The sequence below is a fragment of the Stenotrophomonas maltophilia group sp. LNF247 genome (assembly GCF_054083135.1).
The window spans coordinates 170444-281119 of the sequence record NZ_JBSRQL010000004.1; the positions used below are offsets into that span (position 1 = coordinate 170444).

Below are 110676 nucleotides of genomic sequence, written 5' to 3' on the forward strand. Positions count from 1 at the left end.
CCTTCACCAGCTTGTCTTCCACTTCGCGCACATTCTTTCCCGGGGCCAGGCCGGTACGGTTGGCGACGCGGAAGATGTGCGTGTCCACCGCCATTACCGGCTCGCCGAAGGCGGTGTTGAGCACCACGTTGGCGGTCTTGCGGCCCACGCCCGGCAGTGCTTCCAGCGCATCGCGATCGCGCGGCACTTCACCGCCATGCTTTTCCAGCAGGATCGCGCAGGTGGCAATCACGTTCTTCGCCTTGGCATTGAACAGCCCGATGGTGGAGATGTACTGCTTCAGCCCGTCCTCACCGAGCGCAAGGATCTTTGCCGGGGTGTTGGCGACCGGGAACAATCGGCGCGTGGCCTTGTTGACGCCGACGTCGGTGGCCTGCGCCGACAGCGCCACCGCCACCAGCAGCTCGAACGGCGAGCTGTACTCCAGTTCGGTCTTCGGGTGCGGGTTGAGTTCGCGCAGGCGGGTGAACATCTCCACCACGTCGGCGCGCGGCATCGTGCCGCCACGCCGCGCCGGGGCGCGTGCGGTTTTCTTCGTGGTCGCCATTACTGCTCCTTGCCGCTGGCGCGGGCCTTGGCCCGGGCGAGGATGGCGGCTGCCGCGGCGGGCAGGGCGGGCTTCACGTCCGGCGCCGGGGCGGGCGTGCGCCGCGCGTCGCGTTCGGCTTCGCGGCGGGCCAGTCGCACCGCACGGGCGCGGTAGCGTTCGCGTGCCGCCCAGGCGGCCTGAAGCTGCTGCTGGGCCTGCTGCAACCGCTGCGGGAGTTCCGGGTGGCCGGGCAGCAACTGCGCGTCGTCAGCGCGGGCGACATAGTCCATCAGCCCGGCTTGCAGGGCGCCATCAAGATCGTCTGCCTGGACCCGGGCGAACAACTGCGCGGGATTGGGTCGGGAAGCCATGGCGTCAGCGGTTCTGGAACGCCGGCGGGCGGCGCTGCAGGAAGGCGCTGGTGCCTTCGCGCATGTCCTCGGTGGCGAACAGCAGGCCGAACTGCGCGCTTTCGTACTCCAGCCCGGCGTCCAGGCTGCATTCGCCGCCCACGTGCACCGCATCGAGCAGGCCACGCAGGGCCAGCGGGGCCGAGCGTGCCAGCTGGCGGGCAATGTCCTGCACGCGATTGTCCAGCGCGTCGGCGGGCACCACTTCGTTGACGATGCCCAGTTCCAGCGCACGCGCGGCGGTGATCGGCGCCCCCAGCAGGCACAGCTCCAGGGTGGTGGCGCGGCCGCACAGGCGCAGCAGGCGCTGGCTGCCGCCGAAGCCGGGGATCAGGCCGAGGTTGATTTCCGGTTGGCCGACCTTGGCGGTATCTGCGGCGATGCGCAGATGGCAGGCCATCGCCAGTTCCAGCCCACCGCCCAGTGCGAAACCATTCACGCGTGCGATGACCGGCTTCGGCATCCGTTCAATCTGGCGCATCAGGGCCTGGCCCAACAGTGAGAAATCACGTCCCTGAACCGCGCTGAGTGTGTTCATCTCGGCGATGTCGGCGCCAGCCACGAAGGCCTTCGGACCGGCCCCGGTCAGTACCACGACGCGCACCTCCGGATCGGCGGCGGCGTCGCTGAAAGCGCCGGCAAGGGCCTGCAGGGTCGCGGCGTTGAGGGCGTTGAGCTTGTCCGGGCGCTGGACGGTCACGGTGCGGATGGCGCCGTCGTCGGAGACAGCGATCAGAGCATCGGCCACGGGGAAAACTCCTGAAACGTTAAAAAAAAGTGATATTGAACTCTGCAAACGCAGGCGGGTCATAGCCTGCATCGTGAGTAGCGGTTACACGTTACGCCCGTTATCCTAACCCGTCGCCTCAGGGCGGCGCAGAACGTCCCTGAGTTACCACCCCTGGAGAACTGTTTGATGAAGTTGCGTTCTATCGCGGTCGCCGTCGCGGCCCTGGCCCTGACGGGCAATGCCTTCGCCCAGGACGTCTCGTCCGAAAAGGGCAAGCTGAGCTACTACTTCGGTTACGACTACGGCAACAACCTGGCGGAGCTGACCGGTCGTGGTGAGCAGCTGGACATCAACTCGGTGGTGAAGGGCCTGCAGGATGCCTACGCCAAGAAGCAGCCGGCGATCACCGCCGAGCAGCTGAAGCCGGCCGTTGAAGCGTTCCAGAAGCGCGAGCAGGGCCGTGCCCAGGCTGCCAAGGCCGAGTACGAGAAGGCTGCTGCCGAAAACAAGACCAAGAGCGATCAGTTCATCGCGGCGAACAAGGCCAAGGCCGGCGTGCAGTCGCTGCCGAGCGGCGTCCAGTACCGCGTGATCGAAGCCGGCAAGGGTGCCAAGCCGACCCAGGCCAGCACCGTGCAGCTGGAAGTGGCCGGTCCGTTCCCGTACGGCCAGCGCCCGACCGAAGCCCGCCCGGCCCAGCAGATCCCGTCGATCAAGGTCAGCGAAGTCGAAATGAAGGCCATGCGCGAGACCCTGTTGCAGATGCCGGCAGGCTCGAAGTGGGAAGTCACCCTGCCGCCGGACCAGGCCTACGGTGCCGATCCGCGCACCCCGTTCCCGCCGAACGTGGCTGTGCAGTTCGAGATCAAGCTGGTCAGCGTCAAGTAAATCGAAGCAGTAAACCAAACGCGCCGGTGACCCCACCGGCGCGTTCTTGTTTGCGCAGTGCCGACGGTAGAGACGACTGTCAGTCGACCGCTCTTGGGTCACATCGGGGAAACGCCCGCGCTGCGCGCGCGAGTCGACTCACAGTCGACTCTACCGTCCGGCCGGGCCACCCGCGCAAATTCAGCCCGATCGCGCTACTGTTGGCGGGTGCAAACAATGGAAGAAACGGCGCGTGTTGTCGCAAGTCCCTGCATCGGAGTGTGCACGCTGGATCCGGACCGGCAATGCACCGGCTGCGGGCGGCATCTCGAAGAAATCGCGCGGTGGTCGTCAATGAACAACGAGGAACGCAGCCGCATCCTGCACCGCGTGCAACCGTTGCGTGCACAATTGCAGCAATCGCTACGCGGATCGCTGGCCGACCACGAGCGCTTGGTGCGCGCGTTGCATCCTTTGGCCGAACCGCCGGCCGGCGACGGCTGGAACCGCAGCGAGCTGATCGACCTGCTGCCACCGGGGCCGCCTGTGGAGGCGGCGGTGCTTGCCGGCATCGTGCCGCGCGCCAATGGCGCACAGGTGATCCTCACCCGTCGCACCGAAACACTGCGCACCCATGGTGGCCAGGTCGGATTCCCCGGTGGTCGCACCGAACCCGATGACCGCGACGCGCTGGCGGCCGCGCTGCGCGAGAGCCAAGAAGAAATCGCATTGGCGCCCGGCCAGGTGCAGGCGCTGGGGTATCTCGATCCCTTCGTCACCATCACCGGCTACCGGGTCACGCCGGTGGTGGCGGTGGTCGATCCGGAGTTCGTGCCGGTGCCGCAGCCCAGCGAAGTGGCCGAAGTGTTCGAGGTGCCGCTGGACTACCTGATGGCCCCTGACAGCCTGCGCCAGGTCGAAATCAACCATCGCGGCCGCATCCGCCACGTTCTTGAGTATGGCTGGCCCGGTCAGCGCATCTGGGGGGCGACCGCGGCCATCCTCTACAACCTGCGTCGCCGCCTGGAGCAAGTGCAATGAACCCGATCAAGCAGCCGTGGACCACCCTGGTCGATGTCGACACCCTGGCCGCTGCACTGGGCGAAGGCGTACGCGTGGTCGACGCGCGTGCCACCGCCAGTACCGCCGTGCGCGTGGTCGATGCGCGTGCTTCGCTGGCCGACCCGCAGGCTGCGGGCGGCCAGTACCTGGCAGGACACATACCGACTGCGGTGCATGCCGATCTCAACCGTGATCTGTCCGATCTCAGCCGCGTCGGCCATGGTCGCCATCCATTGCCCGACAGCGATGCTTTTGCCGCGAAACTGGGGCAGTGGGGCATCGGCCTCGACACCCAGGTGGTGGTCTACGATGGCAGCGACGGCAGCATGGCCGCCTCGCGCCTGTGGTGGCTGCTGCGCCTGATCGGGCACACCAAGGTGGCTGTGCTCGACGGCGGCATCGCCGCGTGGCAGGCCGCAGGGCATCCTTTGGCGACGGGGCAGGGTGAAGTGACAGCGCTGCCTGCCTACCCGGGCCGCTTCGACACCACCCAGGTCGCCAGCGCCGATGAAATCACCGCGCGCCTGAAACATGCACCGGGCTGGTTGGTCGACGCACGCGCAGGTGAACGCTTCCGAGGCGAAGTGGAGCCGCTGGACCCGGTCGCTGGCCACGTACCCGGCGCGGTCAACCGCCCGTTTGCGTTGAACGTCGCCGACGGCCGCCTGCGCGATGCACAGGAACTGCGCGCCGAATTGCAGGGCGTGATCGGCAACCGCGATCCGCAGCAGGTGGTGCTGATGTGCGGCTCCGGCGTGACCGCCTGCCACCTGCTGCTGGCGATGGAAAGCGCAGGACTGAGCGGCGCGCGCATCTATGCCGACTCCTGGAGCGGCTGGGTGAGCGACAGCAGCCGCCCGGTGGCGACCGGCGCCTGAGCGATCCGAGCAGAAAGCAGTCGAGCGCGGAGCCTCTCCAGAGCCGAGCGGCCGGCTCCACGCGCATGGCGATGCGTTCAAATCATCGGCGCCCGCAGGTCATGGAGCGCGGCTCGACTCTACAAGGGCACCCTCCGATCGATCCGACTCCGTGCCGACCAACGGTCGGCACCCACCAACAGCGGCAGAAATCTGTCGAAGGCGGGGTGGGTCCGGTTGCGGGTGTCCGCGGCATGGATGCCGCGGCCAAGCCCCCAGGGGTGAGGGCGCTTTGCTTGCGAAGCACTGCTTCGCGAGCGCCCGAACGCACAGCCGCCAGCGGCTGGGCCGGCCTGGGGATTTACGGCGTCCCCCGCAACCGGGCCCACCCTGCCATCCCACGGATAGCCTGCTGTTGCCGGCCAGCGGCCCGCACTACCGCAGGTGCAGGGCGCAGCCCTGCCGCTTACCCAACCGGCTGCAGCGGCACCTTCGCCAGCACCCGCGCCCAAGGGAACAACGGGCCCGGGTCGCGTTTGCGTGCCACCCTCAGCGTCGGATCATCGCTGGCCGGCACCTGCTCCAGGTCCAGCTGGTCATGCCCGGCAATCCGCTGCAGCGACGGATAGCGCACCACCAGCGCCTGCAGCAGCCGCTCCAGCGCTTTCAGTTGCGCCTCGGTGTAGGCCTCGTCCATCGCCTGGTGACGGCTGTCGAACCAGTGCGGGTAGCGCCCGGTATTGACCAGCTCGATGCCCAGCGTATGCGCGTTCATGCCGCGCACGTGGTGGGCCACGCGTTCGGGCGCAACGTACTGCACCACGCTGCCATCGCGGTCGATGTAGAAGTGCCCGCTGTTGCCGGCACCGCTGTCATACAGCACGCGCTCGCCGTACTCGCGGGCCGTCGCCAGATCGGGCAGCTCGGTGCAGTGGATCACCACCATCTCCAGCGTGGCCGGATCGCGCAGCGGCAGTCGGTCGTGGTAGGGCAGGGGCTGCAGCTGCAGGCCGGGCAGGAGCGGGTTGGGCATCCGGCGATGCTAGCATTGCGGCATGAACCTGCCTTCTCTTTCCTGGTTGGCCCGCGCCCACGGAGCACGCGCATGAGTCGCGGCCACTGCATCCTCTCCCATGGCTTCGAAAGCGGCCCGGAGGCGACCAAGGTCACCGCGCTGGCCGAGGTGGCCCAACGCCTGGGCTGGACCCACGAGCGCCCCGACTACACCGATCTGGACGCGATGAGCGAGGTCAGCCGGGTGGGCGACGTGCCGACCCGCCTGCGCCGTCTGGTTGAACGCGCCGCCATCGCTGCCCGACAGGGGCCGGTGGTACTGGCCGGCTCCAGCCTGGGCGCCTACATTTCCGCCATCGCCTCGCTGCAGGTGCCGGTAGCCGGCCTGTTCCTGATGGTGCCGCCGACCACCATGGGCCCGATGCCGGCGCTGGACGCCGCTGTGGTGCCGACCACGGTGGTGCAGGCCTGGCATGACGACGTGGTACCGGCTGCCGGCGTGATTGCCTGGGCGCAGGCGCGTTCGGCGCAGTTGCTGCTGGTTGACGATGGCCACCGCCTGGAGCGCCACGTGGAGGCCTCTGCGCAGGCCTTCGAGCGCCTGCTGCGGCAACTGTGAAGCCGGGGCGCACGGCGCGCCCGCCCGCATTGACTACAATGGCAGCCCCGCCGCCCCCGGCGCGGGCCTGCCGGCCGTGCCTACGGCCCTCCTTTCCGACCGGCCCGGCCCCTGTGCCGCGCCCGACCACCTGCGAACCGACCCCGTGAAATTCTTCGTCTCCTGCGCCAAGGGCCTGGAATACCTGCTCGCCGATGAACTGTCGGCCCTGGGCCTTGCCAAGGCCACCGCCACCATTGCCGGCGTCAACGCCGAGGGCGAACTGGCGCAGGCGCTGCGGATCGTGATGTGGTCGCGCCTGGCCAGCCGCGTGCTGTGGCCGATCGACGAATTCGACTGCCCGGACGAGCAGGCCCTGTATGACGGCGTGCGTGCGCTGCCGTGGCACGAGCACATCACGCCGGAGATGACCCTGGCGGTGGACGCACACGTGTCCGGTGACAAGATCACCCATGCGCGCTTTGCCGCGCAGCGGATCAAGGACGCCATCGTCGACCGGATGCGTGATGAAGGCCTGGAGCGCCCCTCGGTCAACACCGACCTGCCCGATGTGCGCGTCAACCTGTCGCTGCGCAAGGGCCGTGCTTCGCTGTCGATCGACCTCGGCGGTGGCCCGCTGCATCGCCGTGGCTGGCGCGGTGCCGCCCACGAGGCGCCGCTGAAGGAAAACCTGGCCGCCGCGCTGCTGCTGCGCGCGCAGTGGCCGCGCCTGCACACCGCCGGAGGCGGTCTGCTGGACCCGATGTGTGGCAGCGGCACGCTGCTGATCGAAGGTGCACTGATGGCCGCCGACGTCGCCCCTGGCCTGATGCGGCATGGCAGCCTGCCGCCGAGCCGTTGGCTGGGCTTCGACAAGGCGGCCTGGAAGTCCATCCAGAGCGAAGCACGCGAGCGCGAAGCGGCCGGCCTGGCCGCGCTGAAGCCGGTCATCCATGGCAGCGATATCGACCCGGCCGCGATCCAGGCCGCCCGCGAGAATGCAGAGGTTGCCGGCGTCGCCCACGCGATCCGCTTCACCCGCGCCGATGTCGCCGACCTGGCCGCGCCCGAACAGGAGATCGGTGCGGTGGTCTGTAACCCGCCGTACGACGAACGCCTGGCTGCCGATCCGGCGTTGTACCGTGCACTGGGCAATGCCCTGCAGAAGGCCGTGCCGCAGTGGCGTGCCAGCCTGCTGTGCGGCAATGACGAGCTGGCCTTCGCCACTGGCCTGCGCGCCAGCAAGAAGTACCAGATGTTCAACGGTGCGCTGGAATGCGCGCTGATCGTCTGCGATCCGATTTCCGTGCCGGGTCGTGATCCGGCACAGCCGCGCGAGCTGAGCGAAGGCGCGCAGATGGTGGCCAACCGGCTGCGCAAGAACCTGAAGAAGTTCAAGAGCTGGCGTGCCCGCGAGGACATCACCTGCTTCCGCGCCTACGACGCCGACCTGCCGGAGTACGCGGCGGCCATTGATGTCTACGAGGAAGACGGGGGCAAGCGCCGCACCTTCCTGCATGTGCAGGAGTACGCGGCACCGGCGGCGATTCCCGAGAACGACGTGCGCCGCCGCCGCAACGAGCTGCTGGCCGCCGCGCGCGAAGTATTCGGCGTTCCGCCGGAGCAGGTGTCGATGAAGTCGCGCGAGCGCGGCAAGGGCGGCAGCAAGTACGGCCGCTTCGAGCAGCGTGACGAGTTCATCGTGGTGCGCGAGAACCATGCACTGCTGCAGGTGAACCTGTTCGACTACCTGGACACCGGCCTGTTCCTTGACCATCGCCCGCTGCGCCGGATGATGGCCGAGCAGGTGCGTGGCAAGCGTTTCCTGAACCTGTTCTGCTACACCGGCGTGGCCAGCGTGCAGGCCGCCGTGGCCGGTGCCGCCAGCACCACCAGCGTCGACCTGTCGGCCACCTACCTGCAGTGGTGCTACGACAACCTTGCGCTGAACGGGCAGGGGGGCAACCAGCACCTGCTGGTCCAGGCCGACGCGATGGCCTGGCTGGAAGGCGACCGCGGCCAGTACGACGTGATCTTCTGTGATCCACCGACTTTCTCCAACTCCGCCCGCGCCGATGATTTCGACGTGCAGCGCGAACAGGTGAAGCTGCTGCAGGCGGCGGTGGCCCGGCTGGCACCGGGTGGCGTGCTGTACTTCTCCAACAACTTCCGCCGCTTCAAGCTGGAAGAGAACGCCATCGCCGAATTCGCCCAGTGCCGCGAGATCACCGCACGCACCATCGGTCCGGATTTCGAGCGCAACGCGCGCATCCACCGCGCATGGGAACTGAAGCGGCTGGGGTAAGCCCGGTAGTGCCGGCCGCTGGTCGGCAACGGTGTCAGATCCGCAAAGGGTTCATGAGGTGCCGGCCAGCGGCCGGCACTACCCCTGTCTGGCCGGTGGATCCACGCCATGCCTGGATGGTTGTTCAGTAGATCCACGCCATGCGTGGATGGCGGTTACAGCAACGCCACCACCAGCCCCAGCGCCGGCAGCGTGATCGCCAGCGGTGCGATCCACTTCGGCCGGTACGGATACAGCCCGAACGACAGTGCCACGCCGCACATGGTCATTGCGCCCAGCCACAGCACCGGGCCCATCGCCCAGCCGTGATCGGCCACGCACAACGCGAACGCCACCGTCAGCAGGGCCCAGCCCAGCACCCGCCACTGCGTGCGCCGTGCCGGGCTGGCCGCAGCCTTGCCGTGCAGGTCGTACTGGTGTCTTTCCATCGCCAGCGACAGCGCGGTGAACGCGGAAAACGACAGGGTCAACGCCAGCAGCATCATGCACTGGCCTCCGCTTCGGCGGCTTCGACCACAGCCACTGGCGCCGCCGCCGCACGCTTCTTCTTCTCGGCCGCGCTCAGCGGTGGCGTCCAGCGCTGCATGCGCCAGCCGCACATCGCCAGCATTGCGCCGAAGACGATCATCGAAAGATCGACGCCGGCCAGTACCCAGTCGCCGTTGCGCAGGGTGTTGCCCAGGTGCGCATGCGTGGTCAACGCATTGACCACCGGCACCAGTGCGAACGCGGCCGCGCCCAGGTAGAGCTGCCACGCCCACATCATTCGCTTCGGCCAGATGAAGGCGGCCAGCAGCGCGCCGGCCCAAGCGTAGAAGAATACGTTGGCCTCCGCACTCGCGCGCTCGGCGATGTCCAGCGGCAGCAGGCGGTTGCCCCAGAAGTACGCCGCGAAGGCGATCGGCAGGCCAGCCACGGTGCCGATGTTGAGCGCATCGACCAGGCGAAGGCCGAAGCCGGTGCGTCCACTCTTGGCATGCTTCGGTCGTTCCTTCACCGCCCACAGCACCACGCCGCTGGCGACCATCAGGCAGCCCACCAGACCGGACAGGAAGAACAGTGCACGCAGGCCCCAGTCCGCAAAACGCGCCAGGTGCAGGCCGTACAGCACACCACGGGTGGCGGTGGCACCGCCCGATGGCGGCGTTTCCTCAAGCAGAGCACCGCTGACCATGTCGTAACGCACGGCCGGGGTGTCGATGGACAGGCGCTTGCCATCGCGCTGGCGGATGTCGATCACCGCATTGGCCGCCCCCGGATTGGACACGGTGAAACCGGCCACCTCCACGCCGTGCCAATGCGCGCGTGCGCTGTCCAGCAACTGTGCGATCGGCAGCGGCGTGGCGCGGCCCTCGGCGGGCGAGGTCACTTCCGGAAGGCCGCCGAAAGCCTCGCTGATGAACTTGTCCTCGTCCTGGGGGTAGGCGACCTTCACTCCCCACGGCAGGTACATGATCATCAGGGTGACGATGCCGGTGTAGGTGATCATCGCGTGGTACGGCAGCGCCATCACCGCGCTGACGTTGTGGAAGTCGAGCCAGGAGCGCAGGCCCTTGTCCTTGCGGAAGGTGAAGAAGTCCTTGAAGATCTTCTTGTGGGTGATCACGCCGGTGATGATCGCCACCAGCATGAACATCGCGCAGAACCCGACCAGATAGCGCGCCCAGTACACCGGGATGTAGTGCAGGTCGAAGTGCAGGCGGTAGAAGAAGTCGCCTCCACGGGTCTCGCGCGCCTTCAGTGCCTGGCCGCTGTTCGGGTCCAGCGTGGCGTCGCCGAAGCCACCGCGGCGGCCACGGCTGGGGTCGGCCAGTTCCGGTGGCAGCCGCCAGAACATCTGCATGGCCGGGTTGCGCGGCTGCGGCAGGGTGACGAACCAGTTCTCGGCGTGGCTCGCATTGGCCTGCAGGTAGGCCACCGCGCGCTGCGCGGCCACGTCGATGCTGACGTTGCTGGACGGCAGCTCCGGGCGCATCCAGCGGCTGATTTCCTCGCGGTAATAGCTGGCGGTGCCGGCCATGAAGATCAGCAGCAGCAACCAGCCGACCAGCAGGCCGGTCCAGGTGTGCAGCCAGGCCATCGACTGGCGGAATCCGTTCTTCATGCCCAGGCCCCCAGCATGCGCGCGATGGCAGCCATCAGCAGGGCGGGAGCGAGAATGCCGACCCACGCACGCAGCGCGCTGCGGGTGGCGAACGCCCACAACGCCGCGCAGGCGGCGACCAGGATCGCCAGCAGCATGCCGGTCAGCACGGTCTGGCCGCGCGCGCCGGGCAGCGCCACTGCGCAGAACACACTGGTCATCGAGGCCAGCGCGTAGCCACCGAAGATCGCAGCCAACGAGCGTGACAGCACGCCCCAGCGCGGGTTGGAGAACAAGGTGCGGGGGCTGGCGGTAACGGGCGAGCGGTCCAAGGAGGTCCTGCAGGTTGGAGGAGGGATGGAATGCGTCCGCGGCCCCTGCGCCCTGCGCATGTTGCCCAGCGTGTCCCATCGACACGAGGCACGTCCCGCGCGGGCGGTCAGCGCGGAAGGCGGGGATGTACACGGGCGATGGGCACGTTTCCGTGCCATCTGACTAAGCGCACAACCGATCAGTAAATGATAGGCATTCGCATTTCATGAATCAAGCATGACGATGCCGTGGAGCGCTGGCGGCTAGAACCTGAACACCACGGTTGCCGCGTGCAGCAGCAGGCCGATCAGCCCGCCGACCAGGGTGCCGTTGAAGCGGATGAACTGCAGGTCACGGCCCACGCTCAGTTCCAGCTGTTCGACCAGGTGCCGCTCGTCCCAGCCCTTCACGGTCTGCGCGATATGCGTGGTGACGCCCTCGCGCAGGCGCCCGGTCAGGCGCTGCGCACCTTCCATCAGATGCTGGTTCAGTGCCTCGCGCAGCGCCGGGTCGGCCTGCAGGCTGGCACCGAGCGAACCCAGGCTACGCTGCAGGTGGCCGACCAGCGCCGAATCCTCGCGCTGCAGGTCCGCCCGCAGGCTGGCGTGGATGCGCGCCCACAGCCCCTGCACGTACTCCTGCAGGGCCGGGTGGTCGATCATTTCCTGCTTGAGCTGCTCGATGCGCTCGGCCAGCGCCGGATCCTCGCGCAGGCGCTGCACGTAGTTCTGCAACCAGGTCTCGTAGTCCTGGCGCAGCGGATGCTGCGGCTCGGCCAGCACCTGCTGCAGCTCTTCCAGCACCGCGCGGGCCAGGCGTTCGGCCAGGCTGTCGCCGATCTCGTCGATCGGCTTGACCCAGTTCACCGTGCTCGACAGCGTCGGCCATTCGCGCTGGATGTGGCGCACAATCAGCTGCGAGGCGCGTTCCTTCACCTCCGGCTGTTCCAGCCAGCGGCCCAGGCGCTGCAGGCCCTCGTCCAGCACGCGTTGATGGCGGCCTTCGGCGGTCAGCAGGGCCAGCAGTTCACCGGCAGTGGCAGCGGCATTCCACTGCCGCAACTGCTGCACCACGAAGCCGTGCAGCTGCCGGCGCACGGCGGTTTCGTCGAAGAAATCCAGCGCCTGCAGCGCCCAGCCGCGGGCCATGTCGGCCAGCATGCGCGAGCGTGCCGGGTCGGCCAGCCAGCTGCCGAGGCGGCTGGCCGGATCGAACACCTGCAGCTTGGCCAGCAGCACCCCCGGCTCCAGGAACTGGTCGCGCACGAACAGCGCCAGGCTGTCGCCGATGCGCTCCTTGCTGCGCGGGATGATCGCGGTGTGCGGAATCGGCAGGCCCATCGGCCGCCGGAACAGCGCGACCACGGCGAACCAGTCGGCCAGCGCGCCCACGGCTGCGGCTTCGCAGAAGGCCGAAACCCAGGCCCAGATGCCGCGTTCGCCCTGCCAGTGGCTGACCGCGAAACCGACCAGCATCAGCAGCAGCAGGCCCAGTGCGAGGGCTTTCAGGCGCCGCAGCTGGGCGCGGCGCGGATCGTGGGCAGGCGTCATTGCACGAGTCTAACCGCAGCCCGGTGATGCCTGCCTGTAGAGCCGAGCCCATGCTCGGCTGCCTTGCGCGCGGCAAACCGCAGCAGAGCATGGGCTCGGCTCTACATGAGAGGTTCGCGTTTTTTAAAGCGCTTCCAGCTGCTTGCGCAGCGCGGCCAACTGCGCGCGCAGGGTGTCGTTCTCGCGGGTCAACGCGACCACGCGGCGGCGCAGGGCCGGGGCATCCTCGCCCAGCTGTTCCAGCGCCAACAGCACTTCTGCGTCGCGGCTGGCGATCTCGTCCTCATCGGGCTCCTCGAAATCCATATCGGCCGGCTCCGGCTTCGGCGCGCGCGGCTTGCGCTTGGACTCGCGCACGCGCTTGGCGGCCTGCTTCAGCTCGTCCTTGCCACCGGCGGCGGCGGCGCGCTGTTCTTCTTCAGGCAGGTCGGCCACGGCCGCGGCGGCGCTGATCGAGATCACGCCGGCCTTCACCGCCTCCACCACTTCGGGTGCAGCCTGGGCATGGATGCGCTCGATCATGCCGACCTGGCTGGTACTCAGCTTGGCTTCGCGGGCCAGCTCAGCACGGCTGAGCTTCGGGGCCGGCTCCCACGGCGGGCTGTCTTCGCCCCCTTCGTCGGTGATGTCCGCGGTGCCGTCGCTCTCGCGCTGCAGCTGCGCCTGCTCGATCTGCTTGCGGGCGGCCAGGATGTCGCGCTTGCGCAGCGCCAGCACGCCGCGCTGGAAGTCGGACACGCTGCGACGGCCCAGGTGCTGCTCGATCATCCACAGGTGCACGTCTTCCATGCTCTGGAAGCGGGTGTTCTGTACGGTGTTGAAGGGCAGGCCATGCTTCTGGCAGATGCCGAAGCGGTTGTGGCCGTCGACCAGTACGTTGCCCCACAGGACCAGCGCGTCACGACAGCCCTCGGCCAGGATGCTGCGCTCCAGCGCGTCATGTTCGTCCGCGGTCAGCGGGTCGATATAGGCCTTCAGTTCTTCTTTGACGACGATATCCATGGGCACGGCAACGAGCAGGAGCGGAACCGCCCATTGTACCCGCTCGCCGCTGCGGGCCCGGGCTCAGGCCGTGGCCCGGATCATCTCGCCCAGCGTGCCGGTGATCTGGTCGATCTGCGCCTTGTCCACGATCAGCGGCGGTGACAGCGCGATGATGTCACCGGTGCAGCGCACCAGCAGCCGGCCATCGTGGAAGCAGCGCCGGAACACCTCGTAGCCGCGGCTGCCGGGCATGTCCCGGCGTGGCGCCAACTCGACCGCCCCGACCAGCCCGAAGTTGCGGATGTCGATCACGTTGGGCAGGCCCTGCAGCGCATGCAGCCGTTCCTGCCAGTATTCGCCCAGTTCGATGGCCCGCTCGAACAGGCGCTCCTCGGCGTAGACCTCCAGAGTGGCCAGCGCGGCCGCACAGGCCAGCGGGTGACCAGAGTAGGTATAGCCGTGGAACAGCTCGATGGCCTGCGGTGGCGCCTGCATCAGCGTAGCGTGCACCGCATCGCTGGCCAGCACGCCGCCCAGCGGCACCGCGCCGTTGCTGACCGCCTTGGCGAAGGTCAGCAGGTCGGGGGTGACCCCGAAGCGCTGTGCGGCGAAGGGCATGCCGACCCTGCCGAAGCCGGTGATGACCTCATCGAACACCAGCAGGATGCCGTGGTGATCGCACAGCTCGCGCAGGCGCTGCAGGTAGCCCGGCGCCGGCAGGATGACCCCGGCGGACCCAGCGATGGGCTCGACGAAGACCGCCGCGATGGTCGAGGCGTCATGCAGCGCGATCAGCCGCTCCAGGTCGTCGGCCAGTTCAGCGCCCTGGCGCGGCAGGCCCCTGCTGAATGCATTGCGCTGCAGGTCCAGGGTGTGGCGCAGGTAGTCCACGCCGCCCAGCTGCAGGCCGAACGCCCTGCGGTTGTTGGGCAAGCCGCCTAGTGCCATGCCGCCGAAGCCGACGCCGTGGTAGGCCTTCTCGCGGCTGATGAAGCGCGTGCGCTGGCCCTCGCCGCGCTGGCGGTGGTAGGCCAGCACGATCTTCATCGCGGTATCCACCGCCTCCGAGCCGGAGCTTGTGAAGAACACATGGTTCAGGGGCGTTGGTGCCAATGCGGCCAGCCGCTGCGCCAGCGCGAATGCCGGCGGCGAGCCCATCTGGAAGGCAGGGGAGTAATCCAGCGTGCGCGCCTGCTCGACGATGGCCTCGACGATGCGCGGCCGCGCGTGGCCGGCGTTGCAGCACCACAGGCCGGCGGTACCGTCGAGGATCTGGCGGCCGTCGACATCCTCGTAGTGCATGCCCTCGGCACGCACCAGCACACGCGGCGCCGCCTTGTACTGGCGGTTGGAGGTGAACGGCATCCAGTACGCCTCCAGTGATTCCGGGCGCTGGGTAGCAAGGTCGTGCAGGTCGCTTCCGGGACGCTTCATGCCAGCTCCGTCGGGTCCGATGGGGGAAATGTAGCGCAGCCACGTCACGGTGAAGTCGCGGTCGCGCCGGTATAACCGGGGAAACTGTTCCGTGGAGCCCGACATGGCCGACTTTCCCCACCGCAGCCACTGGCAGGCGTTGTCGCAGCAGCTTTCGATGCCCGGCCAGGCCTTCATCGATGGCCGCTACACCGACGCCGCCAGCGGCGCCCGCTTCGACTGCATCAGCCCCATCGATGGCCGTGTGCTCGCGGCGGTCGCCGACTGCGATGCACAGGACGTGGAGCGCGCAGTGCTGGCGGCGCGGCGTGCCTTCGATGCGGGCCACTGGTCGCAGGCCAGCCCGGCGCATCGCAAGCGCGTTTTGCTGGCGCTGGCCGCGCTGGTGGAGAAGCACGCCGATGAGCTGGCGCTGCTGGAAACCCTGGATATGGGCAAGCCGGTGCGCGACGCACGCCGTATCGACCTGCCCGGCGTGGTGCGCTGCCTGGCCTGGACCGCCGAAGCGGTGGACAAGCTGTACGGGGAAATCGCGCCGACCGGCCCACACGAGCTGGGGCTGGTCACGCGCGAGCCTGCCGGCGTGGTGGCGGCGGTCGTGCCATGGAATTTCCCGTTGCTGATGGCCTGCTGGAAGATCGCGCCGGCACTGGCGATGGGCAATTCGGTGGTCCTCAAGCCGTCCGAGCGTTCGCCACTGTCGGCGTTGCGGCTGGCGGCGCTGGCGGCCGAGGCGGGCCTGCCGGACGGAGTGCTGAACGTGCTGCCCGGCCATGGTGCGCGCGTGGGGGAGCCCTTGGCGCTGCACATGGATGTGGACGTGCTGGCCTTCACCGGTTCCACCGCCACCGGTGCGAAGCTGCTGGAGTATGCAGGACGGTCCAACCTCAAGCGGGTCTGGCTGGAATGCGGTGGCAAGAGCCCCCACCTGGTGTTCGCCGACGCGCCGGACCTGGACGCAGCGGCCAAGGCCGTGGCGCGGGGCATCTTCTTCAACCAGGGCGAAGTCTGCACCGCCGGCTCGCGGCTGCTGGTGCAGCGCTCGATCCGTGAGGACTTCGTGCACCAGGTGATTGCCTATGGCCAGCACATGCAGCCCCGCCATCCACTGGAGGCCGATGCACCGATGGGTGCGCTGGTCGACGCCGCGCACGTGGACAAGGTGCTGGCCGATATCGCCCGTGCCGAAGGCGAGGGCGCTCGTCTGCTGATGGGGGGCCATCGGGCCGAGGTGGAGTCCGGCGGCTGCTACGTGCAGCCCACGGTGTTCGACCAGGTGCGTCCGGACCACGCGTTGGCACGCGAGGAAGTGTTCGGGCCAGTGCTGGCCGTGCTTGGTTTCGACGACGAGGCCGAAGCGGTGCGCGTGGCCAATGACAGCCGCTATGGATTGGCGGCGGGCCTGTGGACGCGTGACCTGGGCCGCGCCCATCGTGTCGCACGCCAGCTGCGCGCCGGCAGCGTCTGGGTGAACGGCTGGGACGGTGGTGACATGACCGCCCCGTTCGGTGGCTACAAGCAGTCCGGCAACGGCCGGGACAAATCGCTGCATGCGTTCGACAAGTACAGCGAGATCAAGGCCACCTGGATCCAGCTGTAACGACGCGCCCGCCGAGCGCTTTTCGTAGAGCCGAGCCCACGCTCGGCTGCTGTTTTCTCTTTGTAGAGTCGAGCCATGCTCGACTGCTCTTCGCGAAATGCAGCCGAGCATGGCTCGGCTCTACAAAATGCGAAAAGCCGTCGAGCAAGCTCGACGCCACAGTAATGCGACTACCGGCAACGCGCGCTCACCTGCAGCACCGCCGCACGCAGCATGTCGCGGTCGGCTTCTTCGACGGCGTTCTGGAAATAGTCCATGTCCTGCTTGCCCAGCTCGCACGGGTCGACGATGTAGCCCGGTGGCCACAAACCCAGCAGTTGCGCGACGCCATGCACGATCTGCTCGGGGGTCATCTGCCGACGGATCGGGAAGTAGTTGCGGCGCGCCGCGAATGCCGGGTGTATCTCGCGGCGACCAATAAGACGCGGAGCGACACCCGCAGCGCTGATGCCGTCACCACCGTCGATGCTGCCCGCAGGCAGACTCAGGATCAGTGGCGCCACCGCAGCCGCGTTTTCCGCGGCAGGCTGGGCGCTGTCTGCCTGCGCAACCGGGGCAGGGCGGGGCATCACCGATGCGGCCGGACGCGTCATCTGTGCGGAGGGCAAGGTCGGCTGCTTGGCTACCGGCGTCGGCAGTTCCGGTGGCAGCCAACGCAGCAAGATCCGTGGGCCGTCGTCGCTGCGCAGTTCGATCCGGCCGCTGTCCAGCAGCCACAGAGCAAGCCCGCCATGCACCAGCAGTACCACCAGCCACGCCGCCATCCGCGGCAGCTTCGGCGAATCGGACCACGACAGCGCGACTGCAGTCATCGGCAAAGCGTCCATGCAGGGACCGGTGGCGCAGCCTAGCGGGTGTCCCGAAAAATTCCGTTGGCATCGGTGTCGGCTGAAACCATCGCCCCGTGCGGCCATCGGCCCGTGGCAGAATCGGGCGATCCGCCGTTACCCGTGTTGCCGATGTCGACGATCACCGCTGCCGCGCCGTCCGTGAATTCCCCCCGTCGTGTCCTGCTGGCCAGCCTGATCGGCACCACCATCGAGTTCTTCGATTTCTACATCTACGCCACGGCCGCCGTGCTGGTGTTCCCGCACCTGTTCTTCCCGGACAGCAGCGAACAGGCAGCCCTGCTGCAGTCGCTGGCAACCTTCGCGGTCGCGTTCATCGCGCGCCCGGTGGGCTCGGCAGTGTTCGGCCACTTCGGTGACCGTATCGGCCGCAAGGCCACGCTGGTGGCCGCGCTGCTGACCATGGGCCTGTCCACGGTGCTGATCGGCCTGTTGCCCACCCATGCACAGATTGGCCTGTGGGCCCCCGCGTTGCTGGCGCTGTGCCGCTTCGGCCAGGGCCTGGGGCTGGGTGGCGAGTGGGGCGGGGCGGTGCTGCTGGCCACTGAGAACGCTCCGCCGGGCAAGCGCGCCTGGTACGGCATGTTCCCGCAGCTGGGCGCGCCACTCGGCTTCCTGTTGTCGGCCGGCATCTTCCTGGTGTTGGGCCGTTGCCTGAGCCAGGGTGACTTCCTGCAGTGGGGCTGGCGCATTCCGTTCGTGGCCAGCGCGCTGCTGGTCGGCCTTGGCCTGTGGGTGCGCCTGAACATCCACGAGACCCCCGATTTCAGGCAGGCGCTGGAGCGCAAAGCACCGGTGCGGCTGCCGATGTGGACGGTGCTGCGTGACCATCCGGTGGCGATGCTGCTGGGCACGCTGGGGGCGTTCGCCACCTTCGTGCTGTTCTACCTGATGACCGTGTTCAGCCTCGGCCATGGCACCGCCGTGCTGGGCTACAGCCGCGAGCAGTTCCTGCTGATGCAGATGGCCGGCATGCTGTTCTTCGCGCTGGGCATCCCGCTGTCGGCGCGCTATGGCGACCGTTGGGGCACGCGGCGCACGATGATCGTTGCCAGCGTACTGATCGTCGGCTTCGGTGTGCTGTTCGCACCGCTGTTCCAGCCGCACAGCCCGTGGCTGGTCACTGGCTTCCTGTGCCTGGGCCTGTTCCTGATGGGCCTGACCTACGGCCCCTGCGGCACTTTCCTGGCCGAGATCTACCCGGTGGAAGTGCGCTATACCGGCGCGTCGCTGTCATTCAACCTGGCCGGCATCCTCGGCGCGGCGCCAGCGCCGTACCTGGCCACCTGGCTGGCCGAACGCTTCGGCCTGGTCGCGGTGGGCTACTACCTGTGCCTGACCGCGGTGGCGACCCTGTGCGCGCTGGTGGCACTGCACCGGCGCGCGCTGCGGCTCAACCAAAGAAGCGCTTGAGCGTGCGCCCCAGCCAGCCGCCACCCTGGTGTTCGCGGGCAAAGTGGTTCAGGTGCGCCTTGACCTGTTCGGCATAGGCCTGGTCATCGCCGCGGATGTGGTTGAACAGCCAGCGCGAGAGCATGGTGCGCAGTTCATCGCTGATGTCCTCGCCGGCCTGGAAGCGCATGCGGTATTCCGAGACGCGCTTGATGAAGACCTCGTGCACGCGCTTGTGCGCGGCACAGAACGGATAGCCCGCCTCCTCCATCAGCTCTTCTTCGAAGGCGAAGTGCGACAGGGTGTAGTCCACCACCTCGTCGATCACTTCACCCACCGCCGCACGCTGCATGCTGGCCTGTGCCACGTGCAGGTGGTTGAGCATCTCGATGATGCGGCGGTGTTGTTGGTCGATCACATCGATGCCGATGTTCAGATCGTCCTGCCAGACCAGTAGTGCCATCCCCCGGCTCCCCTTCATGCGTATGTCGGGGCCGACTGTAGAACTGCCGCGCGGGTGCGGCGTTGATCTGGATCAAGGCGGGCCGGTCAAGGCAGGGCAGGCTCGCGGGGGCGCAGCGGGCTGGCCACCGTGGTGCAGCTGACCCGGTTGCGGCCACCGGCCTTGGCCAGGTACAGCTGGCGGTCGGCCTCGGAGATCAGCCGGTGCAGCGCATCGCGCTGCGGGCGCAGGCAGCACAGGCCGATGCTCACGGTCATGCGCAGGGTAGCGCTGCCGATGTCCACTTCCAGCGCAGCGATGCGCTGGCGCAGCTCCTCGAAGTACAGCAGCGCCTCGTCCTGCTCCATGTCCGGCACCAGCAGGCAGAACTCCTCGCCGCCGAAGCGCGCGATCAGGTCGTGGTTGCGTGCGTGTGCGGCCACCGCGCCGGCCACCGCGCGCAGCGCGTCGTCGCCGGCCTCGTGGCCGTGGGTGTCGTTGATGTGCTTGAAGTGGTCGATGTCGATCATCGCCACCGCCACGCACTGGCCATGCAGCTGCAGCTGCGGCAGCTGGCGCTGGCTCTGCTCCAGGAAGAAGCGTCGGTTGGGCAGCCCGGTAAGGAAGTCGCGGGTGGCCAGATCCTGCAGAGTGCCGATCAGCTCCAGCTGGTCCACGTTCTGCGAGACGCGGCAGAAAAACTCCTCGCGCGAGAACGGCTTGCGCAGGAAGTCGTTCGCACCGTTCTTAAGGAAGCGTGGGATCAGCGAGGCATCGGTATTGCCGGAGATGCCGATCACTGCCACCTTGTCGCGCGAGCGCAGGGTGCGCAGGCGACGGGTGAACTCCACGCCCTGCATGCCCGGCATTTCCTGATCGACCACGGCGAGGCGGATCGCAGGATGCGCTTCGATCGCAGACAGCCCCTCGTTGCCGTCGGCGGCCTCATGCACCTCATGGCCGTACATGCGCAGCAGGGCTGCGGCATAGCCACGCGCGGACGGCGAATCGTCCACCACCAGCGCGGCGATGCGGCGGTTGCGTTCCAGCCGCTGCACCAGCCACACCAGGTAATCGATGCTGCCGGGGGTGTTCTTCAGCACGTAATCGATGATCTGCTGCTGCAGCACGCGCTTGCGCAGGTCCTCGTCGTACACGCCGCTGACCACCACCGTTGGCAGGTCGCGCTTCAGGAAGAACTCGACCACCGCATCACGGTCGCCGTCGGCCAGCACCAGCCCGGTCAGCACCAGGAACCAGCCGGCACCTTCGCTGAGCAGGCGATCGGCCTCGGCGAGGGTGGAGGCGATCACCACCGGCAGTTCCAGGCGCTGTTCGATGGCTTCGCGCAGCATGCCGGTGAACGCACGGGAATTTTCGACCAGCAGGATCCGCTGTGGCAGGGGATCGGCCAGGTCGCCATCGACGGCGGCCTGCGGCAGGACGGGCATGATGCGGTGGCTCACGAAGGAGGGCTCGGCACGGATAGCGGCGGTTTCGGGCGTAACTTTAGCGGTCCATGGCGGGTGTGTCTGGCGATTTGTAGCTCAGATTAAGGAACGGTCGATGATGGTCTCTGTGTGGGCTCAGATAGCGCGATCCGGAGCCGATTGTGACGGCACTGCACCGCGCCGCCGTAGGGCAGGATTCGGCCAGAGAGTCGTTCAACGGCCTGACTCATGGTGTGAGTCGACAACCCTTGTCTGCGATCGAGCAGGCCCACCACCACGACGATGCCGCGCTGACGTCCGGCAACGCCACAGCGAGCCCGGATGCAGATCTGACCGGATTCCAATTCCAGCAGAATCGATACTGCTTCGATCACGGTGCGGTAGATCGCCAGTTGAAGCTCTACGCTCAACAGGCAGGGGTTGCCGGCAAGGTCATGCACCGTGACGCGATCGCTGTTCTTCCAGACTCCACTTGCGCCACCTGCTTGCAGGGTGACGTAGAGCCCGACTTGCTCCAGTCCGGTCGGATAAACCAGGCTGGCCTGCTCCCGGAAAAGGCGTGAATGCACGGAGGAGGCATGTAGCAGGCTGCTCGCTACCGCGTGGTGGCCTTGGGATTTCAGCCAGTTGACCATCTCGCCGAGCGAGCTGTCCATGCCTTCTCCCAAGTGCTTGAGATGGATGGCCCGTTCACGCAGCTCACGTTCGCTGGTTTGGTGGGAACTGCGTGCCAGACGTAGTGTCGTTTCCTCGGCCAGGCCGCGGGATCGGGCGCGCTGATGGTGATAGCTGATGCTGGAACCGAGCGCAAGCAACGCGACACTCATCACCGCCATGTTCTGTTGGGTGGAAAACGTGCCCAGATCGAACGAGGCCGGCAGGCCGGTGCTGGGGGTGGCGAAATGAAGTGGAAGGTTCAACAGTGGAATCGCGATGGCAGCGCCACGCCATCCATGCATGAAGGTCAAGGTGATGGCGGGCAATGCCGCCAACAGCACAAGGTGCGTACGGGTCGAATGGGCATTCGTCGAAATCAGCTGCATGCATAGCCCCAAGGCCAGCATCAGGGCAATGGCCACGAGGGATGGAACGAGCAACCTCTTCTGCCATGGAGAACCGGAGCGCCGCCGGGCCCAAAGAAGGGCCAGTGGAGCCATGGTAATGATCGCGGCAAAATGACCAAATACCACTCTTTCGGCAGCATCCAGCAGCGTATCTGGGGGAGGAACTGGCCACAGCAGGCGAGAAAGACTCAGGTTGACACCGGTGACCGCAACTGCTGCCGACGTTGAGAGGGACAGCAGCCAGAATCCGGTGGCTGCCTCGGATATGGTTTTTCTCAGATGGAGGTGAACTATCAGCATCGCCATCGGCATCAGCAGCGTGGACGCCAGGATGACCCATTCCAGGCCGTACTCGTCGATCGTAGGGATGCGCAGATATGCAAAGTAGCCCCATTCTCCCAGCAATACATAAGGCCATCGACGTTGTGGAACGATCAAAAGCGCTGCCACCCGGATACCGGCAGGAAGGAAAAACTGGTCCAGGGAAAACTGTCGGGCGGATATGCAGGCAATAGCGTAGGCGGCAGCCAAGAGAAGCCCGGCCGGGTGCACCGGAATGCCGGCTAGTGCCATGTTCTTCACGGCGCTCCATCTCGGATGGGCTGGTACGCGAGCAACGCTCACATTCTCTCGGGGCGGTAACGGTCCAGCGGCGAAAGTAGCGATACTTCGCGGGGTGTGCAACGGTATTGGCAGAAACTCCGCCGTTGTTCGTATCCACGTAGGGCGAGTGATGTGAACGGCGGGGTTGTGAGTGGCGCAGGTATGCTGACAGGGAGGCGAATCCTGAGATTGTTCACGTCGCCATGGGGCACTCAGGGGATATTGCACTATCTGCCAGGGCCGCGCCTGTGTTGCCTTGATGTTGTCCACCTTTCAATCATGGAGATGCCTGTGAGATTTTCCCGGTTGTCGAAGTTGAGCGCCGCTGCTGCGCTGCTGGTCGTTCCTGCGCTGTCGTTTGCCTGCTGTCCGGGCGGAGGGCAGGGTGTGCCACTGGCAACGGCTGGGTTGGGTGAGAGCCAGCCCGCAGCGCTTGATCTGAGTTCAGATCCCGCATGGCTTGTCTACGCATTCGAGCGGGATGGGGTGTCGTACTACCAGGTCAATGATTTGACCGGCCAGGTCAATCTGATCGTTGCCAACATCGAATCGACGTTCTGGGCCTTGCCGGCCGGCAAGACCGTAGCTCGCGTGTCGCTGCCGTCCAAGCCTCTGGCGATACCGAAGAATGCTCGCCGCAGCGTTGTCTTCCGCGGGCCTGATTTTTCTCTGGTCGTCTATGGAGAGGGGCGTGGGGCAGTCTGGTCGGTCGAGCGCGGGGTCAGTAACAAATGACGGGCTGAATACAGGTGGCCTGCCTGTGGCTTGCTTCGCAGAGGGAGGAAACACCTCTACGGGGGCGAGCCACAGGCGTCGCCTGGGCTATTGATCGTCCGCCTGTGATCACTGGCGCGCGGGCGTCTCGCAAATGTCGTTTCGCTTGTATGGAAGTGTTCCGCGCTCGGACTCGCCTGCAGTGTCCAGCAACACCATGGTGATGCGGTGGCCCCGGCATTGCACGCGTCCCGAATAGGCGTGCACGCGTGCAGAGAGTCGATCAATGGCGCTTTCCATGGTTCGCGAGGCGAGTGCGCGATGTCGGTCCAGCAGCGCGACCCTCAGCACGATACCGTGCATGCCTCTATAGCGACCGCAGCGAGCGCTGATCTGGATCTGGCCGGTTTCGTCCTTCAGGAAAAGCGATACGGCTTCGGCAAAGGTGCGATACGCGGCAAGTTGCAGGCCCATGCTCAGCTGGCATGGATCCCCGCCAAGTATCGGACGGACGATCCGGTGGCTGGCGTTCCAGGTTTCGCTGAGTCCACCCGCACGCAAGGCGACATAGAGGCCTGCATGCTCGAGCTCCGTGGGATAGACCATACTGGTCAGTTCACGGAATCGCCGTGAGCGTTGCGAGAAGGTGCGGAGCAGATCAGACGCAGGAACTTCATGGCCATCGGCCTTGAGTTGTTGCACAGTCTCTCCCAGAGCCTCTTCGATGTCATCTGCAATCTGGCGCAGGCCCAGCGCGCGTTCGCGCAGGTCCTGCTCGTTGGCAAGATGCGCCGAGCGCGAGAGTGCATTGACCCGTGATGCTGACATCGCTACAGGTGTGCGCTGATTGTAATGATGGGTGATGCGCGGTCCCAGCGCGATAAGCGCTGTACTGGTGATGGCAATGATCTGCTGGGTGAAGAAGGTGGTCTCGTCGAATGAGCCGGGGAGACCCGTGGTCGGCATGGTCTGGCTGAGGATGATGTTCATCAGCGGAACACCTACAGCGGCCCCCCGCCAACCGTGCATGCAAGTCAGTGCGATGACTGGCAGCACCAGCAACAACTGCAGCGTTGCTCGTGCAGAGTGATCCTCCGTGCCGACCTGGAGCAGCAGAGCGCCCAGCATGCCCAGCGAAGTGAGGGCAGCGATGGTCGGTCGGCGTCGCCAGGTCGTCCAGTCGTAGCCGCTGTGTCGGCGTATCCAGAGCAGCGCCAGGGGCGCGACCGTAAGGATTGCAATGTAGTCGCTGAGCACGTAGAGCATCGCGTTCGTGTAGAACGGCATGCTCGGTGGAGCTGGCCACAGCATGTGAATCAGACCGAGCTTGAGAGAAGTGGCCACCAGCGCAGCGGATGCCGCGATCGAAAGCAACCAGCTTTCGGTGGTGGAAGCTATCAGCTTGTGGTGAAGATGAACGATCAGCGCCACCGCGGGTATGAGGCACGCAGATCCGAAAATGACCCAGGCCATTCCGTAATCTTCAATCATCGGATAGCGCATGTGGGCGAAGTAGGCATACTCGCCAAGGACCAGATACGCCCACATTCGCTTCGGGGTCAGCAAGAGCGCCGCAACACGGATTCCAGCCGGAAGGAAGAACTGATCGACGGAAAGGTGCCAGGTGGCCCAGCACGCGACAGCGTAGAGTACCGCCAGCGCAAGGCCTGCCGGGCGGATACGGAAACTCAGCTCAAAGCCATTTCTCAGCCACTTCAAACGCAAGCCTCCCCTGCTCGTCGAACACTATCGCTGTCCAGTCGATACATGACGCACTCCCTTTAGCGCGACAGTATCGATAGATTCAGATGGGTGCAATCTCACCCTTCTATCCGTGATGCGGACATACGAAAAGGAGACTTGGGGAATGTCACGGCAAGGTTGTGATATTCATCGCATTTTTCACCTGGCTACCAAGAGTGGGGGGCTGTCCCAGGCGGCTTCAGTCCGGCAGGTACACCGGTTCCCCAGACCGAGGCCTCTTCGCCCTGTGATGCATCGGCTGCTTCAATCAGCATCAGCCTGATTCTCCTACGGCCACAATGCAGCGCACCACGATAGGCGGTTATCCGAGCCGATAATTGGGACGTCGCAAGATCGAAGGTTGCCGTTGACAGCGTCTGATGCGGATCCATCGCCGCAACCACAACGACGATGCCGCGGTGACCGGCACGTTGCCCGCAGCGGGCCCGGACCATGAGCTGGCCTTTTTCGCTGCCCAGGAGGATCGAAACCGCTTCGACGATCGAGCGATAGGCTGCCAGCTGCAGACCGGGACTGAGCTGGCAGGGATCACCCATCAACCTGGGTTGCCCGATTCGATGCGTGGCGTTCCAAGCCTCACGCACCCCACCGGCTTGCAACGCCACATACAAGCCCAGTCGTTCCAGGGCGGCGGGATAGATCATGCTGGCCTGGGCCCGGAACAGGCGTGAATGCACCTCCGAGGTATGCCGCAGGCTGTCAGCCACGGCGTGATGGCCCTGCGCATGCAGCCAGTTCACCATTTCGTTCAGCGACAGGTCCATGCCATCGCCCAACTGGCGCAGATGGGCCGCGCGCTCACGCAGGTCCATTTCGCTGGCCAGATGTGAATTTCGTGCAAGCTGCAGTGCCGCTCTGCCATCTTCCTCGCGCAACCGGTGCTGGTTCTGGAAGTGGGTGATGCGCGCGCCCAGCAACAGCAGGGCGATGCTGGCGATGGCCATGGCCTGCTGGGTAGCGAAGGTCGCCTGATCGAATGACGCCGGGTGGTCCGAAGGGGTGCTCAGGCCAAGGATCATGTTCACGGCGGCGACACCGATGGCCGCACCGCGCCATCCCAGCATGCAGGTCAGGGCGATTGCGGGAATAGGCAGGATCAACAACAACTGCAGCGAGCCTTCGGCCATGATCGAAGTGGGAACGGGCGTCGCCTGCAGGCCAATGACCAGCATGGCTCCGACTGCTCCGACCGTGGCCGCAACAGACCGGGTCGTCCATTTCTCCTCGGCGCGGCGTATCCACAGCAGTGCCAGAGGCGCCAGGATCAGGATGCCAGTGAAATCGCCCAGCGCATAGCGCAGCACGTTGGTGAGAAATGTCTCTTCATGCAACGGTTCCCAGATCAGGTACGAGATGCCCAGGTTGAGCAGGCTGACGACCGTCGCGGCGCATACCGCAATGGAGATCACGCCGAGGATCGTGGTGCGCGCCAGCAGCTTCCGGTGCAGGCGCACAATCAGCATCACGGCGGGCATCAGGAACACCGAGGCCAGGATCACCCAGGTCAGGTTGTATTTGCTGATCAGGGGGATGCGCAGATGCGCGAAGTAGGCGTATTCACCAATCAGCAGGTAGGGCCACAGTCGAGGCGGGCACAACAGCAATGCGGCCACCCGTACGCCGGCAGGCAGGAAGAACTGGTCCAATGACAACTTGCGCGCACCCCAGCAGGCGACGGCATAGACGAGTGCCAGCGCCAGCCCTTCGGGGCTGACCCGTATCCTCACCAGCAGGCCGTCTTTCCACCACTGCATCCTCGTGCTCCCCCAGCTCCTGCATCGATTATGTAGCTGGGAAGGGTCCCGCTACCACAACGCATCCCGCAGCTTGTACCACGACATCGCCGCCACCAGCAGTGGCGTGCGCAGCAGCCGGCCGCCAGGGAAGGGGGCATGCCGCAGGCGCTGGAACACGTCCAGGCGCTCACTCTGGCCTGCAATGGCGGCGGCGATCACCTCGCCGGCCAGCCCGGCGGCGGCCACCCCATGGCCGGAGAACCCCTGCGCGAAGTACAGATTGCCGTCCAGCCGGCCCCAATGCGGGGCGCGGTTGCGGGTAATGTCTACATAACCGCCCCAGACCTGCTCCAGTGGCACGTCGGCCAGCTGCGGGAACACCTGGTGCATGCGCCGCTGCATCACTCCGCGCAGGCCGGGTGGGGGCAGTGCTGAATAGCTGGCACGGCCACCAAACAGCAGGCGATGGTCGTGGCTGAGACGGAAGTAATCCAGTGCCCAGGCGGTGTCGGCCACGGCCATGTTGTTGCCGATCAGGGCACGGGCGCGCTCGGCACCGAGCGGCGCGCTGGCGCCGATATAGGTGCCGACCGGCATGATCCGGCGTTCCAGCTCGGGCAGCAGGCCCTGCAGCCAGGCATTGCCGGCAACCACCAGGTGCGCAGCGCGCACGCTGCCCCGCGCGGTATGCAGGGTGGGCTGCGGTCCGCGCTGCACGCGGGTCACTGCGGAGTTCTCGTGGATCACCACGCCGGTCGCGCGCGCCGCATCGGCCAGGCCACGCGCATAGGCCAGCGGGTGCAAGTGCGCGCTGAGCGGATCGAACATCGCGGCGCGGTAGCGCGGGCTGTCCAGCTGCGCGCGCAGGGCATCACGGTCCCACCACTGCATGGGGTAGTCGTAGTGGCGTTGCAGATGCTCGCAGTTGGCCTGCAGGTCGCGCTCATGGCGTTCGCGGATGGCGACGCTGGCGTGGCCTTCCACCCAATGACAGTCAATGCCGTGCCGATCGATGCGTGCGCGCATCGCCTGCACCGCGTCGCGTGACCAGTCGAACAGGTGGCGCGCATCATCACGATCGAGCTGACGCTCCAGTTCGTCCACCTCGCAGCCATAGCCGACCAGCGCCTGGCCACCGTTGCGACCGGACGCGCCCCAGCCGATCCGCTGCGCGTCCAGCACCACCACGCGCTGGCCACGCGTAGCCAGTTCCAGGGCTGCGGTCAGGCCGGTATAGCCGGCGCCCAGCACCGCGACATCGGCCTGCACATCCCCCCGCAACGAGGGCAGGGCGGGCGGTTCGGGCAGGCTGGCGGCATACCAGCTGGGCGGGAAGGCGGCGCTCACCGCAGGCCTCGCGGGCGCAGTGCGGGAGGGGGGAGCGGGGGAGGACGATCAGCATTCACCCGCGTAGTTTCGCCGATGCGTGACATCCATGGTGTGACGGCGACGACTTGCCGCCTTCGCAGGGCGACGGGTAACGTGTCGGCACGTCAAGGAGTTTTTCCATGCGCCGCCTGCCCTGGGTGGGCCTGCCCACCGACAGTACCGTGCTCGGCCATCACCGCTTCGCGGTGGCCGGCGAGAAGTACGTGCGCGCGCTGGCCGAGGCCGCCGAAGTGACCCCGGTGGTACTGCCGAGCCTGCAGCCTGCTTTGCCGGCTGGCGACTGGCTGCAGGGGCTCGATGGCCTGCTGCTGACCGGTGCGGTCAGCAACATCGAACCGCAGCACTACGAGGGCGGCCGCAGCTGGCCGGGCAATCCGCATGACCCGGCGCGTGATGCCAATGCCTTCGCACTGCTGCGCGAGGCGCTGGCGCTGGACCTGCCAGTACTGGCGATCTGCCGCGGCTTCCAGGAACTGAACGTCGCGCTGGGTGGAAGCCTGCATCCGCAGGTACACGCGGTGCCTGGCCTGGCTGACCATCGCGAAGACCCGCAGGCGCCGGTGGAGGTGCAGTACGGACCGGCCCACGCGGTTACCCTGGCTGCCGATGGCTGGTTGGCGCAGTGGCAAGGCAGTGACCGGGCGCAGGTCAATTCGGTGCACGGGCAGGGCATTGCCCGCCTCGCGCAGGGTCTGCAGGTCGAGGCCGTGGCTGATGATGGACTGGTCGAGGCGGCGCGCAGCCTGCACCATCGTTTCGTGCTCGGCGTACAGTGGCACCCGGAGTGGCGTGTCATGCAGGCGCCGTTCTATCACGCTATTTTCCGTGCGTTCGGCCAGGCTTGCCGGCAGCACCAACAGAACCGACTGGATTCCCGATGAGTTCCCGAACGCGCCCGCGCAAGACGGCCACGCCCCCCGCACCGCAGGAAAGCACGCTGCTGCGCTGGCTGAAGGAGCGGCGCATCACCGAGGTGGAATGCCTGGTGCCGGACATCACCGGCAACGCGCGCGGCAAGATCATTCCCGCCGACAAGTTCTCGCACGACTACGGCACGCGCCTGCCTGAGGGCATCTTCGCCACCACCGTCACCGGCGAGTTCCCTGACGATTACTACGAGCTGACCTCGCCGTCCGACTCGGACATGATGCTGCGCCCCGATCCGGACACGGTGCGCATGGTGCCGTGGGCGGCCGACGCCACCGCGCAGGTCATCCACGATTGCTACACCAAGAGCGGTGAGCCGCACGAGCTGGCGCCACGCAACGTACTGCGCCGCGTGCTGGCGGCCTACGCCGAGCTGGGCCTGCGCCCGGTGGTGGCGCCGGAGCTTGAGTTCTTCCTGGTGCAGAAGAACACCGACCCGGACTTCCCGCTGCTGCCACCGGCCGGCCGCTCCGGGCGCCCGGAGACCGCGCGGCAGTCGTACTCGATCGACGCGGTCAACGAATTCGACCCGATCCTCGACCTGATGTACGACTACGCCGATGCGATGAAGCTGGACGTGGACACGCTGATCCACGAATCGGGCGCGGCGCAGCTGGAGGTCAACTTCACCCATGCCGATGCGATGGACCTGGCCGACCAGGTATTCCTGTTCAAGCGCACCATGCGCGAGGCGGCGATGCGCCACGGGGTGTACGCCACCTTCCTGGCCAAGCCGATGGAAAACGAGCCGGGCAGTGCCATGCACATCCACCAGAGCCTGGTGCGGATGAGTGACGGCAGCAACGTTTTTGCCGGTGATTCCGATGCCGAGGGCGAGTTCAGCCCAGTGTTCGGCCATTACCTGGGTGGCCTGCAGAAGTACGCGCCGCAGGCGATGGCGTTCTTCGCGCCGAACGTGAACTCCTACCGCCGCCTGGTGTTCGGCGAGGTCTCGCCGAGCAACGTGCACTGGGGCTTCGACAACCGTACCTGCGGGCTGCGCGTGCCGCTGGATACGCCGGAAAACATGCGCGTGGAGAGCCGTTTCGCCGGCTCCGACGCCAACCCGTACCTGGCAATGGCGGCGACCCTGGCCTGCGGCCTGCTCGGCATCCGCGAGCGGCTGGCGCCGGACGCGCCGGTGACCGGCAGCGCGAAGGAACTGGGCTACAACCTGCCGCGCTCGCTGGGCGAGGCGCTGGACGGGCTGGAGCAGTGCAGCGAGCTCCAGGCCCTGCTGGGCGAGCGTTTCTGCCGCGCCTACATCTCGGTCAAGCGCAAGGAATACGAGACCTTTTTCCGCGTCATCAGCTCGTGGGAGCGCGAGTTCCTGCTGCTGAACGTCTGAGCATCTGGAATAGAAAAATCCGCCGCCGGGGGGTAGGCTGGCACCCGTCGCCGGCCCCGCCGGCCCCCCTTCCCGCATTCTGGAGCACCCGATGAAGCTGCGTATCCTCACGCTCGGCCTGGCCTCCGCCATGCTTGCCGCCTGTGGCGGTGGCAACGGCGGCGCGCAGGACAGCCAGGTCCTGAACGTCTACAACTACAGCGATTACATCGCCGAGGACACCATTCCGACCTTCGAGAAGGAGAGCGGGATCAAGGTGACCTACGATGTGTTCGACAGCGATGAGATGGTCGAGACCAAGCTGCTGGCCGGCAACAGCGGCTACGACGTGGTGGTGCCGACGCTGAACTTCTTCGGCCGCCAGATCCAGGCCGGCGTGTTCCTGCCGCTGGACAAGAGCAAGATCCCGAACCTGGCCAACCTCGATCCGGCGGTGATGAAGCGCATCGCCACCCAGGATCCGGGCAACCAGTACGGCGTGCCGTACATGATCGGCACCACCGGCATCGGCTACAACGTGGACATGCTGAAGCAGCGCTTCGGTGGCAGCACCGACATCGCCAACAGCTGGGACCTGGTGTTCAAGCCGGAGAACATCAGCAAGATGAAGGACTGCGGCGTGACCATCCTGGACACGCCGGCCGACATGATCCCGATCGCGCTGCATTACCTGGGCCTGGACCCGCACAGCGGCGACCCGGCCGAACTGCAGAAGGCGGCCGACCTGCTGAAGTCGATCCGCCCGTACGTTCAGAATTTCCACTCCTCGCAGTACGTGGGTTCGCTGGCCAACGGCGGTACCTGCCTGGTGGTCGGCTGGTCCGGTGACATCATCCAGGCCCGCGACCGCGCCGAGGAAGCCAGCAATGGCGTGCACGTGGCCTACTCGATCCCGAAGGAAGGTGCGCCGCAGTGGTTCGACATGCTGGCGATCCCGAAGGACGCCAAGCACCCGGAAGCGGCTTACAGGTTCATCAACTACCTGCTGGAACCGAAGGTCGCTGCGGCCAACACCAACTTCATCCACTACGCCAACCCGATCCCGACCGCAACGCCGCTGGTGGACGAGGCGATCCGCACCGACCCGACCATCTATCCGCCGGCGGATGTCGCCGAGAAGATGTTCACCTACTCGATCAACACGCCGGAGACCGACAAGCTCTACACCCGGCTGTGGACCGAGGTGAAGACCGGCCGCTGAGCCGGTCTGGCGCCGTCGGGCCCTGCCCGGCGGCTCCCTTAACCTGCGCCGAAGCCGGTACTCCCGCTTCGGCCAAGGTGCTGCAGGATGGCCGGCAGCAGGTCGCGTGCGTCGCGGCCGCCGTTGCACAGGAACGACGAACTCATCCGCTGCAGGTTGTGCATGCCGATGAAGAACAGCCCCGGCTGCGGGGAAACACCGAAGTCGCCAAGCGGATAGCCGTGTGCATCCAGCACGCCCTGCATGTCGAGCCAGGGCCATTCGGCGACGAAGCCGGTGGCCAGTACCACCGCGCGGATCCCCGCAGCCTTCAGGTCCAGCTTGCATGGGGACGGTTCCGGCTCCCAGTGCAGGTAGACCTCTTCGGGAATGTAGCGGGCATCGTCGGTGCGCGGTTCGGGCCGCGTGGCGTAGTACGCGCTGGCCAGCGAATCGAGATAGGCATATTCGGCCCGCGTCGCCTCGATCGCGGTATGCAGCTGCGGGCGGACATCGGCGAAGCGGGCGGTGTTTCCGCTGAATTCCTGCAACCGGCCCAGCAACCTGATGCCTGCGCGGTGCATCGCCAACAGGCTGATCGAACTGCCCAGGCCGGCGCCTCCCTTGCCGGAAATCAGGGGGAACTCCGCGGTGCGGGCCTTGCGCAGCGCGTCCGGCTCGCCTGCCAGTACGGCCGCCGATTGGCTTACGTGTTGATGGATGCGCCCGGCCATGTCCCACCAGGTCATCGAGTCCTTGCCGCGCAGCCGACGGGTGTGCGAATGACGATCGGCCAATGACCAGTACACGCTGCGACCACCGTCGCGCAGGTCCTGGGCGATCTGCGCGCCGGACTGGCCGCCGCCGATGACCAGCACCGCGCCCTCGGGTAGCTGGCCGGGACCGCGGTAGTCGCTGGAGTGCAGCATGGTGAGGCCTGGTGCGGGCGCGAACGGGGCCCGGGGCAACCGCGCCCGGCGGTATTCACCGGTGGCAACCACCACCGCCTGGGCATGGATCAGTCCCCGGCTGCTGTCGATGGCATAGCCACCGGACTCGGGCCCGACCCGATGGACCACGCACCCTTCGCTGATCGGCAACGAGCGCTCGTCGGCATAGTCGCGCAGCCGTCGGATCACTTCCGGGGCCCCCATGAACCCTTCCGGGTCATCCCCGGTATAGGCATGGCCATGCAGGGCCATGGTCGCGTTGGCGGTGTTGGTCTGGAACGAATCCCAGCGTCGCCGCCAGCTGGCACCCACGGTTTCGGCCTCCAGCACGCGATGCTCGACGCCGGCCTCCTGCAGGAGCGCGCTGAGCGACAACCCGGCCTGGCCGGCGCCGATGATGACCAGCGGCAGCCGTGCAGGCAGGCAGCCTGGCAGGCGGGGCGGGAAAGGGGAGGGGCTGTCCGGGGAAATCACCAGGGTCGGTCCATGCAAGGCCTAGATCCGGGGCATTGCGCGGGGAATGCCCCGGGCTTTCAATGGATCCCGCTCTGAAAAATGTTGCAGATCGGGCCGCCGCCCGTGGTGTCTGGCCGGGACGGCCGTCCGGGCGTCGAGGAGAGCCCGGGCCTTCCGGCGGACAGGCCACCATGGCGGGGGAAAACCGACACACCTCGGGAGGCCTGGGCGCGCCAGCGGCCGCTTCCACCCACTGCCGTCATATCCCCTTCGGCCCCCGGCCGTTAGAATGGCCGCCGCTGTCCACCGCCCGCTCCCGGAGCCCCCATGCCCGTTGAAGCCCAGCCGGTAGCCGCCGTCGTCGACACGACCGGTGCGCCCGGCTATCTCTCCATTCGTGATCTGCGCAAGGAATTCGACGGATTCGTCGCCGTCGACGACGTCAACCTGGACGTGCGCAAGGGCGAGATCTTTGCCCTGCTCGGTGGCTCCGGCAGTGGTAAATCGACCCTGCTGCGCTGTCTGGGCGGCTTCGAGACGCCCACCAAGGGCAGCATCACCCTCGATGGCCAGCGCCTGGACGCGCTGCCGCCGTACCAGCGGCCGGTCAACATGATGTTCCAGTCCTACGCCCTGTTCCCGCACATGACGGTCGAGCAGAACATCGCCTTCGGCCTGAAACAGGATGGCCTGGGCAAGGACGCGATCAGCAAGCGCGTCGGCGAGATGCTCGACCTGGTGCAGATGGGCCACCTGGGCAAGCGCAAGCCGCACCAGCTCTCCGGCGGCCAGCAGCAACGCGTGGCGCTGGCGCGGTCGCTGGCCAAGGGGCCGAAGCTGCTGCTGCTGGACGAGCCGATGGGCGCGCTGGACAAGAAGCTGCGCTCGCAGATGCAGCTGGAACTGGTCAGCATCATCGAATCGTCGGGGGTGACCTGCGTGATGGTCACCCACGACCAGGAAGAAGCGATGACCATGGCCACCCGCATCGCGGTGATGGATGCCGGTTGGATCCAGCAGGTCGGCAAGCCGGACGAGGTCTACGAGCAGCCGGCCAACCGCTTTGTCGCCGAGTTCATCGGTTCGGTCAACCTGTTCGACGGGGTGATCGACGAGGACCTGCCCGAGTACGTCACCGTGCGCTCGCCGCTGTTCCCGGCGCCGATCTACATCGCCCATGGCATCACCGGCTATGAAGGGCAGCCGGTCGCGTTCGCGCTGCGCCCGGAGAAGGTGATGATCGGCAAGGACGAGCCGGAAGGGCACACCAACAAGGCCCAGGGTGTGATCGAGGACATCGCCTACTTCGGCAGCCATTCGGTCTACCACGTGCGCCTGCCCAGCGGCGCCAAGGTACTGGCCAACTTCGCCAACTCGCAGCGCTGGGCCAGCGATGGCCTGACCTGGGGCGACAGCGTGTGGGTGCACTGGCGCGACAACGACGGCGTGGTGCTGACCTCATGAGCGTCGCCGGCCTGAAGCGCTGGCTGCCGGGGCTGCGTGCCACGGTGATCGGCATTCCGTACCTGTGGCTGCTGCTGTTCTTCGCAGTGCCGTTCCTGATCGTGCTGATGATCAGCTTCTCGCTCAGCCGGGTCGGCTCGCCGCCGTATACCTGGCTGCTGCAGTACGCCGACGGCGGTTTCTCGCTGAAGCTGAACCTGGAAAACTACCTGGCGCTGTTCCGCGATTCGATCTATGCCCAGGCGTTCCTGAGCTCGATCAGGATCGCGGCGATCTCCACCTTCTTCACCCTGCTGATCGGCTATCCGATGGCCTATGCCATCGCGCGCCTGTCGCCCGCCGCTCGCAACGTGGCGATGATGCTGGTGGTGCTGCCGTCGTGGACCTCGTTCCTGATCCGCGTGTATGCGTGGAAGGCGATCCTGGACCGCAACGGCCTGCTCGACCAGTTCCTGCAGTTCACCGGCCTGCAGGCGCTGATGACGTCGATGGGCCTGCCGAAACTGCAGCTGATCGACACCCCGACCGCCGCCTACATCGGCATCGTCTACTGCTATCTGCCGTTCATGGTGCTGCCGCTGTACGCCAATCTGGTCAAGCATGACCACCGCCTGCTGGAAGCGGCCTACGACCTCGGTGCCAAGCCGTGGCAGGCGTTCCTGCGCATCACCCTGCCGTTGTCGAAGGCGGGCATCATCGCCGGCTGCATGCTGGTGATGATCCCGGCGGTGGGTGAATTCGTGATCCCGGAAATGCTCGGTGGTTCGGAGACACTGATGGTCGGCCGCCAGCTGTGGAACGAGTTCTTCAACAACCGCAACTGGCCGGGCGCGTCGGCGATGGCGGTGGCGATGATCCTGTTGCTGCTGGTGCCGATCCTGCTGTTCAACCGTTCCCAGCAGCGCCTGCTGGAAGGGAAGCAGGCATGAGCCCGCGTACCGCCAAGGGCCTGGGGCTGGGCGTGCTGCTGCTGGGCTTCGCCTTCCTGTACCTGCCGATTCTGCTGTTGATGTTCTATTCGTTCAACAGCTCGCGGCTGGCGATGGTCTGGGCCGGGTTCTCCACCCGCGCCTACAGCGACCTGTTCGCCGACCGCGCGCTGATGGAGGCGATGTGGACCAGCCTGGTGGTGGCGTTCTGGACTGCGTGTACCGCTACTGTGCTGGGTACGCTGGCGGCGATGGTGATGACCCGCTTCAAGCGCTTCCGTGGCAAGCCGCTGTTCGGTGCGCTGGTCACCGCGCCGCTGGTGATGCCGGATGTGATCCTGGGCTTCTCGCTGATGGCGCTGCTGGCCTCGATGGGCGCGATTCCCGGCTTCCCGGCGCGCGGCCTGGCCACCATCTGGATCGCCCACGTCACCTTCACCCTGTGCTTCGTCACCGTGGTGGTGTCTTCGCGCCTGCAGGAAATGGATCTGTCGCTGGAAGAAGCGGCGATGGACCTGGGCGCCAGCCGGTTGACCGTGTTCACCCGCATCACCCTGCCGATCATCGCGCCGGCGCTGGTGGCGGGTTGGCTGCTGGCGTTCACCCTGTCGCTGGATGACGTGGTGGTGGCCAGCTTCGTCGCCACGCCGGGCTCGACCACGCTGCCGATGAAGGTGTTCGCGTCGGTGCGCATGGGCATCAGCCCGAAGATCAATGCACTGGCCACGCTGCTGGTGTCGGCGGTATCGATCGCCGCGGTGATCGGCTGGTACATCAATGCCCGCGCCGAGAAGCGGCGCCAGCGCGACCTGCAGCTGGCGCGGCAGGACAACGGCTGAGTACACGATCCGTCCACTGTGCCGGCAACACCCGGCTCACGGCCGGCGGCGCACAATGGGGGTCTTCCAGATGGAGATCCCCCATGACCGTCGAGATCGTCGACCCGGCCACCGGCCAGGTGACCTACCGCCATGAACTGATGGGCGCTGCCGACATCGAGCAGCGCCTGCAGGCCGCCGCCGATGCCTTCCCCGGCTGGGCCGAGCGTTCACTGCAGGAACGCGGCGCGATCCTGCGCCAGATCGCGGCTCAGCTGCGCACGCGCCGCGACGACCTGCAGCAGGCGATGACCCACGAGATGGGCAAGCTCAAGGCCGAGGCGCTGGCCGAGGTCGACAAGTGCGCGGCGGCCTGCGAGTACTACGCCGACCACGCGGCCGACTACCTCAAGCCGCAGCTGATCGATACCGAAGCCCAGCGCAGCTACGTGCGCTACGAGCCGATCGGCTGCGTGTTCGCGGTGATGCCGTGGAATTTCCCGATCTGGCAGGTGTTCCGTTTCCTCGCCCCGGCGTTCATGGCTGGCAACGTCGCCCTGCTCAAGCACGCCAGCAACGTGCCGCAGTGCGCCGACCTGATCCTGGCGGTGTGCCGTGACGGCGGCCTGCCTGATGGGGTGTTCGACGTGCTGCACATCGACAACGACCAGGCCGCCGACGTGCTGCGCGACGCACGGGTGAAGGCGGTGACGCTGACCGGCAGCGAGCGGGCAGGGCGCTCGATCGCCTCCAATGCCGGCAGCCAGCTGAAGAAGTCGGTGATGGAGCTGGGTGGCAGCGATGCCTTCGTGGTGCTCGACGATGCCGACCTCGACAAGACCGTGGCCGCAGCGGTGAAGTCGCGCTTCGACAACAGCGGCCAGACCTGCATCGCGGCCAAGCGCTTCATCGTGGTCGAGGCGGTGGCCGATGAGTTCACCCGTCGCTTTGTGGAGGCGGCGGGCGAGCGCCAGTACGGCGATCCCGATAAGCCTGGCACCACGCTGGCACCGATGGCTCGCGCCGACCTGCGTGACGAACTGCACAAGCAGGTGCAGGCCAGCGTGGCCAAGGGCGCGCAGGTGCTGATCGGTGGTGAGCCGATAGCCGGCACCCATGCCGGCTATCCGGCCACGGTGCTCGACCAGGTCGGCCCGGGCATGCCGGCGTATGACGAGGAGCTGTTCGGGCCGGTGGCTGCGGTGATCCGGGTCAAGGATGAGGCCGAGGCACTGCGCGTGGCCAACGACACCCGCTTCGGCCTGGGCGGCAGCGTGTGGACCGGCGATCCGGTACGCGGCGAGCGCTTCGCGCAGCGCATGGAATGCGGTGCGGCGTTCGTCAACGCCATCGTCAAGAGCGACGCGCGGCTGCCGTTCGGCGGCAGCAAGCAGTCAGGCTTTGGTCGGGAGCTGGCTGACCATGGCATCCATGAGTTCATGAACATCAAGACCGTCTACGTGGCTTGATCCTGAGCGGTAGTGCCGGTCGCTGGCCCGCATTGCCCTGATTGCCGGCCAGCGGCCGGCACTACCAGAAGCGGGTCATGTGCCACCACCAACGGTCGGGGCCTACCGGATTGCGGGGTATCGACGCCCCCCGTGCATGGTGGGTATCGACCGTTGGTCGATACGCGCTACAACCACTTCGCGCGCTTGAACAGCCGGTACAGCCCTACGCAGACGCCGCCCACGCCAACGATCATCAGTGGGTAGGCCCACGGTTGGCTCAGCTCCGGCATGTGGCTGAAGTTCATGCCGTACCAGCTGGTGATCAGCGTCGGCGCCGCCAAGAGTGCGGCCCACGCACCCAGCCGCTTGACCGTCTCGCCCTGCGCCAGTGTCACCAGCGAAAGGTTCACGCTCAGCGCGGTGCCCAGCATCTCACGCAGGGTGTCGATCACATCGCTGATGCGCACCGCATGGTCATGCACGTCACGCACGTACAGCTTCACTTCGTCCGGGATCAGTTCGCCCTGGTAGCGGCGCAGCTGCGCAAGCACGTCCTGCAGTGGCGCCACTGCCATGCGCATCTTGTTCAGTTCGCGCTTGAGCTCGTACAGGCGCACCACGGTGCTGCGCTTGTAATTCTCGGCGAAGATGTCCTTCTCCAGCAGGTCCAGGGTATCGCGGAAGCGGTGCACGATCGGCAGGTAGTTGTCGACCACGAAGTCGGTCACCGCATACAGGCAGTACGACGGGCCCATTTTCAGCAGCTGCGGCTCGCGCTCGACGCGTGCGCGCACTGGCGCGTAGGACAGCGAGGCGCCGTGGCGCACCGTCACCAGGAAGCGCGGGCCGAGGAAGGCATGGGTTTCGCCATACTGGATGCGCTCGTCGACCATCTGCGCGGTGGTCACCACCACGAACAGCGAATTGCCGTAGGTCTCGACCTTGGGCCGCTGGTGTGCGTTGCGCGCGTCTTCGATGGCCAGGTCGTGCAGGCAGAATTCTTCCTGCAGTTTCAGCAGCACATCGTCGTTGGGATCGTACAGGCCGACCCACACGAAGCCATTGCCACTGGCGATGACATCGCTGATGGCGTCCAGGCTGATGTCGTGGCGTTTGCCCTCGTCATCGTAGTGGACGCAGTTGATGACGCAGGTAGGGTTGGCCGAAGCCGGGGCGGAAGCGGAGGCGGGCAATGACATGCCCGCCATCGTGCGTCAGGGCCGTGTTTCGGACAAGTGAGGACGGCGCCCCAGCACCCACGCCAGGGCCGCGTGCACCGGCAGCAGCAGCACGATCCACTGCACGTTGTACTGGGCCTGCAGGCTCAGCCAGTGCAGCACCAGTGCGGCCACCGCCTGTACCGCCAGCAGCCACAACATGATGCTGAACATGCGTCCCGGCAGGCGCCGGCGCAGCAGCGCGATCGCACCGGGCAGCAGCAGCACGGCCAGCGGCGAAAGCAGCAGCAGGTTGCGGTTTGCCCACGCGGCGTAGTGGATGCTGAAGCCCCACAGGAACACCAGCACGCCACCCAACAGAGCGCACAGCAGCCAGAACGGCAGTGCCAGCCCGGCCAGCAGGCGCGGGCGGTTGCGCAGCGCCAGCACGCCAGCGGCGATCACCAGGCCGCACAGCAGCCACGGCCACCAGCGGCGTGCGAACTCCTTCGGCTCCGGATCGATGCGGTGCGGCAACAGTTCCTGTTCGGACTGCACCAGCGGCCGGCCATCGCTGTTGCGTGCCTGGCGCAGGGCATCGGCCAGGCGCATCGGGACGAACGCTTCCTGCCAGCGCGACAGCGGCTGGTCGGCGAACGGCCCCAGGCCCACATCGAAGCCCAGCCACATCCAGGGTGCCGGCGAGGCCAGACGGACCGATTCACTGCGATAGGTGTTGCCACGCGAGCGCCCCGACAGCTGCGACTGCAGGCCACCACCCAACGCCTTGTCGAGGGTGTCGCGCACCATCGTGGCGCAATTGGCGGTGTAATAGTCGTAGTGGTAGCGCGCGTTTTCCGGCTTGGCCCGCTCGGCCAGGTCAGCGGCCAGCGCACGCGCCTGGTCCGGGCGCAGGTCCAGCCATTGCACGCTGGCACCGCGGCCGGTCTCGTCGTAGTACGACAGGTCCTGCTGCAGCGGCAGCGCCACCAGGTAATACATCATGTCGCCACGTGCGAAGCGGCTGATGAAATCGTCCTCGGAGGGGTCGAAGTAGCCGAAGTTGTACGAGGTTGCGTCGCCGCTGAGCGGATCGACCACCACGATGGCGTCATGGCCGAAGCGTTCGAAGAACACCGTGCCCGGCTGCATGGTCACCACGCCGATGCGCGGAGCAGGGGCTTCAGCGCTGGCCGCGGGCACGGCAGGTGTGGCCGGCGCCGGCTGCGCGAAGGCGGCCAGCGGCAGGGCCATGGCCAACACGTAGAGTGTCAGCCACACCATGAGGATCAGGCCGCGGCGCTTCAAGCGTCGTCCTGCGCGTCCGGCGGCAGCACGGTCACGTGGAAGGCCTGTACCCGGCGCGCATCGGCGCGGGCCACGCGGAACATGAAGCGGTCCAGTGCCAGCTCATCGCCGACTTCCGGCAGATGGCCCACGGCCTCGGTGACCAAGCCACCGATCGTGTCGTAATCCTCGTCGGAGAACATTGCGCCGAAACGCTCGTTGAAGTCGCCGATCGGGGTCAGCGCGTCGACCACGTACTGTCCGTCGGACTGGATGGCGATCTGCGCCGACGGGTCCTCGGCCTCGTCATGCTCGTCGTCGATCTCGCCGACGATCTGTTCCAGCACGTCCTCGATGGTGACCAGGCCGGCGACACCGCCGTACTCGTCGACCACGATGGCCATGTGGTTGCGCGACAGGCGGAACTCCTTCAGCAGCACGTTGAGCTTCTTCGCCTCCGGAATCAGCACTGCCGGGCGCAGCAGCTCGCGTACGTTGGCCGGGCCGTTGTCGGCGACCACGCCGCGCAGCAGGTCCTTGGCCAGCAGGATGCCAAGGATGTCGTCCTTGTTCTCGCCGTGTACCGGGAAGCGTGAATGGCCGGATTCGACCACCTGCTTCATCAGTTCCAGGAAGGGCGCTTCAACCGGCAGCGAGACCATCTGCGAGCGCGAGATCATCACGTCGCCCACGGTCAGCTCGGCCACCGAAATGGCGCCTTCCATCATCTTCAGGGTATCGGCGGCGATCAGGCCTTCTTCCTGCGCGGTGTGCAGGACAGCGACCAGCTCGTCGCGGGTATGGGGTTCGCCGGAGAAGGCGGAGGTCAGGCGTTCAAGCCAGCCGCGCTTCTTTTCACTGTGCTCCGCAGGGGAGCTACTACTGTCGTCTTCTGACATCTCTGGAAAAAAGGCACCCGGCAGGCCGGGCGTTGACCCAAGTCTAGCAGGATGTGACGGCCTGTCAGTGACTGCCGGTGGCCGGGGCTGGGGCGGCCGCGGCCGGCTCCTCCTCGGGCAGGTCCAGGCTGTAGGTGCAGCCGGCCAGGGTCTTGCCCGGGTGGGAGGCCACGGTGGAGACGCTGAGGATGATCGACTCGATCTGGGCCTCGCCGGTCTTCGGGTCGGTCACGTCGCGGCTGACCAGCTCGCGGCCGGCCATGAACTTGCCGTCCTGGTCGTAGCCGGTCTCCAATTCCAGCCGTTTGGCCAGCGGGCGTGGGTCGGCCTGGTCGAGGACGGCCATGACGCTGGCGCCGGCCACCGCCACCCGATCGGTCTGTTGGCCGAAGACGGTGATCGGGCTGGCCAGCCGGAACTCGCTCATGAACTGGTTGCCCTGCGGCAGCGGCTGCAGGCCCTGGGCCACGGCCTTCAGCGGATCGGCCAGCAGCGGCGCCAGCGCGGCCTGCTCGGCCACGCCCTGGCGGCATTCGATCAGGGCCGGCAGGTCGACGCTGGAAGCGAAGGCGGATGGGACCGCAAGGGCACACAGCAGGGGCAGGCAGCAGCGCAGTGACACGGGCGGTTTCCGCAGGCGAAGGGCACCCATCATAGCTCCGGAGAGCGCCTGAACAGCCCGCTGAGAAGGCGCAGGAAACCGGTCATCGCCCGCCGCACGACCATCAGTGAGAGGGTAAGCACGACCGCGAGCATGGTGATCTGCATCGATTGCCCCGCGATGCGCACCACCGCCGGCCACAGGCCCGGGCTGGTCAGCCAGGGCAACATTTCCGATGCGGCTGTCCTGGCCACTTTCACGTAGATCACGGCCAGCACGAACAGCACCAGCAACGAGGTGCGGCTGGCATGGAAGAACGGAAGCGCGTTGACCGGCCTGCCAAGCCGCTGCTGCAGCAGCGTTCGCCACAGCACCGGCAGGGTCAAGGCACCGGCCAGTATCAGCACCATCGACGTTTCCCACAGCCCGGGCAGGTGGAGGGGTTCTGCTCTACCCGTGAGGTGTGGGCCGATCATGCCGGTCGCCAGCCCGGCCAGCAGGCACAAGGGCGAGAGCAGGGCCAGGCTGCGCAGCAGCCAGTGCCTGCCGCTGGGGTCGCGGGCGCTGATGCGGCGCACGGTGTACGCGCCCAGCACCAGCAGGCCTGCGAACAGGCCCGCACTCATTGCAATCGCCGTGAAGCTGTTTCCCGAGGTCATCCTTGGTTTCCTTGTGCCGCCATGCCAGGCGGCAAACAATTGCGCAGCGCGCGGACCGGCACCTGCAGCCCGGCTGGGTCAGGGCGATCGGCGCTGCGATGCCGCTGGGTACCAGCGCAGCCTGACCGGGTAGCCCAGCAGCGCCTGCAGGTGGTCGCGCACGGTCGCCGCCGTTGCGCGCGCGCCAGCGGTATCCCGGAGTTCCAGCTCCAGTTCACCGGTCATGACGTCCAGGCCATAGCCGGTCAGACCGGGCAGCTGCGGGATGAACCAGCCCTGCTGCGCCTGAAGACGGCGCTGCATCTCCGCTTCGGTCATTGAAGCGCCGATGATATAGCGCACGCGTTGCGGGCCGTCCGCCCCTGGATGGGTCTCATCCGCCTCGGAGGCTGGGCCAGTCAATCGCACGACGACGGTCCAACCCGTCGCATTGTCCACCCACATGCCGGCAAGGCGTGCCGCGTGGCGCGCCCTCAAGCGTTCCATCAATGCGTGCTGCTGCGCCTCGGCGACCGCCTGGCGGGCCGTCTGTTGGCTGACGTCAAAGAAGGCCTGCACCTCGGCGACTTTGGCGGCAATGTCGGCCGCGCTGTCGCTGGCCGGGAACGGCGACGGTCGTTCCCGGTCGGGGTCGATGCCCGGGGCAGTGGTTACCTGCAGAAGAGCGGCGATGAGAGCGGGCAACAGCGCGATGGGGTTGTCCTCCGTGATGAACCCGGTGTGTGTGGTCGTCAGCGCTCTCCGGCGTAGGGATCGGCGATGCCGAGCTCGGCCAGGATGTCGCGCTCCAGCTGTTCCATCGCCTCGGCTTCCTTGTCGTCCTCGTGGTCCCAGCCAAGCAGGTGCAGCACGCCGTGCACGGTCAGGTGCGCGTAATGGGCGTTGAGCGCCTTGCCCTGTTCGTCGGCTTCGCGGGCCACCACCGGTGCGCAGATCACCAGGTCGCCGAGCAGTGGAAACTTGACGCCCTTGGGCAGGCCTTCGGGAACTTCGGCCGGGAAGCTGAGCACGTTGGTGGCGTAGTCCTTGCCACGGTAATGGCGGTTCAGCGACTGGCCTTCCTTGGCATCGACCACGCGGATGGCCAGATCGGCCTCGCGGATGCGGCCCTTCAACGCAGCGGCCACCCACTTGCGAAAGCTCACGGCCGCCGGCAGGCCGGCACGCGGCAGGGCATAACTGACGGCGACGTCCAGTCGCACGGGACCACGGGTCATGGCGTCGCTCCAGGCTGGATCTGATGCAGGTCGCGGCGGTCGTAGGCGCTGACGATGCGCGCGACCAGCGGGTGGCGGACCACGTCGCGGGATTCGAAGAAGGTGAAGCTGACGCCCTCGACTTCACGCAGCACATCGATGGCGTCGCGCAGACCGGATTTCACGTGCTTGGGCAGGTCGGTCTGGGTCAGGTCACCGGTGACCACCGCGGTGGAGCCGTAGCCCAGGCGGGTCAGGAACATCTTCATCTGTTCGATGGTGGTGTTCTGTGCTTCGTCCAGGATCACGAATGCATCGTTGAGCGTGCGGCCGCGCATGTAGGCCAGCGGCGCGATCTCGATGACGTTCTTCTCCAGCAGCTTGACCACCTTCTCCACGCCCATCATCTCGTACAGGGCGTCGTACAACGGTCGCAGGTAGGGATCGACCTTCTGGCTCAGGTCGCCTGGAAGGAAGCCCAGCTTCTCGCCGGCTTCCACCGCGGGGCGCACCAGGATCAGGCGCTGCACCCGCGATTCGTTCAGTGCTTCGACCGCGCTGGCCACGGCCAGGAAGGTCTTGCCGGTACCGGCCGGGCCGATGCCGAAGTTGATGTCGTGGGTGGCGATCTGGTGCAGGTAGCGGGACTGATTGGCGCCACGGCCACGTACCGTACCGCGCTTGACCTTGATCGCGACCTCCTGCGCTTCGTAGGAGCGTTCGGCGATCTGCTCGACATTGGCCTGCGCCAGGCGCAGATGGATGGCGTGGTTGTCAAAGACGGTCTCGCCGGCTTCGGCGTACAGCGCTTCAACCAGCTTCTGCGCCTCCACGATGGCTTCATTGGGCCCGCTGATGCGGAACACGAAGCCACGGTTTGCGATCTCCACGCCGAGCTTCAGCTCGATCTGGCGCAGGTGCCCGTCGAAGGGGCCGCACAGGTTGGCCAATCGCTCGTTGTCTTCCGGCGACAGGGTGAAGTCTCGATGATCGATGCTTTTCATTGCTTGGGGTGGGGCGGGTTCGCCGTCCACCGCGATGGACTTGGGATGACAAGGTTACGCGCGTACCGGGCATGCGGCCAGCAGCGGGCCGATACGCGGTTTTCCACACCCGGTGTGGACGGGGGGCGCGAAAACCTGTGGATAGGCCTTCGCAGTGCTTGTGCCACAAGGCGTATGAGGCGGTGGTGAAAAAACCGTCACAGCCGGCCGGCTCCTGTGACGGCAGCGCATCTTCCGCTGCCAGGCACCCAGTACGGCCGCCCCCGTTCGGTTCTCCACACCAGCTGTGGAATGATGCTGAATCAAGCTGTGGATAGGTGGAGAGGAGCCTTGCAGCAAAAGGCTCGCCCGTACGTGGCGAAAAAACCGTCAGGGCTGATCGGAATCATTGAGGGTGCACGGGGCAGCTGGCACCGTGTCGCCGTCGCAGGAGGGGATGGTATGGGCATCGGCAACGGGATGCGTGGACTCGGGCTGGCGGCCATCGGCCTGCTGGCAGGCTGTGGGCAGTCAACGCCAACGGCGCTGGGCACACTGGAGTGGGACCGGATCACGGTGCCGGCGCCGGCGGCCGAGGTGATCGCCACGTTGGAGGTGCGCGAGGGCCAGCGGGTCAAGGCCGGGGCCGTGCTGATGCAGCTCGACCCCGCCCGCGGCGACGCGCAGTTCGCGGTGGCGCAGGCCGACACGGCGCGCGCGCAGGCCCAGCTGGAAGAGCTGAAGCTCGGCCCGCGGCAGGAACAGATCGCACAGGCCCAGGCACAACTGGCCGCGTTGCGCGCGCAGTCTGCTGAAGCCACTGCCTACTATCGGCGCGTGCAACCATTGGCACGCCAGCGCCTGATCGCCGCCGCCGAGCTGGACCGTGCACGGGCGGCCGCCGGCAATGCCGCGGCCAGCGTGCGTGCCGCCGAGCAGGCCTGGCTGGAACGGGTGCACGGCAGTCGCGCGCAGGACATCGCCCAGGGCCAGGCGGCCGCCGACGCCGCACAGGCGCAGCAGGTGGTGCAGGGCGTCAACCTGCAGAAGCTGCAGCTGCGCGCACCGCGCGATGGCGTGATCGATGCCTTGCCGTACCGGCAGGGTGACCAGGCACCGATCGGGGCGCCACTGGCGGTGCTGCTGGTTGGCGAGCGCCCCTATGCGCGCGTCTACCTGCCGCAGCCACTGCGCCTGCAGGTCAAGGTCGGCCAGCCGGCGCAGATACAGCTGGAGGGAGGGCGCACCGTACTGAAGGGCCATGTGCGCGCGATCCGCAGCGAGCCTTCATTCACCCCGTACTACGCACTGACCGGCGATGACGTCGAGCGCCTGAGCTACCTCGCCGAGATCGAAGTGGATGAAGCCAGCGACATGCAGACGCTTCCGGCCGGGCTGCCGGTGCAGGTGCGCTTCTGAACACCGGTGCGGACATCGCAGTGCATGCGCAGGGCCTGACCCGCCGCTTCGGCGATCTGCTGGCCGTGGACAAGGTCGACCTGACCGTGCCCCGTGGCCAGGTCTATGGTTTCCTGGGCCCGAACGGGTCGGGCAAGTCGACCACCATCCGCATGCTGTGCGGCCTGCTGGAACCCAGTGCGGGGCAGATCGAGGTGCTGGGCCTGGCGGTTCCCGAGCAGGCCGAAGCACTGCGCCGGCGCATCGGCTACATGACCCAGCGCTTCTCGCTGTACGAAGACCTATCGGTACGCGAGAACCTGGAATTCCTCGCCGCCATCCAGGGCCTGCCGCGCAACCAGGCCCGGCAACGGGTCGATGCGCTGCTGCAGCAGTACCGGTTGCAGGACCGGCAGCCGCAGCTGGCCGGTACGCTCAGCGGCGGGCAGAAGCAGCGCCTGGCCCTGGCCGGCGCCGTGGTGCATTCGCCCGAACTGCTGTTCCTGGACGAGCCGACCAGCGCGGTCGACCCGGAGTCACGCCGCGACTTCTGGGAGGCCCTGTTTGAACTTGCCGACGCCGGTACCACCGTGCTGGTCTCGACCCACTACATGGACGAAGCCGAGCGCTGCCACCGGCTGGCTATTCTTGATCGTGGCGCGCTGGTCGCCGATGGCACGCCGGCCGAACTGTGTGCGCAGCTGGACGGCCGCACGCTGCAGGTCACGTCATCGCAGCCACGCCAGGCCAGCCGCGTGCTGGCCGAGCTGCCCGGCGTGCTGAGCGTGGCGCAGATCGGCACCCATCTGCGCGTGCTGTGCAATGAGGGCGTAGCGGATGTCGCAGTGCTGCGGCGCGCGCTGGCCAGCGCCGACCCGCAAGCGCATATCGAAACCGTAGCGCCGAACCTGGAAGACGTGTTTGTCGCCGCCACCCGCGGCCGTGGGCGGGAGCCGGCGGCATGAACCTGCGCCGGCTGTGGGCGATCGTGCTCAAGGAGCTGCGGCAGCTGCGCCGCGACCGCATCACGCTGGCGATGATCGTCGGCATTCCGGTGATGCAGCTGCTGCTGTTCGGGTATGCGATCAACCTCAACCTGCGCCACCTCGATGCGGGTATCGCCGACCAGGCCAACAGCGCCGCCTCTCGCGCGCTGGTGCAGGACATGGTCGCTACCGGCGTGATCACGCCGCGCAGCGAGGCCTACACGCCGGACCAGCTGATGCAGGCACTGCGCCGCGGCGAGATCAGCGTCGGCATCGTGGTGCCGGCCGACTTCGAGCGTCGCCGCTTCGATGGACGCGAAGCGGTACAGGTGCTGGTCGATGGCAGCGACACCGTGGTGCAGAGTGCGGCGATCCAGCTGGCGCAGGTGCCACTGGATGCGCGCCCGACTAGCAATACGCGGCCGCTACGCGAAGGCAGCATCGCAGGTGGTCCAATCAGCGTGACCAGCTTCTACAACCCGCAGCGGCGCTCGGCGGTGAACATCGTGCCCGGCCTGATCGGGGTGATCCTGACCATGACCCTGGTGATGTTCACGGCGGTGGCGGTGGTGCGCGAGCGCGAGCGCGGCAACATGGAACTGCTGATCGCCACGCCGGTATCGCGCAGCGAACTGATGGTCGGCAAGGTGCTGCCCTATGCAGCGATCGGCCTGCTGCAGACCACCCTGGTGCTGGCGCTGGGTACCTGGCTGTTCCAAGTGCCGATCCGCGGCAGCCTGCTGGACATCTATCTGGCCGCGGTGCTGCTGGTGCTGGCCAACCTGGCGCTGGGCCTGCTGATCTCCACGCGCGCGCGTTCGCAGTTCCAGGCGATGCAGATGACGCTGTTCCTGTTCCTGCCGTCGATCCTGCTGTCGGGTTTCATGTTCCCGTTCGCCGGCATGCCGCGGCCGGTGCAGTGGCTGGCCGAGGTGCTGCCGCTGACCCACTTCCTGCGCCTGGTGCGCGGCATCATGCTGCGCGGCGCCTCCCTATGGGAGCTGTGGCACGACGCGCTGGCGCTGCTGGCCTTCATCGTGGTGATGATGACGCTGGCGATCCTGCGTTTCCGCAAGCGCCTGGATTGAGGCCCGTCATTCGGTAGTGCCGGCCGCTGGCCGGCATCATTTCCGGTAGGTGCCGACCGTTGGTCGGCACACCTTATTCCGCCACCACGCGCCCACGCAGCGAGTTGGTAAGCGCTTCGGTGATCAGCACATCCACGAACTGGCCGATCAACCGCGCAGGCGCCGGGAAATTCACCGAACGCATGTTCTCGGTCTTGCCGGTCAGTTCGTTCGGATTCTTGCGCGACGGCCCTTCCACCAGCACGGTCTGCACGGTACCGACCATCTTCTCCGAGATGCTGGCGGCGTGCGCATTGATGCGCTCCTGCAGCCGCGACAGGCGAGCGTGCTTCTCGGCATCGCTGATCGTGTCCTCCAGATCGGCCGCTGGCGTGCCCGGGCGGCGCGAATAGATGAAGGAGAAGCTGTGGTCGAAGCCGATGTCCTCGATCAGCTTCATGGTCTTCTCGAAGTCGGCATCGGTCTCGCCGGGGAAGCCGACAATGAAGTCCGAGCTGATCGAGATGTCCGGGCGCACCGCGCGCAGCTTGCGGATCTTCGACTTGAATTCCAGTGCGGTGTAACCACGCTTCATCGCCGACAACACGCGGTCGCTGCCGGCCTGCACCGGCAGGTGCAGGAAGTTGGCCAGCTGCGGCACGTCGCGGAAAGCATCGATCAGCGAATCGCTGAACTCCAGCGGATGCGAGGTGGTGAAGCGGATGCGGCCGACGCCGTCGATCTCGGCGATGGTACGGATCAGCAGGCCAAGGTCGGCGAATTCGCCGTCCCCATAAGGCCCTCGGTAGGCATTGACGTTCTGGCCGAGCAGGTTGATCTCGCGCACGCCCTGTGCGGCCAGCTGCGCCACTTCCACCACCACGTCCTCGAACGGGCGGCTGACTTCGGTGCCGCGGGTGTAGGGCACCACGCAGAACGAGCAGTATTTGGAACAGCCTTCCATGATCGACACGAATGCCGAGGGACCTTCGGCGCGCGGCTCGGGCAGGCGGTCGAACTTCTCGATCTCGGGGAAGCTGATGTCCACCTGCGGGCGCTTCTGCTCGCGGCGTGCGCGGATCAGTTCCGGCAGGCGGTGCAGGGTCTGCGGGCCGAACACCAGGTCAACGAACGGCGCGCGCTTGATGATCGCCTCGCCTTCCTGCGAGGCCACGCAGCCGCCCACGCCGATGATGACCTCACGCCCCTTGTTCTTCAGGCCCTTCCACACGCCCAGCTGGCTGAACACCTTCTCCTGCGCCTTCTCGCGGATGGAGCAGGTGTTGACCAGGATGACGTCGGCGTCGTCCGGGCTGTCGGTCAGTTCCAGGCCATCGCTGGCGGCAAGTACGTCGGCCATCTTGGCCGAGTCGTACTCGTTCATCTGGCAACCGTGGGTCTTGATGTACAGCTTGCCCTTGACCTGGTCAGGCTTGCGCGGACCAGCGGGCAGGGCAACGAGCGGGGTACCGCCCGGCGTGACGGGCGGAAAGACGTCTGGCGTCCCGGTCATGGCGCTTAATCCATTCGGGTGGCGGGAAAGCGGGCAATTCTACCCGCATCCCGCGCCAGCCGCCGCGTTCATGCGGCCAAGCCCAAGCCCGGCGTGGTCATCACTGTAGAGCCGAGCCCACGCTCGGCTGCCTTGTGCAAGGCGGAGGAGCAGCCGAGCGTGGGCTCGGCTCTACAAGGAAAGCCGGCCGGCGCTGCTTATGCCGCTGCCAGCTCCGCATCGATCTGCCGCGAACGGTCGAAGGCGGTCATCGCGCTCATCCGCGCAATGTAATCAGCCGTGGCCGGCGCAGGCTGCACCAGGCCGAAGGCCGTGGTCCAGGCCAGCGCATTGCCCCACAGCACATCGGCGGCACTCATCGTCCCGCCGAGCAGGTAGGGACCCTGTGCCAGCTGGGCCTCGACCACCTGCAGCACGGTGTCCGCATCGTTGTACGGTGACATCAGGCGCGGCGGTGGCTCGCGGCGCATCGCCTTGTCGATCATCGCTGGCTCGAAGCAGGCGCCGTAGAAGGCCATCCAGCGAAGGTAGGGCCCGCGCAGGGCGTCGCCGATCGGCGGTGCCAGCCCGGCTTCCGGATACAGGTCGGCCAGGTACAGATAAATGGCGACCTGCTCGGTCACCAGTGCGCCGTTGTGGACGATGGCCGGCACCTTGCCCATCGGGTTGATGGCCAGATAGGCCGGAGCCAGGTTGGCGCCGGCTTTCAGGTCCAGCACCTGCATGCGGTAGTCGGCACCCAGCGCTTCGAGCAGAGCCACGGCGCCGCTCGAGCGGGATCGGGCGGCGTGGTACAGGGTGATCTGGCGTGAGGTCATGGCATTGCTCCTTGCGGTGGGTGGTGAACTGGAAGCCATCCTGGGGCACTATTGCGGACGACTTCTGTCCTCGATTCTTCATGCGCCATACCGCCCATCGACTGCTGCGCCTGATCGCCCTGCTGCAGGCCCGCCGCCAGTGGTCCGGGGCTGAGCTGGCCGAGCGCATGGGCGTGGACCGGCGCAGCATCCGCCGCGATATCGAGCGCCTGCGCGAGCTGGGCTACCCGGTCCACGCCTCGTCAGGGGTGGGCGGCGGCTACCAGCTCGGGGCGGGGGCGCCGGTATTGCCGATGCTGCTGGACGAGGAGGAGGCAACCACCCTGGCCATCGCCCTGCGTGCCGCGTCTGCGACCGTCGCCGGCATCGACGACACTGCGCGGGGCCTGTTGTCCAAGCTCGACCCGCTGGTGCCGACCCGCCGCCGCCGGCAGGCCGGGGAGGTGCATGCGGCGACGGCCACCCTGTCCGACCTTCCGTCCACCGACGCACGCCTGCTCGGACGGCTGGCCCAGCACTGTCGGCAGGCGTCGCGGCTGGCCTTCGAATACCGCAGTGCGCAGGACGCGGTCACCCAGCGCGAGGTCGAGGCCCAGCACCTGGTCAATTACGGGCGGCGCTGGTATCTGCTTGCCTGGGACCTGGGGCGGCAGGACTGGCGCACTCTGCGCGTGGACCGCATGGGGGCCGTACGTGAGTGCTCCGAGCCGGGCCTGCACCGGCGCACGCCAGCCCCTCCGGACGTGATGGTGCGGCAGGCGGTCAGCCAGGCGCCGTTCGCACTGCAGGCCATCGTCCGCCTGGCCGGCAGCCGCACCGAGCTGGAAGGTCGCATCCCACCGTGGTGTGGTGTGCTGGAGGCTGATGGTACCGGCCATTGCCTGTTGCGCATGGGCGCCGAGAGCCGCGGCATGATGCTGGCGCAGATCCTCAGCCTGGACCGGGTGCCGGTGGCGTTGTGGACCACACCGCCGGGCCTGCGCGATGAGCTGGCACAGCGTTTGGCCGGATTGGGCCAGGTGCTGGCTGTGCCGCCGGTCACAGGCTGAGCCACGTCGCTTGGCAAGCCCCGGCGAAGCTGGGACACTCGCGGCATGAAGGGGATACTGGGGACAACGGCGATCATCATCGCTGCGCTGACCGCTGCGCCGGCCAGCGCCGGCACCCTGTACAAGTGCCAGGGCGCCGACGGGGTCACCAGCTACGTGAGCAAGCGAGTGGCCGGCGCGCGCTGCAGCAGCATCAGCTACAGCCGCGATACCCGGCCGGCACCGCGCCCTGTGGTGGTCGCGCCGAAGCCTGCGTCGACCACCGTGGCCAGCATCGAACGCAATCCGGTCGCCGTGGCGGCCAGCGCCGCTGCGCCCACTGCGGTCGCGTCGACGCCTGCTGCCCCCGCGCCTGCTGCGGCACCGACGGCCTCGCGGGCCGGGCGGATGGTCAGCGGCCAGGTCTATTCCTTCATGAAGGATGGGGTGCGCCACTACACCAGTGCGCGGCCAACCCAGGTCGCCAACCTCGGCCCGGTGCGTACCATCCGCTACAGTTTCATGGAGCGCTGTTATGCCTGTGGCGTCAACCCACGCGTGGACTTCGGTTCGGTGCGCTTGAACACCACCGCGTTCCAGACCGAGATCACCTCGGCCGCACGCGAGTTCGGCGTCGAAGAAGCCGTGGTGCGCGCCATCATCCACGCCGAGTCGGCCTACAACCCGACCGCGCTCAGCCGCGCCGGCGCGCAGGGCCTGATGCAGCTGATGCCGCCGACCGCGGCCCGCTTCGGGGTCAGCGATTCCTATGATGCCGGGCAGAACATCCGCGGTGGCGTGCAGTATCTTGCGTGGTTGCTGAAGCGCTTCAATGGCGACCTGACCCTGGCTGCGGCCGGCTACAACGCCGGCGAGGGCGCGGTCGACCGCCACGGTGGCGTGCCGCCCTACAGCGAGACGCAGTACTACGTGCGCCGGGTCGGGCAGCTGGCCGAGCGTTACCGCACCGCATTGAGTCACCAGTAGGTGCCGACCGTTGGTCGGCACTCCCTTGAACAGGTGGGTGCCGACTGTCAGCCGGCACTCCTTGCAAAGAGCGTTGTGTGGCGCGCGACGGTTCCGCTACACTCGACCGCGATTCAATGCGGCTCTGGCCCCCACCGGATCCGCTGGCAGCCTTAAAGCTACCTAATCAATATCGGAGTGCCGGATGGCCAACGATGGGGTACACGATCCAGTCAACACCGGACGTCGGCGTTTTCTTTCTGCCACCACAGCCGTGGTGGGCGCCGTCGGCGTCGGATTCACCGCCGTTCCTTTCATCAGATCCTGGAACCCCAGTGCCCGCGCCAAGCTTGCCGGCGCACCGGTGGTGGCCGATATCAGCGCCCTGCAGGAAGGCCAACGCCTGATCGTGGAATGGCGTGGCCAGCCGATCTGGATCGTCAAGCGGTCCAAGGCCATCCTCGATGCGCTGCATGGGCTGGACGGCCGTCTCAAGGACCCCGAGTCCGGCGAGAAGGACCAGCAGCCGGACTACGTGCTGAAGCAGAACCCCGAACTGCGCTCGATCAAGCCGGACATCTCCGTACTGGTCGGCCTGTGCACGCACCTGGGCTGCTCGCCGGAAATGGTCGCCGAAATCCGGCCTGAGCCCTACGACCCGCAGTGGAAGGGCGGCTACTTCTGCCCCTGCCACAAGTCGCGCTTCGACATGTCCGGACGCGTCTTCAAGGACGTGCCGGCGCCGATCAACCTGAAGGTGCCCGCGCACCATTACCAGGACGACAACACCATCATCATCGGTGTCGATCCGCAGGGGGCTGCCTGATGGCCAATATCCTCAGCCGTACCGCCAGCGGCGTGGCCGACTGGGTCAATGCCCGCGCGCCGGGCCTGATGCCGGTCTATCGCAAGCATGTGAGCGAGTACTACGCGCCGAAGAACTTCAACATCTGGTACTACTTCGGTTCGCTGGCGCTGCTGGTGCTGGTCAACCAGATCGTCACCGGCATCTTCCTGACGATGCACTACAAGACCAGCGCCGCCGAGGCGTTCGGCTCCATCGAGTACATCATGCGGGACGTGGAGTGGGGCTGGCTGATCCGCTACATGCACTCCACGGGTGCCTCGCTGTTCTTCATCGTGGTCTACCTGCACATGTTCCGTGGCCTGCTCTACGGCAGTTACCAGAAGCCACGAGAGCTGGTGTGGATCCTCGGCATGCTGATCTACCTGGTGTTGATGGCCGAAGCCTTCATGGGCTACGTGCTGCCGTGGGGCCAGATGTCGTTCTGGGGCGCCAAGGTGATCATCTCGCTGTTCGGTGCCATTCCGGTGATCGGCAACGGCCTGACCGAGTGGATCATGGGCGATTACCTGCCCAGTGACGCCACGCTCAACCGCTTCTTCGCGCTGCATGTCATCGCCTTGCCGCTGGTGCTGTTGCTGCTGGTGGTACTGCACCTGGGCGCGCTGCACGAAGTGGGTTCGAACAACCCCGATGGCGTGGAGATCAAGAAGGGGCCGAAGGGCAACCGCTGGTCGCCGAACGCTCCGGCCGACGGTATTCCGTTCCACCCGTACTACACGCTCAAGGATGGTGTAGGCGCCGGCTTCCTGCTGATCATCGCCGCCTTCATCATCTTCTTCGCGCCTGGTTTCGGCGGCCTGTTCCTGGAGCACGACAACTTCACCGAGGCCAACCGCCTGGTCACCCCGGAGCACATCAAGCCGGTCTGGTACTACACGCCGTACTACGCGATGTTGCGCGTGGTGCCGAACAAGCTCGGTGGCGTGCTGGTGATGTTCTCGGCCATCGCGATCCTGTTCCTGGTGCCGTGGTTGGACAAGGCGAAGGTGAAATCGGTGCGCTACCGCGGCTGGATCTCGAGGGTGATGCTGGGCGTGCTGGCGGTGTGCTTCGTGTGGCTGGGCGTGATCGGCTCCGGCCCGGGCACCGACGTGCATGAAACCTACATCGGCCGGGTGCTGACCTTCCTGTACTTCGCCTTCTTCATCACCATGCCGCTATGGACAAGGCTGGACAAGACCAAGCCGGTACCGGAGAGGGTGACCACGCATGACTGAGCGCTGGATGGTCCGGCTGGCCCTGGCGGCCACCCTGATGCTGGGCAGTTTCCTGGCCTCCGCCGCCGAGGGCGGCACCAAGCTGCTGCAGGCAGGCAACGATCTGGGTGACCGCGCCTCGCTGCAGCGCGGCGCACAGTTGTACATGAACTACTGCTCCGGCTGCCATGCGCTGAAGTACCTGCGCTATTCGCGGATGGCGCAGGACCTGGGCCTGACCGAGGAAGAGGTGATGAACAACCTCAACTTCACCGGCTCGGCGATCGGCGACCCGATCCCGGTGGCGATGCCCAAGGAGAACGCGGAGAAGTGGTTCGGCAAGATGCCGCCGGATCTCAGCCTGATCGCGCGCGTGCGCGGCAGCGACTGGGTCTACACCTACCTCAAGTCGTTCTATCTGGACAGCAGCCGGCCGCTGGGCTGGAACAACGCGCTGTTCGCCAACGCCTCCATGCCGAACCCGCTGTGGGAGATGCAGGGCCTGCAGCACGCCGTGCATGGCAAGGCCGAAGGCCCCGGCATGGACCCGCCGGTGACCGGCCTGAAGATTGAAACGCCGGGATCGGTGGATGCCGGACAGTACGACCAGGCCGTGCGGGACATCACCAATTTCCTCGAATACGCCGGCGAGCCGGCCGCGCTCAAGCGCCAGCAGCTGGGCGTGTGGGTGATCCTGTTCCTGGCCCTGCTGACCTTCCTGCTGTACCTGCTGAAGAAGGAATACTGGAAGGACGTCCACTGATTCGGCCGCCGGCCATCGCACGGGCCTATTGGCTTTTGTGATGGTCGGTTGCACACTCGGGGAGGAGTCGACCGTCGGCACGGTGCCGGCGGCGCCGATGCGGCAGGCGGTCTCCTGTCGTGGGAGAGCCTTTGATGGCGGCGAGCGTACGCATGCGCAATACACTGACGCTGTTTTCCTCGAACGACGATGTGCTGTGCCACCGGGTGCGCCTGGTCCTGGCGGCCAAGGGCGTCACCTTCGACTTCGTTCCGGTCGATCCGCAGAACCCGCCCGAAGACCTGATCGATCTCAATCCGTACCACTCGGTGCCGACCCTGGTGGAGCGCGAGCTGGTGCTCTACGCCGCGTCGGTGGTGAGCGAGTACCTGGACGAGCGCTACCCGCATCCGCCGCTGATGCCGGTCGATCCGCTGTCGCGTGCGCGCATCCGCCTGGCGATGCTGCGCATCGAGCACGACTGGGTGCCACAGGTGCAGGCCATCCAGCTGGGCAACAAGACCCAGGCCGAGGCCGGGCGCAAGCGCCTGAAGGAACTGCTGACCGCCTCGCTTCCGCTGTTCAAGGCCAGCAAGTTCTTCCTCAACCCGGAAATGAGCCTGGCCGACTGCGCCATGGCCCCGATCATCTGGCGGCTGCAATCGCTGGATGTGCCACTTCCGAAGGATGGCAAGGCGATCGAGGACTACGGTAACCGCATCTTCCGCCACCCCGGTTTCGTCCGCAGCCTGACCGAGCAGGAAAAGAAGCTGCGCGACCTGCCGGCCTGATCCGGCCCGCGTTACCCGTCTGCACGCCGACCGGCGTGCAGGCGATCCGCCCCGGCGGGGCGCCGGGCGCGTACACTTCACGCATGACCGAAGACTTCTTCCACATGACCAGCCACCGCCCGTACCTGCTGCGGGCGCTGGTGGAATGGATCAACGACAACCAGCTGACCCCGCACATCCTGGTCGACGCCGGCGTTCCCGGCGTGCAGGTGCCGCCTTCGGCGGTCAAGGATGGCCGGGTCGTGCTCAACATCGCCGAACGTGCCGTCGTACGGCTGATGATCGACAACGAGATGGTGAGCTTCTCGGCGCGCTTCTCCGGTACCAGCTACCCGGTGCAGGTGCCGATCAGCGCCGTGCTGGCGGTCTATGCCCGCGAGACCGGGCAGGGCATGGCGCTGCCGGATGATATCCCGGGCAGCGAAACCGCGCCGACCAGCGACGAACTGCTGCACGAGGAAGGCACGCCGCCGGACGATACGCCGCCAGCCAGCCCGCCGCCGAAGGGGCGGCCGAACCTGCGCGTGGTCAAGTAACCAAGTAACGGTGGGTGCCGACCGTTGGTCGGCACGCCTTCAGCCCTTACACATCCTCGGCATCCTCCGCATCCGGCCGGATCTGGCTGATCCGCGCCGCGCCGGGGCCGGTGAACGAGATCAACTGGTCGCCACGCAGCACCATGCGACCCACGTGGCGATCGATGCCATCGTAGGAATACTCGAACTTGAAGGTGCGCTCGAACCCAAGCCGGCCATCCTCGCCGCGCGACAGGCGCAGGCCGGTGGCGTGCACCGCCTGATCCAGCCATTGCACATCAGCTGCGCGGCAGGCATTGCGGCCCAATTCAACGGCGCGCTCTGCGGCCGAGCGTGCCGCGTTCCAGAAGAAGTAGATGATTCCGCCGGCAATCAGCAACAGCAGCAGGGTAGGCATGGCGTCAGCCGTCAGAGGTCGATCCCGCAAAGATGGCGGCGAACGCGCGCTGGATCAAGCGCTGCACTCACCGCCGCGGCTGCGGTTCGCTGGACACCGGCTGCGCGGGCACGATGATCGGTTGCGGTGCCGGAGTGGGCTGCATCGGCGTCGCAGTGGGCGAGGGCATCACCAGCGGTGAGGTTGCAGTCAGCTGCAGCAGGGCTGCCCAGTCCTGGCGGTTGAAGCTGCATTCGTCCTCGCGCCCTGGCGTGCAGCTCGGGTCGATGCCGGTGCTGTTGCGTTCGCGCGCCGGTGGCAGCTTGATCAGCCCGGTGCGGTCCAGCGGCAGCAGCCGCATCGCTACGGTGTTCATCACGTTGCCACCGACCAGGTACAGGGTCTGGTCGCCCCCCAGGTTGGCTGCCACCACCACTTCGCAATGCGACTTCCAGTGGCCCACCGAGCCGTTGCCCAGCGCCTGCACCAGCCCGCTGTAGCTGAGCGTGGTGCTGCGGTCGCGCAGGAAGCACAGCAGGTCGCCCGGCGCGGGTTTGGCCGTGGCCGGGTCGACCAGCCGGTACGGCACGCCCGAGGGGCCGCCCTGGTATGCGGCACGGATGTAGTCGATGTGGCGAGGCGAGGTATTGAAGCCAGGAACGCCGGACTGCACCATTACCCAGGAGATGAACGCGGCCGACCACGGGTTGTCGATCAGGAACGCGCGGCAGTCACTGTCGGTGTAGCGCGTGCCCAGCGGTGCCAGGCAGCTGCTGGCGCCGGCGATGCTGCCCATCGCGTTGAGCGTGCCGCTGTTTCGCCAGTAGCCAGCCACGCGCTGCCAGGCGATCAGTCCGTTGTCGGCCAGGTGATCGCTTTCGGCCTCGGTGACGCTGAGGCTGGCGGCACGGCCTTCACGATCGATGAAGGGCCGGTACCAGAGCCGGTGCTCATTGCAGGCGGTGTTGCGGATGGCCACCGCCAACGGACTCAGGCCGAAGCGGGGCGGTACGTCGCAGGCTTCGGCGGCCGCTGCGGACAAGGGCGCTGCGGCCAGCAGCAGGCAGGCAGGCAAGAGCATCCGGCGCATGCGCGGCTCCTGTGGGGGGGGCCCGCAGCGTCGCAGAGGCGGCCGTAGCCGAGCCGTGAAGGCGTTCCGGTCGTGCAGAGCCGAGCCCACGCTCGGCTCATCGCGCAAAGCGGGGGCAGGGCGCGCCGCAGATCGAGAAGCAGCCGAGCGTAGGCTCGACAACGTCCCGCAGGCCTCAAGCCGGAGGCGGGCCCAGCTTCAGCGACAGATCGATGGCCTGCACATGCTTGGTCAGCCCGCCGATGGAGATGCAGTCCACGCCGTCTTCGGCGATCGAACGCAGGCCGCCCAGGCCGACGCTGCCGGAGACTTCCAGTGGAATGCGGCCGGCCGTGATGCGTACGGCTTCGCGACGCAGGTCGGGGCTGAAGTCGTCCAGCAGGATGCGTTCGCACCCGGCTTCCAACGCCTGGCGCAGCTGCGCCAGGTCTTCGACCTCCACCACCAGCGGCAGCGCAGGCCACTGCCGGCGTGCGGCGGCCACCGCTGCGGCCAGCGAACCGGCGGCACGGATATGGTTCTCCTTCAGCATCACCGTGTCGTACAGGCCGAAGCGGTGGTTCTCGCCACCGCCGCAGCGCACCGCGTACTTCTGCGCCAGGCGCAGGCCGGGCAGGGTCTTGCGGGTGTCGAGGATGCGCGTGCCGGTACCGGCCACTGCCGCTACGTAGCGGGCGGTGGTGGTGGCGGTGCCGGACAGCGTCTGCAGGAAATTCAGAGAGGTGCGCTCGGCACTGACCAGACTGCGGCTGCGCCCGTGCAGCAGGGCCAGCACGGTGCCGGCAGTGACCGGGTCACCTTCGGAGACACGCCATTCGATGCGCACCTCCGGGTCGAGTGCGCGGTGGGTGGCGTCGAACCAGGGGCGACCGGCGATCACTCCGTCCTGCTTGCAGAGCAGGTAAGCGCTGTCGGCCTGGTCGGGCAGCAGCGCAGCGGTGACGTCGCCGCTGCCCAGGTCCTCGGCCAGCGCACGCGCGACATCGGCGGCGACAACGGCCGCGTCCGGCGTCGGCAGCGCGCTCATGCGGCCGGGAAGTCGGCGATCTGGGCGGTGGGAATGGCTTCCTCGGCCAGCAGCACCGGAATGCCATCGTCCACGCGGAAGACCTGCTTGCGGTCGCGGGTGACCAGTGCCTCGCGCAGCGGCTGCGCCAGCGGGTTGCCATCGGCCTTGGTCACCGCGCCGGCGGAAATGGCCTTGTTGAGGGCTTCCAGGCCCTTGCCATCCAGCAGGGACAGGGGCTGGCGGGTGTCCGGCGACACCAGCAGGTCGAGCAGCTTGCGATCCATGGTTCTTCGTCTTGCGTGGAAGATGGCTAGAATACGTCTTTAAGGCAGGTGACGGCCAATGACCCCCAACCCGATCGCGCCGCTTGTCGGCATCGTCATGGGTTCCCGTTCCGACTGGGAAACCATGCAGCACGCCGCCCAGAAGCTAGAAGCCCTGGGTGTTCCGTTCGAAGTGAAGGTGGTGTCCGCGCATCGGACGCCGGATGTGTTGTTCAGTTACGCCGAGCAGGCGGGCCCGCGTGGCCTGCGGGCCATCATCGCCGGTGCAGGCGGGGCCGCGCACCTGCCGGGCATGATCGCGGCCAAGACCGCCGTGCCGGTGCTGGGTGTGCCGGTGCAGTCCAAGGCCCTCAACGGCATGGATTCGCTGCTGTCGATCGTGCAGATGCCGGCCGGTATCCCGGTCGCCACCTTTGCCATCGGCAACGCCGGCGCCTCCAACGCCGCGCTGTTCGCCGCTGCGATGCTGGCCAGCGACCAGCCGGCGATCGGCCAGGCGCTCGATGCCTTCCGTGCACGCCAGACCGAAGACGTGATGGCCCACGACGATCCGCGCCAATGAGCCTGACCGTCGGCATCCTGGGCGGCGGCCAGCTCGCCCGCATGATGGTCCTGGCCGGTGCGCCGCTGGGGCTGCGCTTCGAACTGTATGACCCGGCCGCTGATGCCTGCAGCGGCCCGCTGGCGCCGCTCACCGTGGGCGCCTTCGATGACCGCCAGGCCCTGGCGGACTTCGCTGCCAAGGTCGATGTGGTCACCTTCGATTTCGAGAATGTGCCGGCCGACAGTGCGCAGTGGCTGGCCGACCGCGTGCCGGTCTACCCGCCGCCGTCGGCGCTGGCTGTCGCACAGGACCGGCTCAGCGAGAAGACCCTGTTCCAGCAGCTGGGCATTCCGCTGCCGGCCTTCGCCGATATCCGCAGCCGCGACGAACTGGCCGCCAAGGCCGCCGAATTCGGCCTGCCGTGCATCCTCAAGACCCGTCGCCTCGGCTATGACGGCAAGGGCCAGTTCCGCCTGCGCAGCGAGGCCGACATCGATGCCGCGTGGGATGCGCTGGGTGCACAGGTCGAGCGTACCGGCCTGATCCTGGAAGGCTTCGTGGCCTTCCAGCGCGAAGTCAGCGTGGTTGCCGTGCGTGGCCGCGATGGCAGCTTCGAGGCCTGGCCGGTCACCGGCAACTGGCATGTCGACGGCGTGCTGTCGGCCAGCGTGGCCCCGGCCGTGTTGTCCGACACCGAGCAGCAGGCCGCGATCGGCTATGCCCGCCGCGTTGCCGAGCACCTGCAGTACGTCGGCGTGTTCGCGCTGGAGCTGTTCTGCCGCGATGGCGAACTGCTGGCCAACGAGATGGCGCCGCGCGTGCACAACTCCGGCCACTGGACCATCGAAGGCAGCGAAACCTCGCAGTTCGAGAATCACCTGCGCGCCGTGCTGGGCCTGCCGCTGGGCAGCACCCGCATGCTGGGTCACGCCTGCATGCTGAACTGGCTGGGCGTGATGCCCGACCCGGCACCGGTACTGGCCCAGGCCAGCGGCCACTGGCACGACTACGGGAAGGAACCGCGCGAGGGCCGCAAGGTCGGCCACGCCACGTTGCGCGACGATGATGCCGCTGCATTGGCCGATGCGCTGGATCAGGTCGGCCTGGAACTGGACCGCCAGGCCCAGGTGGCGCCGGCGGTACACGCGCTGCGCAATCGCTGAGCCCGGGCGTGCCGGCCAATGGCCGGCACAACCTTGTATGCCTGCAACGGTGTGGCGCGCCGGTGCAGGCATCGGCGCACCATTGCCGGTGGTAGCGTGGAGCTCCTTTCACAGGAGTCACGACCATGCTCGACTGGAATGCCTACCGCAAGGAACTGAAGGGCCGTATCGGCGAGATCGGCAAGCTCTCGCCGGACACGGTCAAGGGCTACGCGACCCTGGCCAATGCCGGCGCCCAGACCAACCATCTGGATGCCAAGACCCGCGAACTGATCGCGCTGGCAGTGGCGGTGACCACCCGCTGCGATGGCTGCATCACCGTACATGTGGATGCAGCGCTGAAGCATGGCGCCAGCCGCGAGGAAATCGCCGAAGCACTGGGCGTGGCGGTGTCGCTCAATGCAGGCGCCGCGCTGGTGTATTCGGCACGGGTGATGGACGCGGTGGCCGCGCACGAGAACGCGTGAAGCGTGATCTGTAGAGCCGAGCCCATGCTCGGCTGGCCGGACAGCAGCCGAGCATGGGCTCGGCTCTACAGGGATCAGCGCAGCTGGCTTTCGGCGAATTCCCAGTTGACCAGCTGCCAGAAGGCGTCCAGGTAACGCGCCCGGTCATTCTGGTACTCGGTGTAGTAGGCGTGCTCCCATACATCGCAGCACAGCAGCGGGGTGCTTTCGCCGGTCAGCGGCGTGCCGGCGTTGCGGGTGGCCTGGATGCCGAGCTGGCCACCGGGGTGCTGCACCAGCCATACCCAGCCCGAGCCGAACAGGCCCAACGCCGTGCGGTTGAACTCCTCGCGCAGGCGCTGCGCGTCACCGAACTGGCGCTTGACCAGCTCGCCCAATCGGCCCTGCGGCTCGCCGCCGCCGCGCGGCCGCAGGCACTGCCAATAGAAGCCGTGGTTCCAGGCCTGGGCGGCCGCATCGAACAGCCTGCCCTGGGCGTGGCGGACGATCTCATCCAGCGACGCTTCCTCCCACTCGGTGCCGAGGATGCCGGCGTTGACGGCATCCACATAGGCGCGATGGTGGCGGCCGTGGTGCAGTTCCACGGTCTGTGCGGACAGGTGCGGCTGCAGGGAGCCGGGAAGGTAGGGCAGGGCAGGCAATTCAACAGGCATGGACAGGTTCGTGGCCAGAGGGGCGGCGGCAGCCGGTTCCATCCGCTTACAATGGCGGCTACCGTGGGCAGTCTAGCCGACCACCGCGGTCGGTTTGTCCGGCGAAGCAAGGAGTGTGGTTGTGGCGGTAATGCAGCAAATCCAGGCCGAGGTCGATCGTTACCCGCTCGTGCTGTTCATGAAGGGCACCCCGCAATACCCGATGTGCGGCTTCTCCAGCCGCGCGGTACAGGCGTTGATGGCGGCCGGCGCCGTCACCCTGCGCACCGTCAACGTGCTGGAAGAACCCGAGATCCGCGCCAACCTGCCGCGCTTTTCCAACCTGCCGACCTTCCCGCAGCTGTTCATCAACGGTGAGTTGATTGGTGGCTGTGACATTGTCCTGGAGTTGTTCGAAGCCGGCGAGCTCAAGCGCATCGTCGAAGAGGCGACCCAGGGATGAGTGCCTGGCCATCGACGTCACCGGCCGACGGGGCGCTCGATGGCCGCCCGTTGCAGGATCGCGTAGTGCTGGTCGCCGGTGCCGGTGGCGGATTGGGTAGTGCGGCGGCAGTGGCTGCTGCGGCCGCCGGTGCCACCGTGGTCCTGCTGGGCCGCAAGCCGCGCCGCCTGGACCGTGTCTACGCCCAGGTGCAGGCGGTCGGCCCGGAGCCGCTGCTGTATCCACTGGACCTGGAAGGCGCGGGCCCCGACGACTATGCCGAGCTGGCCCAGGCCCTGCAGCGCGAGCTGGGGCGATTGGACGGCCTGCTGGTCTGTGCCGCTCACTTCCCTGGCCTGACCCCGTTTGAACTGGCCGACCCGGCCAGTTTCGCCCGCGCGGTGCACGTCACCCTGACCGCGCCGGCCTGGCTGGCCCAGGCCTGCCTGCCGCTGCTGCGGCAGCGTGAAGATGCTGCGCTGGTGTTTGCGGTCGATGCTCCCGAACGGGTGGGGCAGGCTTACTGGGGCGGTTATGGCGTGGCCCAGCATGGCCTGCGTGGCCTGATCGCCAGCCTGCACGACGAACTCGGCCGCAGCCCGGTAAGGGTCAGTGGCCTGTACCCCGGTCCGCTGCGCACAGCCCTGCGGGCCCGGGCCTATTCCGTTGATCAGGACCCGGCCGCCCAAGGCCCGGAAGCCGCAGCGGCAGCGGCGGTGACCCTGTTGTCCGGCGCTGGCGCCGCCTGGCGGGGCAAGATTCTCGATGCCAGCGAGGCGCCCCCTGCGGAGTGAGTGCCGGGGAAAGACAGAGTGAAGAACCCGTCACGATTGCGTTGCGAACCGGTGCCGTTTGTCGCACAACCGTCACATTGATGGCGTAGCGTGTTAATCTAGTGTTAACCGTTAGGGCTGCCTTCAGCCGAGCGGTAGGGAACCCCAGATAACTCTCCGATCAGCCACCCGCAGGGCTGCTTGGATGCGCTTTTTTTCCGCCATCGCCAACTCGCATCGAGGCTACCGAAAAATGACCCACCCACTCCGGATGTCCAAGCTTACCCTTGGTCTCGTGGCTGCACTTGCTGCCGCTCCCGCCTTCGCCCAGAGCAGCACCTCCGCCGGTGTCGGCGGCCAGGTGATGTCCGCCGCAGGCCAGCCTGTTGCCGGCGCTGAAGTCACCATCACGCACACCGAGTCGGGCACTGTTTCGCGTGCCACCACCGATGCGTCGGGTCGCTACAACGCGCGCGGCCTGCGCGTGGGTGGTCCGTACACCATCACCATCACCAAGCCCGGTGAAGGCACCAAGACCGAAGAAGGTGTCTACCTGAACCTGAACCAGGTCAACACCGTCAATGCCAACCTGGGCGGTGATCTGGCTGCGACCAACCTGGACGCGGTGAACGTTGTCGCCACTGCCGGCGGCCTGGATCTGTTCAGCGCCAACAAGATGGGCACCGGCACCAACGTGACCCGCGAAACGATGGATGCATTGCCGTCGGCCAGCCGCAACATCCAGGACTACGTCCGCCTGGATCCGCGCATCTCGCAGGTCAGCAAGGCTGACGGCGCGATCTCGGCCGGTGGCCAGAACACCCGTTACAACGCCATCCGCATCGACGGCATCAGCGCCTCCGATCCGTTCGGCCTGGGCTCCAACAACCTGCCGACCGAGCGTCAGCCGGTGTCGATGGACGCCATCCAGGAAATCAACATCGACCTGGCCAACTACGACACCACCATCGCCGGTGGTACCGGTGCGGTGATCAACGCCGTGACCAAGTCGGGCACCAATGAATTCCACGGCACCGTGTACGGCTCGTACCGCGACAAGGACATGGTCCGTTCGCGCCTGGAAGGTGACAAGCAGGACTTCAACGGCTTCGAGGACGAGAAGACCTACGGCATGACCTTCGGCGGCCCGATCGTCAAGGACAAGCTGTTCTTCTTCACCAACTATGAAAAGTACGAACGCTCGGCTGCCGGCGTCGCCCTGAGCGACACGCCGATCGGCCGTGGCACCATCACCCAGCAGCAGATCACCGACGTCCAGAACTTCCTGGGCAAGCTGGGCTACGATCCGGGCAGCCTGACGGCGCCGAACAGCAAGACCGAGATCGAGGAGTATGCGGTCAAGCTGGACTGGAACATCAACGAGAACCACCGTGCGGCCCTGCGCTACAACAAGATGGAGCAGAACGTCGTTCGCTTCCCGCAGGTCAGCAGCAGCGCCATCTCGCTGAGCAACTTCTGGTACCAGCAGCCCACCGAGTACGAAACCTGGATGGGCGAACTGTTCAGTGACTGGTCCGAGAACTTCTCGACCGAGTTCAAGGTCTCGCACAAGGATTACTCGGCCAACCGCGTCCCGCTGGTCGACATGCCGCAGATCCGCATCAAGTCGGGCAACGATTCGCTGTACGTCGGTACCGAACAGAACACCCACGTCAACATCGTCGAGTCGAAGGAACTGAGCGCCTTTGGTGCCGGTACCTGGTACATCGGTGACCACACCGTCAAGTTCGGCTTCGATTACTCGAAGAATGACCTGATGAACTTCTACGGCCGCAACCTCAACGGCGTGTACGAATTCAACAGCGTCAACGATTTCCTGGCGGGCAAGGCTTCGCGCTACCAGCTGCGTGCTCCTCGCGCCGATGGCAGCCGCAGCGACATCCCGGCCGACTTCACCCTGAAGAACACCGGCGTGTTCGTGCAGGACACCTGGGCGATCAACTACAACCTGAACCTGATGTTCGGCGTGCGCATCGACATGCCTGACTTCAGCACCCAGCGCCTGTACAACCCGCGCATCGAGCAGCTGTACGGCTTCAACAACACCAAGCTGGTCGACAAGAACCTGGTGCAGCCGCGCGTCGGCTTCAACTACACCTTCGACAGCGATCGCCCGACCCAGCTGCGCGGTGGCGTGGGCCTGTTCGGCGGCGCCGCCCCGAACGTGTGGCTGGCAGGTGCCTACCAGAACACCGGCCTGAACTACATCGAGTACGACGAGCGCAGCATCCCGGCCGGTGCCTTCACTCCGGACGGCAACAACCCGTACATCCCGGCCGGTGGCCCGGCTTCGGCCCGTCAGAACGTCGACATCATCGCGCCGGGCACCCGCCTGCCGTCGGTGTGGAAGGCCAACCTGGCGTTCGACCATGAGCTGCCGTGGTACGGCATCGTCGCGTCGGCCGAAGTGCTGTTCACCAAGGTCAAGGACGGCATCTACTTCGACCGTCTGGACGTGTCGGCGCCGACCGCCTTCGGTCAGGATGGCCGTGCGATCTACTGGAACGATGCTGGACGCAACTCGGCGAACACTCGCATCGATAAGGGTGTCGACTACGGCATCTCCACCGGTACCAAAAATGCAGTTGATCGTTTCAACCGTCCGAAGGACATCGGCGACGTTCTGGTCCTGCGCAATACCGACAAGGGTCGCGGCACCCAGGCCACCTTCTCGCTGGCCAAGCCGCTGACCGAGAACTGGGGCTGGTCGCTGGGTTACACCTACACCAAGTCGACCGAGGTCAGCCCGCTGTCCAGCTCGCAGAACACCTCGAACTGGAACAACACGCTCATCTTCAACGCCAATGAGAACGTGGCCTACAATTCGCGTTACGCGATGAAGGACCGCGTCACCGGCACCCTGGAGTGGAAGCACAACTTCTTCGGTGACAACGCCACCCGCGTGGGCCTGTTCTACGAAGGTCGCTCGGGCCGTCCGTACAGCTACATCTTCTACAACGATGCCAACGGCGACGGTGCCACCACCAACGACCTGTTCTACGTGCCGAAGGGTCCGGGCGACGTGCTGTTCACCGGTGGTGCCGCGATGGAGAAGCAGTTCTTCGATTGGCTGGCGCAGAATCCGGAACTCGATGCCTACCGCGGCAGCGTGGTCCCGGCCAACCGCCACCGCGCCTCGTGGGTCAACAGCTTCGATGTCCGCGTCAGCCAGGAATTCCCGGGCTTCATGAAGGGGCACAAGGGTGAAGTCGCCCTGGACATCATGAATGTCGGCAACCTGCTGAACAAGAAGTGGGGCCTGATCGACGACTACGGCTTCTACTCGACCCGTCGCGTTGCCAACTACGCAGGTATCGATCCGGCCACCGGCAAGTACGTGTACTCCTTCACCGGTTCGACCGACAACCCGTCGGTGCAGGAAAACAACAACGACAAGGGCAACACCGCCGTGTCGCGTTGGTCGATGCAGCTGACCCTGAAGTACAAGTTCTGATCCATCAGCGCTTGAAGTGGTAAGTGGAAACGGCTGGGGAAACCCGGCCGTTTTCCGTTCAGGCGAAAGTCCTTGCAGGGCGTGGGGCAACGGCGTAGCATCCAGAAATGTGCGCGGTGCCAACGCCGCCGATGCGGTCCCGGAATGGCGGACGCGGGCGGCACACATCCAACGGTCGGGCTTCCCGGCCGTTTTGCTTTTTAAGGGGGCGGCAGTACAGTCGGAAACCTTGAAGGAAGCGAAAAATTGGATATGACCACGAACGAAAAATCGGCCCGTGCACTGCCGGTGCAGGATGCCCGGATCTACCCGCGCGGTGGGCTGGATGTGCTGTCGCGGGCCGAGGTGGCCCGCCTGCGCGATGCCTCCGCCGGCGGCATGCATGAGCTGCTGCGCCGCTGCGCGCTGGCCGTGCTGACCAGCGGCAGCGCCTCCGACGATCCGCGCGCTGCGCGCGATCTCTACCCTGATTTCGACATCCAAGTAGCGCAGCAGGATCGCGGCGTGCGCATCGATCTGGTCAACGCACCGGCGATGGCCTTCGTCGACGGCGAGATCATCCGCGGTGTCGCCGAACTGCTGTTCGCCGTCGTGCGCGACCTGGCCTACATGGCCATCGAAATGGGCCCGGCCTACGCGGCCGAGCTGGAGTCATCCGAGGGCATCACCAACGCGGTGTTCGGCCTGCTGCGCAACGCGCGCATCCTCAATCCGGGTGATCCGAACCTGGTGGTGTGCTGGGGCGGACACTCGATCTCGCGCGACGAATACCTGTACACCAAGCAGGTGGGCTATGAACTGGGCCTGCGCGGCCTGGACATCTGCACCGGCTGTGGCCCGGGTGCGATGAAGGGCCCGATGAAGGGTGCCACCATCGCCCACGCCAAGCAGCGCCGTACCGTGACGCGTTACATCGGCCTGACCGAGCCGGGCATCATCGCCGCCGAGTCGCCGAACCCGATCGTCAACCACCTGGTGATCATGCCGGACATCGAGAAGCGCCTTGAGGCCTTCGTCCGCATCGGCCACGGCATCATCGTGTTCGCCGGTGGCGTCGGTACCGCCGAAGAGATCCTGTACCTGCTCGGCATCCTGCTGCGCGAGGAGAACAAGGACCTGCCGTTCCCGCTGATCCTGACCGGCCCGACGGTAGCGGCACCGTACTTCGAGCAGATTGATCGCTTCATCCGCCTGACCCTGGGCGATGCGGCTGCCGAGCGCTACGAGATCATCATCGGCGACCCGGTGGCGGTTGCGAAGAAGATGGCCACCGGCATCAAGCGCGTGCGCGAGCACCGCCTGGCGCAGAAAGACTCGTTCTTCTTCAACTGGTCGATCGAGATTCCGTGGGAGTACCAGCAGCCGTTCGTACCCACCCACGAAGCGATGGCGGCGCTGGACCTGCACCACGGGCGTGCCCCGCACGCGCTGGCGGCCGACCTGCGCCGCGCGTTCTCGGGCATCGTCGCCGGCAACGTGAAGGAAGACGGCATGCGCCGCATCGAGCAGTTCGGGCCGTTCCAGATCCACGGTGACCCGGACATGATGCAGGCGCTGGATGCGCTGCTGCGCGCTTTCGTCGAACAGCGCCGGATGAAGATCTCCGGCGAGTACCAGCCCTGCTACCAGGTGCTGGCCTGAACCCGCGCCGGCGCGATGGGGATCGCGCCGGCACGGGCAGGGGAGGACGGGTCGTCAAGGCTTTGACGCCCGTCGCCCCGGATTGACCGTTCATCCTGCCGCCGCTTGCCGGTGGCGGGGCGATGGCCCATCGTGGCCACCAACACGCTGGGGAGCGTCCAATGTCTTTGCGCCGGCAAAACGGCTTCACGCTGGTTGAGTTGATGGTCACGGTTGCCGTGCTGGCGATCGTGGCCGCGATCGCCTTTCCGAGCTTCCAGGGCACTCTCCGCTCCAATCGGGTTGCGTCGGCAAACAATGAAGTCCTGGGCCTGCTCAGCCTGGCGCGGAGCGAGGCAATTCGCAGCAACCGCGGCGGTGGCGTGTGTGGCAGCAGCGACGGCGCGAGCTGTGACGGTAACTGGTCTGCCGGCATGCTGGCCTTCACTGACACCGATGGTGATGGCACGATGTCCTCCGAGGAAACCGTACTGCGGTTCGTCAGCGGCAGCCCCAAGCTGCAGCTGAGTGGGCCGTCGGAAGAGATCGCCTTCGATGGGCGGGGGCGCCGCAGGGCCGCCAGCGATCAGTCGATCCAGCTGGAGCCGGATGTGTGCAGCAAGGGCGCACTGGACAAACGCACTCTTACGGTAAATGCCTCTGGGCAGATCCGCAGCAGCAAGGAAACCTGCTCATGAACCCGCGTTCCATCCGCGCACGCCAAGCGGGCGGCTTCACTCTGCTGGAAGTGCTGGTTGCAATTATCGTTCTGGCATTCGGCCTGCTGGGATTCGCCCTGCTGCAGACCATGAACGTCCGCTTCGTACAGAGCGCCAACTATCGTACCCAGGCAACCAATCTCGCCTACGACCTGACCGAGCAGATGCGCAGCAACCGCTATCAAGCGGCGTGGTACACCGCCGCGTCGTTTGAGGCAGGCAGCAAAACCGCAGAGAAGGCGTGCACGGCCGACACCGGCGACGTCGCTATTGCTGCAAAAATTGAACGTTGGCAATGCCAGGTTGTGAAGGCGCTGGGTGACGATGCCGGTGCCGAGGTGACCTACAAGGGGGGCGTGGTGAACGTCGCGATCACCTGGGGCGACCAGCGCTGGGATCCGGATGATCCGGACAAGGCCACTACCTTCGCGCTGGCGACGGAACTGTGAGCATGACCATGAAACATCGTACCTCCATGGCTGGTCTATCGCTGGTCGAACTGATGGTTGCGCTGGTGATCAGCTTGGTGTTGATGCTGGGCGTGGTCCAGGTGTTCATTGCCTCACAGACGGCTTCGCGCCTGTCTGAGGGGGCCTCCCGCGTCCAGGAAAATGCACGATTCGCGTTGGACTTCCTGGAGCGGGACATCCGGATGGCCGGGCACATGGGCTGCGTCAACGACCAGGCCCATGTAGTGAAGAATCAGGGAGACCCGGTATCGCATCTCGGTGCGACCTCCGGTGATGGCAGTCCGTTGGATTTCAGTGTTTCCATCCAGGGCTTCGACGCTCCCGACACGGCTCCCGGTGGCAGTCTGGCGCTGGGCGCGGACTGGTCGGCGCCCCAGGGCCTGCCGGCCGCGATCGCCGGATTGAGCCCGGCACCGGCCGGCGGCAGCGATGTGCTGCTGCTCCGGTTCTTCGCCCCGATGGGGGCGCCGGTCACGGCGATCTCTTCCAATGGCGGCGATGCACTCCTGGACGTGGATAGTGACCACGTCGCACGCCTGACCAGCGATGGCATCAGCACGCCCACTCTGTTCGGCATCGCTGACTGTGGGCATGCCGATGTGTTCGCAGGCACGTTGAGCGCTGCGCGGGTGACTGCGACCTCTCTGGACCTGTCGCGCTACGTGGCCCAGCCAACCGGGCAGACGATGCTCTATCGCGCCGAGTCGATGGTCTATTACGTGGGTATCAATCCGGAGACGAAACAGCCTGGCCTGCGGCGAGCGCGCGCCGACAGCGATGGGGAATACACGATCAATGAAGAGTTGGTGGAAGGCATCGAAAGCCTGCAGCTGATGTACGGCCTGGACAACACTGCCAACATCAGTATCAGCACTCCGCCGGCCGGCAACATCACCCAGCTCGACGCAGCCGGCGGGGTCAGCACGGATGCCAATGCCGAGGGTGCTGCACAGTGGTTGCGCGTGGGGCAGGTGCAGGTTGGATTGCTGGCGCGCAGCCCATCGCCGTCGTCCTCGGCCCAATCGGCCAATGCGCTATCGGTGCTCGGCGTTGAGTTCACCAACAGTGACAAGCCCGACGGTCGCTACCGGTCCAGTTATGAAGTGTCGATTGCCCTGCGCAATCGCTTGTTCGGAAACTGATCATGCCCCATTTCCAGCGTTCATTCAGACCCATCACCGCCCCCCGCCAGCAACGCGGTGCGGTGTTGTATGTCGCGTTGATCATGCTCATCCTGCTGGCATTGCTGGGTATCGCTGGCATGCAGGTGGCGGGCATGCAGGAGAAGATGGCAGCCAACTACCGAGCCGCCAACCGGGCGTTCCAGAATTCAGAAGGTGTGGTGCGTGCAGCCGAGCGCACGGTGGAACAGATCGCCAATCGCCAGGATGTCGGCGACGAGAGCCTGGTACAGGCCAGCGATGTGTCGCGGGTCTGCGATGACGGATTTGACCCGGCCGATTGGGCCGTGGAGCGCCGCGACGATACTCGCCCTGCCGTCAACGTAAGGCAGATCGACAGTTGCGTCATTGGTGAATCGGCACTTGAGATGGGGCGGCCACTGGAAGACATCACACCGATCTACCAGATCACCGGATTTGCCACTGACGATGCGGATGCCAGCTCGTCCGCAGTGGTCATCGATACCGTATTCAAACTCTGAGGACGCAGGCCATGGCTTCGCGCAAATTCCGCTTCATGGCCGCAGGTGGCGCCGCACTGGCGCTGGGTGGGGGCTACTTCATCTATACCCTGATGGCGGCCCAGGGCCAGGGTACGCTGGCGCAGGCGCCGCTGAACATCCAGGTGCAGACGGCACCGGCATTCCTGATGGCGCTGGATGATTCCGGCTCGATGCTGTGGGAGGTGCTGAACAATACCCGCGACGGTGTCTATCGCTGGAGCGGGACGAGCTTCTACAGTGGCAATGTGGCGTACGGCTATGTCGATTCCGGGAACATGTATCACTATGTTTTCCCCAGCTACGGCCGAGATTCAAATCTGGCAGTTCCGCCATTGGATGCCTATGGCTTTGTGCGATCTCCGGATGTCAACGGCTCCTACTTTGATCCTCGCGAGACCTATGATTCCTGGAAAACCGGGCTTACGGGTTCGGCTGCCAATTTCCCAAGTGTTCCGATTGATCCGGCCGCAGCGCCCCTGGATCCGCGACCGGGTACGCCAGACGGCAAGAAGACCGGCATCCTTAATCTCGCTGCCAATTCGACAATGACGTCCATTGTTGTGAGCGGAAAAGCCGCAAACTGGCGTTTTCAGTTCTATAGCGGTATGGAACTGCCGAAAGATACGAGGATTGAAAACAATCGATGCAGCGATATTACCAGCCGGAACAGCAGTGTGAAGGACGGCTTCGCTGTGCTGAATCAGAAGGTGACGCTGAGCAGAAGCTGCAGTGCCGCAATGGTGTTCTATCCAGCCACGTTCTACCTGGAAAACCCGGCCTCGCTGCCGGCCGATTACGGCTATACCGCATCCCCGGTGGCGGTGACCAACCCCGTTGGCGGGCGTCCGGGTACGCTCTACAGGTATGAGATCAAGCTGGATAACTTCAACAAGGACCAGGCCAAGTACAACAAGGCGATGCAGAACTTCGCCAACTGGTTCAGCCTGTATCGGACCCGTCGCGAAGCGTTGATCGGTGCGGCCACCAATGCGCTGCATGGCACTACGAACCTGCGCGTGGGCTGGTTCCGTATCAATGATCGTGAGCAGGTCAAGATGCACAACATGACCGACGAGACCGAAAAGTCGAAGTTGCTTTACGACATCATGAGCAGAATGCGAGCCAGTGGTTCCACGCCTAACCGTTCTGCTGCAGACTACCTTGGCCAGCAGTTCCAGCGCACGGATGATGGCGCGCCAGTGCTATTGGCCTGCCAGAAGAATGCGGGCATGCTGTTCACTGATGGGTATATCAATGAAAGCGGCAACAAGACTCTGATGAAGGACCTGGTGGCGCCCTACTACAAGGGCCCACTAGTCGAAGACCTTGATAACGGCTCTGTGCCGGTTCCTGCAGAGTGCAGCAGTTCCAGTCCGGACCCGTCATTGGACTGCAACAAGAAACTGCACATGAACTTCTACGGTGTGACGCTGGGTACTCAGGGCAAAGAGTTCGGCGTCAAGTACCTTCCGGACCCGAAGAGGCCCTGGGTGCTCAGCCCAGATCCGTATGTTGTCAAGCCCAATTTCCCGACCACGACGCAGGATCTCAAGCCGGAAGCGGTCGACGAGCTGTGGAACGCGGTGTATGACACCCGCGGCGAGATGGTCAACGCCACGCGCCCGGGCGAAATCACCGCTGCCATGCGCCGGATCATCAGCAATGTTGCCCAGGGGGCCACGCCGTCCGGCTCGCGTTCGTTGACGGGGGCTCGTATCGGCGTGGGCTCGCTGTCGGTGGAGCCGTTCTACGAGGCGACCAACAACGGCACCGACTGGTACGGCAGGCTGCATGCCTACTCGCTGAAAGTGGACGAATCTACGCGCGGGATTGTCTCGGAGGAGGCATGGGAAGCGTCGGCGAAGATGCCAGCGGCCGCATCGCGCCGCATCCGCTTCTGGCGCAACGGTGAACTGGTTGATTTCACCGGCAGTAATGTCAGCCTGGCCAACCTGTGCGACAAGTCCAGTGTGATGTATCCGGGCATGCTGATCTGCAGTGCCTCGGAACTGGAAGGGCTCGCCACTAATTCGGCTACCGCCGTTGCGTACCTGCGTGGAGACACAACCAACGAAAAGCGCAGCGGCGGCAAGCTGCGCGACCGTACCACAGTGCTTGGGGACATCATCACCTCTACGCCGGCCCTTAGCTCGCCGCTCGATGACTACGGCTTCCGTCGCCTGCCAGGCGCGATGGGCACCAGTTATGCCGACTACATGGTCACCAAGCGCAATGACCGACGCTACATGGTCTACGCGGCTGCCAACGACGGGATGCTGCACGCCTTTGATGGCGGCATGGGCGCGGATGGCGAGATGGACAGCGATGGTGGCAAGGAGCTGTTTGCCTATATCCCATCCACATCGTTGGGTCATATGGGCAATCTGTTGCTGCCCAACGATCCCACCAACCAGAACGTCCAGCGCTTCCAGCATCGCTACTATGTCGATGGCCCGGTGACGATCAGTGATACCTACAGCGGCGGAAGCTGGACGACCTCGCTGGTCGGCACGGCGGGTGCCGGTGGGCGCAGCGTGTTCGCGCTGGATGTGTCTGATCCGGCCAGCTTCGGCGGCACCGGTTCGCTGCTGTGGGAGATCAGTGATCTCAACGCCTCGCTGGATGAGGACGTAAGGAGCAATATCGGCTACGTGCTGGGCAAGCCGGTGATCGTGCCGATGAAGAACTCTGACGGCTCGGTGGGCTTCCGGGCGATCTTTGGCAATGGCTATGAAAGCAAGAGCGGAAAAGCCGTGTTGTTCGTGGTCGACATGGCGGCTGGCAATACGCCGACGATTCGCATGATAGAGGCGGTCGAGTCGGGTACGGATCTGCCTGCCGGCAGCAATGGGCTGGGCAACATTGTGGTGGTGGATCGTTGGGGTGGGGCTGGACAGAACGAACGGGTCCGCGATGGTCTTGCTGATACCGTCTATGGTGCTGACAAGCGCGGAGCGGTCTGGAAGTTCGACCTGCGTGCCGACGCGGCACCGACGGTTCCGCTGTTCACCACCGATACCCATGTCGATCGCAGTGACAAGCGAACCTATCGCCAACCCATCACCGGCGGCTTGACGGTAACCACAGGCCCATCCGGTGGCGTGATGCTGATCTTCGGCACCGGCAGCTTCTCGTACTACGGCGATGAGAACGACGCTGCGGTGCAGGCGCTGTATGGCATCAATGACGTTGAAACCGGGCAGCCCAGTGCTACGCTGACGTCGGCCAATCTGCGCCCGTTCGCGGCGCAATTTGAGAATGGCGTTCGCACCCTGCTTCCGGGCACTGTTCCGGCGCTGAGCCGCGGCTGGACCGTAACGCTGTCCAACAAGGAGCGTGCGGTCGGCAATCCGCGCATCGTTTCCGGAGTGGTGTTCATGCCCACCTATATCCCGTCCGAGGCCAAGGGCTGCTCGGTGGATGGCGCGAACTGGGTGTTTGGCCTGCAGGCCGGCAGTGGCGAAGCGGCAATGTCGCAGGTGCGCTTCGGTGCACCGGACGGCACGTCGCCGGGGGCAGGTACGGCCGGTGTACCCCTGGAAACGGGCGGCAACGCACCGGTCAGGGATGTCACCACCTCTGTGGTCCCTCGCCTTGCGCCGCCGGATCCGGGTGAACCAGGGACTCCTCCACCGACGCCGCCGGGCGAGGCCTGCCTGATGCAGATTTCGGTGGCAGGTGCAAAACCGATGTACTTGCCTTACCCGTGTGGTCGCCAGTCGTGGAGGCAGATCCAGTGAGTAGTGTCCGTGCTTCGTCGATCAATGGAGTTGCTGCAATGCACACGACGTTCGCCCCTGGCCGCCTGGCCCGCGGATTCACTCTCATTGAACTGATGATCGTGGTGGCAGTCGTGGCGATCCTCGCTGCGATCGCGTACCCGAACTACAGTGAGCATGTGCGAAAGTCGCGGCGTGCGCAGGCCAAGGCCGATCTGGTGGAGTATGCGCAGCTGGCCGAGCGCTACCACACCATCAACAACACCTATGTGGGCTTCACCTTCCCGGGCGGAGCTGATTCCATCAACTCGCCACGCGAGGGCGGTACTGCGGCCTACACCTTGTCCATGGAAACCGCGCAATCGACGTTTACGTTTACGGCGACGGCTGCCAATGCTCAGGCCGAAGACAAGTGTGGTGACCTGTCCCTCAACCAGGCCAATGTGAAGACATCCAAGGGCACGCTGTCCGAATGCTGGTGATGTGGAAAAGCACGCCGGCGGGCGTCGTGGGCAGGAGTGTTGCACTCTCTGATCGAGGTGATTACAATGCGCCTCCCCGCCCGAATAGCTCAGCCGGTTAGAGCACTTGACTGTTAATCAGGGGGTCGTTGGTTCGAGTCCAACTTCGGGCGCCAGGTTATACGCATCAAAGGCTTGCGGTCATCCGCAGGCCTTTTTTGTTATCAGCAGGGTCGATCGGTCCTGGTCCGTGTTGATCGGACGCGCCCGCTGTTGCTGACGATTATCCGGGAGTGCTCACGGCCGTCCGCGCAGATGCGCAGCGTCAGATTGGCTCCAGGGCTGCGGCCATCCGGTTGGAAGTAAAGCTGCGGCCGGCCACTGCTGGTGGTTCCCCGGATCCTGATGTTCGGAAAGCCTGCCTGGTGCATCAGAATAGCGTCGGCAGAAGAGGGTGGTTCGCGCCGGCCGCTTGTCCTGTAGATGACCCACCCCTGGCTCCAGTCGTCGCCGCAGTGGTGGCCATCGGTACTTGCGCAGATGCCGATCAAGTTTCGTCGCATGATCGCCTGGTAGCGCGCAGCAGCGAGTCCGGACTGCAGGTTGATACGGGTGGCGTCCGCACGCTGCCGCAACAGCATCGAATGCAGGGTGGGCCATCCGGCGGCCAGCAGCACGGCCAACACGGCCACCACCGCCATCAGTTCGACCAGGTGCATGCCTCGCGGCGCCGTAGGGCTGGGGATTGGGCAGTGGCGCATGAGTCCAGCCTCCCTCGTCCAGCGTCGCCGGCGCCATCAGGCACTGCCGCGCCCGCCTGCCCGGAAACCCCTCAGCTGGCCGTCACCGCTTGCCCCGTATACTCACTCTTCCCGGGAACTGGCAACACCATGAGCGACCGTTTTGAACTCGTCTCGCCGTATTCGCCGGCAGGCGACCAGCCTGATGCCATCGCAAAGCTGACCAGCAACTTCGAAGCGGGCATCGCCAAGCAGACCCTGCTGGGCGTCACCGGTTCGGGCAAGACCTACACCATCGCCAACGTCATCCAGAACGTGCAGAAGCCGACGCTGATCATGGCGCCGAACAAGACGCTGGCGGCGCAGCTGTACGGTGAGTTCAAGGCATTCTTCCCGCACAACGCGGTGGAGTACTTCGTCAGCTACTACGATTACTACCAGCCGGAAGCCTACGTGCCGTCGTCGGACACCTTCATCGAAAAGGACAGTTCGATCAACGAGCACATCGAGCAGATGCGGCTGGCGGCGACCAAGACCCTGCTGTCGCGCCCGGATGCGATCGTGGTAGCCACGGTGTCGGCGATCTATGGCCTGGGTGCACCCGAGGACTATCTGTCGCTGCGCCTGATCCTGTCCAAGGGCGAGCGCATCGACCAGCGCGACCTGATCAATCACCTCACCCAGCTGCAGTACACGCGCAACGAGTACGAGCTGCAGCGCGGTACGTTCCGCGTGCGTGGCGAAGTGATCGACGTGTTCCCGGCCGAGTCGGACAGCGAGGCGCTGCGCCTGGAACTTTTCGATGGCGAGGTCGAGAAGATCACCCTGTTCGACCCGCTGACCGGCGAGACGCTGCGCAACATGCAGCGTTTCACTGTTTATCCGAAGACACACTACGCGACCACGCGCGAGCGCGTGCTGGCAGCGATCGAGACGATCAAGGTGGAGCTGAAGGAGCGGCTGGAGCAGCTGTACGCGCAGAACAAGCTGGTGGAGGCGCAGCGCCTGGCCCAGCGCACCCAGTTTGACCTGGAAATGATGGCCGAGGTTGGCTACTGCAACGGCATCGAGAACTACTCCCGGCATCTGACCGGCAAGAATGCCGGCGAGCCGCCACCGACCCTGTTCGATTACCTGCCGCCGGATGCACTGCTGGTGATCGACGAATCGCACGTGACCATTCCGCAGATCGGCGCCATGTTCAAGGGCGACCGCTCGCGCAAGGAGACCCTGGTCGAATTCGGTTTCCGCCTGCCGTCGGCGCTGGACAACCGCCCGCTGCGCTTCGAGGAGTGGGAGGAGCGCTGCCCGCGCAGCATCTACGTGTCGGCCACGCCCGGGCCCTATGAACTGCGTGAAGCCGGTGACGAGATCACCGAACTGGTGGTGCGCCCGACCGGCCTGATCGACCCGGTGGTGGAGATCCGCCCGGTCGGTACCCAGGTCGACGACCTGATGAGCGAGGCCAACGCGCGCATCAAGGCGGGCGACCGCGTGCTGGTTACCACGCTGACCAAGCGCATGGCCGAGAATCTCACGGAATACCTCACCGAACATGGTATCCGCGTGCGCTACCTGCACTCGGACGTGGACACGGTCGAGCGCGTGGAGATCATCCGCGACCTGCGGCTGGGCAAGTTCGACGTGCTGGTCGGCATCAACCTGCTGCGCGAAGGCCTGGACATGCCCGAGGTATCGCTGGTGGCGATCCTTGATGCCGACAAGGAGGGCTTCCTGCGTTCCACCGGTTCGCTGATCCAGACCATCGGCCGTGCCGCGCGCAACGTGCGTGGCAAGGCGATCCTGTATGCGGACAAGATCACCCGTTCGATGCAGGCCGCGATCGATGAGACCGACCGCCGTCGTGCCAAACAGGTCGAGTACAACGAGGAACATGGCATCGTGCCGCGCTCGGTGGCGCGCCCGATCGTCGACGTGCTGGAAGGCGCGCGTTCGGATGCGGCAGAGAAGGAAGCGAAGAAGGGCAAGGGCAAGGGCAGGCCTGGCGTGGCCGAGGACGGGGGCGACTATCGCTCGCTCAGCCCGGCCCAGCTGGCGTCCCGTCTCAAGGCGCTGGAACAGCAGATGTACCAGCATGCGAAGGACCTCGAATTCGAGGACGCGGCCCGCGTGCGCGACCAGATCAGGCAGCTGAAGGAGGCGAGTCTGGGCTGAACGCGGCAGTGCAGCATCTTCTTCACGAGAGTATTGCACTTCACGGCGGGCATACGTAATATACGCGGCCTGCACCGACGCAATCGCGAACGTTCAGAAGCAAAAACGGGCGGTTAGCTCAGCGGTAGAGCACTACCTTGACATGGTAGGGGTCACAGGTTCGAACCCTGTACCGCCCACCACGAAGTCCTCGGAAGAGGGCTGTCGTGAAATGCAAAGCCCGGCCCTGGCGCCGGGTTTTTACGTAGCAAGGCCAGCTTTCGGGCGGCAAGAACAAGATGGGCGGTTAGCTCAGCGGTAGAGCACTACCTTGACATGGTAGGGGTCACAGGTTCGAACCCTGTACCGCCCACCACCTGGCTCCCGGCACTGCCGGTGCAACGGTGGATCAGAATGAAAGCCGGCCCCGGGCCGGCTTTTTTCGTTTGCGCCAGTGGGCTGCAGCCAGCGGTCAGCGTTGGGCCACCCATTCGTCGATGCTGATCATGCGCTGCAGCCGCCAATGCCCGTCCACGCGTTCCCAGACCTGCGCAACGCGTGCCGAGCCGGTGCGCTGCTGCGGGGTGTCCGCCCGCAGGGGCTGGTTGCCCACGCGCAGCACGCGATCCTGGCGCAGCCGGTAAAGCTGAAGGGTGGCCGGGTCTGCTTTCTCATCCGGCATTGGAGATGCTCCTGCCTGCCCAGCCTCGGCCTGCAGGATCTGGCTGCGCAGGGAAGCATCCCCGGCGTCGGTATCGCGGCCGAACAGGCCAGCGCACAACAGCAGCAGGGCAAGCATCGGCATGGCACGGTGCTCCGGAGAAGGGAGTCCAGCGTGGCACTGCCCCCTGCGGTGTGAAACCGGTATGCGACGAAAGCCGGTAAAGCGCGCGCCAAGGCGCCCGGGGAAGGATGAATCCGGGGCCGGAAGTGCCGGGCCGCCCCAAGAGACGGCCCGGCGCGATGCCCAATGCGGGTGGGCGCCGATCAACACCGCTGCGCTGGGTCAGCGCTGGCGACCCGCAGCTCGGCTTCGATTACAGCGGATCACAGCACAGCACCTGGCCAGGCTTGCCGGAGTTGCCGAACGGGCAGCTCGGATGCGGCTCGCAACCGGGCGCATAGCCGGTCTTGGGCGCAACGGCAAAGGCCTGGCTGGTGCCGAAGGCCATGGCCGCGACAACGACGATACCGGCGACAGACGAGAACAGCTTCTTCTTACCGATCATGCGTGGCTCCTTCAGGTGTGGAAATGCACGGTGTAGGCCGTTTGCGGGACGGCCTTGCACAGGTCAGTTCGGCTGGCAGCAGATGCGGGTACCACCGATTGTCCCGTTGCCGCCGAAAACGCAGCCCGGCGTGTAGGTGCAGCCCGGCGCGAAGCCAGCCTTGGTTGGCTTCGCAAAGGCCTGGGACGCGCCGAACGACAGCGCGGCGACAACGACGATACCGGCGACGGACGAAAGGACCTTCTTTCCGATCATGTGTATCTCCTTGGTTGGCGTTGGTGTTGCAGTTGCCGAAGGCACCGGAGTGCCGGTTGTGGCGCGAATCTGGTGGCGAGGGCGGGCGCGCGGATCGGGCGCGTGGCGCCTCAGTGCAATGCAAGGCGAGGCGCCAGCGACTTCATGGCGGCCTGCACGACCTGCTCATCGAGCTGGCCGACGTGTTTGTAGGCCACGCTGCCATCTGCAGCCAGCACCACCAGCATCGGTGTGACCGTGGCGCGGTAGCGTCTGGCGGCATCGCCGTCGCTGTCGATGGCAATCGGGAAGCGCAGATCGTGCTTGCCGGCGTAGTCGGCCAGTTCATCGTAGGGAGGAAGGCCCACGCCGACCAGCTCGCTGGTGCCACGTCCGCCAGCAATCTGCTGCAGCTGCGGCATCGAGGCCAGGCAATAGCGGCAGGCGGTGGAAAAGAAGTACAGGATCTGGGCAGTGCTGCGTTCGCCGCCGATCATCACCCGGGTGCGCTGGGTGGTTTTCAATGCCAACGCATCGGCACGCGTGCCCAGCGCCAGGCCATGCGCCTCATGCTGCATGGCCTGCAGCTGGGCGGCCATCTGCTCGTTGATCTGCCGCAACTGGCGGTTCTGCCATCCCAGCGCGATGATCAACGCCGACAGCAGCAGGGCAGCAACAGGAACCAGGGCGCGCTTGAGCATTGATCATCCTTGAACGCAGCGTTGTCCGGAACATACCCGAACTGCGGCGCGAGTTGTTAAGCAGGCGTTCCGCGCGTCGCCGTGGCGTGCGCGTCCCTACCACTCTCAGGATCCGTCTCAGATGAGCGAGCATGTTCCGGCTCCCCGGACCAAACCATTCGTCGAGCTGCTGTTCGGCGGCAACATGCTGGAAGGCACCTTCAAGGCCGTGGTCTGGGTAGCTCTGCTGGCTGCGGTGCTGGCCTGGGCCACCTTCCGCTGAGCCATCGCGCCCGCGCTCAGGCGTTGAAGACCTGCCGCAGGCTGTGCAGCGTAGCCTGGCGGTGCTCCTTTGCGGTCGCTTCGCTCATCTCAAGTTCCTGCAGGCGCAGCCCGACCAGGGTCATCGACAGCGCGTAGGTGCGTGCCGCATCGGCGACGCGCGAAAGCCCGAGTGCGCGGCGGGCCAGCGCATCCACATGCTCCAGATCGGGCATAAGGCCCAGATACGCACGTTCTGCGCTGTCCAGGTCGGGAGCACACAGGATCGCATGGGCTTCGAGGGGGGTGGAGACGCAGGCCATGAGGGGTGTCCTTGTCTGTAACGGGCGCTCGCTCAGAACGAGCGCATCAGGGAAACGAAGGCCGACGTCTGTGTCCCACGCCGCGCCATCGGGCTGTCCTTTACTGCATCGCCGAACCGCTGGTTGGCGGCCAACGGACGGCTGATGGCAGCGGAGAACAGCAACAGGCGCAGCAGGGTCGGGGGCAGCAACGGCATCGATCAGCCACTTTGCGGAGGATGGCTGTGCATGGTGCGGGCGCAACATTGTCAGAACATTGCGCGTCGGCAATCGGCACGCGAAGGCGCCCAAACCCGGCGCAAGGCACTATGATCGGCAGCGTTTCCGGTAGCCGAACCCCCTGATGCGCATCCTCCTGGTCGAAGACGATCCCGATCTGTCCCGAGCCCTGCAATCGGGCCTGGAGCGGCAGGGCGTGGTCGCCGACGTGGTCGGAAGCCTGGCCGAAGCTACGATCGCGCTGCGCGAACCGGTACACCAGTTGATGTTGCTCGACCGCCAGCTGCCCGATGGCGATGGCGCGGCGTTCGTCGCCACCGCGCGTGCACTGCGGCCTAACCTGGCGGTGATCATGCTGACCGCCAAGGGCACGTTGTCAGACAAGGTCGAGGGCCTGGATGTGGGGGCCGATGACTACCTGGTGAAGCCAGTGGCGATCGAGGAACTGATGGCGCGGATCCGTGCAGTCTCACGGCGGCCCTCGGCGATGGTGACGCCGCGCCTGCACCTGGGGCGGCTGGAATTCGACTTCGAATCGCTGCAGGCGCAGGTGGGAGGCCAGCCGCTGGCACTGCCCCGGCGCCAGGTACTGGTGCTGCAGGCGCTGGCGATGCGCCAGGGGCGCACGGTCACACGCAGCGCGCTGGAAGCGGCGGTGTACGGGTTTGATGACGAGATCCAGTCCAATGCACTCGACGCGCACATTTCCAAGCTGCGCAAGGCGCTGCAGCAGGCCGGGGCTGGTGTGGAGATCCATGTGATCCGCGGCGTCGGCTATCTGCTGGCGGAGGCGTGAGATGACCCGACCGATCCGCTCCATCACGCTCGGCCTGGCCTGGCGGTTGTTCCTGGCGCAGGCCTTCACTGTGTTGTTCGCGGTGGTCGCGTTGATCCTGACCTGGGGCGACAAGGACACTTGGGGAATGGACATGTTCACGGCCGAGGCGGTAGCCAAAGCCGTGCACAGCGAAGGCGGCCGGCTGGTACTGGACCAGGCGCGCTGGGACAGGCTCAATGCCGGGGCGGGGGGCAACCTCTGGTTCGCGGCGGTTGATGACAGGGGCACGTGGCTGGAGCGCGGCACGATTCCTGCGGTCCACGCCCCGTTGCTGGCACGCTTGCCGACGGTGGGCGCCACCGAACTGGGTTCACTGGTGCCGCCCTATCTGGACGTTGCGCGGGTGATGATCCGCAACGAGGATGGGCGGCGCATCACGGTGATGGTGGGCGGGGCGCCGAAGGGCGGGCTGCTGGACGGCGCACTGATGGTGCTGCGCCTGATCGGCCTGTGGTTCTTCCTGCCGCTGATCGTGATCACGCTGCTGGTGATGCCGACCGTGATCCACCGTGCGATGCGCGGCGTGCGTCGGTCCGCACAGCAGGCCAAGGAGCTGGATATCGGCCAGCCGGGTGCGCGGCTGGATGCGCAGCTGGTGTCGACCGAGGTCGCGCCGCTGGTGGAAGCTTTCAACGACGCGATCGACAAGGTGCAGCAGGGCTATGCAGCACGTGACAAGTTCCTCGCCGATGCCGCGCACGAGCTGCGGGTGCCGATTGCAGTGGTACAGGCGCGCTTGTCGCAGCTGCCGCAGGGTGAGCTGAAATCGCAGCTGCTGACCGACGTGGCGCGGCTCGGCAACGTCGCCGAGCACCTGCTTGACCTGCAGCGGCTCGACCGCAATGTCGGCGCACTGCAGCGGCTGGATCTGGCGCTGCTGGTGCGTGAAGCGGCCGCCGATCTGGCGCCACTGGTGGTCGGCGCCGGCTATGGCTTCGAGGTGGATGCGCCGGAGTCGCCCGTGTGGATCCATGGCGACAGCCTGGCGCTGGGGCGGGTGATCGCCAACCTGGTGCACAACGCCATCGTCCACGGCGGCGGGCGCGGCACCATCTGCGTGCGCCTGGATGCACGTGGCCTTCTGGAAGTCAGCGATCAGGGCGCCGGTATTCCGGTGAGTGACCGTGAAGCGATCTTCGAGCCGTTCCATCGCCTGCGCGCGGCGGGCAGCGGCAGTGGCCTCGGCCTGCATCTGGTGAAGGAAATCGTGCAGCATCACGGCGGCTCGGTCAGTGTCGGCGAGGCCACCGGCGGTGGTGCCAGCTTCCGGGTCAACTTCCATCGCGGCACCGTCCGGCGCTGACAGCCGCGCGGGGGAAACCCCGATAGGCAGCCTGTAGCGCCTGGCGGCAGGCTGATGGAATGGCTTCCGAACGTTCCGCGCCGGCCCTGTTCGGCCCCGGCTGCGCTGCCGGCCTGGTGCTGGGCGCGCTGGCCTGCGTGCAGATGCCGGCGCTGCTGCCGCTGTGGCTGAGCGCGCCGATGGCGGTTGCCGGCGGCGCGGGCTGGCTGCTGCGCTGGCGCGGCCGCCCCTGGGCTGCAATCGTGCTCGGCCTGGCATGGGCAACATTGCACGGGCATCGGGCGTTGCACGGCCAGCTGCCACCCGGCGCGCCGCCGCAGGATGTGCGGGTGAGCGGACGAGTCGCCGATCTTCCGCAGCGGGGGCCCGGCTACACCCGTTTCGTGTTGCACGTGGATGAGGCCGATGCGCTGCCAGCGCTGCGCGGCAAGCGCCTGCAGGTCACCTGGAACGATCCGTGGCGCGGGTCGTCAGCGCACGAGGCCGAGGGTGGGCGGCATGCGGTTCGTGCGGGATCGCATTGGCAGTTGCCGCTGCGGGTGCGTGCGCCACGTTCGCGGATCAATCCCGGCGGCTTCGATGGCGAACGCCATGCCTTGCTGCGCGACATCTCCGGCAATGGCACGGTACGCGACCCGGGGGCTGCGCGTGAGCGCGCGCCTGCGCAGGGCCTGCCAGCCTGGCGCGAGCGCAGCAGTGACGCCATCGCTACGCAGGTGGCACATCCTGCCGCGCGGTTCGTGCAGGCCTTGGCGCTGGGCGATACCCGCGGGCTGTCCGATGCCGACTGGGAACACCTGCGCGCGCTGGGCTTGACCCATCTGGTCGCCATTTCCGGTTTTCACGTGGGCGTGGTGGCGGGCTTCGGGGTACTGCTGTGCCGCTTGTCGTGGTGGCTGTGCCCGGTGCTGGGACGTTGCTGGCCACGGCCGCAGGCGGCGGCATGGGGTGCAGCGCTGGCCGCAGCCGCCTATGCCGTGGCCGCCGGCGGCGCGCTGCCAACGGTGCGCGCGGCGCTGATGATCGGGCTGGTGGCACTGGCCCGTGCCGGACGTCGCCCGGTGGGTGCGGGGCAGGGGTTGGCCCTGGCCGCGATGGTGATGCTGCTGCCGGCGCCGCTGTCGGTGTTGTCGGCCGGCTTCTGGCTCAGCTTTGGCGGGGTGCTGTGGCTGCTGTGGTGCCTGCCGCGAACCGGGCCGGAGGGCGCCGGTGGGGGCCTGCGTGGCTTCCTGGCCGCCCAGGGCGTGGCCAGCCTCGGCCTGTTGCCGCTGTGCGTGGCCCTGTTCGGCGGCACCGCGCGGTTGGGGCCGCTGGTCAACCTGCCGATCATTCCGTGGTGGACGTTGCTGGTGGTGCCGTTGTCGTTGCTGGGTACGGGGCTGCATGCGCTGCACGAGGGAGCCGGCCGCTGGTCCTGGCGTGCTGCGGCCTGGCTGTTCGAGCTGAGCTGGCAGGCGCTGCAGCCACTGGCGCTGCACCCGCAGGCCATGTGGTGGTTGGCCGAGGCGCCGCGCTGGGCCGTACCGGCGGCATTGGCGGGGGTGTTCTGGTGGCTGCTGCCACGCGGCGCCGGCGGTGGCCTGGCGGGCCTGCTGCTGTGCCTGCCGCTGTTGTGGCCGGCGCGGCATGCACCGGCCGAGGGGGAACTGGAGCTGCTGGTGCACGATGTGGGGCAGGGCACAGCGGTGCTGGTGCGTACAGCGCGGCACGCACTCTGGTACGACGTAGGGCCTCCGACCGGCGGCGAGGGCAACGAGCGCATTCTGGTCCCGGCCCTGCGCGCGCTCGGCCAGACACCGCCCCGGCAGGTGATGCTCAGCCATGACCATCTTGATCACACCGGCAGCCTGTCCAGCCTGCGACGGCAGCTGTCCGGACTGCAGCTGCTGGCGCCACCGGGCAGCACCATCGCCGGCGCGACGCCCTGCCAGCAGGGGCTGCGCTGGCAGTGGGACGGGGTAGATTTCCAGGTCCTGCACCCGGCGACGGGCAGCCGTGAGGCTGAGAACGAAGACAGCTGCGTGCTGCGCATCGCCAGCCACCACGGCGTGGTCCTGCTGCCGGGTGACATCGGCCGACCGGCCGAGCGGACGCTGCTGCAGTCGTCTCCGGCCGCGCTGAAGGCGGATGTGGTGCTGGTGCCGCATCATGGCAGCGGTGGCAGCTCCAGCGCGCCATGGGTGGCCGCCGTGGCGCCACGGTTGGCGGTGGTTTCGGCCGGCCACCGCAACCGCTTCGGCCATCCACGCCAGGACGTGGTCCAACGCTGGCAGGCGCAGGGGGCGGAAGTGCTGGCCACGGCCGACTCCGGCGCGATCCGCGTATGGCTTGGTGCACAAGGGCTGCAGCTGCGTGAACAGCGTATCCACGCATCCCGGTGGTGGGATGCCGCTGGGCGGGCGCGGTCGGCTGCTATCCTATCGCCGAACGAACAAGCGGCCGTTGGGCCGGAGGGTTGAAACGTGTGGGAACTGGTCAAGGCCGGTGGCTGGCCAATGGTGCCGCTGCTGCTGTTGGGCGTACTGGCTTTGGCGATCATCCTGGAGCGTTTCTGGTCCCTGCGGCGAACGGAAGTGCTGCCGCCCGGGCTTGGCCAGGAAGTGCGCAACTGGGCCGCACGCGGCAAGCTTGACCCGGCGCACCTGCAGACCCTGCGCGCCAACTCGCCGCTGGGCGCGCTGCTGGCCGCTGCGCTGGAAGCGCGCAACCGCCCGCGCGACCAGATCCGTGAGCGGATCGAGGACACCGGGCGCCACCTGGTGCACCGCATGGAGCGCTTCCTCAACGCGCTGGGCACCATCGCCTCGGCCGGCCCGCTGCTGGGCCTGCTGGGCACCGTGATCGGCATGATCCAGATGTTCCTGGGCATCCTCGACCATGGCGTGGGCGACGTGAACCAGCTGGCCGGCGGCATCGGCAAGGCGCTGGTGTGCACCGCCACCGGCATGATCGTGGCCATCCCGGCGCTGATGTTCCATCGCTATTTCAAGGGCCGGATCCACGGCTATGTGGTGGAAATGGAACAGGAAGCCAGTGCCCTGCTGGATACGCTCGACGGCCGCCCCGGGGTGATGAACCCGGCCGCGCCGGCGCGGCCAGCCCACGCTGCCACGGCGAAGGCCTGATCGATGCGTATCGGCAATGACCGATCCCAGGATGAGCCGCATATCGATCTGGTGCCGCTGATCGACGTCATCCTGGTGCTGATCATCTTCTTCGTGGTCACCACCACCTTCGATGCGCGCTCGACGCTGCAGGTGCAGCTGCCGACCGCCAGCCAGCAGCCCAGCAACGAGCCGCCGCGCTCGCTCAGCGTGCTGATCAACGCCGAAGGCCGCTATTTCATCAATGACCAGGAAGTGCTGCGCAGCGATGTCGAGTCGGTCAAGCAGACCATCGCATCGGTCGCCGGCAGCGATCGCAGCCAGCCGGTGCTGCTGCGCGCCGACGCACGCACCCCCTACCAGGCCGTGGTGACTGCGCAGGACGCGCTCGGTCAGCTCGGTTTCCGTCGTATCGCCATTGCAACTGCGCCAGAGGTGCGTCCATGAGTTCCCATCACGCGCCGGTGTGGCCGATCTACAAACGTCTGCTGGGCTACACCCGCACCTACTGGGTGTTCATGGTGGGCGCGGTCATCGCCATGGTGGTCGAAGCCCTGGCCGGCTATCACTTCACCAAGCTGATGGAGCCGCTGGTCAACGAGGGGTTTGTCGATCCGCAGCCGCGCGCGGCCGTGGTCCTGCCGCTGACCATCCTCGGCCTGTTCCTGATGCGCAGCGTGGCCACCTGGGTCAGCGACTATACGCTGGCCAAGACCGGCCGCAGCGTGGTCCGCGACCTGCGTGAGCAGGTGCTGCAGAAGTACCTGCACCTGCCGTCGTCGCACTTCGACACCGAAGCAACGCCGGTGATGGTCAGCCGCCTGAACTTCGATACCGAGCAGGTCACCCAGGCCAGCGCCGACGCGCTGAAGACCGTGGTGGCCGATACCCTCACCATCATCGCGATGCTGGCGGTGATGCTGCAGATGAGCGTCAAGGTAACCCTGGCGATGCTGCTGGTGGTGCCGCTGATCGGTGCCATCGTGTCCTACGTGGGCAAGCGCTATCGTCGCATCAGCCGCGGCATCCAGGACGGCATGGGCACGATGGCGCAGACCGCCGAGCAGTCCTTGGCGGCGCAGCAGGAAGTGAAGGTGCACGGCACCCAGCAGCATGAGATCTCGCGCTACTCACGCCTGGCCAACCGCATGCTGGCGCTGAACATGAAGGTCGAGGTGACCCGCGCAGCGGCGTCCAGCGTGGTGCAGTTCCTGGCCGCACTGGCGCTGGCGGTGATCGTCTGGGTGTCGACCCGCGAAGCCCTGGCCGGCCGGCTCAATGCCGGCCAGTTCATGGGCCTGATGACCTCGATGATGGCGATCATTCCTTCGCTGCGGCGCCTGACCAGCGTGCAGACCTCGATTTCGCGCGGCGTGTCCGCCGCCGAGCGCCTGTTCGGCATCCTCGACATGCCGGTGGAGCGCGACGAAGGCCAGCACCGCGTGCAACGCGTGCGTGGCGAACTGGCGTTCGACCACGTCATGCTGCGCTACCGCGAAGACAGTGGCATCGCCCTGGACGACATCAGTTTCGTTGCCAGGCCGGGTACGGTGACGGCCATTGTCGGCCGTTCCGGCAGCGGCAAGACCAGCCTGATCCGGCTGGTGCCACGCTTCTACGAGCCCAGTGGCGGGGTCATCACCCTCGATGGCGTGGCGCTGGATCACTATCCGCTGGCTGACCTGCGCCGGCAGGTGGCGATCGTCGGGCAGAAGGTGATGCTGTTCGATGACACCATCGCCGCCAACATCGCCTATGGCATGGAAGCGACCGACGAGCAGATCCGCGCGGCGGCCGAAGCCGCCAACGCGTGGGAGTTCATCGCACGCATGCCGCAGCAGCTGCAGACGCCGGTAGGCGAGAACGGCGCGCTGCTGTCCGGTGGCCAGCGCCAGCGCCTGGCGATCGCCCGCGCGATCCTGCGCGACGCCCCGATCCTGATCCTCGACGAAGCCACTGCGGCGCTGGACAACGAATCCGAGCGCCTGGTGCAGGACGCGCTGCAGCGCCTGATGCCCGAACGCACCACGCTGGTCATCGCGCACCGGCTGTCGACCATCGAGCATGCCGACCAGGTGCTGGTGATGGACCATGGCCGCATCGTTGAACGCGGCACCCACAAGGAGCTGCTCGAGCTGGGCGGCCTGTACCAGCATCTGCACAGCATGCAGTTCCGCGAAAGGCAGGACTGATGGCCGGCAAGGGTACCCAGACCCCGGCGTACTGGTACGACGGCAGCCCGGTTCCGTGGGCGATGCGCCTGCTGGCACCGCTGTACGCCGGCGTCACCGCGCTGCGCCGGCGCGCCTATCGGCGTGGCTGGCGCAAGCGTTACACGCTGCCGGTGCCGGTCATCGTGGTTGGCAACATCACCGCCGGTGGCACTGGCAAGACGCCGCTGACCATCGCACTGGTGGAGCGCCTGCGTGCCGCCGGCTGGAAGCCGGGCGTGGCCAGCCGCGGTTACGGGCGCGAGGATGCCGACACGCCGCTGTGGGTAAAGGCCGATACGCCGACCGCCAAGGGCGGTGACGAGCCAGTGCTGATCGCCTGGAAGACCGGCGTGCCGGTACGCGTGGACAGTGATCGTGTTGCTGCCGGCAGGGCGCTGATCGAGGCTGGCTGCGATGTGATCGTCTGCGATGACGGCCTGCAGCATTACCGGCTGGCACGCGACATCGAGATCGAGGTGGTCGATGCGCAGCGTCGCTATGGCAATGGCCGGATGATTCCGGCCGGGCCGCTGCGCGAGCCGGTCAGCCGCGCCAGCGAATGCGATTTCCGCGTGGTCAATCTCGGTCAGGCCGATGAGGAGACTGCGGCACAGGCCTGTGGCTTCGGCCAGTGGCCGATGGCCCTGCACATCGACAGTGCGCAGCCGCTGGCCGGTGGCCGCGCACGCCCGCTGGCGTACTTCAAGGGCCAGCGCGTGCATGCGGTGGCCGGCATCGCCCATCCGCAGCGCTTCTTCGACATGCTGCGCGCGCGTGGCATCGGCGTCGTGCCGCATGCGTTCGCCGACCACCAGGCCTATCAGCCGCAGGACCTGTCCTTCGGCAGCCAGCTGCCGGTACTGATGACCGAAAAGGATGCGGTGAAATGCCGGGCGTTCGGCAACGACTGGCACTACGCGGTTCCGCTGCGCGCCGAGTTGCCCGCCGCGTTCTGGGTGGCGCTGACTGACCGCCTGGACAAGCTGCGACCGAACTGAGCGACGCAGCGGCGCTTGCATTCACGCGCCGCCGGCCGCATTCCCCTTGTAACGAGCCTGCCGAGTACCGCCCCATGACCGAATTCGTCGTCGCCATCCCGGCCCGCTATGCCGCCTCGCGGCTGCCCGGCAAGCCGTTGCGCCTGCTGGGTGGTGAACCGCTGGTACTGCACGTGGCGCGTCGCGCGCTGCAGGCCGGCGCCCGGGAGGTCTGGGTAGCGACCGACGATCAGCGCATTGCCGATGCGCTGTCCGGGCTGGCCGAGGTGAGGGTGGCCATGACCGCCACCTCGCATGCCTCCGGTACCGACCGCCTGGCCGAGTGCGCACGCATCGCCGGCTGGGCCGACGACACGGTGGTGGTCAACCTGCAGGGCGACGAACCGTTCGCACCGGCGACCGGCATCCGCGCCGTGGCCGAGGTACTGGCCAACGGCACTGCACCGATGTCGACCCTGGCCACCGCCGTCGAGGACGCGCCTACGCTGTTCGACCCGAACGTGGTCAAGCTGGTGCGCAACGTGCGCAACGAGGCGATGTACTTCAGCCGCGCGCCGATCGCCTGGCACCGCGATGGCTTTGCACGCAGCCGCGACGCGCTGCCGGCCGGTCACAACTGGCTGCGCCACATCGGCATCTACGGCTACCGCGCCGGTTTCCTGCAGCGGTTCGCGGCAATGCCGCCGGGCCAGCTGGAGCAGGTCGAATCGCTGGAGCAGCTGCGTGTGCTGGAGGCGGGCTACCCGATCAGTGTGGCGATCTCGCCCGAACCATTCCCGCCGGGCATCGACACGCCCGAGGACCTGGAGCGCGCCGAAGCGCTTCTTCAGGCGCTGGCTGCCCGATGAAACTGCTGGTCGTCTGCCTCGGCAACATCTGCCGTTCGCCGATGGCCGAAGGTGCGCTGCGTGCACGCCTGGAGGCCTCGCCGCTGGCCGGGCGGGTGCAGGTGGATTCGGCCGGCACCGGCGACTGGCACGTGGGCGAGCCACCGGACCGGCGTGCGATCGCCTGCGCGGCCGGGCACGGTGTGGACATCGGCAGCCTGCGCGCACGCCAGCTGCAGGCCGCGGATTTCGACCGTTTCGACTGGATCCTGTGTGCCGACGAGGCCAACCTGCGTGACGCCGGTCGCCTGGCGTCGGTGGCGCAGCGCGAACGGCTGGCGCTGTACCTGCCCTGGTCCGGCGCGCAGGGGCGGATCGCGATCCCCGATCCGTACACCGGCGGGAGCGATCATTTCGAACAGGTCTGGTCGCTGGTCGACGATGCTGCAAAACGTGCAGTGGCACGACTGTTGCATGACGCCGACTCCGGCATAATCGGATCATGAACGTCCAGCCCGTCCCGGACCTGCCCGAGTTCGCCACCTGGCTCAACGCCACCCCCTGCACCCTGACCGAACTGCGCGGCCGGCCGGTCGCGCTGCTGTTCGTCAATGCGGCCTCCGCCTGGAGCGCGCAACGCCTGGCCGAGTTCGGCCAATGGCTGTCGCGCCATCCGGGCAAGCTGCAGCCGCTGGTGCTGCAGGTGCCGCGCTTCGATTTCGAACGTGACGCCAGCGCTGCACTGAAACTCCTGCGTCGCCAGGGCCTGACCATGCCTGTGCTGCTGGATGCCGACTGGGATGGCTGGCGCCGCTTCGGCGTCAGCGCCTGGCCGACCCTGGTGCTGCTGGATGCACAGGGCAGGGAGCAGCAACGGCTGATCGGGCTGGGGGCCCCCGGTGAACTGGAACGCGCCTTGAACGCGCTGTGCCAGGGAGCCCCTTCGGCGCCGTCGCGCGGGGGCAGCGAACTGCATCCGGAACCGCGCCAGGCCCTGCGCTTCCCGTTGGGGCTGGCAGTCAGCACCGAGCGCCTGTACATCGCCGACAGTGGCCACCACCGCATCCTTGAATGCAGCCACGGTGGCCGCATCCTGCGCCAGTTCGGCCTCGGTACCGCCGATTTCATGGATGGCAACCTTGCCGAAGCGGCATTCCATCGCCCGCAGGCGCTGGTGCTGGAGCGCGATTCGCTGTACGTGGCCGATACCGGCAACCATGCCGTGCGCCGCATCAACCTGTTGACCGGCATCGTCGACACCCTGTGTGGCAACGGGCGCCCCGGTGCGCCGGTGGAAGGTCCGGTTGCGCAGCCGCGGCAGGTCTCGCTGGACCACCCGGTCGGCTTGGCCATTGCCGACAACCAGCTGCACATCGCGATGGCCGGCGACAACCGCATCTGGAGCTACCACCTGGGCCAGCGCAGCCTGCAATGGCGCGCCGGCAGCGGCTCCATTGACGAGCGTGATGGCAGCGGCCATCTGGCGGCCTTCGCCCAGCCCACCGCGCTCGCCGTGGTGCAGCAGGTGCTGTACGTGGCCGATGCGCTGGGTTCCTCGATCCGCGCGCTTCAGCTGCGTGGCGACCTGGTGCAGACCCTGGTCGGGCAGGGGCCCTGGCGCTTCGGCAGTGAAGACGGTCCCCGCGCCCAAGCCAGCCTGCAGTTCCCGCAGGCCATCGCGCTGAGCCCGGATGCGCCGCTGCTGTGGATTGCCGATACCGGCAACGGCCGCCTGCGCACGCTGCGCCTGGGCGGAGGCGAACTGACGACCCAACCGCTGCCGCGTCGCCTGCATGGCCCGGCCGGCCTGGCGGTGGGGGCCGGGGCGGTGTGGATTGCCGAGACCGACGCCCATGCCGTGCTGCGATTCGATCCCGACAGCGGCGTGCTCAGCGAAGTGCCGATCAGCGAATGACCGACGTTCCCGTCCCGGCCTTCGACGGCAAGGCCTTCGCGGCCCAGCTCAGCACCGCGCCCGGCGTGTACCGCATGTACGCCGCCGACGACACCCTGCTGTATGTGGGCAAGGCCCGTGCACTGCGCAATCGCGTTGGCAGCTACTTCAACGGCAGTCCGAAGAACGCGCGGATCATGTCGATGATCTCGCAGATCGCGCGCATGGACGTGACCGTCACGCGCTCGGAAGCCGAGGCGCTGCTGCTGGAAAACCAGCTGATCAAATCCCTATCGCCGCGTTACAACGTTTCGCTGCGCGACGACAAGACCTACCCGCATGTACTGCTGACCCGCGAGGACTGGCCGCGCATCGCGCTGCATCGCGGCCCGCGCGCCATTCCCGGCCGCTATTTCGGGCCGTACCCGGGCGTGACCGCGGTACGCGAAACGCTGAACCTGATGCACAAGCTGTTCAAGCTGCGCAGCTGCGAGGACAGCGTGTTCCGCAACCGTTCGCGGCCGTGCCTGCAGTACCAGATCGGGCGCTGCAGCGCGCCGTGCGTGGAGCTGGTGCCGGCAGCGGAGTACGCCGAGTCGGTGCGCCGCGCCGCCCTGTTCCTTGAAGGCAAGAGCGACGAGCTCACCCGCGAGCTGGGCGAGCAGATGCAGGCCGCCAGCGAGGCGCTGGAGTTCGAGCAGGCCGCGCGCCTGCGCGATCTGATTTCCTCGCTGCGCAGCATGCAGACCCGGCAGTACGTGGACGGTCGCGCCGCGGACCTGGACGTGCTGGCGGTGGCCATGCAGGGGTCGCAGGCCTGCGTGCTGCTGCTGGCGTTCCGCGATGGCCGCAACCTCGGTACCCGCCCGTTCTTCCCCCGCACCAACGGCGAGGAAAGCCCGGAGGAAGTGCTGGCCGCGTTCGTCTCGCAGTACTACATCGAATTCGAGCCGCCGCGCGAGATCCTGCTGGACCGCGAGATTCCCGATGCCGACCTGCTGGTTGCCGCGCTCTCGGCCTCGGCCGAGCGCAAGGTGCAGCTGAAGTGGAACGTGCGCGGCGAGCGCGCCGGCTACGTGGAACTGGCCAGCCGCAACGCGCAGCTGACCCTGGCCACCGAACTCAACAGCCGCAACGCGCAGCACGCGCGCAGCGACGCACTGCGCGAGATGCTGGGCCTGGCCGAGCCGGTCAAGCGGGTCGAATGTTTCGACATCAGCCACACCCTGGGCGAGGCTACCGTGGCCTCGTGCGTGGTGTTCGATGCGGCCGGCCCGGTGCGTGCGCAGTACCGCCGTTTCAACATCAGCGGCATCGAGCCGGGCGACGACTATGCGGCCATGCGCCAGGCCATCGATCGCCGTTTCCGCCGTGCGGTGGAAGAGCAGGGCGTGCTGCCGGACGTCCTGCTGATCGACGGTGGCGCCGGCCAGCTGGCGCAGGCGCAGGCCGCACTGGCCGACCTGGGCGTGGAAGGGGTGCTGCTGGTGGGCGTGGCCAAGGGCGTGGAGCGCCGCGCAGGCCATGAAGCGCTGGTGATGCCGGATGGACGCGAGCTGCGCCCGGGCGCGGCCAACCCGGCGCTGCAGTTCATCCAGCAGGTTCGCGATGAAGCCCACCGCTTCGCCATCACCGGTCATCGCGGCCGCCGCCAGAAGGCGCGGATGACCAGCAAGCTGGAGGATATCCCCGGCATCGGCCCGCGCCGTCGTGCCAGCCTGCTCAAGCATTTCGGCGGCCTGGTCGGCCTGAAAGCGGCTGGCGAAGCCGAAATCGCCAAGGTGGAAGGCATCAATGACGCCCTCGCGGCACGTATCTACGCTAACCTGCACGGGTTGGCCACGCCCGATGCGGCCGAGTAGAGAGAGAAGCACGCAAGCATGAAGTTGACCCTGCCCACCTGGCTGACGTTGTTGCGGATCGTGATGATCCCGGTGCTGGTGCTGGTGTTCTACCTGCCCTACACCTGGACCAACTTCGCTTCGGCGGCGATCTTCGGCCTGGCCGCGATCACCGACTGGCTCGATGGCTGGATCGCCCGCCGTTACCAGCTGGAGTCGGCCTTCGGCGCCTTCCTCGATCCGGTCGCGGACAAGCTGATGGTGGCAGTGGCGCTGTTCCTGATCGTGCAGGGCCATCCGACGCCGTGGATGGCATTCTGGGCGGCGGTCATCGTCGGCCGCGAGATTGCAGTATCGGCGCTGCGCGAGTGGATGGCCGAGCTGGGCCAGCGCGCCAAGGTGCGCGTGGCGATGATCGGCAAGATCAAGACCACCGCGCAGATGGTCGCGCTGCTGTGCCTGCTGTATTCGGTGGCCCCCAACGTGCCGGTGGAAGACATCTGGATGGGCTGGCCGGTGTTCCATATCGGCGACTGGACCCTGGCGATTGCCGCGGTGCTGACCCTGTGGTCGGGCCTGCAGTACCTGCATGCCGCCTGGCCGAGCCTGCGCGAAGACGAGCGCGCCGCACGCGAGCGCTCGCGGCAGAAGAAGCTGGGCAACTGACCCCATCGATGCGCGTATTCACGCATGGCGCGGATACGCGACGCCGGGCACCTCGCAGACCCTGAAAAAAGCGCTTGACGGCATCCTTGGAATAGGTAAAATTTCGCCTCCCAAGCGGGAATAGCTCAGTTGGTAGAGCGCAACCTTGCCAAGGTTGAGGTCGCGAGTTCGAGTCTCGTTTCCCGCTCCAGATTCAAGAAAAACGCTCCCGCAAGGGGGCGTTTTTCGTTATGCGCGGCGGTACCCGCGCAGATCAATCATTGTCCTGCGCCGTCGCGCGCCAACGCATGCCGGTGATGCGCGCTTCCTCGCGTGCCACCTGGCGGTCCGCGAACCACTCCTGCACATCACCGGCGAAACTCGCCGGGCGTCCCTTGCCCTGCACGCCCTCGGCAATCGAGGCCAGGTTGGAACGTGCCAGTTCTTCGCGCATGGCCTTCTGCGCATTGATCATCACCGCGTGGATGCCGCACATACCGCGGTTGGCCCAGCGGGTGGGGCACCATCAAACAGCGCGCAGCGCCCACAGGGAGCTGGGTGTGTCCTGGCGTCTGGGCTCGGGCGTCGCTCGCGGGGATGCGGAGGGCGTGACGTTGGAAAACGGAGAACGCATCGACGCCGCCACCGTTGTCTGGAAGGCCGGTGCACGTGCCAGTGCGTTGACTGCTTAGATTCCTGGCTAGCACGATGCGGTGGGTCGCCTGCATGTGGATCGCACTCTCAAGGCGAAGAGTGTCGACGCGGTGTTCGCCACCGGCGACTGCGCGCATGCCGCCACCGATGACGAGGGCAACGTGGCGATGATGTCCTGCCAGCACGCGATGAACCTGGGGCGCTCCACCGGACACAACGCCGCGGCTGACCTGATCGGGGAAGCGATGATTCCGTATGCGCAGCCCAAGTACGTGACCTGCCTGGACCTGCGGCCGTGGGGTGCTGTCTACACCGAGGGCTGGGATCGCCAGGTAACGCTGTCCGGCGCTGAAGCCAAGGCGCTCAGGACCCGGATCAACACCGAATGGATCTATCCGCCCACGGGTGAGCGTGCGGAGATCCTGGCGTCTGCAGATCCGCTGCGGATTGTGGTGGCCTGACGGCGCAAAGCAGTCCTGCAAGCAACGTTCTCGAACGGGGGCGTTGCTTCTGCCCGATAGTGGACGCTGCGATCTCTCTCCACCTGGGATCTCGACATGGTCATCGTTGGTGTCAGCTTTGCGGACGGCACCTACCTGTTGGTCGTCGCACGAAACGGTTGTGGCTGGATGCAAGGCGGACGTCGGTGGCGAGTGAACAACGCAGGCAACTTTGAATGAATTGATCGTAGTGCTCGACAGCTGCGCAGAATGTCGCAAATGGTCAGCTGACATGACAGAGACCTCGGCGTTGTGCGATATCCAGAGCATCGGTAGCGCTTTCGCAAGCGACCTCTCTCTCACAGTGAGTTCAGCCGGGCTTGCCCCTTGGTACAGTTGCCATTGCTGACGTGATGGGCCAGGAAGAACCAAGAAAGTACGAGTTGATGGAGAAGCTGTGTTGGTGGGCCCCTTGCGCTCAGCTGCTTTTCCATCTGCATATTGACTGCACGGCGCAATGCTCATCGCTCAATGGACGGGCGTTGGAATGCCAGCTTCATTGATATGAATGGACGCCGAAACCTTCTATTCATCTACATCCGGAGTTTCATGATGATTCGACCGCTGGTTGCCGTCGGGATGCTCGTTTTTTCCGTCAATGCGCATGCGACTCCTCTGGGGTATGACAAGCAAGCCGAAGTTTCCCTTATTGATGGGCGGCCTGCGATCTGCCTTCCGAAAAAGGCCCGATCACCTTTCCCCATAGGCTGGGCAACGTTGTCTGAAGCCAGTGATCAGAACGATGGGGTCTGGAGCATTGAACTGAAGGATGGTGCTGCACCATTGATGCTGAAACCCGGTGACTGCTTCTCATATGGGCGTGTGCCCAGCTCATACGCTGTCGAACCCTTGAGAGGAAAGGAGAGAGTGTTGGAGCTGCGGCCAGGCTTGGCGTACGTGTTCAGGCTGAATTCTTCTGTGCACTCAGCAGAGGCCTATTCGGTGTTGTTCTGCACTGGCCGGAAGCAGACGGAAGGTCGCGAAATTGAATCCATCAAGAAGGTAGACGACAGGACGAGGCAGTCCTCATGCTGATTCATAAGGTCGGAGTCTGATGCGGCGGTCCTTTCGTAGCGCGCGGTGCTTCGTTGGCTGCGATGCATGGTGCGTGGATCAGTAGCGCTCCCTGACAATCCTTGTCATTTCTGATAGAGAGGAGCTTCCATCGGGTCCAGCGTAACGTGTAGGCGAACGCTCACTTCTTTAAGATTCTTACGATCGAGATTGACCTCTTTTCTCCCGTCGCAGATCAGTAACTTCCTCAACTCTTCCTTGGAAGAGCTGCTTCGATGAACGAGTTGCTTGCAGTGCTGGGTGAGTCGAAGCTCCTTGATCCCCGCATTCAGAGAAGTAGCGTCTTCGGTTGCATCTCGGACATGTAGATGGAAGCGGTACTCCCCTGAATTGATTGCGCTCTTTCTAGGTTCGTTCTGGAGTGTTAGTCCGACCGTTTCCAGTGGCAGTTTGCAAGCTCCGATGGAGTAATGCACGGGGATGTCTACACGTGATGGCTTGGATTCATCCGGGCTGGATAGATGAAATGCCTTTGTGACAGATCTCGGGCCGGGGATGTTGCTCACAAAGGAGGTTACTCCGCTGCAGTTCAGATCTTTCGCATCTCGTGGTGCATAGTGTGCGACAAGAGTCATGTGCAGCTGTGCCGGCAGTTGGGCTGTCAAGTTGAATGTTCTCGAAGATGCGCGCGTGGTCGTGGAAAGTGCAATTTCCTTGCTGATGACAGCCGCCGTCCGGCATCCCGATGTGATTAATGCCATCGAAACCAATAGCAGTGAAAGGGTGGTGCGGCCGGTTGCCAAGATGAGAGGTCCTGTCGAGGCCCAATGGGTTGTGCGAAGTGACATTCGATAGTGCTGCCAGAGCGATGGAATCGCGACATTTCGTTATAGATGCTCGAAGTAGGATCAAACATGCAACTAGTTGCAGAATATGCTGAATAGGTAAGAATGAATGCATCAGGAGAGTAAGTTGCGTTTCCTGATGAGGTGATGCGCAAAGAGTCGAAGCAGAAAAGCGATCCCGAAACTGAAGACGTTTTCCCGTTGGCAAATTGCATGCTTCATCCCCACTTCACCCACACTCCATCGCCCCTCCAACCGCGCTAGCGAAGCTGCATCTCCGATTCTCCACGGCGATGCCGAAATGCCTCACACTTCCCCCGCCTACGACCACGACGTCGTCATCGTCGGCGCCAGTTTCGCCGGTGCCGCCTGCGCACTGGCTGCCGCCCAGTACGGTCTGCGCGTCTGCGTGCTGGAACGCAAGGCCGACCCCGGCGAGCGCCTGCACACCACCGGCATCGTGGTGAAAGAGGCGATGGAGCAGACCTGGCTGGGGCGCATGCCCGAGCACCTCGTGCAACGCGTCGCAAACGTGCGCCTGTATGCGCCGAACCTGCGCAGCGTGTTGCTGGCCGCGCCGGGCTATTACTTCCTCACCACCGATACGCCGAACGTGATGCGTTGGCTGGCCAGCGAACTGCGCGCGAACGGTGTCGACCTGCGCCTGCAGCAGTCCTTCACCGACGCTCGTCGCTGTGGTGACGGCTGGCAGGTGGAAGGGGCAGGGCGCTGCGCCTATCTGGTCGGTGCTGATGGCGCACGCTCACGCGTGGCCCAGCGCACCGGCCTTGGCCAGGTGCGCGACACCCTCTACGGCGTCGAGCGCGAGTTCGCCGGCCTGCAGGTGGCGCAGGGCAATGCGCTGCATTGCTTTGTCAGCAAGCGCTACGCGCCGGGTTATATCGGCTGGGTCGCGCAGAATCCGACCGGCCTGCAGGTCGGATTGGCGCTGCGTCATGACCCGCAACAGGTACGGCCGCCGGATATCGACGGCTTCCTCGACCACGTGCGCGATGGGGTCGGCATTCCGCCTTCGGCGCGTCCCTCGGGCACTCGCGCAGGGCTGGTGCCCTGCGGCCGGCCGGATGGGCCGATCACCGGCCAGCGCGTGATCCTGACCGGCGACGCGGCGGGCATCGTCTCGCCGCTGTCCGCCGGGGGCATCCACTCTTCGTGGCGGCACGGCTGGGCGGTCGGTGAGGCGATTGCCCGCCATCTGCGTGGCAAGGGCCAGAAGCGGAACGGGTGGCGCGTCAGGTCGCCCCGGCGTTCCATGGCAAGCGCGTGCTGCGCTGGGCGATGGATCATCTGCAGGCCGATTGGCCGCTCGATGTACTGCTGCATACAGCGGTCATGCGCCGCATTGCCGAACAGGTCTACTTCCATCGCCGCGGGCTGCGCACGTGAAGGGAGCAGGCAGGGGCGCCTGAACGCCACCCCCTCACTTCTCGTGAAAATTCCTGTTGACGCCGTGCAGCAATCCCGACACAATAGCGCTCCTTCGACGCAGGTCGAACGAAATCTGCGGGAATAGCTCAGTTGGTAGAGCGCAACCTTGCCAAGGTTGAGGTCGCGAGTTCGAGTCTCGTTTCCCGCTCCAGATTCAAGAAGAACGCTCCCGAAAGGGGGCGTTTGTCGTTTGTCGGGCCGGATGCGCCCATGGGTCGCCAGCAAGCGTTCGAGGCCGGTGGAGCGGTCAGCGCGACCACGATGCACCGACAGCCACCGCCGTGATCGAAGCGATTGGCTGCCAGCGGCGAGGATGTTCACGCGTGCGGCACGTCGAGCCGGGGAGACGTCGCAATGTGCAATGCGCCGTGAAAAGCATCCAGTGTTCTGTACCGGGAACGCGTTGAAAGCGCAGTGAAAGACTGGGGCAGCGCTGCCTGAACCGCACGCGTGTGGTGACCGTTTTCGGACCAATTCTCCATGTTCGCTCCACAATCGCACGGTAGCCTTCATGCTCCTTCTACACGTTGGCGGGCTGGTGGTCAGGCGTATCACTTCAGTGGCAGTGCCCAGGACCGGGCGCGGACTCTCCCTGCAGGCAGTGCTGCGCCCGGGCGCGCTGCTGACCAGCCTGGCGCTTGCAGGTTGCATGTCGGTGCCGGCTCCGGACCTGCCTGATCGCACACCCAGCACCTGGACCCAGGTGCCGCAGGGCCAGGGCGTAGCGGTGGATGCCAGGCAGTGGTGGAAGGTGCTGGCCGACCCGGCGCTGGACGGCCTGGTCGACCAGGCCATCGCCGGCAACCTTGATCTGCAGCAGGCCACGTTGCGCCTGCAGGCGGTGCGCATCGTCGCCGGCGCCTCCAACGCGCGCTTCCTGCCGGAAATCACCGCCAGCGCCAAGCAGGTACAGGACGCTGCCGCTGTCGACACCTACTTCCATGCCGGCATCGAAGCGATCTGGGACCTGGGCCTGTTCGGTGCCGCCGAGAGCGCGCAGTTGAGCGCTCAGGCCTCGGCCGGCAACGCCATGGCCCTGCGCAATGCAGCGCAGGTGGCGGTGATCGCCGATGTGGTACGCAGCTATCTCGACCTGACCGTGGCGCAGGCCCAGCAGGATCTGCTGGTCCGACAGCAGGCCGTGGACGAGCGCGGCGAACAGCTGGCGCTGGTCCGTCAGCGGCTGCGTCTGGATGAGCCGGGCGAGCTGGAACGGCTGCGCGCGCGGCAGGCGGCCACCCGTGCGGCCATCGCGCAGGCGCGGGAAAACGCCGACAACGCCGCCCGTGCGCTGGCATTGCTGCTGGGCCGCGAGCGTCCGGATCCGGCCTGGCACGCCTACCGCACCCCGCCGACGCTGGGTGCGTTCACGCTGCAGCAGGTCCCGGCTGACCTGCTGCGACATCGACCGCAGATCCTGCTGGCCGAATCGGAAGTGATGCAGGCCGCCGCCAGCAAGGGCGCGGCGCGCGCTGCGATGTATCCGCGGATCAGCCTGGGTGGCTCGATCCTGTACGCCTACAACCTCACCCAGAACGCCCGTTCCAATTCCGACTCCAGTCCGTCGATCGGCCCGTACATCGATATTCCGCTGTGGGACTGGGGGCAGCGCCGAGCGCGCTTCCATGCCGATGAGAAGCAATTGGACGCCGCCTTGCTGGGCTACCGCAAGGCGGTGCTGGAAGGCGTGAGCGAAGTGGAAGCTGCACTGGGCAGCCTGGCGCGGCAGGACAGCAGCATCCAGTCGCTGCGCGCGGCCAACGATGCCGCCGGGCAGCAGGTCAAGCGCCAGGCGCGGCAGGTGCAGCTGGGCCTGTCCAGCGAGTTCGATGGGCTGGATACGCAGCGTGCCGCATTGGCGTCGCAGGCCGACCTGATCGGTGCTCAGGGGGCGCGCGTGCTGGCCTTCGCGTCGCTGTACCGCGCCCTCGGCGGTGCACCGCTGCCGGTCGAGGCTGAGGGCGAACAGCAATGATCGCGCTGGCCCGCAAGACCCTTGCCTATGAGTGGCGCCGGTTCCTGCCGGTGGTGCTGGCGATGTGTTTCGCCGGTGTGCTGTTGATCGTGCAGGCTGCACTGGTGCTGGGCATCTTCGGTACCGCTGCGATCTACGTGAAAGCGTCCTCGGCTGATATCTGGGCCGGTTTCCCCGGCACCCAGAGTGTCAATTACGGCCATGCGATCAGCGCGGATGTGGAAAGCCATCTGCGCATGGACCCGGATGTCACCCGCGTCGAGCCCTACGAGTGGGTCGATGGCGAATGGCGGTCCGGCGCCCAGGGCACCGGCAATGTGTCGGTGTACCTGTCCGGCATCTCCACCCGGGACGACGCGATGATGTTCGCGCGCATCCTGCCTGCCGACCTGCGCGCACAGCTGCGCGAGCCGGGTGCGGTGATCGTCGACAGCGCCGATCTGGATACGCTGGGCGTGGACCTGCAGAACAACCGTGCCTGGATCAACGGCAAGGCGGTGCGCGTGGTCGCTGCACAACCCGGCCTGCGTGGCCTCGGTGGCGTCAACGTGCTGGCCTCGCTGGATACCGCGCGCGCCATCGCCGGTACCGATCCGCATGAGGGCAGCACCTATTTCGTGGCGGGCCTGCGCTCGCCGGACCTGGCCGACCGCGTGCGTGATCGCCTGGCCGCGTCGATGGGCCAGGCCACACCGGTCGAGTTCTGGACCGCGCCGGCGTTCGCCAGCCGTTCGCAGCAGTATTGGCTGTTCGATACCGGCGCAGGTATCGCCGTGTTGTTCATGGCCGTCATCGTCTGCTTCGTCGGTGCGGTGATCACCAACCAGTCGTTCGCCTCGGTGGTGGCCGGCTCGGTACGCGAGTACGCCACGCTCAATGCACTCGGTGCAGGCCGCTATGCGCTGGCACGGGTGGTGTTCGAGCAGGCATTGCTGATCGGTGGCGTGGGCATGCTGCTGGCGGCGGCGTTCAGCACGGTGGTGCTGTTGATCGCGCAGACCCAGCGCGTACCGGTGCAGCTGACGCCGATGGTGATCCTGGGCTGCGTGGCGCTGGTCGCGGTGATGGCCATGCTGTCGAGCATCATGGCGGTGCGCAGTGTGGTCCGCTCCGATCCATCGTTGCTGCTGCGTTGAGGACCGGCCGATGACTTCCACACGCGCCATCGCCCCGACCCTGCAGGCCGAAGCACTGGAAAAAGGCTTCATGTCCGGTGATGTGCAGGTGCCGGTGCTGCGTGGCCTGTCGCTGGACATCTATCCCGGCGAGCTGACCCTGGTATCCGGCCCGTCCGGCTGCGGCAAGAGCACGCTGCTGTCGCTGCTGTCCGGCCTGTCCGCGCCCGATGGCGGTCGCGTGCACGCGCTGGGCCAGGACGTGAGCCACATGACCCGCAGTGAAGTGGAGCGTTTCCGCCTGCACCATGTCGGCTTCGTGTTCCAGGGCTTCAACCTGTTCCCGGCACTGACTGCGTTGGAGCAGGTACAGCTGCCACTGGGCTACCGCGGCATGCGCAATCGCGAAAGCGAGCCGCTGGCCCGCCAGGCGCTGGAAGAAGTCGGCCTCAGCCACCGCAGCCACATGCGCCCGGCGCAGCTGTCCGGTGGCGAGAAACAGCGCGTGGCGGTTGCCCGCGCGTTTGCCAAGTCGCCAACCTTGATCTTCGCAGACGAACCCACCAGCGCGCTGGATGCCGAGAACGGCCAGCGCGTGATCGACATCCTGCATCGCTACGCACGTGCGCATGGTGCCACCGTGCTGTGCGTGAGCCACGATCCGCGCCTGATCCGGCATGCCGATCGGGTGATCGCAATGGAAGACGGCATGGTCCGTGATGACCGCCGCCAGAACGAAACCGTAGAGTCCGCCCCATGACCAAGACGTCGCATCTGCTTCCCCTCAGCCTGGCCCTGTCCGCGGCACTGCTGCTCGGCGCCTGTTCCAGGGAAGCGCCCACCGCTGCATCGGCCCCCTCAGGCAAGGAGGGTACTGCCGCCGCCGGCAAGGTCGCCGTGGCGCGGGGCATCATTGACGTCGAAGGTGGCCTGATCGCGCTGGCACCGCCGATGGATGGCTCGATCATCGCCGCACCGGTGAAGGAAGGCGCCACGGTGAAGAAGGGGCAGCTGTTGTTGTCGCTGGATGGTGCCCTGCTGCAGCAGGAGGTGGCGATGGCCAGCGCCGATCTGGCCTTGGCCAATGACCGCCTGAAGGGCAGCCAGGCGCAGCTGCGCGAACTGGAGCGCAACGCCACTCGCCTGTCCACGGGCGCCAGCGAAGGCGTGTCCTCGAACCAGCAGGCCGATGCAGCCAAACAGCAGCTGGCCGGCGTGCGCGCCGATGTCGACGTGGCCGGTGCGCAGGTTGACATGGCGCAGCACAAGCTGGAGCACGCGAAGCTGAAACTGCAGCAGATGTCGTTGAGCGCGCCGGAAGCCGGCACCGTGGTCGGCCAGGTGCCGGGCGTCGGTGCCTTCGTGCAGGCGGGCAAGCCGGCGATCTCGTTGCTGCCGGCGCGCCCGCTGCAGGTGCGCGCCGAACTGAGCGCCGCCTACGCCGATGCGGTGCAGGTAGGCATGAAAGCGGCGGTGGTACCGGACAGTGATGGTGCCGAGAACACCGGCACGCTGCCGACCGCACGCGTGGTACGCATCAGCCCTGTGTTCGCGCAGGCACGCCTGCCTGAAGATGCAGTGCGTGGCGTGGCCAAGGTGGTCGAGTGTGTGCTGGAGTTCGATGGCGAGGCCAAGGCGCGCTTCGGCCAGCATGTGCGGGTAGAGTTCCGGAAGTAGGTCCGGTCAGCCGTTGAGCCAGCGGCGTAGGCGCGGGCAGGCGTAGGCCGCGACCACGACCAGTAGTGCCACAAGAAGAAAGGCGGCAACGGCGAGCACCCAGTTCAAATGCACATCGCGCACGGGTGATTGGTGCCTGGCGGTCACGCCCCAAAGTACTGTCCAGCCCAGCCAGGGAAAGGCACAGACAAACATCCGCAGCCACAGGCGGTGAAACCGCCATGGCTGCACGATCAGGCCCAGGACAACAATCTCCACCAGAATGATCAGCGCGAAGGTGAAGACTGAATCTGTGGGGTAAGGCAGTGTCCCGGGCGCGATGTGACACAGTTGCCAGTAGTCTGGCTTGAAGCCGGCATGGATGAGTGCGAAGGCCAGCAGCAGCCATATAACGGATGCGGATAGCTAGAAGGCCTGGACTGCCGTCGGTTTCTGAAAGAACTCTGGCATCTACTCGGGCAGGTATCCCTGCTGCTTCCAGAAGTTCACCGCGAACGCATGATCTTTTGCGAAGTAGGGTGTTCTTCCTTTCAGTAGGCCTGAATTTGTGCCGTGCATTTCCCTTGCGCCACGCTTGAAAAGTTGTAGTGCGTCGGCCAGCGCCTCCCCTCCGACAGGATCTATCTGAACCGGTGAGTCTTCAGTGCGCAGGTCTGCCTTGTAACGAATGTGAACGCGCTCCCGTCCATCCATGCAGGTCTCAACGTAGTAGTAGTAGCTTTCGGTGACGCTGCTACCGTCGGTCTGTTGAAGTTCCCGTGAAAGTCGGAGCATGGGCCCCTCGCCGCCGGGCCCGCGTTTCTCTTGGCGAAACGCCGCATGACAGTGACCCACCCACAATCCGCAACGGTCACCATCGCCATAGTCGTCGTATGGCTGACAGATCGGAAGCGCCAGTAGACCGCGTATCTCGGCCGCTGAAATTGTCTCCGCAGTCCTTTTTCGGTTCGATGCGCCTTCCTCAAGAAATCGCCACCCGCCGAGGATGAGTGCGATGAAGGGTGGCTGGATGTCATGTGACTCAACCTCGTCCCATTCGCGCTGATCCTGTCCAGCATCGCTGCAGATGTACTTCAGTAGGATCCAGCCAGATCCAGCACATCCTATGTAAGAGGCCGTGGTGCTGGCGGTTGCATCGGTGCGCCACATTACGAGGCGTGCAGCGATGTTCTTCGAAGGATCTTCCATCTGCACGGTGTATACGCGGGCGTCGGCGTCGGCGTCGGCGGTGCCAGCACTTGCTAGAAGTGAGATGCCGCTGCGGTGGAATTCATAGGTCCGGGTATCCATGGGAAGCATGTCTTCTCCACAAATGCGTAGCAGGCTTTCTGCACTGACAGTGGCGTCGCTAAACAGGTTCATTGTGCATAGCATCGGGTCTCGCGCTGACAGACCCTCCGCACGGATGACGCTCTTCCCGGCAGTGAGCCTTTGCAGCATGGCTCCCGCGTCCAATGACCAGAAGCTGTCCGGACCCTCGGATTCGCGTAACAGACAATCGGGTTCGATGATCTGCTCAATTCCGTCGTCAATGATGGCTTCGTCGTCCATCCTGCGAATGCAGTGAACCGAGCCATCGAATTGCATGGAGTAGTCGGTCTGAATGAGAAGCGCTGCCTGGGTGTTCCCGACCACGTGCAGTTCCCCGTGGTTGTAGTCGCCCCAGAACAGCTCGCGGACCAGTAGGTTGCCGCCTACGCGGATTTCCTGTCCGCCGACGATGGCATTGGTTGTCGTCAGGTCGCCCGAGACAAGCAATCCGCATGCGCCGTCGGTTTCAAGGCTGTGAACATGGCGTGCTATCTCTGCATTGCCGCGAACCAAGATGAAACGGATGTACGCACCAAGATCTTCTTCCCGCCACGGGGCCAGCGGGTCGTCCAGGTCCAGCGTGTCGAGCTTGAGGTCGCCATCAACCAAGAGAACCAACTCATCGGGATCGCCCCAGACGTAGTGCTCTGGTGCGTATGTTGAGTCCTGCGGTACCTCATCCTTGATGTCGGCGTATCGGACGACCTGAAAGGGGCAGGCTGCGGAAAGTCGCGTGGCAAGTTCCAAGGGCGTAATCGGGCGGTCTCCAGCCATTGCTGGCAACGCTGCGTCAAGCGGATCCGCGTCGTCGGGGAGCTGTGATGCCCGCTGGCTCGACTGCTGCATGATTTATCCCGGTTTGGCAGAGGCATATGCAGAGCAGCGGCAGTGAAAGTATTGCCGGCGCTGTGGGCCTCGGGTCAGGTACTGTCCTTCGCCGGTCCGCTGCGGGTCCATGCAACTATTCTGAAATGCGTAGGCCATCTCTGCGCGTCTTCTCCCTGCGGCAGCCATGCGGTGAGCTTATGAACGCCCGCCATGCGCTCACCGCCGACACCCCGCACAGCGCCAGCAGCAATCCCACGTCCAGCAGCAGCAACCACAGCAGGTGCATGCCTTGTACCGGCGGCTGGTGCATCGCCGACAGCATCCACGGCACCGACCACAGCACCAGCAGGGCGAAGGCGATCAGCAGGCGCAGCCACAGGCGTTTCAGTTTCCAAGGCCGCACGATCAACGCGGCCACCACCAGCTCAACCGTTCCCAGCAGCGCGAACAGGATGACGGTGCTGGTCGGGTAGGGCAGCTCAGCGCCTTCCAGGTGGTGCAGCAGCCAGTAGTCCGGGGTGAAACCGGCATTGACCAGCGCGGCGATCAGCGCCAGCCAGGTCAGCGCGACCAGCAACCAGAACAGGCGGACGTAGCGTCTCGGCATCGGCGGTGTCCGTGCTTGGGCGGGGCAGCGTACCCCAGCGCGGACGCCCGTGACCGCATGATGTGAAGACTGTTGACGGCGTGAAGGAATTTGGACACAATGGCGCTCCTTCGACGCAGGTCGAACGGAATCTGCGGGAATAGCTCAGTTGGTAGAGCGCAACCTTGCCAAGGTTGAGGTCGCGAGTTCGAGTCTCGTTTCCCGCTCCAGATTCTACAGGGCCCCGGTAGGGGCCTTGTTTTTCTCCCGCCACGGCAAGGCGGGGCACGTTGGGCCACAAGGCTTTACGCGCAGTCAGAAAGGTGAAATCGCTGGTGTGTTTTCCGGATTTCCGGTAGCATGTCGGCTTACGCGGGAATAGCTCAGTTGGTAGAGCGCAACCTTGCCAAGGTTGAGGTCGCGAGTTCGAGTCTCGTTTCCCGCTCCATGTTCCGACAGGCCCCATCTTGGGGTTTTGTCTTGTCAGGGCTGCGTTCCTGGCGTGAAGTACGTTGGCCTCATGGCAGAGTGGCTATGCACCGGATTGCAAATCCGTTTACAGCGGTTCGATTCCGCTTGAGGCCTCCAATTGAAAAGCCCTGACTCCGGTCAGGGCTTTTTTGTTTGGCTGCAATCGATTCCCCGCTCGCGCGATCGCCACCCGACCTGGCGGTCAGTCATGTCAGATGCGGTGGCGCTACACTGGTCTGATGAACCAGATTGATCACTTCCGCGGGGCTTTGCTCGGCCTCGCGTGCGGCGATGCCGTCGGTACCACGCTGGAATTCAAGCCCCGTGGCAGCTTCACCCCGATTACCGATATGGTGGGTGGTGGGCCGTTCCACCTGCAGCCGGGGCAATGGACTGACGATACCTCCATGGCGATGTGCCTGGCCGAGAGCCTGGCGCGCTGCGACACCTTCGACCCGCGCGATCAGATGAACCGCTACGCCAACTGGTACCGGCACGGTTACTGGAGTGCGACCGGCGAGTGCTTCGATATCGGTATGGCAACGCGAGCTGCGGTCGACCGGTTCCTGCAGGACGGCCATCCGCTGGCGGGGAGTAACGACCCACGCAGCGCTGGCAATGGCTCGATCATGCGTTTGGCGCCGGTAGCATTGCGCTACGCCGGGACTCCCGATCTGCAGGCCATGGCCGAGCTGAGTTCGCGGACGACGCACGCTGCGCAGGAGTGCCTGGAGGCGTGCCGCTTGCTGGCGGTCGCGCTGGAGCGGGCGTTGGCAGGTGGCACCCGTGACGGGGTGCTGGATCTCAGCAATGTCCCCGTCGAGAGCGCGCGGCTGCAGCAGATCGCGGCGGGCGGCTACCGCGGTGCCGCGCGTGAGCAGATCCGTGGCAATGGTTATGTTGTTGACAGTCTGGAAGCAGCACTCTGGTGCTTTGATCGCCACGACACCTTTGAAGCCGTCGTACTCGAGGCGGCCAACCTTGGTGAGGATGCCGACACCACGGCCGCCATCGCCGGGCAGCTGGCGGGCGCATTCCATGGCGCGCGCGGAATCCCCGGGCGGTGGTTGCAGCGGCTGGCCCTGCGTGCCGAAATCCAGGCGCTGGCCGATGCGCTGCACGCCTTGAACCAGGGCAGCGACCGCGCTGCGTGAGTCGGGTTCCCTGCCTGTGAACTGCGCCGGCAGGATGCTCCCTGCTGCCGCCATTTCCGACGCCGCGCTGCTTCACCTGCAGCAGTCCGCCACGTCCCGATCGCCAGTCTCAGCCGGCCACGACATGGAAAGGCGCTATGGTCGAGTTCCACGTCTCAGGGAGCCGCAATGGCGAGCACAGACATCACGCGTCGTTCCAGCCACGGAGCGAAACGGAAATGAGCAAAGTCACGGCAGATGTGCGCTGGTTGACCTTCCGCTTGAAGAACGGGCAATCCATTGGCCCTGATCGGCTGAAGGACGGATGGGTCATCGCCTCGGAAACCGCCCGCTGCGGGGTGCGCCGCGAGCATATTGAAGGGTCGGGCCTGGTGTATGCCCTGTACGCGCCGGCCAACCTGGCCTCACCACGGCGCGCGGAAATGCGCATGCGCGAATTCCTGATGAGCTCGGGCTACACCTTCACGATGGGCACGCTGGGCGGCTGAGCTGCGCGCGGGCCGCGATTGTTCAACGCTGCGCGGCCTTCAACGCCTCGATGATCTGCGCTCCGGAGAAGCCACAATGGCCTTCGCCAACGGGCGGCAGCACCTGTGGCAGCGGACGGGCGCCGGCCCGTGCGGCCGTCTGCGGATACACTGTCTGCATGCGCGGCACGATCGTCGGGTCGTTGTTGTTGAACTGGATCACCAGCGGTCGCCTCAACGCACCGCTCAATGCCAGCTCCCTGCGGACAGCGGCCTGCGCGGCAGGCACGGCATCGACACGTTGCACGCCGGCATTGAACGCCATGTCGTCACCGAAGCCGCTGTAAGCCACGCCTCTGTTGCCCACCGGCATGCCGCCGCTGCGCGTGGCCAGTTCGTGCAGGACCAGTGCATGCAGGCTGATCGTGCCGGCCAGTGCATCAGCGGACACCTGCAGCCGCTGTGCCAGCAACGCGGCATGCGAGGGGCTGCGTTGCAGCGCATTGGAGATGCCTTGGTACAGTTCGCCCTGTGGCAGCGCAGCCGCTTCGGGTGAGAGCAGTCCCGCACCCGGCAGGCCTTCGGCCTTGGCAAAGAAGTAATCGAAAGCGACCAGCGTGGTCAGCAGATCACTCGCGATCTGTTCGCCACTGAGATTGGCGCCGCATAGCGACACACCACCGGCGTAGTGTTGCGGGAACCGCTCGAGGCTGGCGAGGGTCACGGCGCCGCCCATCGAAAATCCCAGCATCCAGATATGGCGCACATGCTTGAGTTCAGCCACTGCATGCCGGCGCAGGCGTTCCATGTCGGTGATCGCATCGGCCACCGCCCAGCCCTGGCTGGCATAGGCGCTCTGCGCGACGGCGTAGCCTGCAGCCAGCAGTGGCGCGGTGCCGTCATTGGCAGGCATTGGCGTAGCACGTGGCATGCCTACCGGCTCGTAGCCGTGCGCCAGCATCACCAGGTCACCGTTCCAGTCAGCCGGCACGTCCAGGCGCCACGGGGCCCTCTGCAACTGGCCACTGAACGTGCGCGGTGATGCAGCGGGTGCGGCCATCACCTGTGTCGCGGGGAATAGCAGGGCGAGGGTGAGGGCACATCGTAGCAAGTGACACATCACGGGCATTCCATCCGGGAATGGCGTCAGCTTAGACCCCGCCAGCAGCCTGCGCGCGCTGCACTGCCGCAGGAAGGGCGGGGGGCGCTCCCCGAGTCGATCACGTCCGCTACGGGAGGATTCCGATACGATGTGTCGACTTGATCTCTTTCTACTTTACCCAGGGTCCCGTCATGGTCGACCGTCTCGCCATTCTGCTTGAACGCTTTGCGGTCACTGCCTCGGTGTTCCATGCCGGTGCGCTGTGCGGTATCAACATGCTGGAGGGGGAGAATGAGGCCGGGCAGCTGCACCTGGTGCGGCGCGGCCCGTTGCAGGTCAGCCACGGCCGGCAGACCGTGCAGGTCGAGGTCCCCAGCCTGCTGCTGTACCCGCGACCGATGCCGCATCGCTTCAGCACTGATCCGCAGCACGGCGCCGACATGGCCTGCGCCAACCTGCATTTCGAGGGCGGTCGGCTCAACCCGATCAGCGCCGCGTTGCCCGATTTCATCTGCATGCCGCTGGCGGATCTCCATGGCGGCAACGCAGCGCTGGAACTGCTGTTCGAGGAGGCCTTCGAGCAGCGCTGCGGGCGTGCGGTGATGGTCAACCGGTTGTTCGAGGTAGTGATGATCCAGGTGCTGCGCCAGCTGATGGAAGGGGGCGGGATGCGTGGTGGCCTGTTTGCCGGGCTGGGTCATCCACGGCTGCGGCTGGCACTGGTAGCAATGCATGAGGCGCCCGCACAGTCCTGGACCCTGGAAGACCTGGCCGAGGTTGCCGGCATGTCACGCAGCGTGTTTGCTGCCAGTTTCCGCGAGGCGATGGGCACCACGCCCGGGCAGTACCTGCAGGGTTGGCGGGTGGGCCTGGCGCAGCAGGCACTGCGTCAGGGGCGCCCGCTGAAACGGATTGCCGACGACGTGGGTTATGGCAGCGAAGCCGCGCTGTCGCGCGCGTTCAAGGCGCATACCGGGCTGTCGCCGCGGGAATGGCGCGGGCAGACCCGGGCCAGCGCGGCCTGAGCGCTCAGCCCAGCAGCAGCCGGGCCAGCTTCATGCCGCCGAACAGGCCAGCCAGGCCCAGTGCCACCGAGCCGCCGGCATACAGGGCCGCCAGCCCATGTTGGCCGCGCTGCAGCAGCA

The 110676-nt window shown here is 66.1% G+C and carries 107 protein-coding genes, 8 tRNA genes and 2 pseudogenes (2 of these 117 only partly in view); 70 read left to right on the top strand and 47 right to left on the bottom strand.

The features are described from left to right. The 3 genes in view from nth to ACTXG9_RS06055 are tightly spaced (at most 4 nt apart) and all read right to left on the bottom strand, a layout consistent with a single transcriptional unit that may run on beyond the window. Positions 1-547 carry the 5' portion of an endonuclease III gene (gene nth / locus ACTXG9_RS06045; protein WP_021204114.1) on the bottom strand. It extends 143 nt beyond the left edge of the window, so 547 of the gene's 690 nt are visible here — the first part of the coding sequence; it begins with the start codon at positions 545-547; its stop codon lies off the left edge, out of view. Then, positions 547-900, bottom strand: a complete 354-nt coding sequence (locus ACTXG9_RS06050) for a hypothetical protein (protein ID WP_005408795.1) — start codon at positions 898-900, stop codon at positions 547-549. The genes nth and ACTXG9_RS06050 overlap by 1 nt, the downstream gene beginning before the upstream one ends. Before the next feature lie 4 nt (positions 901-904). Beyond that, complete coding sequence (locus ACTXG9_RS06055) at positions 905-1687, bottom strand: enoyl-CoA hydratase/isomerase family protein (protein ID WP_021204113.1); 783 nt, start codon at positions 1685-1687, stop codon at positions 905-907. Between the two features lie 168 nt (positions 1688-1855). Between ACTXG9_RS06055 and ACTXG9_RS06060 the strand changes: the two genes are divergently transcribed. The 3 genes from ACTXG9_RS06060 to ACTXG9_RS06070 all read left to right on the top strand — a co-directional run bounded on the left by ACTXG9_RS06060 (position 1856) and on the right by ACTXG9_RS06070 (position 4476). Beyond that, entirely contained in the window at positions 1856-2557 is a 702-nt protein-coding gene (locus ACTXG9_RS06060) for an FKBP-type peptidyl-prolyl cis-trans isomerase N-terminal domain-containing protein (RefSeq protein ID WP_005408797.1), read from the top strand. A 216-nt stretch (positions 2558-2773) separates the two neighbouring features. After that, complete coding sequence (locus tag ACTXG9_RS06065; protein ID WP_111097776.1) at positions 2774-3577, top strand: CoA pyrophosphatase; 804 nt, start codon at positions 2774-2776, stop codon at positions 3575-3577. Next, complete coding sequence (locus ACTXG9_RS06070) at positions 3574-4476, top strand: sulfurtransferase (protein ID WP_329847248.1); 903 nt, start codon at positions 3574-3576, stop codon at positions 4474-4476. The genes ACTXG9_RS06065 and ACTXG9_RS06070 overlap by 4 nt, the downstream gene beginning before the upstream one ends. 445 nt (positions 4477-4921) lie before the next feature. Here the strand turns inward: ACTXG9_RS06070 and ACTXG9_RS06075 are convergent, their stop codons facing one another. Further along, positions 4922-5488: an N-acetylmuramoyl-L-alanine amidase gene (locus ACTXG9_RS06075; protein ID WP_021203541.1), complete on the bottom strand. Its 567-nt coding sequence runs from the start codon at positions 5486-5488 to the stop codon at positions 4922-4924. A 72-nt stretch (positions 5489-5560) separates the two neighbouring features. On the opposite strand from ACTXG9_RS06075, the gene ACTXG9_RS06080 reads away from it, so the two are divergent. Continuing rightward, a complete protein-coding gene (locus tag ACTXG9_RS06080; protein ID WP_019659068.1) occupies positions 5561-6088 on the top strand; it encodes an alpha/beta hydrolase in 528 nt (175 codons plus the stop codon). Between the two features lie 145 nt (positions 6089-6233). Further along, entirely contained in the window at positions 6234-8372 is a 2139-nt protein-coding gene (gene rlmKL / locus ACTXG9_RS06085) for a bifunctional 23S rRNA (guanine(2069)-N(7))-methyltransferase RlmK/23S rRNA (guanine(2445)-N(2))-methyltransferase RlmL (RefSeq protein ID WP_456115424.1), read from the top strand. A 155-nt stretch (positions 8373-8527) separates the two neighbouring features. On the opposite strand, the gene ACTXG9_RS06090 is transcribed toward rlmKL, so the two are convergent. The 6 genes from ACTXG9_RS06090 to ACTXG9_RS06115 form a co-directional block, all read right to left on the bottom strand. Further along, a complete protein-coding gene (locus tag ACTXG9_RS06090) occupies positions 8528-8857 on the bottom strand; it encodes a DUF3325 domain-containing protein (protein WP_019659066.1) in 330 nt (109 codons plus the stop codon). Then, positions 8854-10476 (bottom strand): PepSY-associated TM helix domain-containing protein, encoded by a 1623-nt coding sequence (locus tag ACTXG9_RS06095; RefSeq protein WP_111102046.1) that lies wholly within the window; start codon positions 10474-10476, stop codon positions 8854-8856. The genes ACTXG9_RS06090 and ACTXG9_RS06095 overlap by 4 nt, the downstream gene beginning before the upstream one ends. Beyond that, positions 10473-10787: a DUF3649 domain-containing protein gene (locus ACTXG9_RS06100; RefSeq protein ID WP_021203544.1), complete on the bottom strand. Its 315-nt coding sequence runs from the start codon at positions 10785-10787 to the stop codon at positions 10473-10475. Before ACTXG9_RS06100 ends, ACTXG9_RS06095 begins: the two co-directional genes overlap by 4 nt. A gap of 243 nt (positions 10788-11030) precedes the next feature. Then, on the bottom strand, positions 11031-12317 hold the full coding sequence (locus ACTXG9_RS06105; protein WP_111097772.1) for a DUF445 domain-containing protein: 1287 nt from the start codon (positions 12315-12317) through the stop codon (positions 11031-11033). Positions 12318-12440: 123 nt separating this feature from the next. Continuing rightward, on the bottom strand, positions 12441-13319 hold the full coding sequence (locus ACTXG9_RS06110; RefSeq protein WP_206621757.1) for a ParB N-terminal domain-containing protein: 879 nt from the start codon (positions 13317-13319) through the stop codon (positions 12441-12443). A gap of 63 nt (positions 13320-13382) precedes the next feature. Continuing rightward, positions 13383-14735, bottom strand: coding sequence for an aspartate aminotransferase family protein (locus ACTXG9_RS06115; protein ID WP_111097880.1), 1353 nt, complete (start codon positions 14733-14735; stop codon positions 13383-13385). Positions 14736-14838: 103 nt separating this feature from the next. Between ACTXG9_RS06115 and ACTXG9_RS06120 the strand changes: the two genes are divergently transcribed. Continuing rightward, positions 14839-16335, top strand: a complete 1497-nt coding sequence (locus ACTXG9_RS06120) for an aldehyde dehydrogenase (RefSeq protein WP_456115425.1) — start codon at positions 14839-14841, stop codon at positions 16333-16335. A 170-nt stretch (positions 16336-16505) separates the two neighbouring features. On the opposite strand, the gene ACTXG9_RS06125 is transcribed toward ACTXG9_RS06120, so the two are convergent. Then, complete coding sequence (locus tag ACTXG9_RS06125) at positions 16506-17147, bottom strand: hypothetical protein (RefSeq protein ID WP_058979502.1); 642 nt, start codon at positions 17145-17147, stop codon at positions 16506-16508. Positions 17148-17294: 147 nt separating this feature from the next. Here ACTXG9_RS06125 and ACTXG9_RS06130 point away from each other — a divergent pair, with 147 nt between their 5' ends. After that, positions 17295-18596 carry an MFS transporter gene (locus tag ACTXG9_RS06130; protein ID WP_241745029.1) on the top strand — a complete coding sequence of 434 codons (1302 nt, stop codon included), beginning with the start codon at positions 17295-17297 and terminating at the stop codon, positions 18594-18596. Here ACTXG9_RS06130 and ACTXG9_RS06135 read toward each other — a convergent pair. The 3 genes from ACTXG9_RS06135 to ACTXG9_RS06145 form a co-directional block, all read right to left on the bottom strand. Next, a complete protein-coding gene (locus ACTXG9_RS06135; RefSeq protein ID WP_021203550.1) occupies positions 18577-19038 on the bottom strand; it encodes a bacteriohemerythrin in 462 nt (153 codons plus the stop codon). The two genes, ACTXG9_RS06130 and ACTXG9_RS06135, sit on opposite strands and share 20 nt — an antisense overlap. An 86-nt stretch (positions 19039-19124) precedes the next feature. Beyond that, on the bottom strand, positions 19125-20468 hold the full coding sequence (locus tag ACTXG9_RS06140) for a diguanylate cyclase (RefSeq protein ID WP_456115429.1): 1344 nt from the start codon (positions 20466-20468) through the stop codon (positions 19125-19127). 101 nt (positions 20469-20569) lie between these two features. Then, the gene (locus ACTXG9_RS06145) at positions 20570-22105 is read right to left on the bottom strand and encodes an MASE1 domain-containing protein (RefSeq protein ID WP_021203552.1); all 1536 of its coding nucleotides are present in this window, start codon (positions 22103-22105) and stop codon (positions 20570-20572) included. Positions 22106-22450: 345 nt separating this feature from the next. Here ACTXG9_RS06145 and ACTXG9_RS06150 point away from each other — a divergent pair, with 345 nt between their 5' ends. Next, on the top strand, positions 22451-22870 hold the full coding sequence (locus tag ACTXG9_RS06150) for a hypothetical protein (protein WP_227853851.1): 420 nt from the start codon (positions 22451-22453) through the stop codon (positions 22868-22870). Between the two features lie 108 nt (positions 22871-22978). Here ACTXG9_RS06150 and ACTXG9_RS06155 read toward each other — a convergent pair whose 3' ends face one another. The 3 genes from ACTXG9_RS06155 to ACTXG9_RS06165 form a co-directional block, all read right to left on the bottom strand. After that, complete coding sequence (locus ACTXG9_RS06155) at positions 22979-24568, bottom strand: MASE1 domain-containing protein (protein WP_031270281.1); 1590 nt, start codon at positions 24566-24568, stop codon at positions 22979-22981. 191 nt (positions 24569-24759) lie between these two features. Continuing rightward, positions 24760-26367, bottom strand: a complete 1608-nt coding sequence (locus ACTXG9_RS06160) for an MASE1 domain-containing protein (RefSeq protein WP_227853852.1) — start codon at positions 26365-26367, stop codon at positions 24760-24762. Between the two features lie 51 nt (positions 26368-26418). Beyond that, positions 26419-27696 carry an NAD(P)/FAD-dependent oxidoreductase gene (locus tag ACTXG9_RS06165; protein ID WP_456115426.1) on the bottom strand — a complete coding sequence of 426 codons (1278 nt, stop codon included), beginning with the start codon at positions 27694-27696 and terminating at the stop codon, positions 26419-26421. Between the two features lie 161 nt (positions 27697-27857). Between ACTXG9_RS06165 and ACTXG9_RS06170 the strand changes: the two genes are divergently transcribed. From ACTXG9_RS06170 to ACTXG9_RS06180, 3 genes are all read left to right on the top strand, one after another. After that, on the top strand, positions 27858-28619 hold the full coding sequence (locus tag ACTXG9_RS06170; RefSeq protein WP_197575787.1) for a gamma-glutamyl-gamma-aminobutyrate hydrolase family protein: 762 nt from the start codon (positions 27858-27860) through the stop codon (positions 28617-28619). Continuing rightward, complete coding sequence (locus ACTXG9_RS06175; RefSeq protein WP_019659051.1) at positions 28616-30013, top strand: glutamine synthetase family protein; 1398 nt, start codon at positions 28616-28618, stop codon at positions 30011-30013. Before ACTXG9_RS06170 ends, ACTXG9_RS06175 begins: the two co-directional genes overlap by 4 nt. 91 nt (positions 30014-30104) lie before the next feature. Next, positions 30105-31214 carry a polyamine ABC transporter substrate-binding protein gene (locus ACTXG9_RS06180; protein ID WP_019659050.1) on the top strand — a complete coding sequence of 370 codons (1110 nt, stop codon included), beginning with the start codon at positions 30105-30107 and terminating at the stop codon, positions 31212-31214. Positions 31215-31252: 38 nt separating this feature from the next. Here ACTXG9_RS06180 and ACTXG9_RS06185 read toward each other — a convergent pair whose 3' ends face one another. Then, positions 31253-32635 (bottom strand): flavin-containing monooxygenase, encoded by a 1383-nt coding sequence (locus ACTXG9_RS06185; RefSeq protein WP_180832776.1) that lies wholly within the window; start codon positions 32633-32635, stop codon positions 31253-31255. A 291-nt stretch (positions 32636-32926) separates the two neighbouring features. Between ACTXG9_RS06185 and ACTXG9_RS06190 the strand changes: the two genes are divergently transcribed. From ACTXG9_RS06190 to ACTXG9_RS06205, 4 genes are all read left to right on the top strand, one after another. Further along, the gene (locus ACTXG9_RS06190) at positions 32927-34063 is read left to right on the top strand and encodes an ABC transporter ATP-binding protein (protein WP_010486163.1); all 1137 of its coding nucleotides are present in this window, start codon (positions 32927-32929) and stop codon (positions 34061-34063) included. Then, positions 34060-34992: an ABC transporter permease subunit gene (locus ACTXG9_RS06195; protein ID WP_111097890.1), complete on the top strand. Its 933-nt coding sequence runs from the start codon at positions 34060-34062 to the stop codon at positions 34990-34992. Before ACTXG9_RS06190 ends, ACTXG9_RS06195 begins: the two co-directional genes overlap by 4 nt. Further along, a complete protein-coding gene (locus ACTXG9_RS06200) occupies positions 34989-35831 on the top strand; it encodes an ABC transporter permease subunit (RefSeq protein ID WP_021203562.1) in 843 nt (280 codons plus the stop codon). The genes ACTXG9_RS06195 and ACTXG9_RS06200 overlap by 4 nt, the downstream gene beginning before the upstream one ends. An 83-nt stretch (positions 35832-35914) precedes the next feature. After that, positions 35915-37279, top strand: a complete 1365-nt coding sequence (locus ACTXG9_RS06205; protein WP_188250427.1) for an NAD-dependent succinate-semialdehyde dehydrogenase — start codon at positions 35915-35917, stop codon at positions 37277-37279. A gap of 167 nt (positions 37280-37446) precedes the next feature. Here ACTXG9_RS06205 and ACTXG9_RS06210 read toward each other — a convergent pair whose 3' ends face one another. The 8 genes from ACTXG9_RS06210 to ACTXG9_RS06245 form a co-directional block, all read right to left on the bottom strand. Then, on the bottom strand, positions 37447-38469 hold the full coding sequence (locus ACTXG9_RS06210; protein ID WP_019659045.1) for a magnesium and cobalt transport protein CorA: 1023 nt from the start codon (positions 38467-38469) through the stop codon (positions 37447-37449). A 6-nt stretch (positions 38470-38475) separates the two neighbouring features. Next, entirely contained in the window at positions 38476-39726 is a 1251-nt protein-coding gene (locus tag ACTXG9_RS06215) for a lipoprotein N-acyltransferase Lnb domain-containing protein (RefSeq protein ID WP_021203564.1), read from the bottom strand. Further along, entirely contained in the window at positions 39723-40604 is an 882-nt protein-coding gene (locus ACTXG9_RS06220; RefSeq protein WP_019659043.1) for an HlyC/CorC family transporter, read from the bottom strand. The genes ACTXG9_RS06215 and ACTXG9_RS06220 overlap by 4 nt, the downstream gene beginning before the upstream one ends. 64 nt (positions 40605-40668) lie before the next feature. Then, positions 40669-41256, bottom strand: a complete 588-nt coding sequence (locus ACTXG9_RS06225; RefSeq protein WP_021203565.1) for a hypothetical protein — start codon at positions 41254-41256, stop codon at positions 40669-40671. After that, a complete protein-coding gene (locus ACTXG9_RS06230; protein WP_207049571.1) occupies positions 41256-41864 on the bottom strand; it encodes a hypothetical protein in 609 nt (202 codons plus the stop codon). Before ACTXG9_RS06230 ends, ACTXG9_RS06225 begins: the two co-directional genes overlap by 1 nt. Positions 41865-41942: 78 nt before the next feature. Then, positions 41943-42548: a hypothetical protein gene (locus ACTXG9_RS06235; protein ID WP_019659040.1), complete on the bottom strand. Its 606-nt coding sequence runs from the start codon at positions 42546-42548 to the stop codon at positions 41943-41945. 47 nt (positions 42549-42595) lie between these two features. Further along, positions 42596-43081, bottom strand: a complete 486-nt coding sequence (gene ybeY, locus ACTXG9_RS06240; protein WP_019659039.1) for an rRNA maturation RNase YbeY — start codon at positions 43079-43081, stop codon at positions 42596-42598. After that, on the bottom strand, positions 43078-44064 hold the full coding sequence (locus ACTXG9_RS06245) for a PhoH family protein (protein ID WP_019659038.1): 987 nt from the start codon (positions 44062-44064) through the stop codon (positions 43078-43080). The genes ybeY and ACTXG9_RS06245 overlap by 4 nt, the downstream gene beginning before the upstream one ends. A gap of 441 nt (positions 44065-44505) precedes the next feature. Between ACTXG9_RS06245 and ACTXG9_RS06250 the strand changes: the two genes are divergently transcribed. The 3 genes from ACTXG9_RS06250 to ACTXG9_RS06260 are packed head-to-tail and all read left to right on the top strand — an operon-like array spanning position 44506 to position 47515. Further along, a complete protein-coding gene (locus tag ACTXG9_RS06250; RefSeq protein ID WP_021203568.1) occupies positions 44506-45462 on the top strand; it encodes an HlyD family secretion protein in 957 nt (318 codons plus the stop codon). A gap of 20 nt (positions 45463-45482) precedes the next feature. After that, positions 45483-46406, top strand: a complete 924-nt coding sequence (locus tag ACTXG9_RS06255) for an ABC transporter ATP-binding protein (RefSeq protein ID WP_111097895.1) — start codon at positions 45483-45485, stop codon at positions 46404-46406. After that, positions 46403-47515, top strand: a complete 1113-nt coding sequence (locus tag ACTXG9_RS06260; RefSeq protein WP_111097896.1) for an ABC transporter permease — start codon at positions 46403-46405, stop codon at positions 47513-47515. The genes ACTXG9_RS06255 and ACTXG9_RS06260 overlap by 4 nt, the downstream gene beginning before the upstream one ends. Before the next feature lie 73 nt (positions 47516-47588). Here ACTXG9_RS06260 and miaB read toward each other — a convergent pair whose 3' ends face one another. Both miaB and ACTXG9_RS06270 read right to left on the bottom strand, forming a co-directional pair. Next, positions 47589-49007: a tRNA (N6-isopentenyl adenosine(37)-C2)-methylthiotransferase MiaB gene (miaB, locus tag ACTXG9_RS06265; RefSeq protein ID WP_111097897.1), complete on the bottom strand. Its 1419-nt coding sequence runs from the start codon at positions 49005-49007 to the stop codon at positions 47589-47591. Between the two features lie 197 nt (positions 49008-49204). Beyond that, positions 49205-49825: a glutathione S-transferase family protein gene (locus ACTXG9_RS06270; protein WP_111097898.1), complete on the bottom strand. Its 621-nt coding sequence runs from the start codon at positions 49823-49825 to the stop codon at positions 49205-49207. Positions 49826-49905: 80 nt separating this feature from the next. Between ACTXG9_RS06270 and ACTXG9_RS06275 the strand changes: the two genes are divergently transcribed. The 7 genes from ACTXG9_RS06275 (at position 49906) to ACTXG9_RS06305 (ending at position 55952) form a co-directional block, all read left to right on the top strand. Next, positions 49906-50874 carry a helix-turn-helix transcriptional regulator gene (locus ACTXG9_RS06275; RefSeq protein ID WP_111097899.1) on the top strand — a complete coding sequence of 323 codons (969 nt, stop codon included), beginning with the start codon at positions 49906-49908 and terminating at the stop codon, positions 50872-50874. Between the two features lie 45 nt (positions 50875-50919). Further along, positions 50920-51840, top strand: a complete 921-nt coding sequence (locus ACTXG9_RS06280) for a lytic transglycosylase domain-containing protein (RefSeq protein ID WP_111097900.1) — start codon at positions 50920-50922, stop codon at positions 51838-51840. A gap of 184 nt (positions 51841-52024) precedes the next feature. After that, complete coding sequence (gene petA / locus ACTXG9_RS06285; RefSeq protein WP_021203575.1) at positions 52025-52645, top strand: ubiquinol-cytochrome c reductase iron-sulfur subunit; 621 nt, start codon at positions 52025-52027, stop codon at positions 52643-52645. Then, positions 52645-53904 carry a cytochrome b gene (locus tag ACTXG9_RS06290; protein ID WP_019659030.1) on the top strand — a complete coding sequence of 420 codons (1260 nt, stop codon included), beginning with the start codon at positions 52645-52647 and terminating at the stop codon, positions 53902-53904. The genes petA and ACTXG9_RS06290 overlap by 1 nt, the downstream gene beginning before the upstream one ends. Further along, on the top strand, positions 53897-54646 hold the full coding sequence (locus ACTXG9_RS06295) for a cytochrome c1 (protein ID WP_058979545.1): 750 nt from the start codon (positions 53897-53899) through the stop codon (positions 54644-54646). Before ACTXG9_RS06290 ends, ACTXG9_RS06295 begins: the two co-directional genes overlap by 8 nt. Before the next feature lie 134 nt (positions 54647-54780). Continuing rightward, positions 54781-55416: a glutathione S-transferase N-terminal domain-containing protein gene (locus ACTXG9_RS06300; protein WP_021203577.1), complete on the top strand. Its 636-nt coding sequence runs from the start codon at positions 54781-54783 to the stop codon at positions 55414-55416. An 83-nt stretch (positions 55417-55499) separates the two neighbouring features. After that, entirely contained in the window at positions 55500-55952 is a 453-nt protein-coding gene (locus ACTXG9_RS06305; RefSeq protein WP_019659028.1) for a ClpXP protease specificity-enhancing factor, read from the top strand. Positions 55953-55998: 46 nt separating this feature from the next. Here ACTXG9_RS06305 and ACTXG9_RS06310 read toward each other — a convergent pair whose 3' ends face one another. The 4 genes from ACTXG9_RS06310 to ACTXG9_RS06325 all read right to left on the bottom strand — a co-directional run bounded on the left by ACTXG9_RS06310 (position 55999) and on the right by ACTXG9_RS06325 (position 58711). Continuing rightward, positions 55999-56349, bottom strand: a complete 351-nt coding sequence (locus ACTXG9_RS06310; protein WP_049423257.1) for a DUF3301 domain-containing protein — start codon at positions 56347-56349, stop codon at positions 55999-56001. Positions 56350-56416: 67 nt separating this feature from the next. After that, positions 56417-57418, bottom strand: a complete 1002-nt coding sequence (locus ACTXG9_RS06315) for a DUF2272 domain-containing protein (protein WP_111097901.1) — start codon at positions 57416-57418, stop codon at positions 56417-56419. Between the two features lie 175 nt (positions 57419-57593). Next, complete coding sequence (gene nadC / locus ACTXG9_RS06320) at positions 57594-58445, bottom strand: carboxylating nicotinate-nucleotide diphosphorylase (RefSeq protein ID WP_021203580.1); 852 nt, start codon at positions 58443-58445, stop codon at positions 57594-57596. Further along, positions 58442-58711, bottom strand: a complete 270-nt coding sequence (locus ACTXG9_RS06325) for a Trm112 family protein (RefSeq protein WP_019659024.1) — start codon at positions 58709-58711, stop codon at positions 58442-58444. Before ACTXG9_RS06325 ends, nadC begins: the two co-directional genes overlap by 4 nt. Positions 58712-58769: 58 nt before the next feature. Between ACTXG9_RS06325 and purE the strand changes: the two genes are divergently transcribed. From purE to ACTXG9_RS06340, 3 genes are all read left to right on the top strand, one after another. Beyond that, positions 58770-59273 carry a 5-(carboxyamino)imidazole ribonucleotide mutase gene (gene purE, locus ACTXG9_RS06330; protein WP_005412808.1) on the top strand — a complete coding sequence of 168 codons (504 nt, stop codon included), beginning with the start codon at positions 58770-58772 and terminating at the stop codon, positions 59271-59273. Continuing rightward, positions 59270-60418, top strand: a complete 1149-nt coding sequence (locus tag ACTXG9_RS06335) for a 5-(carboxyamino)imidazole ribonucleotide synthase (RefSeq protein WP_021203581.1) — start codon at positions 59270-59272, stop codon at positions 60416-60418. Before purE ends, ACTXG9_RS06335 begins: the two co-directional genes overlap by 4 nt. Positions 60419-60543: 125 nt before the next feature. Continuing rightward, on the top strand, positions 60544-60885 hold the full coding sequence (locus tag ACTXG9_RS06340) for a carboxymuconolactone decarboxylase family protein (RefSeq protein WP_019659022.1): 342 nt from the start codon (positions 60544-60546) through the stop codon (positions 60883-60885). A 74-nt stretch (positions 60886-60959) separates the two neighbouring features. On the opposite strand, the gene ACTXG9_RS06345 is transcribed toward ACTXG9_RS06340, so the two are convergent. Next, the gene (locus ACTXG9_RS06345) at positions 60960-61538 is read right to left on the bottom strand and encodes a superoxide dismutase (protein ID WP_058979595.1); all 579 of its coding nucleotides are present in this window, start codon (positions 61536-61538) and stop codon (positions 60960-60962) included. 121 nt (positions 61539-61659) lie between these two features. Here ACTXG9_RS06345 and grxD point away from each other — a divergent pair, with 121 nt between their 5' ends. The 11 genes from grxD to ACTXG9_RS06400 all read left to right on the top strand — a co-directional run bounded on the left by grxD (position 61660) and on the right by ACTXG9_RS06400 (position 75056). Beyond that, positions 61660-61980 (top strand): Grx4 family monothiol glutaredoxin, encoded by a 321-nt coding sequence (grxD, locus tag ACTXG9_RS06350; protein WP_005408852.1) that lies wholly within the window; start codon positions 61660-61662, stop codon positions 61978-61980. Then, complete coding sequence (locus ACTXG9_RS06355) at positions 61977-62753, top strand: SDR family NAD(P)-dependent oxidoreductase (RefSeq protein ID WP_111097902.1); 777 nt, start codon at positions 61977-61979, stop codon at positions 62751-62753. Before grxD ends, ACTXG9_RS06355 begins: the two co-directional genes overlap by 4 nt. A 232-nt stretch (positions 62754-62985) precedes the next feature. Beyond that, positions 62986-66207, top strand: a complete 3222-nt coding sequence (locus ACTXG9_RS06360) for a TonB-dependent receptor (protein WP_021203584.1) — start codon at positions 62986-62988, stop codon at positions 66205-66207. Between the two features lie 252 nt (positions 66208-66459). Beyond that, a complete protein-coding gene (ppnN, locus tag ACTXG9_RS06365) occupies positions 66460-67848 on the top strand; it encodes a nucleotide 5'-monophosphate nucleosidase PpnN (RefSeq protein ID WP_019659018.1) in 1389 nt (462 codons plus the stop codon). Positions 67849-68009: 161 nt separating this feature from the next. Beyond that, complete coding sequence (locus tag ACTXG9_RS06370) at positions 68010-68525, top strand: GspH/FimT family pseudopilin (protein WP_021203585.1); 516 nt, start codon at positions 68010-68012, stop codon at positions 68523-68525. Next, the gene (gene pilV / locus ACTXG9_RS06375; RefSeq protein WP_021203586.1) at positions 68522-68995 is read left to right on the top strand and encodes a type IV pilus modification protein PilV; all 474 of its coding nucleotides are present in this window, start codon (positions 68522-68524) and stop codon (positions 68993-68995) included. The genes ACTXG9_RS06370 and pilV overlap by 4 nt, the downstream gene beginning before the upstream one ends. Before the next feature lie 2 nt (positions 68996-68997). Then, complete coding sequence (locus tag ACTXG9_RS06380; protein WP_233653026.1) at positions 68998-70158, top strand: PilW family protein; 1161 nt, start codon at positions 68998-69000, stop codon at positions 70156-70158. 2 nt (positions 70159-70160) lie between these two features. Then, the gene (locus ACTXG9_RS06385; protein ID WP_111097904.1) at positions 70161-70679 is read left to right on the top strand and encodes a PilX N-terminal domain-containing pilus assembly protein; all 519 of its coding nucleotides are present in this window, start codon (positions 70161-70163) and stop codon (positions 70677-70679) included. An 11-nt stretch (positions 70680-70690) separates the two neighbouring features. Continuing rightward, on the top strand, positions 70691-74440 hold the full coding sequence (locus ACTXG9_RS06390; protein ID WP_111097905.1) for a pilus assembly protein: 3750 nt from the start codon (positions 70691-70693) through the stop codon (positions 74438-74440). Between the two features lie 38 nt (positions 74441-74478). Next, positions 74479-74901, top strand: a complete 423-nt coding sequence (locus tag ACTXG9_RS06395) for a type IV pilin protein (protein ID WP_019659012.1) — start codon at positions 74479-74481, stop codon at positions 74899-74901. Positions 74902-74979: 78 nt separating this feature from the next. Further along, positions 74980-75056, top strand: a tRNA-Asn gene (locus ACTXG9_RS06400). A 48-nt stretch (positions 75057-75104) separates the two neighbouring features. Here ACTXG9_RS06400 and ACTXG9_RS06405 read toward each other — a convergent pair. Then, positions 75105-75641 carry a GspH/FimT family protein gene (locus ACTXG9_RS06405; RefSeq protein WP_111097906.1) on the bottom strand — a complete coding sequence of 179 codons (537 nt, stop codon included), beginning with the start codon at positions 75639-75641 and terminating at the stop codon, positions 75105-75107. 129 nt (positions 75642-75770) lie between these two features. Here ACTXG9_RS06405 and uvrB point away from each other — a divergent pair, with 129 nt between their 5' ends. From uvrB to ACTXG9_RS06420, 3 genes are all read left to right on the top strand, one after another. After that, the gene (gene uvrB / locus ACTXG9_RS06410) at positions 75771-77795 is read left to right on the top strand and encodes an excinuclease ABC subunit UvrB (protein ID WP_021203591.1); all 2025 of its coding nucleotides are present in this window, start codon (positions 75771-75773) and stop codon (positions 77793-77795) included. 107 nt (positions 77796-77902) lie between these two features. Continuing rightward, positions 77903-77977: transfer RNA gene (locus ACTXG9_RS06415), tRNA-Val, on the top strand. A gap of 98 nt (positions 77978-78075) precedes the next feature. Beyond that, positions 78076-78150: transfer RNA gene (locus ACTXG9_RS06420), tRNA-Val, on the top strand. A 96-nt stretch (positions 78151-78246) separates the two neighbouring features. On the opposite strand, the gene ACTXG9_RS06425 is transcribed toward ACTXG9_RS06420, so the two are convergent. From ACTXG9_RS06425 to ACTXG9_RS06440, 4 genes are all read right to left on the bottom strand, one after another. Further along, positions 78247-78579 (bottom strand): hypothetical protein, encoded by a 333-nt coding sequence (locus ACTXG9_RS06425; protein ID WP_021203592.1) that lies wholly within the window; start codon positions 78577-78579, stop codon positions 78247-78249. A gap of 232 nt (positions 78580-78811) precedes the next feature. Beyond that, the gene (locus ACTXG9_RS06430; RefSeq protein ID WP_019659008.1) at positions 78812-79003 is read right to left on the bottom strand and encodes a hypothetical protein; all 192 of its coding nucleotides are present in this window, start codon (positions 79001-79003) and stop codon (positions 78812-78814) included. 63 nt (positions 79004-79066) lie between these two features. Next, positions 79067-79258, bottom strand: coding sequence for a hypothetical protein (locus ACTXG9_RS06435; protein WP_019659007.1), 192 nt, complete (start codon positions 79256-79258; stop codon positions 79067-79069). Positions 79259-79368: 110 nt separating this feature from the next. Beyond that, on the bottom strand, positions 79369-79938 hold the full coding sequence (locus ACTXG9_RS06440) for a peroxiredoxin family protein (protein ID WP_111097907.1): 570 nt from the start codon (positions 79936-79938) through the stop codon (positions 79369-79371). A gap of 121 nt (positions 79939-80059) precedes the next feature. Here ACTXG9_RS06440 and ACTXG9_RS06445 point away from each other — a divergent pair, with 121 nt between their 5' ends. After that, positions 80060-80200: a hypothetical protein gene (locus ACTXG9_RS06445; RefSeq protein WP_181451820.1), complete on the top strand. Its 141-nt coding sequence runs from the start codon at positions 80060-80062 to the stop codon at positions 80198-80200. Between the two features lie 16 nt (positions 80201-80216). On the opposite strand, the gene ACTXG9_RS06450 is transcribed toward ACTXG9_RS06445, so the two are convergent. Together ACTXG9_RS06450 and ACTXG9_RS06455 are read right to left on the bottom strand one after the other, a co-directional pair. Next, positions 80217-80501, bottom strand: coding sequence for a hypothetical protein (locus tag ACTXG9_RS06450; RefSeq protein ID WP_111097908.1), 285 nt, complete (start codon positions 80499-80501; stop codon positions 80217-80219). 32 nt (positions 80502-80533) lie between these two features. Then, positions 80534-80635, bottom strand: a pseudogene (locus tag ACTXG9_RS06455) (MipA/OmpV family protein); the annotation flags it as partial. 209 nt (positions 80636-80844) lie between these two features. Here ACTXG9_RS06455 and ACTXG9_RS06460 point away from each other — a divergent pair. From ACTXG9_RS06460 to ACTXG9_RS06520, 13 genes are all read left to right on the top strand, one after another. After that, a complete protein-coding gene (locus ACTXG9_RS06460) occupies positions 80845-81516 on the top strand; it encodes a response regulator transcription factor (protein WP_019659002.1) in 672 nt (223 codons plus the stop codon). A 1-nt stretch (position 81517) separates the two neighbouring features. Then, positions 81518-82861, top strand: a complete 1344-nt coding sequence (locus ACTXG9_RS06465) for a sensor histidine kinase (protein WP_021203594.1) — start codon at positions 81518-81520, stop codon at positions 82859-82861. 59 nt (positions 82862-82920) lie between these two features. Further along, entirely contained in the window at positions 82921-85320 is a 2400-nt protein-coding gene (locus ACTXG9_RS06470) for a DNA internalization-related competence protein ComEC/Rec2 (protein ID WP_111097909.1), read from the top strand. A gap of 3 nt (positions 85321-85323) precedes the next feature. Further along, positions 85324-85986 (top strand): MotA/TolQ/ExbB proton channel family protein, encoded by a 663-nt coding sequence (locus ACTXG9_RS06475; protein WP_019658999.1) that lies wholly within the window; start codon positions 85324-85326, stop codon positions 85984-85986. A gap of 3 nt (positions 85987-85989) precedes the next feature. Further along, a complete protein-coding gene (locus tag ACTXG9_RS06480) occupies positions 85990-86412 on the top strand; it encodes an ExbD/TolR family protein (protein ID WP_019658998.1) in 423 nt (140 codons plus the stop codon). Then, entirely contained in the window at positions 86409-88157 is a 1749-nt protein-coding gene (gene msbA / locus ACTXG9_RS06485; protein WP_019658997.1) for a lipid A export permease/ATP-binding protein MsbA, read from the top strand. The genes ACTXG9_RS06480 and msbA overlap by 4 nt, the downstream gene beginning before the upstream one ends. Further along, a complete protein-coding gene (lpxK, locus tag ACTXG9_RS06490; protein WP_021203597.1) occupies positions 88157-89176 on the top strand; it encodes a tetraacyldisaccharide 4'-kinase in 1020 nt (339 codons plus the stop codon). The genes msbA and lpxK overlap by 1 nt, the downstream gene beginning before the upstream one ends. A gap of 74 nt (positions 89177-89250) precedes the next feature. Then, positions 89251-90024: a 3-deoxy-manno-octulosonate cytidylyltransferase gene (gene kdsB / locus ACTXG9_RS06495; RefSeq protein ID WP_197575627.1), complete on the top strand. Its 774-nt coding sequence runs from the start codon at positions 89251-89253 to the stop codon at positions 90022-90024. Then, positions 90021-90509, top strand: a complete 489-nt coding sequence (locus ACTXG9_RS06500) for a low molecular weight protein-tyrosine-phosphatase (protein ID WP_134729530.1) — start codon at positions 90021-90023, stop codon at positions 90507-90509. Before kdsB ends, ACTXG9_RS06500 begins: the two co-directional genes overlap by 4 nt. Continuing rightward, positions 90506-91918 carry a hypothetical protein gene (locus ACTXG9_RS06505; protein WP_019658993.1) on the top strand — a complete coding sequence of 471 codons (1413 nt, stop codon included), beginning with the start codon at positions 90506-90508 and terminating at the stop codon, positions 91916-91918. Before ACTXG9_RS06500 ends, ACTXG9_RS06505 begins: the two co-directional genes overlap by 4 nt. Then, on the top strand, positions 91915-93759 hold the full coding sequence (gene uvrC / locus ACTXG9_RS06510) for an excinuclease ABC subunit UvrC (RefSeq protein ID WP_021203600.1): 1845 nt from the start codon (positions 91915-91917) through the stop codon (positions 93757-93759). The genes ACTXG9_RS06505 and uvrC overlap by 4 nt, the downstream gene beginning before the upstream one ends. A gap of 18 nt (positions 93760-93777) precedes the next feature. After that, the gene (pgsA, locus tag ACTXG9_RS06515) at positions 93778-94404 is read left to right on the top strand and encodes a CDP-diacylglycerol--glycerol-3-phosphate 3-phosphatidyltransferase (RefSeq protein WP_021203601.1); all 627 of its coding nucleotides are present in this window, start codon (positions 93778-93780) and stop codon (positions 94402-94404) included. A 114-nt stretch (positions 94405-94518) separates the two neighbouring features. After that, positions 94519-94594: transfer RNA gene (locus tag ACTXG9_RS06520), tRNA-Gly, on the top strand. 63 nt (positions 94595-94657) lie between these two features. Here the strand turns inward: ACTXG9_RS06520 and ACTXG9_RS06525 are convergent. Next, the gene (locus ACTXG9_RS06525) at positions 94658-94879 is read right to left on the bottom strand and encodes a helix-turn-helix domain-containing protein (protein WP_021203602.1); all 222 of its coding nucleotides are present in this window, start codon (positions 94877-94879) and stop codon (positions 94658-94660) included. Positions 94880-95111: 232 nt separating this feature from the next. Between ACTXG9_RS06525 and ACTXG9_RS06530 the strand changes: the two genes are divergently transcribed. After that, positions 95112-95498, top strand: coding sequence for an NAD(P)/FAD-dependent oxidoreductase (locus ACTXG9_RS06530; protein WP_207050033.1), 387 nt, complete (start codon positions 95112-95114; stop codon positions 95496-95498). 591 nt (positions 95499-96089) lie between these two features. Further along, the gene (locus ACTXG9_RS06535) at positions 96090-96572 is read left to right on the top strand and encodes a hypothetical protein (protein WP_146205507.1); all 483 of its coding nucleotides are present in this window, start codon (positions 96090-96092) and stop codon (positions 96570-96572) included. Between the two features lie 104 nt (positions 96573-96676). On the opposite strand, the gene ACTXG9_RS06540 is transcribed toward ACTXG9_RS06535, so the two are convergent. Further along, on the bottom strand, positions 96677-97354 hold the full coding sequence (locus ACTXG9_RS06540; protein ID WP_146256782.1) for a hypothetical protein: 678 nt from the start codon (positions 97352-97354) through the stop codon (positions 96677-96679). Positions 97355-97697: 343 nt separating this feature from the next. Between ACTXG9_RS06540 and ACTXG9_RS06545 the strand changes: the two are divergent. The 6 genes and pseudogenes from ACTXG9_RS06545 (at position 97698) to ACTXG9_RS06570 (ending at position 103612) form a co-directional block, all read left to right on the top strand. Then, positions 97698-98803: pseudogene (locus ACTXG9_RS06545) on the top strand (NAD(P)/FAD-dependent oxidoreductase). Between the two features lie 117 nt (positions 98804-98920). Beyond that, positions 98921-98996, top strand: a tRNA-Gly gene (locus ACTXG9_RS06550). Between the two features lie 360 nt (positions 98997-99356). Continuing rightward, positions 99357-100820, top strand: a complete 1464-nt coding sequence (locus ACTXG9_RS06555; protein WP_111097910.1) for an efflux transporter outer membrane subunit — start codon at positions 99357-99359, stop codon at positions 100818-100820. Beyond that, entirely contained in the window at positions 100817-101956 is a 1140-nt protein-coding gene (locus ACTXG9_RS06560; protein ID WP_111097911.1) for an ABC transporter permease, read from the top strand. Before ACTXG9_RS06555 ends, ACTXG9_RS06560 begins: the two co-directional genes overlap by 4 nt. Positions 101957-101966: 10 nt before the next feature. Next, positions 101967-102695, top strand: coding sequence for an ABC transporter ATP-binding protein (locus ACTXG9_RS06565; protein WP_456115427.1), 729 nt, complete (start codon positions 101967-101969; stop codon positions 102693-102695). After that, positions 102692-103612, top strand: a complete 921-nt coding sequence (locus ACTXG9_RS06570; protein WP_456115428.1) for an HlyD family secretion protein — start codon at positions 102692-102694, stop codon at positions 103610-103612. Before ACTXG9_RS06565 ends, ACTXG9_RS06570 begins: the two co-directional genes overlap by 4 nt. A 6-nt stretch (positions 103613-103618) precedes the next feature. On the opposite strand, the gene ACTXG9_RS06575 is transcribed toward ACTXG9_RS06570, so the two are convergent. The 3 genes from ACTXG9_RS06575 to ACTXG9_RS06585 all read right to left on the bottom strand — a co-directional run bounded on the left by ACTXG9_RS06575 (position 103619) and on the right by ACTXG9_RS06585 (position 106358). After that, on the bottom strand, positions 103619-103870 hold the full coding sequence (locus tag ACTXG9_RS06575) for a hypothetical protein (protein ID WP_111102021.1): 252 nt from the start codon (positions 103868-103870) through the stop codon (positions 103619-103621). Positions 103871-104062: 192 nt separating this feature from the next. Beyond that, positions 104063-105769, bottom strand: coding sequence for a hypothetical protein (locus tag ACTXG9_RS06580; protein ID WP_329859119.1), 1707 nt, complete (start codon positions 105767-105769; stop codon positions 104063-104065). 115 nt (positions 105770-105884) lie between these two features. Beyond that, positions 105885-106358 (bottom strand): hypothetical protein, encoded by a 474-nt coding sequence (locus ACTXG9_RS06585; RefSeq protein ID WP_111102019.1) that lies wholly within the window; start codon positions 106356-106358, stop codon positions 105885-105887. 133 nt (positions 106359-106491) lie between these two features. Between ACTXG9_RS06585 and ACTXG9_RS06590 the strand changes: the two genes are divergently transcribed. The 5 genes from ACTXG9_RS06590 (at position 106492) to ACTXG9_RS06610 (ending at position 108450) form a co-directional block, all read left to right on the top strand. Then, positions 106492-106567 (top strand) — tRNA-Gly (locus tag ACTXG9_RS06590). 142 nt (positions 106568-106709) lie between these two features. After that, positions 106710-106785: transfer RNA gene (locus tag ACTXG9_RS06595), tRNA-Gly, on the top strand. Between the two features lie 66 nt (positions 106786-106851). Beyond that, positions 106852-106925 (top strand) — tRNA-Cys (locus tag ACTXG9_RS06600). A gap of 122 nt (positions 106926-107047) precedes the next feature. Continuing rightward, a complete protein-coding gene (locus tag ACTXG9_RS06605; RefSeq protein ID WP_111097915.1) occupies positions 107048-107962 on the top strand; it encodes an ADP-ribosylglycohydrolase family protein in 915 nt (304 codons plus the stop codon). A 218-nt stretch (positions 107963-108180) separates the two neighbouring features. Continuing rightward, positions 108181-108450: a hypothetical protein gene (locus ACTXG9_RS06610; RefSeq protein ID WP_005415995.1), complete on the top strand. Its 270-nt coding sequence runs from the start codon at positions 108181-108183 to the stop codon at positions 108448-108450. 22 nt (positions 108451-108472) lie between these two features. On the opposite strand, the gene ACTXG9_RS06615 is transcribed toward ACTXG9_RS06610, so the two are convergent. After that, the gene (locus ACTXG9_RS06615) at positions 108473-109549 is read right to left on the bottom strand and encodes an alpha/beta hydrolase family protein (protein WP_021204392.1); all 1077 of its coding nucleotides are present in this window, start codon (positions 109547-109549) and stop codon (positions 108473-108475) included. Between the two features lie 173 nt (positions 109550-109722). Between ACTXG9_RS06615 and ACTXG9_RS06620 the strand changes: the two genes are divergently transcribed. After that, positions 109723-110556, top strand: a complete 834-nt coding sequence (locus tag ACTXG9_RS06620) for an AraC family transcriptional regulator (RefSeq protein ID WP_019658975.1) — start codon at positions 109723-109725, stop codon at positions 110554-110556. Positions 110557-110560: 4 nt separating this feature from the next. On the opposite strand, the gene crcB is transcribed toward ACTXG9_RS06620, so the two are convergent. Then, a protein-coding gene (gene crcB / locus ACTXG9_RS06625) for a fluoride efflux transporter CrcB (RefSeq protein WP_021204393.1) crosses the window boundary here: on the bottom strand, positions 110561-110676 show its end. Its footprint extends 277 nt past the window's final position; only the last 116 of its 393 coding nucleotides appear in the window; its start codon lies off the right edge, out of view — the gene reads right to left on this strand; the stop codon is at positions 110561-110563.

Excerpts from the sequence above, each read along its gene's own strand:
- uvrB (WP_021203591.1), top strand. The coding sequence starts at position 75,771 with ATGAGCGACCGTTTTGAACTCGTCTCGCCGTATTCGCCGGCAGGCGAC.
- ACTXG9_RS06525 (WP_021203602.1), bottom strand. The coding sequence starts at position 94,879 with ATGTGCGGCATCCACGCGGTGATGATCAATGCGCAGAAGGCCATGCGC.
- ACTXG9_RS06370 (WP_021203585.1), top strand. The coding sequence starts at position 68,010 with ATGTCTTTGCGCCGGCAAAACGGCTTCACGCTGGTTGAGTTGATGGTC.
- pilV (WP_021203586.1), top strand. The coding sequence starts at position 68,522 with ATGAACCCGCGTTCCATCCGCGCACGCCAAGCGGGCGGCTTCACTCTG.
- ACTXG9_RS06120 (WP_456115425.1), top strand. The coding sequence starts at position 14,839 with ATGGCCGACTTTCCCCACCGCAGCCACTGGCAGGCGTTGTCGCAGCAG.
- ACTXG9_RS06615 (WP_021204392.1), bottom strand. The coding sequence starts at position 109,549 with ATGTGTCACTTGCTACGATGTGCCCTCACCCTCGCCCTGCTATTCCCC.
- ACTXG9_RS06535 (WP_146205507.1), top strand. The coding sequence starts at position 96,090 with ATGATTCGACCGCTGGTTGCCGTCGGGATGCTCGTTTTTTCCGTCAAT.
- ACTXG9_RS06175 (WP_019659051.1), top strand. The coding sequence starts at position 28,616 with ATGAGTTCCCGAACGCGCCCGCGCAAGACGGCCACGCCCCCCGCACCG.
- ACTXG9_RS06110 (WP_206621757.1), bottom strand. The coding sequence starts at position 13,319 with ATGGATATCGTCGTCAAAGAAGAACTGAAGGCCTATATCGACCCGCTG.
- ACTXG9_RS06125 (WP_058979502.1), bottom strand. The coding sequence starts at position 17,147 with ATGACTGCAGTCGCGCTGTCGTGGTCCGATTCGCCGAAGCTGCCGCGG.
- ACTXG9_RS06390 (WP_111097905.1), top strand. The coding sequence starts at position 70,691 with ATGGCTTCGCGCAAATTCCGCTTCATGGCCGCAGGTGGCGCCGCACTG.
- ACTXG9_RS06060 (WP_005408797.1), top strand. The coding sequence starts at position 1,856 with ATGAAGTTGCGTTCTATCGCGGTCGCCGTCGCGGCCCTGGCCCTGACG.
- ACTXG9_RS06450 (WP_111097908.1), bottom strand. The coding sequence starts at position 80,501 with ATGGCCTGCGTCTCCACCCCCCTCGAAGCCCATGCGATCCTGTGTGCT.
- ACTXG9_RS06325 (WP_019659024.1), bottom strand. The coding sequence starts at position 58,711 with ATGGATCGCAAGCTGCTCGACCTGCTGGTGTCGCCGGACACCCGCCAG.
- ACTXG9_RS06555 (WP_111097910.1), top strand. The coding sequence starts at position 99,357 with ATGCTCCTTCTACACGTTGGCGGGCTGGTGGTCAGGCGTATCACTTCA.
- ACTXG9_RS06425 (WP_021203592.1), bottom strand. The coding sequence starts at position 78,579 with ATGCCGATGCTTGCCCTGCTGCTGTTGTGCGCTGGCCTGTTCGGCCGC.
- ACTXG9_RS06380 (WP_233653026.1), top strand. The coding sequence starts at position 68,998 with ATGACCATGAAACATCGTACCTCCATGGCTGGTCTATCGCTGGTCGAA.
- ACTXG9_RS06200 (WP_021203562.1), top strand. The coding sequence starts at position 34,989 with ATGAGCCCGCGTACCGCCAAGGGCCTGGGGCTGGGCGTGCTGCTGCTG.
- ACTXG9_RS06275 (WP_111097899.1), top strand. The coding sequence starts at position 49,906 with ATGCGCCATACCGCCCATCGACTGCTGCGCCTGATCGCCCTGCTGCAG.
- miaB (WP_111097897.1), bottom strand. The coding sequence starts at position 49,007 with ATGACCGGGACGCCAGACGTCTTTCCGCCCGTCACGCCGGGCGGTACC.
- ACTXG9_RS06050 (WP_005408795.1), bottom strand. The coding sequence starts at position 900 with ATGGCTTCCCGACCCAATCCCGCGCAGTTGTTCGCCCGGGTCCAGGCA.
- ACTXG9_RS06230 (WP_207049571.1), bottom strand. The coding sequence starts at position 41,864 with ATGACCTCGGGAAACAGCTTCACGGCGATTGCAATGAGTGCGGGCCTG.
- ACTXG9_RS06300 (WP_021203577.1), top strand. The coding sequence starts at position 54,781 with ATGGCGGCGAGCGTACGCATGCGCAATACACTGACGCTGTTTTCCTCG.
- ACTXG9_RS06360 (WP_021203584.1), top strand. The coding sequence starts at position 62,986 with ATGACCCACCCACTCCGGATGTCCAAGCTTACCCTTGGTCTCGTGGCT.
- ACTXG9_RS06355 (WP_111097902.1), top strand. The coding sequence starts at position 61,977 with ATGAGTGCCTGGCCATCGACGTCACCGGCCGACGGGGCGCTCGATGGC.
- ACTXG9_RS06225 (WP_021203565.1), bottom strand. The coding sequence starts at position 41,256 with ATGGGTGCCCTTCGCCTGCGGAAACCGCCCGTGTCACTGCGCTGCTGC.
- lpxK (WP_021203597.1), top strand. The coding sequence starts at position 88,157 with ATGGCCGGCAAGGGTACCCAGACCCCGGCGTACTGGTACGACGGCAGC.
- ACTXG9_RS06430 (WP_019659008.1), bottom strand. The coding sequence starts at position 79,003 with ATGATCGGTAAGAAGAAGCTGTTCTCGTCTGTCGCCGGTATCGTCGTT.
- ACTXG9_RS06290 (WP_019659030.1), top strand. The coding sequence starts at position 52,645 with ATGGCCAATATCCTCAGCCGTACCGCCAGCGGCGTGGCCGACTGGGTC.
- ACTXG9_RS06585 (WP_111102019.1), bottom strand. The coding sequence starts at position 106,358 with ATGCCGAGACGCTACGTCCGCCTGTTCTGGTTGCTGGTCGCGCTGACC.
- ACTXG9_RS06160 (WP_227853852.1), bottom strand. The coding sequence starts at position 26,367 with ATGCAGTGGTGGAAAGACGGCCTGCTGGTGAGGATACGGGTCAGCCCC.
- ACTXG9_RS06250 (WP_021203568.1), top strand. The coding sequence starts at position 44,506 with ATGGGCATCGGCAACGGGATGCGTGGACTCGGGCTGGCGGCCATCGGC.
- ACTXG9_RS06335 (WP_021203581.1), top strand. The coding sequence starts at position 59,270 with ATGAGCCTGACCGTCGGCATCCTGGGCGGCGGCCAGCTCGCCCGCATG.
- ACTXG9_RS06470 (WP_111097909.1), top strand. The coding sequence starts at position 82,921 with ATGGCTTCCGAACGTTCCGCGCCGGCCCTGTTCGGCCCCGGCTGCGCT.
- ACTXG9_RS06435 (WP_019659007.1), bottom strand. The coding sequence starts at position 79,258 with ATGATCGGAAAGAAGGTCCTTTCGTCCGTCGCCGGTATCGTCGTTGTC.
- ACTXG9_RS06195 (WP_111097890.1), top strand. The coding sequence starts at position 34,060 with ATGAGCGTCGCCGGCCTGAAGCGCTGGCTGCCGGGGCTGCGTGCCACG.
- ACTXG9_RS06210 (WP_019659045.1), bottom strand. The coding sequence starts at position 38,469 with ATGGCGGGCATGTCATTGCCCGCCTCCGCTTCCGCCCCGGCTTCGGCC.
- ACTXG9_RS06140 (WP_456115429.1), bottom strand. The coding sequence starts at position 20,468 with ATGCCCGTCCTGCCGCAGGCCGCCGTCGATGGCGACCTGGCCGATCCC.
- ACTXG9_RS06440 (WP_111097907.1), bottom strand. The coding sequence starts at position 79,938 with ATGCTCAAGCGCGCCCTGGTTCCTGTTGCTGCCCTGCTGCTGTCGGCG.
- ACTXG9_RS06315 (WP_111097901.1), bottom strand. The coding sequence starts at position 57,418 with ATGCGCCGGATGCTCTTGCCTGCCTGCCTGCTGCTGGCCGCAGCGCCC.
- ACTXG9_RS06095 (WP_111102046.1), bottom strand. The coding sequence starts at position 10,476 with ATGAAGAACGGATTCCGCCAGTCGATGGCCTGGCTGCACACCTGGACC.
- ACTXG9_RS06075 (WP_021203541.1), bottom strand. The coding sequence starts at position 5,488 with ATGCCCAACCCGCTCCTGCCCGGCCTGCAGCTGCAGCCCCTGCCCTAC.
- ACTXG9_RS06500 (WP_134729530.1), top strand. The coding sequence starts at position 90,021 with ATGAAACTGCTGGTCGTCTGCCTCGGCAACATCTGCCGTTCGCCGATG.
- ACTXG9_RS06605 (WP_111097915.1), top strand. The coding sequence starts at position 107,048 with ATGAACCAGATTGATCACTTCCGCGGGGCTTTGCTCGGCCTCGCGTGC.
- ppnN (WP_019659018.1), top strand. The coding sequence starts at position 66,460 with ATGACCACGAACGAAAAATCGGCCCGTGCACTGCCGGTGCAGGATGCC.
- ACTXG9_RS06310 (WP_049423257.1), bottom strand. The coding sequence starts at position 56,349 with ATGCCTACCCTGCTGCTGTTGCTGATTGCCGGCGGAATCATCTACTTC.
- ACTXG9_RS06610 (WP_005415995.1), top strand. The coding sequence starts at position 108,181 with ATGAGCAAAGTCACGGCAGATGTGCGCTGGTTGACCTTCCGCTTGAAG.
- ACTXG9_RS06620 (WP_019658975.1), top strand. The coding sequence starts at position 109,723 with ATGGTCGACCGTCTCGCCATTCTGCTTGAACGCTTTGCGGTCACTGCC.
- ACTXG9_RS06345 (WP_058979595.1), bottom strand. The coding sequence starts at position 61,538 with ATGCCTGTTGAATTGCCTGCCCTGCCCTACCTTCCCGGCTCCCTGCAG.
- ACTXG9_RS06395 (WP_019659012.1), top strand. The coding sequence starts at position 74,479 with ATGCACACGACGTTCGCCCCTGGCCGCCTGGCCCGCGGATTCACTCTC.
- ACTXG9_RS06560 (WP_111097911.1), top strand. The coding sequence starts at position 100,817 with ATGATCGCGCTGGCCCGCAAGACCCTTGCCTATGAGTGGCGCCGGTTC.
- ACTXG9_RS06220 (WP_019659043.1), bottom strand. The coding sequence starts at position 40,604 with ATGTCAGAAGACGACAGTAGTAGCTCCCCTGCGGAGCACAGTGAAAAG.
- ACTXG9_RS06170 (WP_197575787.1), top strand. The coding sequence starts at position 27,858 with ATGCGCCGCCTGCCCTGGGTGGGCCTGCCCACCGACAGTACCGTGCTC.
- ACTXG9_RS06505 (WP_019658993.1), top strand. The coding sequence starts at position 90,506 with ATGAACGTCCAGCCCGTCCCGGACCTGCCCGAGTTCGCCACCTGGCTC.
- ACTXG9_RS06070 (WP_329847248.1), top strand. The coding sequence starts at position 3,574 with ATGAACCCGATCAAGCAGCCGTGGACCACCCTGGTCGATGTCGACACC.
- ACTXG9_RS06205 (WP_188250427.1), top strand. The coding sequence starts at position 35,915 with ATGACCGTCGAGATCGTCGACCCGGCCACCGGCCAGGTGACCTACCGC.
- msbA (WP_019658997.1), top strand. The coding sequence starts at position 86,409 with ATGAGTTCCCATCACGCGCCGGTGTGGCCGATCTACAAACGTCTGCTG.
- ACTXG9_RS06570 (WP_456115428.1), top strand. The coding sequence starts at position 102,692 with ATGACCAAGACGTCGCATCTGCTTCCCCTCAGCCTGGCCCTGTCCGCG.
- ACTXG9_RS06480 (WP_019658998.1), top strand. The coding sequence starts at position 85,990 with ATGCGTATCGGCAATGACCGATCCCAGGATGAGCCGCATATCGATCTG.
- ACTXG9_RS06080 (WP_019659068.1), top strand. The coding sequence starts at position 5,561 with ATGAGTCGCGGCCACTGCATCCTCTCCCATGGCTTCGAAAGCGGCCCG.
- ACTXG9_RS06305 (WP_019659028.1), top strand. The coding sequence starts at position 55,500 with ATGACCGAAGACTTCTTCCACATGACCAGCCACCGCCCGTACCTGCTG.
- uvrC (WP_021203600.1), top strand. The coding sequence starts at position 91,915 with ATGACCGACGTTCCCGTCCCGGCCTTCGACGGCAAGGCCTTCGCGGCC.
- ACTXG9_RS06295 (WP_058979545.1), top strand. The coding sequence starts at position 53,897 with ATGACTGAGCGCTGGATGGTCCGGCTGGCCCTGGCGGCCACCCTGATG.
- ACTXG9_RS06405 (WP_111097906.1), bottom strand. The coding sequence starts at position 75,641 with ATGCGCCACTGCCCAATCCCCAGCCCTACGGCGCCGCGAGGCATGCAC.
- ACTXG9_RS06245 (WP_019659038.1), bottom strand. The coding sequence starts at position 44,064 with ATGAAAAGCATCGATCATCGAGACTTCACCCTGTCGCCGGAAGACAAC.
- nadC (WP_021203580.1), bottom strand. The coding sequence starts at position 58,445 with ATGAGCGCGCTGCCGACGCCGGACGCGGCCGTTGTCGCCGCCGATGTC.
- ACTXG9_RS06465 (WP_021203594.1), top strand. The coding sequence starts at position 81,518 with ATGACCCGACCGATCCGCTCCATCACGCTCGGCCTGGCCTGGCGGTTG.
- ACTXG9_RS06460 (WP_019659002.1), top strand. The coding sequence starts at position 80,845 with ATGCGCATCCTCCTGGTCGAAGACGATCCCGATCTGTCCCGAGCCCTG.
- petA (WP_021203575.1), top strand. The coding sequence starts at position 52,025 with ATGGCCAACGATGGGGTACACGATCCAGTCAACACCGGACGTCGGCGT.
- kdsB (WP_197575627.1), top strand. The coding sequence starts at position 89,251 with ATGACCGAATTCGTCGTCGCCATCCCGGCCCGCTATGCCGCCTCGCGG.
- ACTXG9_RS06105 (WP_111097772.1), bottom strand. The coding sequence starts at position 12,317 with ATGACGCCTGCCCACGATCCGCGCCGCGCCCAGCTGCGGCGCCTGAAA.
- ACTXG9_RS06580 (WP_329859119.1), bottom strand. The coding sequence starts at position 105,769 with ATGCAGCAGTCGAGCCAGCGGGCATCACAGCTCCCCGACGACGCGGAT.
- ACTXG9_RS06135 (WP_021203550.1), bottom strand. The coding sequence starts at position 19,038 with ATGGCACTACTGGTCTGGCAGGACGATCTGAACATCGGCATCGATGTG.
- ACTXG9_RS06280 (WP_111097900.1), top strand. The coding sequence starts at position 50,920 with ATGAAGGGGATACTGGGGACAACGGCGATCATCATCGCTGCGCTGACC.
- ACTXG9_RS06145 (WP_021203552.1), bottom strand. The coding sequence starts at position 22,105 with ATGGCACTAGCCGGCATTCCGGTGCACCCGGCCGGGCTTCTCTTGGCT.
- pgsA (WP_021203601.1), top strand. The coding sequence starts at position 93,778 with ATGAAGTTGACCCTGCCCACCTGGCTGACGTTGTTGCGGATCGTGATG.
- ACTXG9_RS06385 (WP_111097904.1), top strand. The coding sequence starts at position 70,161 with ATGCCCCATTTCCAGCGTTCATTCAGACCCATCACCGCCCCCCGCCAG.
- ACTXG9_RS06090 (WP_019659066.1), bottom strand. The coding sequence starts at position 8,857 with ATGATGCTGCTGGCGTTGACCCTGTCGTTTTCCGCGTTCACCGCGCTG.
- purE (WP_005412808.1), top strand. The coding sequence starts at position 58,770 with ATGACCCCCAACCCGATCGCGCCGCTTGTCGGCATCGTCATGGGTTCC.
- ACTXG9_RS06340 (WP_019659022.1), top strand. The coding sequence starts at position 60,544 with ATGCTCGACTGGAATGCCTACCGCAAGGAACTGAAGGGCCGTATCGGC.
- ACTXG9_RS06445 (WP_181451820.1), top strand. The coding sequence starts at position 80,060 with ATGAGCGAGCATGTTCCGGCTCCCCGGACCAAACCATTCGTCGAGCTG.
- ACTXG9_RS06180 (WP_019659050.1), top strand. The coding sequence starts at position 30,105 with ATGAAGCTGCGTATCCTCACGCTCGGCCTGGCCTCCGCCATGCTTGCC.
- ybeY (WP_019659039.1), bottom strand. The coding sequence starts at position 43,081 with ATGACCCGTGGTCCCGTGCGACTGGACGTCGCCGTCAGTTATGCCCTG.
- ACTXG9_RS06260 (WP_111097896.1), top strand. The coding sequence starts at position 46,403 with ATGAACCTGCGCCGGCTGTGGGCGATCGTGCTCAAGGAGCTGCGGCAG.
- ACTXG9_RS06190 (WP_010486163.1), top strand. The coding sequence starts at position 32,927 with ATGCCCGTTGAAGCCCAGCCGGTAGCCGCCGTCGTCGACACGACCGGT.
- ACTXG9_RS06115 (WP_111097880.1), bottom strand. The coding sequence starts at position 14,735 with ATGAAGCGTCCCGGAAGCGACCTGCACGACCTTGCTACCCAGCGCCCG.
- ACTXG9_RS06130 (WP_241745029.1), top strand. The coding sequence starts at position 17,295 with ATGTCGACGATCACCGCTGCCGCGCCGTCCGTGAATTCCCCCCGTCGT.
- ACTXG9_RS06065 (WP_111097776.1), top strand. The coding sequence starts at position 2,774 with ATGGAAGAAACGGCGCGTGTTGTCGCAAGTCCCTGCATCGGAGTGTGC.
- ACTXG9_RS06565 (WP_456115427.1), top strand. The coding sequence starts at position 101,967 with ATGACTTCCACACGCGCCATCGCCCCGACCCTGCAGGCCGAAGCACTG.
- ACTXG9_RS06270 (WP_111097898.1), bottom strand. The coding sequence starts at position 49,825 with ATGACCTCACGCCAGATCACCCTGTACCACGCCGCCCGATCCCGCTCG.